Raw genomic sequence first — 114,546 nt, forward strand, 5'->3', positions numbered from 1 at the left:
ATCGCCGCCCGGGATGGGCGCAAAAGGCGTGGGAGCATTGGTGCGAACAAGCAAGGCAGAGCCGAATACCTGCCCTCGAACTGTTCGCCCAGCGCCTGAAAGCGTATTGGCACGGCATCCTTGCCCGATGCCGCCATCCGCTGAATACCAGCGTCGTTGAGGGCATCAACAACACCATCAAAGTCATCAAGCGCCGAGCCTATGGCTACCGTGACGAGGAATACTTCTTCCTGAAGATCAAGGCTGCCTTCCCCGGAATTCCTCGTTGAACCAAAAAAAAGCCGCTCCAAAGAACGGCTTTCCCCTTGACGCAAGCGGACACCCAGCCCGCCTTCGCATCAATCATCCAACAACGACAAATCGCGCACCGCGCCCTTGTCCGCCGACATCACCAGCTTGGCATACGCCTTCAGCGCCGCAGACACCTTGCGCGGGCGCGGCTTGGCCGGCTTCCAGCCCTTGGCGTTCTGCGCTTCGCGGCGGCGTGCCAGTTCCTCGTCGGACACCAGCACGTTGATGGTGCGGTTGGGGATGTCGATGCGGATCTTGTCGCCGTCTTGCACCAGGCCGATGGCGCCGCCGGCTGCGGCTTCGGGCGAGCAGTGGCCGATGGACAGGCCCGAGGTGCCGCCGGAGAAGCGGCCGTCGGTCAGCAGCGCGCAGGCCTTGCCCAGCCCCTTGGACTTGATGTAGCTGGTGGGGTAGAGCATTTCCTGCATGCCGGGGCCGCCCTTGGGGCCTTCGTAGCGCACGATCACCACGTCGCCGGCCTTGACCTTGTCGTTGAGGATGTTCTCGACCGCTTCGTCCTGCGATTCGGTGACGTGGGCGGTGCCCTCGAACACCAGGATGCTTTCGTCGACGCCGGCGGTCTTCACCACGCAGCCGTCCAGTGCGATGTTGCCGGTCAGCACCGCCAGGCCGCCTTCCTTGGAGAAGGCGTGCTCGTAGGAGCGGATGCAGCCTTCGGCGCGGTCCAGGTCCAGGCTGGGCCAGCGCGTGTTCTGGCTGAACGCGACCTGGGTCGGGATGCCGGCCGGGCCGGCCAGGTAGAACTGCCTGACGGCGTCGTCCTGGGTGCGGGTGATGTCCCACTGCGCCAGGGCGTCTTTCAGCGTGGGCGCGTGCACGGTCGGCACGTCGGTGTGCAGCTTGCCGGCGCGCTCCAGCTCGCCCAGAATGGCCATGATGCCGCCGGCGCGGTGCACGTCCTCGATGTGGTACTTGTTGGTGTTGGGCGCGACCTTGCATAGTTGCGGCACGACGCGCGACAGGCGGTCGATGTCGGTCATGTCGAAGTCGATTTCCGCCTCGCGCGCGATCGCCAGCAGGTGCAGGATGGTGTTGGTCGAGCCGCCCATGGCGATGTCCAGCGTCATGGCGTTCTCGAACGCCTTGAAGCCGACCGCGCGCGGCAGCACGCGCGCGTCTTCCTGCTCGTAGTACTGGCGCGCCAGTTCGACGATGCGGCGGCCGGCGCGCTTGAACAGCTGCTCGCGGTCCGCGTGCGTGGCCACCACGGTGCCGTTGCCCGGCAGCGACAGGCCCAGCGCCTCGGTCAGGCAGTTCATGGAGTTGGCGGTGAACATGCCCGAGCACGAGCCGCAGGTCGGGCAGGCGGAACGCTCCACCTCGGCCACGTCGGCGTCGGAATACGCGCTGTCCGCGGCGATCACCATGGCGTCGACCAGGTCCAGCTTCTTGAACTCCATGGCCTTGGTGACGGGGTTGGCCAGGCGCGTCTTGCCGGCTTCCATCGGCCCGCCCGAGACGAAGATCACCGGGATGTTCAGGCGCATCGCGGCCATCAGCATGCCCGGGGTGATCTTGTCGCAATTCGAGATGCACACCATGGCATCGGCGCAGTGCGCGTTGACCATGTATTCGACCGAGTCGGCGATGATGTCGCGGCTGGGCAGCGAATAGAGCATGCCGTCATGGCCCATGGCGATGCCGTCGTCGACCGCGATGGTGTTGAACTCCTTGGCCACGCCGCCCGCGGCCTCGATCTCGCGCGCGACCAGCTGGCCCAGGTCCTTCAGGTGCACGTGCCCCGGCACGAACTGCGTGAAGGAGTTGACCACGGCGATGATGGGCTTGGAGAAGTCTTCGTCTTTCATGCCGGTGGCGCGCCACAGCGAGCGCGCCCCCGCCATGTTGCGGCCGGCGGTGGAGGTTTTGGAACGGTATGTGGGCATGGTCTTGCTTTAGAAGTATCGCGGTAGGAAGCGGGCCGCGGGAATAAGGGCCCAAGCATGCCCGTGCGATCAACCTCTTGAGCTGCGCCGTGGGCAAAGCCGCAATTATCCCACAGCCGGCCGGGCAGGTTATGCCGCCCTGTCCGTGGCGCCGGCGTAGGCAAGCGCCGCGCAATGTTCGGGCGGCCACCATGAGAGCGCGCCATTTCTCCCCAACGCCCTTGCGCGATCGCCGTTTCGGGGAAATGCTTGCGCTTATGTCACCTGCGCGGAGCAACGTCATGGACACATCAAGTGAACTGCAAGCCACCGTGGATGCCCTGGCACAGCCGGGCAAGGGCCTGCTGGCCGCCGACGAGAGCGGTCCGACCATTGCCAAGCGGTTCGAGCGCATCGGCGTGGAATCGAGCGAGGAGAACCGGCGCGCCTGGCGTCAATTGCTGCTGGGCACGCCGGGGCTGGGCGACTACATCAGCGGCGTGATCCTCTACGAGGAAACGCTGGGCCAGAACGCTGACGACGGCACGCCGCTGCCGGAGCTGGCCGCGCGCCAGGGCATCGTGCCCGGCATCAAGGTCGACAAGGGCAAGCTGGCCCTGGCGCTCGCCCCCGGCGACGAAATCACCGAAGGCCTCGACGGGCTGGGCAAGCGGCTCGCCGGTTATCGCCAACAAGGCGCGCGCTTTGCCAAGTGGCGCGCGGTCTACAACGTGTCGGACACCCTGCCCGGTCTCGCCGCCGTGCAGGCCAACGCCGAAGCGCTGGCCCGCTACGCCGCGATCTGCCAGCAGGCCGGCGTGGTGCCGATCGTCGAGCCCGAAGTGCTGATGGATGGCGGCCATTCCATGGCACGTTGCGCCCAGGTGACCGAGGCGGTGCTGCACGAAGTCTTCCACGCCCTGCACCGCTACGGGGTGGCGCTGGAACACATGCTGCTCAAGCCGAGCATGGTGCTGCCGGGCAAGGACGCCGGCCAGGCGCCATCGTCGGAGGTCGCGATGCAGACCGTGCAGGTGCTCAAGCGCACCGTGCCCGCGGCGGTGCCCGGCATCTTCTTCCTGTCCGGCGGACAAACCCCTGCCGAGGCCACTGCCAACCTGGACGCCATGAACCGCCTGGCGCCGCTGCCGTGGCGGCTGTCCTTTTCCTATGGGCGCGCGCTGCAGGAACCGCCGCTGCTGGCGTGGCGCGGCGACGCCGCCAACGCCGCGCAGGCGCAACAGGCGCTGCTGCTGCGGTCGCGGCTGAATGGCATGGCGTGCCTGGGGAAATATGATGCGTCGCTGGAGGGTGCCGCGGGGTAACGCCGACCAAGCCAGGATGTCGGGGGAACTCAGGCAGGCTTCGCGCCAGCAAGGCGCCTCGCCACGGCCGGCCCCTGACAAGGCGGCGGATGCGCCGTGTCCCGTGCATGGAGAGGATCACGCCGCCCCTACAATGTCGGGATGAAATCCTCTCTGCATCCCACCAGGACCGTGGCCCTGGTATTTTTTCTGGCCATCGTGGCGGGCAGCATGCTGTTGATGTTGCCGGTGTCGAGAGCCGAGGGCGGGCAGGCGCCGTGGCTGGTTGCCTTCTTTACCGCTGTGTCCGCGGTCTGCGTCACCGGGCTGGTCGTCGTGGATACCGGCACCTACTGGTCGGGCTTCGGCCAGGCCGTCATCATGGTCCTGTTCCAGCTGGGGGGCTTCGGCATGATGACGGCCTCGACGCTGCTTGGCCTGATGGTCAACCGCTCATTGCGCCTGCGGACGCGATTGATCACCCAGGTTGAAACACGTGCCCTGGGGTTGGGCGACATTACCGGCATTGCCCGGCTGGTATTGATCGTGACCTTCGGCTGCGAGCTTGCGATCGCGATATGGCTCGCGGCCGAACTGCATTTCGGCCACGCCCTGCCTTGGCCTGCTGCGGCATGGAGCGGCTTGTTCCATGCGGTCTCGGCCTTCAACAATGCGGGTTTTTCGATCCATGCCGACAGCCTGACCCGGTATGCCGCCGCGCCGGCGATCCTGTTGCCCGTCATGCTGGCGATCGTGGTCGGCGGCCTCGGCTTCCCGGTTCTCTACGACCTGCATGGCAAGCTTCGCGAGCCGCGCCGCTGGTCCCTGCACAGCAAGCTCACGCTGCTTGGTACCGCCTTGCTGCTGGTGCTCGGCCTGGCCGGACTGATGCTTTTCGAATGGGGCAACAGCCGGACCCTGGGTCCCATGCCGGTGCCGCAAAAGCTGCTGGCCGCGGCGTTCGCCTCCGTCTCGGCCCGCACGGCAGGCTTCAATGCCATCGATATCGGCGCGCTGACGCAGGAGAGCCTGGCCCTGCATTACCTGCTGATGTTCGTTGGCGGCGGCAGTGCCAGCACGGCAGGGGGCGTCAAGGTCGGCACCATCGCCATCCTGGCCTTGCTGGTGATTGCCGAGATCCGCGGCCGCACTGACAGCGAAGCCTTCGCGCGCCGCGTCAGTCCGTCGGCGCAGCGCCAGGCGATCACCGTGCTGGTACTGGGCAGCGCGCTGATCACGATCGGCACACTGGTGATACTGCGGTTGACCAACCTTCCCGTCGGCAGCGTCATCTTCGAGGTGATCTCCGCCTTCGGCACGGTGGGCTTGTCGACCGGCATCACGCCGGAGTTGCCGCCAGGCGCCCAGCTTACGTTGACTGTGTTGATGTATGCCGGCAGAGTTGGCACCATCACGCTGGCGGTTTCGCTGGCAATGGGCGAACACCGCTCGCCGTATCGCTATCCGGAGGAGCATCCGATTGTTGGCTAGACTTTTTACCGAGCAGTTTGCCTTCTCCGCAGGAGACAGCGTGGTCGTGATCGGGCTCGGCCGCTTCGGCAGCGCAGTGGCCCAGTCGCTGATGCGCCTGGGCCATGATGTCATGGGGATCGACAAGGACATGGACCTGGTACAGCGCTGGTCGAACACCCTGACTTACTGTGTCCAGGCGGATTCCACCGATGTCAGCGTCATGCGCCAGCTTGGCGTGGCCGATTTTTCGCACGCCATCGTTGGCATCGGCACCGATATGTCTTCCAGCCTGATGACCCTGATGGCGCTCACCGAACTAGACATCAAGGACATCTGGATCAAGGCCTTCACCACCGAACACGGCAAGATCGCCCAGCGCATCGGCGCTCACCACGTGGTCTATCCGGAAGCCGACATGGGCGCGCGCGTGGCCCATTTGATCACCGGCAGGATGATCGATTTCATCGAGTTTGACGACGGCTTTGCCATTGCCAAGATTCACGCACCGCCGTCCACGCATGGGAAGAGCCTGATGGAGTCGCGCGTGCGCGAGCAGTCCGGCGTCACCGTGGTCGGGATCAAGCGTGCGAACGAGGAATTCATGCACGCGACACCATCCACCACAATCGAAGCCGGTGACCTGCTGGTCGTTTCCGGCGCGACCAGCAAGATCGAGCAATTCGCTGGCGGCACCAGGAAGCCGTAGCGCCACGACTACAGGATTTATGAACACGCCCGCCTCGCAACAAGATGTGCCGCGCGCCCAAATCCTGGCGGAGAAGGCATTTTCGGCCATCGACCATTATCTTCATATCGAAGCGGTCAGTGGCCTGGTGCTGCTGGTGGCCGCCGCGGTTGCCCTGATCTGGGCCAACTCGCCGGCTGGCGACAGCTATGTCGCGCTCTGGCATACCAGCCTGTCGTTCGGTTTTGGCAGTCATGTGGTGGAGCAGCCGCTGCACTTCTGGATCAACGACGCCCTCATGACGGTGTTCTTCCTGGTCGTCGGCATGGAGATCCGGCGCGAGATCCATGAAGGCGCGCTCGCAAGCATCCGCTTGTCTGCGCTTCCGGTCACCGCGGCGCTAGGCGGCGTCCTGGTCCCTGCGGTGCTTTACCTGGCGCTCAATCCGGCGTTACCAGCTCGCCATGGATGGGCCGTGCCGACGGCCACCGACATTGCGTTTGCCGTGGGGGTGCTCGCATTGCTGGGCAAATCGATCCCGGGCAACGTCCGGGTCTTCCTGTTGGCGCTGGCGATCATCGACGACATCGTGGCGGTGCTGATCATTGCCGCGGCCTATTCGACCGGTCTTGACCATACCGGCCTCTATCTCGCCGTTGCCGGCATCCTGATGGTCCTGGGCCTCCAATGGCTCGGCATCGGCACCGCGTATGCGTATGTCGTACCGGGCGCCGTATTGTGGCTGGGCATGCTCAAGACCGGGGCCCACCCGACCCTGTCGGGCGTGGTGCTGGGCATGATGACCCCGGTACGGATCGCGCGTATCGGCGGGCGACCGCTGGAGCAAGCCAGGCATGCGGTTGAAGACTTGCGCGACCGTACCGCGAGCCCGTCTGCGGAACCGGGCAAGCTTGCTGAACCCCTGCGGCAACTGCGACAAGCACAACGGGACGTCCTGCCGCCGGTGACGCGCGTGCAGATGGCGCTGCATCCCTGGGTTGCCTTTCTGATCATGCCGCTGTTTGCACTGGCCAACGCCGGCGTCAATGTCACGGGCGTAGATCTCCGCAACGAGAATGCGCGGATGGTGCTGGCGGGTGTGGTCGTGGCACTCGTCCTCGGTAAGCCGCTGGGCATCGCCTCGATCAGCTGGCTGGCGGTTCGGCTGGGGTGGTGCCAGTTGCCCCCAGAAGTCTCATGGCGCGGCGTGTGGCTGGTCGGCCTGCTTGCCGGCATCGGCTTCACGATGTCGATCTTTATCGCCATGCTCGCCTTCGACGATGCCAACCTGCTTGGCGCCGCAAAGCTCGGCGTGCTGCTTGCTTCCGCCATTGCCGCCGTGCTCGGGCTCGGCTGGGGGCTGTTCTACGCGCGCAGTCTCAAGGCAGCCGGCCGGTAGCGATTAAACCGCCCGCGCACCACGGCAACGTAGCCCTTGCGCCGCGCACGACATTGCACCGCGCCGCGAATGCTTTTAACATTGCGGGCAATCCCCCATCACCGAGGTACTCGTCATGCGCCATTGATGCCGCCGTCTTCATGACGGCCAGTCTCCCACCTACCCCCCATGAGCAGGGGGAGTTCCTGGCATCTTTGGAATCGACACATGACACAACCCTGTCTCACGCTGGAAGGCGTGTCCTGTGTCCTGCCTGACGGCAGGACGCTTTTCTCCGACCTAACCGAACAATTCGACCAGCGTGCCACCGGCCTGGTCGGGCGCAATGGCGCCGGCAAGACGGTGCTGGCGCGCATGCTGGCCGGGCAAGTGCAGCCGACCAGCGGGCGCTGTACGCGCTCCGGCAGCGTGTACTATCTCGCCCAGCAGATATCGCCTGCGCCGGGCGCTACGGTGGCAGGCCTGGCCGGTGTGCAGGCCACCATCGATGCGCTCCAACGCATCGAGGCGGGCAGCAGCGCGCCCGAGGATTTCGACGCCGTGGGCGAGCGCTGGGATGTACGCCTGCGGCTGCAGGACGAACTGGCGCGCAATGGCCTGGGCCATCTCGATGCCGCGACGCCTGCCAGCGTGCTCAGCGGTGGCGAAGCCATGCGCGTCACGCTGATCGGCGCCCTATTGTCGGATGCCGATTTCCTGATCCTGGACGAGCCCAGCAATCACCTCGACCGGCCGAACCGGCAGGCGCTGATCGGGCAACTGCAGCGTTGGCCGCGCGGTCTGCTGGTGGTAAGCCATGACCGGCAATTGCTCGACACCATGACGCGCATCGTCGAGTTGTCTTCGCTCGGACTGCGCAGCTATGGGGGCAACTACACCTTCTACGCGCAATGCAAGGAGCGCGAGCGGCAGAACGCGATTCAGCAACTGGAACAACGCAAGCTCGAGCGCCGGCGCGAAGAGCAGTCCCTGCGCGAGCAACGCGAACGCCTGGAGCGGCGCCAGGCCCGCGGCAACCGGCAGGGACAAGAGGCCAACCAGGCCAGGATCCTGCTGGGCCGGCAGAAGGAGCGCAGCGAAAGCTCGGCCGGCAAGCTGCGCCAGCAGCATGCCGAGACCCGGCTGGAACTGGCCGAGCGCGTGCGCGAGGCCGCGCAGCGGGTCGCGCACGACCAGGCCATCGTGGTGCACGACTTGCCGGTTGCCCTGACAGCGCAGCGACGTGTCGCGGAACTGGAAGCCGTGGAGCTGCCCTTTGTCCGCAGTGCTACGCGCCAAATCAGCCTCACGTTGACAGGGCAGCAGCGCGTGGGCGTGGTCGGCCCCAATGGCAGCGGCAAGTCGACCTTGCTCAAGGTGCTCGCGCGCCAGCTGCAGCCCCTGGCCGGGACATGCAGGCTTCCGGTGGAAGGCATCTACCTGGACCAGCGGCTGGCCAACCTGGACCCGCGGCGAACCGTGCTGGAGCAGATGCTGGCGGCCAACCCGACGGCTGGCGAAGGCGAGCTGCGCATGCGCCTTGCGCACCTTGGCCTGGATAGCGGGAAGATTGCGGTGCCCGGCGGCTCGCTCAGCGGCGGCGAGCGGCTCAAGGCGGCGCTGGCCTGCGTGCTCTATGCCGATCCACCGCCGCAGCTGCTATTGCTGGATGAGCCCAGCAACCACCTGGACCTGCCTTCGGCACAGGCGCTGGAAGCCATGTTGCGCGGCTACCGCGGCGCGCTGGTCGTGGTGTCGCACGACGATGCCTTCATGAACAACCTTGGCCTGACGGACCGGCTGGCGGCGACGGAACAAGGCTGGCGGACCGCGCCGTGGTGATGTCAGGCGGGCCGCATCGCCAGGGCGTAGTAGGACGCACCGTCCTCGCTGCGCTCCAGCACCGCGCGCACCGTCACCGGCAGCCTGCTTCCATCGTCGCGTTGCAGTTCGGCGGCGAACGTCGCCCTGGGCCGGTTGCGCGTCATCTTGCGCAGGCGGGCTTCGGCCTCGGCGCAGCGCGGGGCAAAGCCGTCGCCCAGCAGCGCCTCGGCGTCGCCGCCAGCCATCTGCACGAGCGCCGCGTTGACCGATTCGCACCGCAATTCGCCGTCCAGCAGCGCCATGCCCTCCGAGGTCAGCTCGAACACCGCCCGGAACCGCGCCTGCTGCTCGCGCAATGACTGCTCCGCAAGCTTGCGCGCGGTGTTGTCCATGCTGATGCCGACGATCTTGACGATGCGTCCGTCGAGTTCGCGCACCGGCGTGGCGCGCGACGAGATCCAGCGGATGCTGCCGTCGGGCTGGACCAGGCGGAAGTCGAATTCGTGGGCCTTGCCGGTGCGCACCGATTCCTCGTAGGCGGCGTTCATCATGGGAACGTCATCGGCGGGCACATGCTTCCAGAAGCTTTCGTTGCTGACGATGCGCCAGCCGTACACGGCCTCGACGTTGGACGAATAGGTCACGTCGTCGGTAATCAGGTTCCATTCCCATGTGACGATGCGCGCGCCCTCCTGGGCCAGCTTCATGCGCGCCTCGCTCTCCATGATCTCGGCGGTGTAGCGGCGGCGCATGTCGGTCATGGGGAGCTCCACCGCACTCGATGTCTCAGCCTCCTGCCGGGCCTGCTCGCCGTAGCGCAGCCAGATCCAGTTGACATCCAGGAACGCCGCCAGCTTGCGCAGCTTCTCGTAGTCGATCTCGCCGCCCCGGGTCCACTTGTGGACCGCCGGGCGCGACACGTCGAGCGCGTTGGCCACCGCCTGCAGCGTGAGCTTCTTGTGTTCGAGCAGTTCCTTGAGGCGGAAGGCAAAGCTGTTTTCTGTCATGTAGTGAATTCCCCCGTGGCACCGCCGAGATGGCGCATGAAAAACTCGACGCAGGCGCGCACGCGCGCGGAGCCGGACAGGCGCGAAGGATACACCGCCCAGATATCCGCGTCCTGGCGATAGTCGGGCAGCACCTGCACCAGGCGCCCGGCCTGAAGGTCGGGCGCGACATCCCACATCGAGCGCAGCATGACGCCATGCCCGGCCAGCGCCCAGCCCGTGACGATCTCCCCGTGGTTGGACGACAGCCGCCCCCCCACCTTGACGCTGCGCTCGCCCTCGGGCCCGGTCATGCGCCAGATGCCAAACGGGTGGTCGCGTTCCTTGGTGACCAGGCAGTCGTGCTCCGCCAGCGCCTCGAGCGTCTGCGGCACGCCGCGCGCCGCCAGGTACGTGGGCGCCGCGCACAGCACGCGCCAGTTGCGCGCCAGCCGGCGCGCGATCAGGTGCGGGGCGATATCGTTGCCGATGCGGATGTCCAGATCGATGCCTTCGGCCACCAGGTCGACCAGCTTGTCGAACACGTCGAAGCGGATTTCCAGGCCGGGAAACTGCTGGCACAGCGTCGAGACCAGCGGCGCGACATGGCGCCTGCCGAAGCCCACGCTGCTGCCGATGCGCACCAGCCCGCGCGGCGCGCCGCCGGCGGCAGCGATTTCATCCTTCAGCTGCCCGATCTCGTCGAGCATGTGGCGGGCCCAGCGGCACACGCGCTCGCCGTTTTCCGTCAGCGATACCTGGCGCGTGCTCCGGTGCAGCAACCGCGCGCCCAACACCTGTTCCAGCGCCTTGACGCGCTTGCTGACATAGGCGGGCGAACTGCCCAGTTCTTCCGCGGCGGCGACGAAGCTGGCGCGCTGCGCGACCAGGCAGAACACCCGCAGGTCTTCCAGTGGGGGCAGATTATTCACGATTCGTGTTTCCTGTATCCACGCTTGCGCGGATGATCCGCGCCGGCTTTCCCGGCATTCTCGATCGCACCCTGACCACAGACCCGAGCGAGACACCGCCATGACCAAACCATTCCCTGCTGCGTTCCGGATCGCCGCCATTGCCGGCGACGGCATCGGCAACGAAGTCCTGCCCGAAGGGCTGCGCGTCGTCGAAGCCGCCGCACGCAAGTTCAACCTGCCGATCGAAGTGCGCCACTTCGAATGGGCCAACTGCGACTACTACCTGCGCCACGGCAAGATGATGCCGGACGACTGGAAACAGCAACTCGACGGCTTCGACGCCATCTACTTCGGCGCCGTGGGCTGGCCCGACAAGGTGCCCGACCACATCTCGCTGTGGGGCTCGCTGCTCAGGTTCCGCCGCGAGTTCGACCAGTACGTCAACCTGCGCCCGGTGCGCCTGCTGCCCGGCGTGCCGTGCCCGCTGGCCGGCAAGAAGCCCGGCGACATCGACTTCTACGTGGTCCGCGAGAACACCGAGGGCGAGTACAGCCCGGTCGGCGGCCGCATGTACGAGGGCACCGCGCGCGAGATCGTGATGCAGCAGTCGGTCTTCAGCCGCCACGGCACCGACCGCATCCTCAAATACGCCTTCGAGCTGGCGCAATCGCGTCCGCGCAAGACACTGACCTCGGCCACCAAGTCCAACGGCATCGCCGTCAGCATGCCGTGGTGGGACGAGCGTACCGCGGCCATGGGTGCGCAGTACCCCGAAGTCAAATGGGACAGCCAGCACATCGACATCCTGTGCGCCCGCTTCGTACTCCAGCCCGAGCGCTTCGACGTGGTGGTGGCGTCCAACCTGTTCGGCGACCTGCTGTCGGACCTTGGCCCTGCCTGTACCGGCACCATCGGCCTGGCGGGCTCGGCCAACCTGAACCCGGAGCGCAAGTTCCCGTCGCTGTTCGAACCGGTGCACGGTTCGGCGCCGGACATCTACGGCAGGCAGATTGCCAACCCCATCGGCATGATCTGGTCGGGCGCGATGATGCTGGATTTCCTGGGCGGCGAAGCCGGGCGCCGGGCCCATGACGCCATCCTCGCCGCCATCGAAACCGTGCTGCGCGAAGGCCCGTTGACGCCGGACGCCGGCGGCAAGGCCGGCACCAGCGAGGTCGGCAAGGCCATCGCGGCAGCGCTCTGAGCCTGCGCGGCGAGCGGGACCTGATGCCGGGTTCGCGCCCGGCATCGTCTTCATCCCGCGCAGCGCGCACCGTTCGTCACACCCGCATTTTTTTTCCACGCGGAGCTTGTGCATGTCCGGAATTTTGCATAGAGTTTCCGTTAACTAATAGTTACTGTAAACCATTAGTTAACACAAAACAAGCAATCTGAACGCGGGCACCGTCCGCGCCGGTCAGACAAGTTCCACCACAAAACCAAGCCATGCGCCAAGACGCATCGGAGGAGACTCACTTGAAAACTCCCACGCCCCGCCTCGACGGCTTCCTGACCGCCTGCACGCTCACCGCCGTGCTGGTCACCGTCATCGCCATGGTCCGCTGGCCCGCCGAAGCGGCCGCCACCGCCACCATGCTGTTCGAATGGTCCACGCGCTCGTTCGGCTCGCTGGTCCAGATTTTTGTCTTCGGCTGCGTCATCGCCTGCCTCGTGCTGGCCTTCAGTAAGTACGGCAACGTGCGGCTGGGTGAAGGCAAGCCCGAATACTCCACGCTGTCGTGGGTGTTCATGTTCATCTGCGCCGGCATGGGCTCGTCGACCATGTACTGGGGCGTGATGGAGTGGGTCTACTACTACCAGTCGCCGGGCCTGAACGTGCCCACCGGCACGCGCGAGGCGCTGGAGCACTCCATCAGCTATTCGTTCTTCCACTGGGGCCTGAGCGCGTGGGCGGTGTATGCGCTGCCGTCGCTGGCGATGGCGTACCACTTCCATGTGCGCAAGAACAAGGGCCTGAACCTGGCCTCCATCGTCGAGGCCATCACGGGCTTCCGCGCCACCGGGCCGGTGGGCCGGCTGGTGGACCTGATCTTCCTGCTGACGATGTTCGGGGCGCTGACGGTGTCGATCGCGCTGACCGCGTCGACCTTCACGCGCGGCCTGTCCGGGTTGTTCGGCGTGCCGGATACCTTCGTCACGCAGCTGGTCGTGATCGTCGGCGTGTCGGTGCTGTTCTCGGCGAGCGCCTACGTCGGCATCGACGGCGGCATGCAGCGCCTCAGCCATATGGTGTGCTGGGGCGCGCTGCTGCTGGCCGCGGTGGTGTTCGCGATCGGGCCGACCCTGTTCGCCGGCAATAACATCGTCAACGGCCTGGGCCTGATGCTGCAGAACTACGTGCACATGAGCCTGTTCACCGATCCCACCGGCGACGGTGCCTTCAGCCGCGGCTGGACCGTGTTCTACTGGCTGTGGTGGGTGTCGTACTCGCCGGGCGTGGCGATGTTCGTGGCGCGCGTGTCCAAGGGCCGCAAGATCAAGGAAGTCATCTACGCCCTGCTGCTGGGCGGCAGCGTCGGATGCTGGTTCTTCTTCGGCGCGCTGGAAAGCTACAGCATGCACCAGTTCATCAGCGGCACCATCGATGTGCCGCGCATCCTGAAGGAGCATGGCGGCGAGGCTGCGGTGGAAATGCTGCTGAGCGCGCTGCCGGCCGGCAAGGTATTCCTGGCGGTGTACCTGGCGATCATGATCGTGTTCCTGGCCGCCCACGTCGATGCCGTGGCCTACGCCGTGGCCGCCACCACCACCCGCCATCTGAAGGAAGGACAGGACCCGTCGCCGACCAGCCGCGTGTTCTGGTGCGTGATGCTGACGCTGGTGCCGCTGGCGATGCTGTTCGTCAAGGCTTCGCTGGAGACCATGAAGACCGCCGTGGTGCTGACCGCGATCCCGTTCCTGGTGATCCTCGGCATCAAGCTGTTCGGGCTGTTCCGCTGGCTGATGCAGGACTACGCCGACACCCCGGCACACCTGATCGAGACCGCCCGGCCAGAAGCCGAGAGCGTGACAACCGAACGCGAAACCGCCATCGCCAAGGCCTGATCGCGCGAGAGGGGACGGGCCTGGGCTGTCCCCTCTCACCCGGAAATTTGCCCGCGCTACGGCCCTTTTTTTACGCCGCGCCGTTAAACCATATTTAACTTGTAACCATAAATTAACCAAGGAAACGGAATCATGGAGAAGACCCTGGACACCGCCGCCGTCAAGCTGCCCGACGGCTTCTGCGCCGACGATGAAAACGCCTGGACCCTGCCCGCCTCCTTCTACACCCGGGATGCGGTGTTCGAGTACGAGAAGGAAAAGATCTTTGCCAACAGCTGGATCTGCGTGGCCCACCGCAGCGAGCTGGCCGAATCGAACGACTATGTGACGCGCGAGATCATCGGCGAAAGCATCGTCGTGCTGCGCGATCGCGAAGGCGTGCTGCGCGCCTTCTACAACGTCTGCCCGCACCGCGGCCACCAGTTGCTGCAAGGCAGCGGCCGCGCCAGGAACGTCATCACCTGCCCCTACCACGCCTGGACCTTCAAGCTCGACGGCGAACTGGCGCTGGCGCGCAACTGCGACAACGTGCCCAATTTCGACAAGAGCAAGTCGAGCCTGGTGCCGGTGCGGGTCGAGGAATACGCCGGCTTTGTCTTTATCAACATGAACCCGGACGCCGGCAGCGTCGAGGAACAGCTGCCCGGCCTGGAAGCGCGCATGCGCGCCGCCTGCCCCGTCATCGACGAGCTCCACCTCGGCGCCCGCTTCGTCACCGAGACGCCCGCCAACTGGAAGTCCATCGTCGACAACTACATGGAGTGCTACCACTGCGGCCCGGCGCACCCCGGCTTCTCTGACTCCGTGCAGGTCGACCGCTACACCCACACGCTGCACGGCAACTGGACGCTGCAGTTCGGCCATGCCAAGTCGTCGGAGAAATCCTTCAAGCTGGACGAGTCGGTGAAGGACCCCAGCTTCAGCGGCTTCTGGGCCTGGCCCTGCACGATGTTCAACGTGCCGCCGGGCGCCAACTTCATGACGGTGATCTACGAGTTCCCGGCCAGCGCCGAAGTCACGCTCCAGCACTACGAGATCTACTTCCTGAACAAGGAACTGACCGAGGAGCAGCAGAAGCTGGTCGAGTGGTATCGCGACGTGTTCCGCCCCGAAGACCTGCGCCTGGTCGAAAGCGTGCAGAAGGGCCTGAAGTCGCGCGGCTATCGCGGCCAGGGCCGGATCATGGTCGACCGCCAGCGCAGCGGCATCAGCGAGCACGGCATCGTGCATTTCCACCGCAAGGTGGCCAGGGAATACGAAGGCGCGTAAGCGCCGGTACAGCCAAACCCGAAACGGAGACCAGACCCATGCAACTGAAGGACAACGCCCTGTTCCGCCAGCAGGCCCTGATCGGCGCCGAATGGACCGACGCCCCCGACGCCGCCACCGTGGCCGTGACCGACCCCGCCACCGGCGATCTGGTCGGCACCGTGCCGCTGATGCGCGAGGCCGGCGCCGTGGCCGCGATCGAGGCCGCCAATGCCGCCCTGCCGGGCTGGAAAGCCCGTACCGCCAAGGAACGCGCCGCGCTGCTGCGCAAGTGGTTCGACCTGATCATCGCGCACGAGGACGACCTCGCCGCCATCATGACGCGCGAGCAGGGCAAGCCGCTGGCCGAAGCGCGCGGCGAGGTGCGCTACGCCGCCTCGTTCATCGAGTGGTTCGGCGAGGAAGCCAAGCGCCTCTATGGCGATGTGATCCCCTCCCCGGCCGCCGACAAGCGACTGGTGGTGGTACGCGAGCCGATCGGCGTCTGCGCGGCCATCACGCCGTGGAATTTCCCGGCGGCGATGATCGCGCGAAAGGCCGCGCCCGCGCTGGCGGCCGGCTGCACCATGGTGGTCAAGCCCGCCAACGAGACCCCGTTCAGCGCGATGGCGCTGGCGGAGCTGGCGTTGCGCGCCGGCATCCCCGCGGGCGTGCTGAACGTCGTCACCGGCGACGCGGCGGCGATCGGCAGCCAGTTCACCGGCCACCCGCTGGTGCGCAAGCTGTCGTTCACCGGCTCCACCCCGGTCGGCCGCCTGCTGATGCAGCAGTGCGCCGGCACGGTCAAGAAGGTGTCGCTGGAACTGGGCGGCAATGCGCCCTTCATCGTGTTCGAGGATGCCGATATCGACGCGGCGGTCGACGGGGCAATCCAGGCCAAGTACCGCAACGCCGGCCAGACCTGCGTCTGCGTCAACCGACTCTATATCCACGACGCGGTCTATGACCAGTTCGTCGAGCGCTACGTGATGAAGGTGGCCGCGCTGCGCGTCGGCAATGGCTTCACCGCAGGCAGCGAGATCGGTCCGCTGATCACCGAAAAGGCGATCGCCAAGGTCGGTGAGCTGGTGGCCGATGCCGTCGGCAAGGGCGCGCGCATTGCCATCGGCGGCGGCGTGCATGAGGCCGGTGCGCAGTTCTTCGCGCCGACGGTGCTGGCCGATGTCAAACCCGGCATGCGCGTGCTCGACGAGGAAATCTTCGGCCCGGTTTCGCCCATCGTCCGCTTCACCTCGGAGGCCGACGTGATGCGCATGGCCAACGACACCATCTACGGCCTGGCAGCCTACTTCTTCAGCCGCGACATCGGCCGGGTCTGGCGCGTGGCCGAGCAGCTCGAGTACGGCATCGTCGGCATCAACACCGGCCTGTTCTCGAACGAGGTGGCGCCGTTCGGCGGCGTGAAGCAGTCGGGCCTGGGCCGCGAGGGCTCGAAGTACGGCATCGAGGACTACCTTGAGATGAAATACCTCTGCATGGCGCTGTAACGCGCGGCAGCACACCCGGAAGACAGCAGCATGGGCAATTTCTACCAGACCCTCCAGGTGCGGGTCTCGCGCATCGAGCACGTGACCCCGCTGATCAAGCGCTTCACCATGGAAGCGCTCGACGGCAGCGAGCTGCCGCCCTTTACCGGCGGCAGCCACGTCATCGTGCAGATGCGCGACGGCGAGCGCCAATACAGCAACGCCTACTCGCTGATGAGCTCGCCCGACGCGCTCGGCAGCTACCAGATCGGCGTGCGCCGCGAGGAAAAGTCCAAAGGCGGCTCGGCGTTCCTGCACGACAAGGTGGCCGAGGGCGACGCGCTCACCATCACCACGCCGAACAACCTGTTCGCGCTGGACGATGGCGCGCATCATCACGTGCTGGTCGCCGGCGGTATCGGCATCACGCCGTTCATGTCGCAGATGCACGAGCTGCGCAAGCGCGGCGCGTCGCACGAACTGCACTACGCGTTCCGCGCCGACGAGCACGGCGCGTTCCGCGATGAACTGGCGGCGCTCATGCAGCAGTCTTCCGGGGGCCGCGTCAGCTTCTATGTCGACAGCAAGGGGCAGAAGCTGGACCTGTCCGGCCTGCTGGGCGGCATGGATGCCGGTGCGCATGTCTATGTGTGCGGCCCGGCCCCGCTGATCGACGCCGTGCGCCAGGCCGCGCGGGACGTTGGCGTCGATCCGTCGCGGGTGCACTGGGAGCAATTCGCCGCGCCGGAACAGGCAGGCGACGCCTTCACCGTGGTGCTGGCGAAATCCGGCAAGACGGTAGAGGTTGGCGCGGGCGAGTCGATCCTGAAGGCGATCGAGCGCGACGGCACCGTGCCGGTCGAATGCCTGTGCCGCGAAGGCGTGTGCGGCACCTGCGAGACCCGCATCCTGGAAGGCGAGGCGGTTCACTTCGACCAGTACCTTAGCGACAAGGAGAAGGCGGCGCAGCAGACCATGATGATCTGCGTCTCGCGGGCCCGCGGCGGCAAGCTGGTGCTCGACCTGTAATCCGACCAGAACAGGCCGGCGCATCGGACGCCGGCCAACATCCACCCGAGGAGACCCATGAGAAAATCGGCCAGCCTGTGGCTGCTGGCGGGCGCAGTGCTGCCCGCCGTTTCGTATGCGCAGTCCAACCTGACGCTCTACGGTGTGATCAGCACCGCCGTGCGCTACACCTCCAACATCGACGGCCGCCACCACGACCAGGGCGAACTCGTCTCCAGCGGCATCGGCGGCAGCCGCTGGGGCCTGAAGGGCGACGAAGACCTGGGCGGCGGCAACAAGGCCGTGTTCCTGCTCGAGAACGGCTTTGGAACCGACGACGGCAAGACCGCCTATAACGCGCTGTTCGGCCGGCAGGCATACGTCGGCCTGTCCGGCGACTGGGGCACGCTGACCTTCGGCCGCCAGTACAACGCCCTGAACAACATCGCCTGGTCTTTCGATCCGCTCGACCAGAGCTGGGGCAATTTCTGGTCGGACCCGCTCTACACCGGCGGCGATATCTTCTTCCAGGGCTACCGCGTCGACAACAGCGTGGTCTACAAGAAGAAATTCGGGCCGGTCAGCGTGCAGCTCGACTACGGCTTCGGCGAGCGCCCCGGCAGCATGGCGCGCGGCGCGACGATCGGCGGTGGCGTGATGTACCAGGACGGGCCGCTGGCGCTGGGCGTCGCCTATGACCAGCAACGTCCCGGCAGCGGCGACAACACGCTGCACAACTACTCGGTCGGGGCTTCCTACGTGATCGGCAAGGCCACCGGCTATGCCGGCTACATGGGCCGCCATGAGACCAATCCGGACGCGCGCTTCTGGATCGCCTTTGTCGGCCTCGGCTATCAGCTCACACCGGCGCTGCACCTGTCGGGCGCCTATTACCGCTACCAACAGAGCGGCACGGTGACCACCCAGTTCCAGGCCACGCCGGTGGTGCTGGGGAGCGGCAATGCCGATGCGATCTCGGCGGTTGCCGACTATGCCTTGTCGAAACGCACCAGCCTGTTCCTCGAGGCCGACGCCACCTTCGCGCGCGGCGGCACGGTCGGCCGCGAGACCGAGTACTGGGCCGGCACGCCGGTGACCGATGTCCGCAGCACCACGCGCGTGGGCATGATGGCCGGGATCCGGCACGTGTTCTGAGGGGGCTTCGTCGGTGCGGGCCAGCGCGGCGCGGCCGGCGCCACGCCGCGCGCCCGGCACGGCGCTCTCGCCGTCAGTCCGCCGTAGCGGCGGTGACAATGATTTCCACCAGAATGTCCGGATGACCCAGTTCGCACTGCGCGGTCGCTCGCGTAGACGCGGCGTTCGGCGCCGTCCATGCGTCCCAGACCTCGTTCATGCCTTCGAAATCCCGCTCGAGGTTCTTCAGCCAGATCTGTGCGGTCAGCAGGCGTCGCTTGTCGGTGCCAGCGTCGGCGAGGTACTTCTCGATCTTGGCAAGCGTCTGCCGGGTCTGGCCCCGAATGTCCTGGCTGCGGTCATCGGCCGTCTGGCCTCCCACGAATACCATGCCGTTGTACACCACCGCGCGGCTACGTCGTTGGTCCGTAGCGATTCGCCGGATTTCAGCCATAGGTCCTCCTGGTTCAGGCTGTTGATAGTCATGCAGAACCGGTGTGCCGGCGGGGCGATGCCATGGCCCCGGCCAGGCCGCGATGCTATCCCGCCAGCTCGCCCAGCGTGACGGGCTTGATGGGTGGACGGATGCGGTAATAGCCCACTTCCTGTGGCGCCACGCCGCGTCCCTGCGCGATCAGTTCGGTCACGGTCAGGCCGCAGAGGCGCCCCTGGCACGGACCCATGCCGCAGCGTCCAAACGCCTTGGCCTGGTTGGGGCCATGGCAACCCACCTCGACATACTTCCTGATGGTCCCGGCCGTCACTTCCTCGCAGCGGCAGACAATGACGGCGTCATCCGCGGGCATGCGGTGCGAGTCGCCGGGGCGGTACAGCGCATCCAGGAAGGGGCGGATGCGCAAGTGTCTTTGCAGCTCGGCACGCAACGATGACTCTCTCACCCGCCGCTCGCCCACGCCGGGTCGCTGCAACCTGGAAGCAATCGACAACGCGGCCAGCCTTCCCTGCACCGCGGATGCCCTGGCACCGACAATGCCTCTGCTGTCGCCCGCGATATAGATGCGCGTGTCTTCAATCTCGCCATACTGGTCCGTCTCCGGAATCCAGCACAGCTGGGCATCGCTCCAGTTGTGCCTGGCCCGCAGCGCCCAGCTGATCTGGGTATTGGGCACGACGCCCTGGTGGAGCAGTACCAGCGAGGTGTCGATACGACGCTCGACGCCCCGGTGCGTGAAGCACAGGGCTTCGGCACAAGCTTCGCCCTGGATGGCGAGGGCTTGCGCCCCCGCATAAACCGGGACGCGATGGCGCCGCAGTTGCCTGAACATGTCCATGCCCTTGCGCAGGTCCCGCCAACCGCGCAAAGCCGCCGGCAGATGGGGAACCGCGCGCAGATAGTCAGCGCGCTGCGTGGTGTGCACGACGGCCTTGAGCTCGATACCCGCGCGCAGATATTGCACGGCCAGCAGATACAGCAGCGGCCCGCACCCTGCCAGGACCGCCGGCTGGCGCGGCAGCGCTGCCGCGCTCTTGATCAGGATCTGCGCGGCCCCGGCGCCCATCACGCCGGGCAGCGTCCAGCCTGGCACAGGGAAGGGACGTTCCATGGCCCCGCTGGCCAGCACGATGGACCTGCCCTCGACGGCCTGGCTGGCACCGTCCTGCAGGTAGCTGACCTTCCGGTCCCGGCCGACGTTCCACACGGAGGCCCCAGCGATATGCCGCGCCCCGGATGCGGCGAAGGCCCTTGTCAGCGCCGCGCCGGCAACATAGTCATCGCCAAGGACCGCGCGCAGCGTCGGGCTTGCCCCGTCGACATTCCGATAGATCTGCCCGCCAGCCGCTGGCTGTTCATCCAGCACGGCGACGCTCAGCCCCCACTGCCGCGCTTCGATCGCTGCGGACAGTCCGGCCGGGCCCGCGCCAACCACGACCACATCGAACACTGCACCGTTCATGCTTCAACCTCTTCCTCGATAGCAATTGCCGAGGCACCTTGCTGGCACTTGATGACCATGCCGTCCCGGACCGCGGTCAGGCAGGCCTGGCGGCTGGGCTTTCCGTCGATCTCGACCAGACACTCGAAGCAGACGCCCATCATGCAATACGGCGCACGCGGCGCGGATGTCACCGGTGTGGTGCGGAACGGGGCCACGCCGTTCAGCAGCAGCGCTGCGGCAACGGTGGCACCGGCTGGCGCCCTCAGCGGCTGGCCTTCGAACGTCAGGGTGACGGTGGACAATCGATCGGTCTCGACCGCCGTGAACAACGGTGCACCGGCGGCGTGGTCTTTAGTGGGCATTGGCAAAGCTCCTGGCGGGGTCGAGGTAACGATCCCCGGCGAATTCTTCGATATCGTCCGGTGCGGGTCCAAGTCCCGAAATCCATGGCCCGACGACATAGGCATGCGTGCCTGCAAGCGTCACGCCACTGTGGCTGGCCGCGACGAATGCGCCCGGACATGACCGGGATTCCTGGTAGATCGGGTGTCCGTCCGGTGTCATCACGCGCAGCGCGCCCCAGGCGCGGACCAGGCGCACGTTCGCAAGCAGCGGGAAGGTATCCACGGCACGCCGTGCGATCCACTCGATGGCGGATACGGTGGTGCCATCATCGAAGCCAACATCCTCGACGGAATAGCCAAGCTGCACCGTCCCTTCCGCCGTCTGCCGCGCCTTGTTGGTCGGATAGGGCAAGAACGGCCTGAGCCGCTCGGTAATCAGGACCTGGCCGCGGTTTGGCTCGACCGGCGCGTGCAGCCCCACCTGCGGCGCAAGCTGCTTGTTGCCCAGTCCGGCCGCCAGCACGAGCCGGTCGCCGCTCCAGCTCAGGTTGCGCGAACCTGCCACGACGAAGCCGCCGTTGGTCCGATGGCGCACGGCAGTCACATCCACCCCCGAAAACACCTGGGCCCCCAGCGCTTTCAGACCCGCGTGCAAGGCATGCAGCAGCTTGAGCGGATTGACATGCCCGTCCAGCGGGCACCAGCTGCCGCCAGCCACCTTCGGTCCGATGGCGGGAAGATGGGTCTTCAGCTCGGCATGCTCCATCATCCGGTAGGGCACGCCCGCACCCGTGTGCCTGAGACGCTCCAGCAGCTTCTCGCGAGCACGCATTTCCGTCTCGCTGAACCCTATCCAGAAGCCGCCCGCCTGTTGCAGATCGACGTCGATCCCGGTGAGGGACAGCAACTCGGCCGCGAGCGGTTGCCAATGATCGATGGCATCCCGGGACCAGCGCGCATAGCGGGGAAACCCGTCGCCTTTGCTCTGGAGCCATACCAGCCCGAAATTTCCCCGCGAAGCGCGGTTCGCGATGTCGCCCTGGTCGAGCAAGGTGACCGGCGCCCCGGCTTTCGCGGCCCCGAAGGCTATGGCCGCACCCACCACGCCGCCCCCCACAACGATGACTTCTTCCTTGCGCATGTCTGTCCTTCGGCCGCCCGATCCTTCAGTCCGGCACAATGCGTTCTCTTGCGAGACGGGCGGCGTGGTTGCTTCAATCGATGCTGATGTGACCGGCCTTGATGACCGCGCCCCATTTGGCGGCATCGGCCCTGATCAGGTCGGCAAACTGGGCGGGGGTACCGGGGGCAACGGTGGCGCCCAGGCTCTCGTGCTGCTTTACGATGCGCGGATCGGCCAGGATCGCGTTGATCTCGGCGTTCAGCTTCTGGACGATGGCGGCGGGCATGCGAGCCGGCCCCACCACTCCGCCCCAGGTCACCATTTCGACGGCGGGAAATCCGGCTTCCGCGATGGTTGGCACATTCGGCAGCAACGGCGAGCGGTTGGGGCCTGTGATGGCCAACGCGCGAATACGGCCGGCGCGTACCTGCGGTTCCATGGAGGTGAAATTGCTGATCATCAACTGGATCTGCCCGGCTGCCAGGTCAGATTCCGCCGCGGGCGCGCTCTTGTAGGGCACGTGCGTGATCTGTATGCCGGCCTTGGTCCGGAAAAGTTCGGTCACCACGTGCAGCGACGTTCCCGTACCGGTAGAGCCGTAGAACAGCTCGCCGGGATGACCCTTGGCGTATGTCACAAGGTCGCTGACGGAATTGACAGCAAGTGAAGGAGTCACGCCCAGAAGATTCGGCTGCGTCCATTGCTTTGCAATCGGCGTGAAGTCCTGGATTGCGCGATAAGGCAGCCGTTTGGCGGCAAGCGCGGCGACGACGAAGGTGGAGAGGTTTGCGCCCCCGATCGTGTAGCCGTCCGGCTCTGCCTTGGCAATAACCTCGAGTCCGATCACGCCCGCGCCGCCGGGCCGGTTCTCCACCACAAAGGGCTGGCCCAGGCGCTGGCTGAGGGCGGCGGTGAGAATGCGCGCCGTCACATCCGCCGCGCCGCCGGCGGCCGCATTGACAATAAAACGCACCGGCCGGTTGGGGTAGTCGCCCTGCGCGACGGCGGCACACGCCGCAAAGGTCGCCATCAGCCCGACGGCGGCGCGGCCTATGTCCAGGATAGATAACTTCACAACAGTCTCCCCTCTTTTGAAAATCATGATGGAGATGTTATGAAGGTGCGGCCCTTGAATCTATGGCGCCGGCGTTAGCAACCTATTCAGATTCGATATGAGTCCGCGCCTTTGCCGTTGCCGTCGACAGGTATCGGAGCAGATCCCGGGCCGGCTTGCCAAGTCGGGCATCGCTCATGGCGGTGGCATAGAACGTATAGCTCAGCGTCGGCCTCAGCGGTAGCACCACCCCGCCACGCTGCCGATGGAGCACCCCGGTCAGGGGATCGACGATCGAAACACCCATGCCACGCAGCACCAGTTCGCTCATGGAGTGGAACAGCGAGGCCTCCACGGTGATGTCCAGTTGCACCCCCGTGGTCGCCAGCAAGGCGTCCAGGCGCTTCTGGAACGTGCCGGTCTGGCCGACGAAGGGCTTGCCCTCAAGGTCCTTCAACTCGACAGCGGCCGCCCGGGGCGACAGCCATTTGCAGGTCCCGATGCAAACGCAATCAGCGCTGAACTCCGCAACGGTCTCGAGATCGCCGAGGGAGAGAATATCCGCCGTGAAGCCGATGTCTGCCTGGCGATTGCGTACGGCACGCGCGACTTCGACATACGACGTCACCGAGAGCGTAATGAATACATCCGGATATTTGCCTCGCAGGTACTCGATCGCCTCGGGCATGATCGAGTGTCCGATCGACGGGATGGTCGCGATGGAGAGCCGTCCCATTTTCTGCTTGCGCAACTGGTCAGAAAATCTCATGATCTCGTCCAGCCCCAGGAAAGATTGCTGGACCTTTGTCATGAGCGCAAGGGCTTCCTCGGTCGGCTTCACCGTGCGGCCGTGCTTCAGGAAGAGCGGGAAGCCGACTGCCTTCTGCAGTTCGGCTATCACGCGGCTCATCGAAGGCTGGGACATGCCGAGCGCATCGGCGCCTGCACTCATCCCGCCATGCGCGATGGCAGCGCGAAAGGCCTCGATCATCCTGTGGGTTATGACTTTCTCGGACATAGGTCGCCTAAGGCTTGCTCGGGTGCCGCCTGGTCGCGGTACGGATACGCAGTATAAAGGCCCGACCGAATACCTATGACCCGCCTTTATGCAAGCCGCTATCCTCCGGGCGACACGATTTCAGATCGCCCGCGCCATGTTCGGGAAGTGTTGTACCAATGGTGTCGGGAATGCCCGCGCCTTATGATTGCTACAACGCGACGGCCGGGCCGCGGACCAGAAATCGGTCCCCTGACAAGCTGATAATGACTTGCCCAAGATGGCAGCTCTCGGGCCGTCCCGGCAGCCACATCCCAACGCTACGCCCCCGGCGTATTTCAATGGAAGAGAGATGATCACCGGACACGTCTTCATTGCCACCAGCCTCGATGGTTTCATCGCCCGCCCCGATGGCGACATCGGCTGGCTTCTGGAGCGGGATGACCCCGCTGAAGACCATGGCTACACAGCCTTCATCGCCGACAAGGACGCGATCGTGATGGGCCGTGGCAGCTATGAAAAGGTAGTCACGATGGGCGAATGGGCGTACGACCGTCCGGTGCTGGTGCTGTCCCGGCAACTGGCCGGCAAGCCGGTACCCGAGGGGCTGCAAGGCAAGGTGCGATTCTCGGGTGCCACGCCCGCGAACGCGATGGCGCAACTGGAGGCGGAAGGCGTGCGGCGCGTCTACGTCGACGGCGGCCAGGTGGTGCAATCCTTCCTTCGCGACGGATTGATCGCCGACCTGGTGGTCACCACGGTGCCGGTGCTGATCGGCGCAGGCAGGCCCTTGTTTGGCGCGCTGGCGCACGACGTGAGCCTGAAGCTCGAGTCGAGCCGCCACTTCCCTTCGGGACTGGTGCAGTCGTCCTATCGCGTGCTGCGCTGAGTCGTGCTGATGTGGTGTCGGGGCTGCACCAGCCGTTGACCGTGGCCAGCCGCGCGGCTTCCTCGACCGACTCGTCCTAGGAACTGGGCTACCCGCTCGTCATTACCTCTCCGATCGGCCTGCTCGGCCCCCGCGGCATGGAATCAAGCAGGCCTTGCAAGACGAGATGAACCTGGCGCGCGCAAAAGAAAATCGATGGCGCGATGATGCTCATCGCGCTGCGCGCGCCCCCCGTCATCCATCTTCGTCCTGGCCATAGCCTTGCCTCAGCAGGTTCAGCAACGCGCTGACGTAGCTTCTTGGACCCAGCACGTCCTTGCGTGCGCACAGATTCAGCGTTCTCTTCGCCCATGAATCACTGAGTGCCACCACGCGAAGCCCCTCGCAATTGACGGTCGCCAAGGCAGATCGCGGAACCAGGGCCACCCCGGCGCCGGAGCGAACCATGGACGCTACTGCGGCGAAGCCTGCCACCTGGATGCGCACATCGACACGTTTGCCGAGTTCCGATGCCTTGGCGAGCAAGAAGGAGTGAATGGCCGAGCCGTTCTGCTGGCTGACAAACGGGAAGCGCAGGCACTCCGGGAACGACACCGGCTCGCGCTCCTCCCATTGTTCGGACGATGCCAGCAACAGTACGATTTCATCCTCCCGATAGGGAAAGTACACAAGGTCGGGATGGGGCTCGGCCTGCGTGAGGATGCCAATATCTGCACGTCCTTCGACCACGGCGACGAGGATGTCGCGGCTCACGTGCTCTTCAAGCGTTATGCGCGCCTTGGGATGGGCCTGCAGGAAGCTTTGCAGGTCGCCGGGCAAAAAACTGGCTATCGCGCTGCTGTTGGCGTAGATGGCGATCTGTGCATGGACATCTTCGGAGAATGGCACAAGGCTAACGTGCATCTCCTCGAGTTCGCTGAGGCAGCGCCTGCAATGATCCACCATGATCTGGCCGGCTCTGGTCGGTGACACCCCGCGCGCCTCCCGCCTGAACAGCTTTGTGCCAATCACCTGCTCCAGGTGCTTGACGCGCAGGCTTGCCGTCGAGGGCGCGAGGAAGCATGCCGCGCCCCCCTTCGTCATGTTTCCCGCATCCGCGATCGCCACGACAAGCTTCAAATCCATGATGCTGCAATGCATCAGTCTTTGCATTTCTCAAACTCTCGTCTTGCCACAACTCGTTTGTCCAAAGGGGTCTGCGCAGACAGACTTTGCCTGCCGGCATTGTGCTCGACCTTTTGGAAATCGCAAATGTGCAAATCAACGCAGTCTCCCTCGGCCGCCTTGGCGGTCTTCACCAGCGCCATAGACGAGATTCTCGACAACGCCCGGGATACCGATGTCAGCGCCGTCCGCGCGGCCATCCAGCAGGCCTTCCGCTCAGGGGTCTGGCTACCGGACGCGCAACGCGCACCAGGCGAAGAAAGCTATGCGCGCCATGTCCTGCATAGCGATCCGGACCGCCGCTACACCGTTCTTGCCCTGGTATGGAAGGAAGGCCAGGCCAGCCCGGTACATGCCCATCACAGCTGGTGCGCCTACTCGGTGGTTTCGGGAGAACTCTTCGAAGAGCGGTTCTCATACGACGCCGCGTGCCACGGCGCGGTCCCCGTTAACAGTGGCTTAAAAGGACCGGGCGACGGCGGCTGTGGCCGTGCAGGCCTGGATCAAATTCATCGCATTCGCAATCGCCGCAGCGAAACGGCCATCTCGGTACACGTATACGGCGTTCCCGCAACGGAACTGCGTCACGGCGTCAACAACGTCCTGCCGCTACTGGAACCCACCACTATTTGAAGGGAGTTGCCATCGTGAAGAACATCGATCACTGGAAACGCATGGACGCTATATTGCGCGGCGATGCCATGGAGCAGATTCCCGTCTCGCTTTGGCGGCATTTCCCCGTCGAGGATACGGACCCCGGGAAGCTCGCCCGGCATACGATAGCGTGGCAGGAAAAGTGGCAGTTCGACTTCGTGAAGTTCATGCCTCCCGGCACTTTCAGTGTGGAGGACTGGGGCGCCGCTACCGCCTATACGGGCGCGACCAACGGCGCCCGGGTCGTGACCAATGCCGCCGTCAAGCGCACGGAAGACTGGAAGGAAATCCGGCACCTCAACGCGCGAGCCGGGTCGTGGGGACAGCAAAACATCGCGCTGGCGCAAGCCGCGCGCGGTCTCAATGGTTCGGTACCGATTCTGCAGACGGTTTTCAGCCCGCTAACGACAGCCCGCAAGCTCGCCACGGAAGGCATTTTTGCCGACATCCGCTGCAACCCGGATGCCATCGAAGCCGCGCTGCGCGTGATCACCGACGTCACCATCGACTTCTGTCTCGACGCGATTCGTGCGGGCGCGCATGGGATATTCCTGGCCACCCAACTTGCATCGCACCGGCTTCTTACCGTTACCGAATATGAGCGCTTCGGTGCGAAGTACGACATTGAAATACTCGAAGCCTTGCGCGGCCGCTGTCAGTTCAACATGCTTCACGCCCACGGCGATGACATCATGTTTGATCTGCTTTCCAGCTACCCCGTACAGTTGTTCAACTGGCATGATCGACTGACCGATCCGGATCTGCGGCGCGCTCGACAGAAATTCTCGCAAGTGCTGGTGGGCGGGCTGAACGAGCACAACACGCTCGTCCGCGGCACCCCCCAGGAGATTGCCGGCGAGGTCATGGACGCCATCGAGCAGACCGACGGCCGGCGCCTGATCATCGGACCCGGATGCGTGCTGCCGGTGGCGACCGCCGATAGCGCCATCCAAGCCGTTGTGGAAGCAGCGCGCGACCACAACACGGTAGCGTTGTAGCGATAACGCAGCGCAATGTCAGCGCACGTACAACAACAGGAGACACCATGTGCAAGCATGTTTTCAAGGTAAGCATTGCAGCCGCGCTGCTGGCGGCCGCGCAAGCAGGCTATGCCGATGCATGGCCAGAGCCGTCCAAGCCAATCAGCCTGATCGTTCCCGCGCCGGCTGGCGGCGGCACCGGCGACACCATCGCCCGGCTGCTGGCGCAGAATCTCAAGCGGGAACTGAATGCGACCGTTGTCGTCGATAATCGCGGTGGGGCCAACGGGAACATTGGCGCCGGACTCGCGGCCGCCGCAAAGCCGAACGGCTACACCTTTCTGCTCTCCTGGGCTGGCACACTGGCCGTCAACCCCAGCCTGTACCGTAAGCTGCCGTTCGATCCCCAATCGAGCTTCGCACCGGTCTCCATGGTTGCCGAGGTGCCAAACGTTCTGGTCGTCAACAACACCTTGCCGGTGAACGCGTTGGCAGACTTCATTGCCTACGCCAGATCGCACAATGGAGAACTCAACTATGGCAGCTCAGGCAATGGAAGCTCGATGCACCTGGCGGGAGAGTTGTTCAACCGGGAGACAGGCGTCAGCATGACCCATGTCCCTTATAGCGCGCCGGGGACAGCCACAACGAATCTTCTCGCCAATGACATCCAGGTGATGTTCCAACTGGTACCGGGCATCATTGGCCAGGTCAAAGCGCACAAGGTCAAGGCGCTGGCCATCCTCTCGGCAAAGCGATCTCCTGCCTTGCCCGATGTTCCCACGACGGCGGAACTGGGACATCCCTTGCTCGTCTCGTCAACGTGGTTTGCCGTGTTGGCGCCCAAGGGAACACCCGAACCGATCGTTCAGCGCATGAACGCGGCGATCAATCGGGCACTGACGAGTCCTGACGTCGCCAAAGCCCTGGCCGAGATGGGTGCGATCCCGCTAGGGGGCGATCCAGCCAGGCTCGCCAGCACGCTGTCAGCTGACCTGAGCAAATGGCGGACGGTGGTGAAGCAGGCGAATATTCAACTGCAATAGGACGGCAGCGGCACAGTGCGTTTGGCCTCGAGCGACAAAGGCGTTCAGAGCTGTGGCTCTGAACGCTTTACGAGCGTCGCTTCGCCCTGATCTGGCCAGAAAACCATGATCCATTGAAATGAAACCCACCGGGCGCCCAGGCAGGGCCGGCTGTCCCCGCACAGGTACCCTCACTGCGCTGTGGCATAAACTCTTTCGAAACCGAGCCTGCGATGGGCCGCCCGGTGCGCTCCCGCTCTGCACAGCGGTGCATCATCTTCGCCATGACAAACCCAGCCCGCCGCCGTTACGTGACTTATGCCTGCGCGCTCGGCGCCAGCGCGCTGACCGCCGCATGGCCCACCGAGACGCGCGCCCAAGCGCCGCCTGCTACGCGGCGCGCATCCCACTGGCCGCTCTACCGGCAGTTCCTGGAGCGCTTCGTGCAAACGGATGGCCGCGTCATCGACTACTCCACGCCCACGTTGCAAAGCACGTCCGAGGGCCAGTCCTACGGCATGGTGTTCGCGCTGGTCGCCGATGACCGCGATACCTTCGACCGGCTCTGGCGCTGGAGCGTGGCCCATCTTGGCGATGGTCGCCTGGACGACAAGCTGCCGGCATGGCAGTGGGGCCGGCGCGACGACGGCACGTGGGGCGTGCTGGACCGCAATCCGGCTGCCGATGCCGACCTGTGGTTTGCGTTCGCGCTGGCGGAGGCGGCGCGCCTGTGGCAAGCCCCTTCCTACGCTGACGCGGCACGTGCCTTGCTGGGGCTGGTGGCAGAGCAAGAGGTGGCGATGCTGCCCGGCTTCGGCCCGATGATGCTGCCCGGTCCGCAGGGGTTTATCGACGATGGCCCCGACGGCTCGCGCCGCTGGCGCCTCAATGCCAGCTATCTGCCGGTACCGCTGCTGCGCCGGCTCGCCGCCTTCGACCCGTCCGGCCCGTGGGACAAGCTGGCCGCACAGGCGGCCAGGCTGATCGGCGCGGTGTCCCATGCCGGCATCGTGCCGGACTGGTCGGCCTACCGCGCCGGGGGGCGCCGGCAGGGATTCGTGCGCGATCCGGTCAAGGGAGACGTCAGCAGTTATGATGCCGTGCGGGTCTACCTGTGGGCTGGCATGACGCCGCAGCAGGACAGTACGCGGCGCCCCCTGATGCGGGCTTTGCTGCCCAACGCCGCGCGCGTGGCAGGCCGTGCGGCGCCGCCGCAGACCATGTATGCGGAAAGCGGCAAGGTCGAAGGCATCGGGCCGCCGGCTTTCTCCGCCGCGCTGCTGCCGTTCCTGCAGGCCGCCGGCTCGCCCGCCCTGGCCGCCCAAATGGCACGTGCGCAGAAGATCGTGGGCGCACCGTCGGGGCCCGGCGGCCCGACTTACTATGACACGGTGCTGGGCCTGTTCGGGCTTGGGTTCAAGGAAGGGCGCTACCGGTTCTCCGCCTCGGGCCAGCTCGACATGTGATGGCGCAAGGCTGGATGCGTCTGCCGCAGGATGCACTTTGCATCGCATCTTCGTGGAAACAGCCATGGCCGGAAACAAAATCCACGTCGTGCCCGTCGATGCCTCCGGGGGGCCCGGTCGGCGTGCGCCGCATGCGCCGGGCTGCGCTGACCCGGGCACCGGCATCGGGAAACGCCATGGGTGCACGGCGAAAAGCTGACGGGGCGTCGGCCTTCGCGCTCGGCATCGGCGAAAGATACGAGGCTGCCGACGAAGGGGGCGGCCCGCGCGACCTGCCGCCAGCATACGAGCACGTGAAACTGGCTGCATCTACTGCAGCGTCAGAACAGCGACGATTGCGGTGTGGCCGCCTGCTTCCAGACTATCCGGTTTTCCGGCGGCAGGCTTTCAAAGGGCACGGCGCGTGCGCATGGCGCGTCGATGTCGTATTAGAGCGTGAGGCCCAGTCGATGCTATCCGCCCCGGTGCACTGGCAATGCCACCCGAGCCAGCTCCGCGAAATACCGCGCCCCGACGCTCAGCACTCCGTCGTTGAAGTCATAGCCGCTGTTGTGCAGCGGAACGCCGCCAGGCATTCCTGTCTCGCCGTTGCCGATAAAGACAAACGCCCCTGGCACGGCCTGCAGGAAGGCGCCGAAGTCTTCGGAGATCATCATCGGCGCGATGTTGCCGTCGACGCGGTCGCTGCCCACGACATTGCGGGCGGCCTCCAGTGCGGAAGGCACCCACTGCTCCCAGTTCACCGTCGGCGCGAACTCATGGGAGTAGGTGAAGGCGCACCCGGCCCCATGCAGCCGGCAGATTCCCTCCGCTATCTCGCGCATGCGGGTTTCCAGCAGCGCCTGCACCGCAGGCGTATAGCTACGCGTATCGCCCTTGATGGTCACGTTGGTCGGAATGGCGTTGCGGATGCCATCTGTGATGAACTCGGTGCACGAGATCACCGCGGGCAGGCCGGGATCGAGGTTTCTGGATACGATGGTCTGCAGCGCCAGGACGATCTCGGCGCCGATCACGATTGGGTCGACCCCCATGTGCGGCCGCGCGGCATGCGTGCCGCGCCCTTTCACGTGGATCACGAAGTTGTCCTCGCTGGCCATGATGCCGCCTGCGCGCGTGGCGATGCTGCCAGCCGGCAGCCCGGGCATGTTGTGCGCACCGAAGATGGCGTCCACGGGGAAACGCTCGAACAGGCCATCCGCCATCATTGCCTTGGCGCCACGCCCATGCTCCTCGGCGGGCTGGAAGATAAAGCGCACCGTACCCTCGAAATCGCGGCGTTCGCTGAGCAGTCTGGCGGCGCCCAGCACCATCGCCATATGGCCATCGTGGCCGCAGGCGTGCATCTTGCCGGGCGTGGCAGACGCATGGGCGCGTCCCGGCGCGTCTTCCTGAATGGCGAGCGCGTCCATGTCCGCGCGCAGCCCGATCACGCCGGTACCTGAGCCGGCGCGCAGGTTTGCCACTACGCCTGTGCCACCGATGCCGCGATGCACTTCCATGCCCATCTCGCCAAGCACGCGAGCGATGAAGTCCGCAGTTTGCCATTCCTCGAAGCCCGTCTCGGGGCAGCGGTGCAGCGCGTGGCGCCAGGACTTGAGCTGTGCAGCGAGGTCGTCGTCAGGAATCATGATTCGGTCCGCAAGAGAAAACATGAGGCATGGCCGATCATAAGGGCTGCCCGCTGCAACGATGTCCGGTTCCACGGGATCTATTCGGGACATCGTTGCGCGCCTGGCCGTTGCCCCGGCAAAACGTCGCGATTCAAACGAGATGGCGCCGGGGATGCTGCCATGCTCGGCCTGGGATGCGAAAATAGCCGTTCCATGCCATGCGCGGGGCCACAGCCCCGCGCGCAAAGAGGACCACGGGCAATGCAACTCGACGCGTATGACCGCAAGCTGCTGCGACTGCTGCAGGACAACAACAAGCTCTCGCAGCGACAGCTGGCCGATGCCGTCAACCTGTCGCCGTCTGCCGTCAACCGGCGTATCGCCGCGCTGGAAGCGGATGGCGTGATCGTCGCCAATACCGCCGTGGTCGATCCCGCACAGGTCGGCAAGATGATCACGGTACTGGTCGAGGTGACGCTGGAGAACGAGCGGCTGGACCTGCTGGACGAGGTCCGCAAGCGCTTCGTCGACTGCCCGCAGGTCCAGCAGGTGTACTACGTGACTGGCGACTTCGATTTCCTGCTGGTGCTGGCCGTGGCCGACATGACCGAGTACGAGCGCCTGACGCGCGAGTTGTTCTTTGTCTCGGGCAACGTCAAGAACTTCAAGACACACGTCGCCATGCAGCGGGCCAAGGTGTCGCTCGGTGTGGCGATCGAGCCCTGAATGGGCTCGATCATGCATCGTGTCTTGTCAGTACGCGTGGCTCAGCGTGCCGTCCACGCGGCCTGGCGCGCCAGGACGGAATCCGCCGATTCGCCTACCAGTTGCTGGTAGACCACGGGAGCGGTGGCTCCTTCGGTATTGATCACCAGCACGCGCGAACCAGCATCTAGTCCGGCCGCTGCGGACAGCGCCGGCTGCGCGCGCAATACCGCCAGTCCCGCGACGCCGGCCGCTCCGGATTCGCCAGCGACCACGGGCACGTCGCCGTCGTTGCCGCTGGCGAGACGGTGCATGGCGGTCACGGCATCGTCGTCGGCAATCGTCATGAAGACGTCCACGCTGGGTTCCAGGAAGCGCCAGGCCAGCGGCGACGTCTCGCCACAGGCCAGTCCCGCCATCACCGAGTCGACCGAACCGGTTGCGCGCGCGGGGCGCCCCTGCAGCGCGCTTTGGTACAGGCAATCTGCCTGCGCCGGTTCCACCACGACGAATTTCGGCCGGCCGGCACCGAAGCGCTCCCACAGATAGCTGGCCACGCCGGCGGCCAAGCCGCCGACGCCCCCTTGCAGGAACACATGCGTGTACGGGCATGGCTGGCCGGGCGCGACGTCGCGCTGCGCCAGCACTTCCGCGGCAATGGCGCCGTAGCCCTGCATCACGTCGCGCGGGATGTCCTGATAGCCCTCGTAAGAGGTGTCGGACACAACGGTCCAGCCATTGGCCGCGGCCAGCCGCGCGGCTTCCTCGACCGACTCGTCATAGTTGCCGACGATGCGCACGATGCGCGCACCGCAGGCCGCAATCGCGTCTTCGCGCTCCTGGCTGACGTTCGCATGCAGTACGATCACGCACCGGCAGCCGAAGCTGCGCGCCGCCGCGGCGAGCGCGCGGCCGTGATTGCCGTCGGTGGCGCTGATCACCGTGAAGTCACGCAGCAGCGCGGCATGGCGCCCGGCGATCAGTTCGAACGGATCGAGCTCGCGCTCCGGAAACATGCGCAGCACCAGCCGCACCAGCGCGATGGGAGCGCCGAGCGCCTTGAAGCTGCCAAGCGGCGAGCGGGCCGACTCGTCCTTGACGCTCAACTGCGCGATGCCAAGGCTCGCGGCCAGGCCGGGCAGTTCGCGCAGCGGCGTGAGCCCGGCGTTGAGCTGGTCCCAGTGCGACAGCCACGCGAGGCTGCGCCCGGCTTCGGCGATGCTCATCAGCTGCCTCAGCTCGGCCGGATAGTCGCACAGGTGGGCGCGGGAATTAATGGTCAGCATGGGGGTATCTGCGGTCATTGGAGAAGGGATTCACTCAGAGGTATGCCCAAGGCGGGCGAGGATGACATCAAGCAGCACTTGCGCGCCCATTACCAGCTGGTCGTCGTCGGTGTGCTCGCGCGGGTTGTGGCTGATGCCGCCGCGGCTCGGCACGAAGATCATTGCCGCGGGGGCGATGCGCGCGATCATCTGGGCGTCGTGGCCGGCACCGGAGGTCATGCGCCGATGCGTGTAGCCAAAGCGCGCCGCCGAGGCTTCGATGGCGGCAATGATGCCGGCATCGAAGCTCACCGGCTCGAAGCGCGCGAGCGGCTCGGTGCGGATCGTGACACCCTCGGCTTCGGCGACTTGTGCCAGGAATTCCGCCAGCCGTGCTTCGGCACGTTTCAGCCGGATTTCATCGGGATCGCGCAGATCGACCGTAAACACCGCCTTGCGCGGAATCACGTTGATCACGCCGGGCTCGACGCGCAGGCACCCCACTGTCGCCAGCGTGGTGCCATCCGACGCGTTCGCCAGTTCACGCAGGAACGCCACTACCGCGGCAGCCACCCAGCCGGCATCGTGCCGCAGGCGGGTAGGCGTGGTGCCGGCGTGGTTGGCGTTGCCCTGTACCGTCACCTGCTGCCACGAAATCCCCTGCAAGTTCTCGACCACGCCGATCTGCGTCCCCTCGGCCTCCAGCACCGGACCTTGTTCGATATGGAGTTCGATGTACTCGTGCGGCACCACGGCGCCGGGTTCCATGTCGCCGGCATAGCCGATGCGCGCCAGTTCGTCGCCAAGCCTCGTGCCGTCGGTGCCGACCGTGTCGAGCGCCCGCTGCACGGGCAGCCCGCCGGCATACACCAGCGAGCCCATCATGTCGGGCTGGTAGCGGATGCCCTCCTCGTTGGTGAAGGCACCGATCATGATGGAACGGTTCGGCGTGACGCCGGCCTGGCGGAAAGCGCGCGCCACCGCGAGCCCGGCCAGCACCCCGTAGCAGCCATCGAGCGCACCGGCATTGGTGACGGTATCGATATGCGAGCCGGTCATCAGCGGCGCCTGGCTGCCATCATCGGCCGCCGAGCGCAGGATGCCGAAGACGTTGCCGATGCGGTCGATGCGAACTTCGAGATCCAGCTCGCGCATCCATTGGACAACCTGGTCGCGGCCGGCTTTCTCGGCGTCGGTCAGCGCGATGCGGGTGCGGCCGCCGCCTTCGGGGTCGGCGCCGATTTCGCCAAGCGCCCGGATCTGAGCCAGCAGCCGTGCGCCGTCCAGCGATAGGGGGTTTCGCCGGGAGGGGGTGTGTTCCATTCACTCTCCATGTCGGTCGGCCCCCGGGACGCTGGTGCGGAAGACCTGGACGTTGCAACGGGGGTGATAACGTCAATGGTAGAGGCGGCGGGATGAAACACGCGCCCTATCCCCGGCACGCAAACGCAACAACGGTGCAATCTCCGCGGCGGCGTGGGTGCGGCGTTGCGTAGTGCAATGCGCAGCACATTACCGTCTGCGCGAGCTACCGCGCCGCACGGTGCGGCCAGCTTCTCCCAGCACCAGCGCCCGGCCGATGGTGTCGAGCGCGTCGCGCATCAGCAAGGCTTCCTCGACATCGCTGGCATATGCGCTTAAATCCGACCAGGTCACATGGCGGAGCAACCTGGACAGAGCGGCTGCGCGCCGCTCGTCGAGCGCTAGTTGGAAAGTTGATGCCATCACCGCCCTATTGCATCCCCGGTCCCGCATTGGGCGCCTCGGCCAGGGCCGGCTGCTGTTCCCTGGTGTAGAACTTGTAGGCGACGAAGACGATGGCGACCCACGACGCGGAGACGATCAGCGACATCCGCATATCCGGCAGGATCGCGATGCAGACCAGCACCGCGGCGATGAACACCAGGGCAATGTAGTTGCCATACGGGAAGAAAGGCATCTTGTAGGACAGGCTGTCCGCTTGCCCGGTCTGGATCTTGAGCTTGCGGAAGCGCAGGTGGCTGACCACGATCGAGGTCCAGGCACACACCAGCGCGAACACCGTGATCGACGAAAACAGCTCGAACGCCTTCTCCGGCATCAGGTAGTTCAGCAAGACACCCGCGAACATCGTGGCGAACACCAGCATGATAGCGCGCGATGGCACATTGCGGCGGTTGACCGTGCCCAGGAACGCCGGTGCGTTCTTCTGCAGCGCCAGGTTGTAGAAGGTCCGGCTGTTAGTGAACACGCTGGCGTTCACGGCCGACAGTACCGCGGTGATGACCACCAGGTTCATGACCCCGGCCGCCGCCGGCACGCCGATCCTGGTGAAGACGTCGACAAACGGGCTGCCCTTCGCGGTTAGCGAGGTCCACGGGAAGATCATCAGCAGCACCGCAATGGCACCGACGTAGAAGATCAGCAGCCGCCAGAACGTCGCGCTGACGGCCTTGGGCATGGTGGTCTTGACATCCTTCGCTTCGCCGGCAGCCAGGCCGAGATTTTCGATGCCGCCAAACGAGAACGCCACCATGACGATCGACAGCACCATGCCGCCGATGCCCTTGGCGAAGAAGCCGCCATGGTCCACCAGGTTGTGATGGCCGATGGGGTCGCCATTATTGCCCAGGCCAAAGAAGATCATGCCGACGCCGAACACGATCATGGCGACGATCGCGGTCACCTTGATCAGCGCGAACCAGAATTCTGCCTCGCCGTAGAACTTCACGCCGATCATATTGACGCAGAACATGACCGACACGGCTATCAGCGCGGTCACCCAGATCGGCATGGTCGGGAACCAGAAATGCACGTAGTTGCCCAGTGCATTCAGCTCGGCCGCGCTGGTTGCCAGCAGGAAGATAAAGGCGTTCCAGCCGTTCAGGAAGCCGGCAAACCGGTGGATATAGCGGTTCGAATAGGAAATGTAGGATCCGGAGACCGGCTCCTCGACCGCCATCTCGCCCAGCGCCCGCATGACGAAGTAGATCGCCACGGCGGCGACCAGGTACGTCAGGATGATCGCCGGACCCGCGGTCTTGATGGCCCACGATGACCCATAGAACAGGCCGGTGCCGATCGCTCCGCCGATGGCGATCATCTGGATATGGCGGCTTTTCAGATCTCGTTTCAGCTCTTCCTGTTCATAGGACTGAGCGTCGATGTTGCTGCGCATTGCACTGTCTCCTTTGGTACATCTCTTTGTGATGCTTGTCGTTGTGGGTGGCTGTTGCGACGGGCGAGCGCCGTCCGCAGCCGATGGCTCCTTTTCCATCGACTGCCGGCTGGCTTCGTCTTGCGTTCGCTGAGCCGGATCAGAGTCCGGCGATGGCGGCAGTCAATCTGCCGATGGCTTCATCCACGGTCGCGCGCGGGCATCCCAGGTTGACGCGCATGTAGCCGTGACCCTCGATGCCGAACTTCTGGCCCTTGTCGAGCCACAGGCGAGCCCGGGTCAGCATGAACTTGTCCAGCGACGGCGCGTCCATGCCGAGGCCGCGGCAGTCCATCCATGCCAGGTAGAGCGAGTCGGCCGGCAGCACCTGGACGCGTGACGTGGCGCGATGCACCGACTCGCGGAAATGGTCGTGATTGGCGCGCAGGTACGCCAGCATCTGTTCGAGCCATGGTTCGCCGTGAGCATAGGCCGCCTCTGCGGCAACCATGCCCAGCGTATTGACCAGCGGGAACATATTGCGGTCGTACTGGCGGCGCAGTTCGTCGCGCAGGCGCCGGTTCGGCACGAACACGTTCGCGCTTTGCAAGCCCGGCAGGTTGAAGGTCTTGCTGGGCGCCGTGCAGGTGATGCTGTGCTGGGCAAAATCTTCGCCGAGCGAGGCAAAGGGGATGTGCCTTTTCTCCGGATTGATGATCAGGTCCTGGTGGATCTCGTCCGAGATGACCAGCACGCCGCGTCGCAGGCAGATCTCACCCATGGTCCGCAGTTCGTCTTCCGACCAGACATTGCCGGTGGGGTTGTGCGGATTGCTCAGGATGAAGAGCTTCGTATCTTCGCGGATCGCCGCTTCAAAGACGGCCGGGTCGAAGCGGTAGCCGTCCTCGGTGCGCTCCAGCGGCGCAAAGGCGAGATGGCGGCCGTTCATCAGCACGTCGTTATGGAAGTGCGCATAGACAGGCGGCTGGATCAGCACCGAATCGCCCGGTGCGGAGAATGCCTGGATGGCGGTCTTCAGAGTGGTGATGATGCCGGAGGTCTGCACCACCCATTCCTTTGCCACCTCCCAGCCGAAGCGCTTGCCCTGCCACGCGACCACGGCATCGACGTAGCTGTCGGTCGCGCCACCGGGGTAGCCGAAGATGCCATGCGCCACCGCCTCGTGCAGCGCGTCGATGACAGCTTGCGGCGCGCGGAAATCCATGTCGGCGACCCACATCGGCAAGGGTTTCGCCGCGGCCTCGTCCGGCGCGAGGAGTTTTTCAGGGATGGCCCATTTCATGGAATGCGATTTCGCGCGGTCGATGACCTCGTCGAAAACGCTGGCTGCGCGGCCGGCTGCCCCAGCCGACATCTCGCCTTGCACTGCCGTTGCATTGACCTTCATGACTTCCTTGTCTGGCTATGGAAAGGCGCCGAAGGGCGCCAGATGGTTCGATGGAGGCCAGCATAGCAACGCCCATACATGAAAAAAAATGGTATCTTTTCATGAACCAATGAACGGGAGTCATGCGTGCTGGATCGCCAACATCTCGCGGCACTGGTCGCGGTAAGCCGTACCGGCAGCGTCACCGCCGCCGCCGAAAAGCTCAACGTCACGCAATCGGCGCTGTCGCACATGGTCAAGAAACTGGAAGACCACCACGGCGTAAAGATCTGGACAAAGAGCGGCCGCGGCCTGCGCTTTACGCAGGCGGGCGAATACCTGCTCGCGCTGGCCGACCGCCTGCTGCCCCAGCTGGATCACGCCGAGCGCATTCTTGCGGACTTCGCCGAGGGACGCCGCGGTGCGTTGCGCGTCGGCATGGAATGCCACCCGTGCCAAAAGTGGCTGGCGCGGCTGACGCCGCATTACCTGGCCGCGTGGCCGGACGTGGACTTCGATGTCCGAACCTCCTTCCGGTTCGACGGCGTCGCTGCCTTGCTAGGGCACGAGATCGACCTGCTGATCACGCCTGACCCGGTCAAGCTGCCGGAGCTGGTTTTCACGCCGGTGATCGACTACGAACTGGTGCTTGTCGTTCACGAAACCCATTCGCTGGCGTCGCAGCCCTACATCAGGCCACAGGATCTGGTGGATGAAACGTTGATCACGGTCCCGGTCAGCATCGAGCGTCTCGACATTTACACCCGCTTCCTGGTCCCGGCGCATTGCCAGCCGCGACGCCACCGCACCGCTGAGGTGACAGACCTAATGCTGCAGCTCGTTGCCGCCGGTCGCGGCGTTTCCGTATTGCCCGACTGGCTGGTGGAAGAGGAAGGCGCGAGCATGCCATTGCGGACCTTGCGCCTGGGGAAGCACGGTATCCGCAAGCACATCCATCTGGGCATTCGGCGCGGCGACGAAGGCATCTCCTACGTTGCGGGATTTGTCGAGATGGCGCGGCAATCGGGACGCTAGGCGGTGGAGGGGTCGGAATCACCCTGCACCATCTGCTTTCCGATGTTCAGCTTGGCCAGATCGCCGAAGGGAGACAGGGCTTGTGAGCATAGACTGGGCAGCATGCTGCCCGGTCTATGCAATCTCACGCCATGCTTTGGTGCTCGGCGGCAAGGGCCTTGTTCCTTCTGATCGCCACGGCGAGCGCTACCAAGGCCAGCGCCAGCGGAACGAAGGAGACCCACAGCACTGTTTTCCAGCCATAGGCGGACAACAGGCCGCCGGAGGAAAAAGAGCCGATCGCCATCAGGCCAAAGACGATGAAGTCGTTGAGGGACTGCACGCGCGTCTTCTCCTCGGGGCGGTGGCACTCCAGCACCAGCGCCGATGCGCCGAGGAATCCGAAATTCCACCCAAGGCCGAGCAGGATCAGCGTGGCCCAGAAGTGTGCCACGTCGACGCCTCCAAGTCCGACGGCGGCAGACAGCCCGGTGAGCGCCAGGCCCACGATCGCCACGCGGCTTGCTCCGAATCGCGCAATCAGAGAACCCGTGAAGAAACTCGGCGCGTACATCGCGATGACATGCCATTGCATCCCCAGGTTGGCGGAGGCCTGCGGATGCCCGCAGATATGCATTGCCAGCGGTGCGGCAGTCATCAGGAAGTTCATCAACATATAGGACACCGCGCCACAGATCGCCGCGGCAATGAAACGCGGCTGCCGTGCGATTTCGGTGAGCGGCCGGCCGCTGGCCATTTCTGCAACGCTGGGTCGAGGTAGCTTTACCCCGAGCAGGACGAGCGCCGAGAGCGCTGCCACGAGTGCCTGCACCAGGAAGGTAGTGGCAAACGTATGCCGTGGCCACAGATCCATGGTCCAGGTCACCAATTGCGGCCCCACCACGCCCGCGGCCACGCCACCTGCCATGACGAGCGATAGTGCCCGTGCGCGCCGGGCGGGTGCAACCCCATCGGCGGCCGCAAAACGAAACGACAGCACCACGGCGGCGTAGCTGCCGCCAAAGAAGGTCGCCAGGCAGAACAGCCAGAACCAGCCCAGGATGACAGCAAGCATGGCCAGCAGGCCGGTCAATACACCGGCCCCGGTGCCCACCAGAAAGGCAGCGCGCCGGCCATATCTGCGGGAGACCGCACCGATGGGCAAAATGCACGCCGCCATGCCCACCACAAAGATGGAAATGGGCAACGTAGCCAGCATGGGGATCGGCGCCAGCATGTCGCCGACGATGGCGCCGGTGGCATAGACCACCACCGAGTTGGCGCCAGCCAGTGCCTGGGCGATGGACAAGCGCCAGATGTTGCCGCTCTGGACGCGGTCGGGGAGAAGATCGGATGCGTCGAGGGCTGGTTGGGTGTTGTACTTGGTCATATTAGTATTTGGCCGCCCCTTGCACAGAGCGGTAGCGCGTTCAACGCGGATTATCCATCGTCAGCACCATGCGGTATTTCGCGCTACCGGATTTCATCTTCGCGTAGGCCTGAGCTGCTTGCTCAAGCGGCATGGTCTCTATCCGAGGCCGCACATTCGCTAGCATACTGAAGTTCAACGTTTTTTCGTTGTCGTAAGGCGTACCCGTGAGCGACCCGAGGATGCTGCGTTGTCCGCCGACGAGCAGACCTGGGGGGATGTGTAGTGGGCTTCTGGCGGGGTTGAGGACAACCAGCCGCCCCTCGGGTGCCAGGCCGGGGAGCAGCGCCGAAATTGCCTCGGCATGATCGATCATGGTCACCATGGCCTGCGCGCCGCCCATGGCCTTGAGCCGCGCAGCGGCATCTTCCCCGCGGTTATCGATATAGACATGTGCGCCCAGCGCCAGCGCGTCGCCGGCCTTTTCGTTGCCTCGCCCGATCGCCACGACCCGGAAACCCATGTTTCGTGCATATTGCAGCGCCATGTGCCCCAGGCCGCCGATGCCGAGGATAGCCACCGTATCGCCGGCTTGCGCGCCGCACTTATTCAAGGCGTTGAAGGTAGCGATACCTGCGCACAGGATAGGCGCCGCCTCTTCTGCGCCAAGCGCATCTGGAATGGCGACGAGGCCGGTGCTGCGCGCCAGCATCATCTCGGCGTAGCCACCGTCGACAGTGGCACCCACCACAGGTTGGTTCAGGCAAAGCTGGAACCGCCCCTGCCGGCATTGCACGCATTCGCCACAGTGACCACCCAGCCGGCCCACGCCCACACGCTGGCCTGTCGTCCAGATCGATGGCGTGCCTGGGCCCATCGCCAGGATGCGGCCAACCACCTCGTGACCGGGCACACGCGGCGGGTGCGTAGCAGGGCCTGTTCTTTCGATGTCGGCCGCATCCGCTCCGCAGATGCCGCAGGCTTCCACCCGGATCAGCACCTCGGCGACGCCAGGCTGTGGCACAGACCGCTCCACAAGCTCCAACACGCCCGGCCCGCTGATCTGCATGGCTCGATAGGTAGGCTTCATCTCGACACTCCAATGTCTCTTCTGGTCCCGCGTTGCGCGCAAGGGCAATCAATGCAAAAGGGAATCTGCGGTATTGCCGGCCATCAAAGCGGCCACAGCCCGCCGGGCAGCGTCCAATGCGCCCGCGACATACCCGCCAAACTCCGGCGACCATTCGCTGGCAATACCGGTAAGCCGGTTGCACCAGACGCCGTCCGCCGCGCGGGAAGGTAATGGCAACACTTGGTGGGCGCCCACCTTGTTGTCGGCTTCCAGCGCTGTGTAAGGGTCGCGCGCCCAGTCTTTCAGATATTCGATGCGGGGTTGTGCAGCGCAGCGGCCGAACAAGCGAACCAGCTGCGCACGGCAGAGAGCCCGCAATTCCTCGTTCGGAACCTGGCGGCGTACAGCGGCGGGAACGCCCAGGAACCCGAACAGGGCACCATGGCAAGCCAGGGCCGAGGCGTCGTGAACCTCCGTCATCGGCCCAACAGCGCTGCGCGCCTCGCCGGATAACCCCTGCTCGCGCCAGAAAGGGCGATCGAAGACCGCCAGATACTTGGCATGTGGCGCCATCCATGTCGCGCAGTGATACCACGGCCCGGCCAATGCGTCGGGCAACCCCGGCTCGAACACAATGGTGCCGGCTGCAAGACGCGGCGGCACCGCCAACAGCACGTGGGCCACGCGATGCATGAGTTCACGCCCCTGCGGGCCGTCAGCCTCCACTTCGACACAGTCATCCAGATAGCGCACCCGCTTCACATGGCAATGGGTCATCAGCCGGTTTGCTGTCAGGCGCTGATGCAGAGCGTCGACGAGCGCGCCCATGCCGCCCACCAGCCGCCGCGAGGCGGGCGTGGAGCGATAGCCATCGACGCGTACGGGGGCGTGCGTCGCGGAGCGCTCCAGCAGCATGTCTCCCTCTTCTTGCTGCGCGAAGGTCTGCAGGCGCAGCTCGTCCACCAGCACCTGAAGATCCGGTTGCAAAGCGGGCCAGAACCAGGTTGCGCCAAGGTCATACTGGTCGCTGGGCCGCTGTTCGTCGGTACGGGCCGTTGGCGATACAGACGCGATCCGCCCGCCGAAGACGTCGCGAGCTTCCAGCAATACATAATCCCGGATGCCACGTTGCTCCAGCAAGTAGGCCGCGTACAGGCCGCTCAGGCCGCCGCCAATGATGGCAATGCGCTCGGTCAGCATGACGCAGCCGCCAGACTGACAGGGTTCGCGAGATGCCCGGTCTTGAGGTACACGCAGGCTCCGGAGCTGCCTGCGACAAGATCCGGATACGTCCCCGGCGGCAGCCGCAGCCAGCTGCCCCGCTCGTATGCTTGCGCACGCTCGCGCAAGCTGCCCTCCACTACCAGCACCTCGGCACCGTCCACCGGACCGCTGAGCACGATCGCGCCCGCCGGCATGCGCTCAAGGCGGACATGCTCGATGTCGTCGGCGAACAGCGGGCAGCATTGACGACCATTCCTGACCGTCCAGCGCGACACATCCCGCGTGTCGATGCGAACCGGGCGCGACTCGCCCGGCTGCATCTGCCAGAGCTTCACGAAGATCACCGCGCCCTCGGCGCTGGAGGGCTGGTGGCTTGAGCCCGGCGGGCTGCGCAAATACCAGCCGGCCGGATAGTGCTTGTGGCCTTCTGAGAAGGTGCCCGACAGCACGAGAATTTCCTCGCCTCCCGGATGGGGGTGGTGGGGAAAGCAGGAGTCCGGCGCATATCGCACAACGCTGGTGGCGCGCGCTTGTTCTCCCCCCATTCGATCCAGCATCACGCGCTCAACCCCCGCTTGGGGCGAAGCTGTCCACTGGTACTGATGTGGCGTCACGAGCGCGCGCAGTGAAAGATCCGCATTAACTAGCATCGAGAACTCTTTAAAGACAAGCGGGATACAGGACCGCAACGTTCCGCGGCGGCCCGATGTACCCCATACCCTTTACCTGGGCAGATGTGCGTGGGTATCGAGCACGCGTGCCGAATAGACGAGAGCGGCACCGGCGTTGAGGGCAATGGCAACCCCGAGCGCCTCGGCAATTTCTTCGCGCGTGGCACCATACTCCGCTGCCTTCTGCGTGTGCACGGAAATGCAGCCGTCGCAGCGCGTGGTAACGGCGACAGCCAGGGCAATCAGCTCGTGCATCTTGGGTTCCAGATGTCCGGGCCTGGCCACGAATTCATTCAACTTCGCGAGCCCTGCCATTACCTCTGGGTTCAACGACGCGAAATCGCCGACGCGCGTCTTCAATTCATTCCGGTAGGCATTCCAGTCCTGCATCATGTCTTGAGCTCCTGCTGTCAATGAGTGGGCGGGCGGTTGCGGCGAGATCACGCGACCTCGTAGATCCGCACGTCGGGCGCGGCACCCAGCAATGGCTCGAGACCGGCCACCACATCTGCCGTGAACAGCTCGCTTCGCAGATAGGCAGCGGCGTTCTCCCTGCTGTCGAAGCCATGCAGCACTTGCACGTCTTCCTCACGCACCAGCAGTTCCTTCGACTTCGCGCCGGCAACGGTGCTGAGGAACGGCGCCTTGTACCTTTGGTAGACGCCAGCCGCGGCCGCGCGGTTGGCGCTGGCGATCATGAGGGTAATTTGCAGATAGACCATACGTGCTCTCCGAGCAGGTGGTTGGGAAAACAAGGAGGCAAACGGCAAGCGCTCGCCCACGCATCAGTTGCGGCCAGCCATCACGCCACCATCCACATCCCAGATAGCGCCCGTCACCCAGCGCGCCTTGTCGGAGAGCAGGAAAACGACCGCTTCGGCAACGTCCCGCGGTTTGCCAACGCGGCCGATGGGATGGAAGTTGTTGAAGCCTTGCAGGGCGCCATGTACTTCAGCCTTGGGAATGAAGCCCTCGTAGATCGGCGTTTCGACCACCGCAGGCGACACCGCGTTGACGCGGATGTTTTTGGAGGCCAGCTCCATCGCCACATGCTGCGTCAGCGAATGCAGGCCGGCTTTGGCCATCGAATACGCCGAAGATGGCGTGGCTGCAATCGCCTGCCTGGCCCACATCGAGCCGATGTTGACGATGGCGCCGGTTTTGCCTTGCGCGACCAGGTTGCCTGCGACGCGTTGGGTAATGAAGAAGAACGCCTTGTTGATCTTCATGTAATGGTCGTAGTCAGCCTCCGAATGTTCCAGGAATGGCTTTGGAAAGAACACGCCGGCGGCGTTCACCAGCAGGTCGATGTCGGCATGCTGCCCGTCGACGGCTTCAAGCAGTGCGCGGACGCCCTCATCGCTGGCGAGGTTTACCGTCAGTGCCCAGACCCGCCCCAGCGCGGCTAACTCGCTGCGCGCCGCCTCGGTCTTTTCGGGGCGATTGCCCACGATCACCACGCTGCCGCCTTCGGCGAGCACCATGCGAGCGGTCTCCAGCCCCATTCCGCTGGTGCCGCCGACGACCAGCAGTTTTTTGCCCTTGAACTGATTGCTCATATCTCTCTGCCTGTCGGATAGGCCAAATCGGGTTGAAAAAAGAGCACGGTGAGGCTGCTAGTGCGACTTGATGTCCGAACCGAGCGCCAGACCTGCGCCGAAGAAGCGAAATGGCACTTATCGAGGGTCAATGCAATCTGAAAGGAAAACTATCCGCCCAGGGATGCGCCATCTGCTCCCGGGATCCGCGACAGAATCCAGGAAAGTGCCGCGAATGTTTGCCAATTTTTGGTCAATCCGAAACCTCTGGCAAATGAGATAAAATTTCTTTCCTTGAAAGAAAACCTTTACTGCGATGAAGCTACCGGTCCATCTGAATGCGCTGCGCGCCTTTGAAGCCAGTGCCCGACACGAGAGCTTCTCCGCAGCAGCGGAGGAACTCAACGTCACGCCCGCCGCCGTTGGTCAGTTGGTTCGGGGCCTTGAGGATTGGCTTGGCTCCCCGTTGTTCGTCCGGGGCAACAGCGGTCGGGCACGACTTTCTGCCACCGATGCCGCACTGCGCGCATTGCCGGACATCCGCGCCGGATTTGACCGGCTATCCCTGGGCCTGGAACGGCTGCAGGAGGGTTCCGTCCGCGGAGTACTGAGCGTCACGGTCAGTCCGGCTTTCGCTGCCAAATGGCTGCTGCCACGCTTTGAGCGATTCCAGGCGATCTGTCCTGACACTGATATTCGCCTGGAGACCAACCTCAAACCCGTGGACTTCGTGGCGCAGCGGGTGGACATCGGCGTGCGCTACGGTACCGGCACGTGGCCCGGACTGACCGCGGAAAAGCTCATGGAGGAGGAGGTGTACCCGGTTTGTTCGCCCGAGCTGCTGCGTCAGCATCGGACGCTGCGCCGCCCCGCTGACTTGGATGGCGTCACCCTCATTCACGATCTCTCCATGGATGGCCATGCGGGCTTCCCCACATGGAGCCAGTGGTTTCAGAAAATGGGCGTCTCCGGTGTAGCGACTTCGCGCGGCATGAAGATCAACAACTCCGCAGCCGTGTTGCAGGCAGCAAGCGAAGGACGCGGCGTGGCGCTGGCGCGCAGCGTCATGGCCCGCGACGATTTGGCGGCCGGTCGTGTGGTGCGGCTTTTCCCAAAGTTGAAATTCCCTTCCGAGTTGGCCTACTACGTCGTTTATCGACCGGAGAGCGCCGGCTTGCCGAGGTTGCAGGCATTCCGGAACTGGCTGCTGAGTGAAGCGGCCTTACCAAACGAATAGCCCTATCCCGTTGCGGCGGCGTCGGCTCGAAACCTTATTCGATCGAATAAGAGAGGTAGTCCTTCACGACTCCATCGTTCAATGTCTGACCGAGGCCGGTGCATCAGCTTCCATCGACGCGACGATGGCCGTGTGCGCGGCGAGCGAGGATTGAAAGTGGGAATCGGGGAACGTCAGCAGACTCCTCATGGCCCAGATCTTGATGTCCACGGTCTCGTAGGCGTCCGTCATCTCGAATTCGCCCTGGACGATCAGCGACTTGATCCGCTCCTGTATCTCAAGTTCGTGGCTGGCCTCTTCCAGACGCACTGGCACGGCTGTCTCCCAAGTACTCAAACCGGCAATGACCGGCGCGCGCGAGATGATATCGCCACAGGCGCGAGCACGACAGGGCGGCCGCCCTCGTCACCGCGTCCGCGCATGAATGCCTGCGGACCGCAACCCATGTCAAGGCGGAAGGCGTAGACGAACGCGGAGGTGGAACCGTAGCCCAGCTCCATCGCCGTGCGCGTCACGCTCATCCCGCCGCACAACAGTTCAATCGCCCGGAACAGGCGCATGCGGCGGCGCCATGAACGCAGCGATATGCCGGTTTCGCCGACAAAGCGCCTGGAAAGCGTCCGCGCCGACATTCCGAGCACCCCGCCCCAATCTTCCGGTCCGCGGGCGTCGGCGGGATCGGCGTACAGCGCCTCGCACAGCGCCGTCAACGCCGCGCTGCGCGGCCACGGCAGCGCGGCGGGAATCGCCTCGGCCCTGCGCAGCTGGTCAATGATCAGATGCGTGACGCGTCCGGCGTAGCCGTCGACGTCTTCGGTGCCATCGATCTCGGCTGCCTCGACGATCAGCGCCTTCAGCAGGGCCGAGACCCGGAACACGGTCGCCTGGGCGAACGGTAACTCGCCGCCCACGCCATCACTGATCCAAAGACTTCGAAACTCCGCTCCCAGCAGCGAGCCGACGCGGTGCCGGAGCCCCGTGGGCAGCCAAGCTGCCTGTTCGGGAGAAATGACAAAGGAGCCACCGGGCATGGTGACGGTCAAGGCACCTGATATCGCATAGACCACCTGGTGCCATGCATGGGCGTGATCCGGAAAAGCATGGCGTGGCGGAATCGACTGGGCTCGCACAGTCATTGGGCGCGGCGGCGCTACGCCGTGTGGTGCCTCAATGGTGTCCCATCTCATGGTCCTGCCCCCCTTGGCAGTTATTCTATATAGATTGACCGTTAGTCGAAAGACGGCCAGCACGGCTTCGGCTTTAATAGTTGGCATGGCGATCCTCCGGCATGCACCGCGCACCCGGAGGCTGCCGCTTGCCCCAGGCCTTGATCTCACAGGAGTGAATAGTTTTATGGCGCGCTTCGAAGACCGGTACGGTCTGCAACTCTCCACGACCTCTGACGTCGCCGCGGACCGGTACCGGACCGGCATCGACCTGCTGCTGTCCCTGTGGCCGGACGCGGCAGCGACGCTCGACGCCGCCATCGCAGCCGATCCGGATTTCGCGCTCGCCTACGCTGCGCGCGCACGCCTGCACGCCATCCGCGCCGAGGCCACCGACGCCAAGGGGAAGATTGCCCTCGCCCAGGAGCTGGTGGCGCGCCATGGCACCGAGCGCGAGCGCAGCCATGTCGAAGTCCTGCGGCTGGCCATCCACGGCCAGTCGGCCAGGGCGCTGGCCGGCGCCCTCGAGCACGCCGACCGCTGGCCGCGCGACATCCTGATCCTCTCTCTGCCGCTGGGCGCCTTCGGCTTGCTTGCATTCTCCGGCATGGCAGACCACGACCAGGCACGGGTGGACCTGTGCGAGCGTCATGCTGCGCATTTCGACGCGGATGACTGGTGGTTCCTGACCTATCGCGGCTGGGCGCATGGAGAGAATGGGGATGTCGTGCGCGGTCGCGCCTTCGCCGAGCGCGCGCTGCAATTGCGACGGAACAATGTCAATGCGGTTCATGCGCTCACACACGTGTTGTATGAAGCCGGCGCAGGCGCCGAGGCGGAAGCGCTGATCGAGGATTGGTTGCCCGGCTACGACCGCAGCGGCATCCTGCACAGCCACATCGCCTGGCACGCCGCGCTGGTTGCGCTGGAGCGGGGCGACACAGAGAAGGCGCTCGGGATTTATGGCCAGTACGTAGCGCCCTCTAACACCTTGGGCGTTCCGATCAATGTCGTGAGCGATACGGCTTCATTCTTGTGGCGCTTCCAGGCTTACGGGCATCCGGTGCCAGCGGGACTCTGGCAGGATGCATCGGCCTATGCTTCGCGGTACTTCCAGCAGCCCGGCTTCCCGTTCGCGGACGTTCACATGGCGCTGGTCGCGGCAGCCAGTGGCGACCGGGCTGCGCTCGAGGCGCGCGTCAAGGCGCTGAACGCACTCATCGAGGCGGCAAAGCTTCCCGCCGGTCCCGTGGTGCCGACCATCTGCCGCGCTGCGCTGGCATTCGCCGAAGAAGACTACCTGGGTTGCGCCAGCCTCCTGGAGCCCATGGCGCACGAAGTTGTGCGTATCGGTGGCAGCGCGGCGCAGCGGGAGGTCGTGGAAGACACCCTGCTGGTTGCATTGATGCGCAGCGATAACGCGGCCAAGGCGCGGGCGCTGCTCAGCAAGCGGCTACATCGTCGGCCTTCTCCCCGCGACGCAAGCTGGCTTGAAGACCTCGCCCCGGCCTGACACGCTGCACGGCAACGGCTTCTCCTGAGCCACAGCGCCAGGGGTAGCAGTTGAATATTGCCTCCGCCCTGCTGCGCCATCATGTCCGCCGGCGACGCAGCGTTCCGGTTCGCCCGCCCGGGGCGCGCGCAATTGCGCAGCAGGACAACCTCTCCACCCATGGCCGGCCGCCACGCAACGGCCCGCTGGTTTCCTCATTCCGCATGACCTCCATCGCAACGACAGAAGCCAGCGGGCTTCAACGGCTATTGGTCCATCGCATTGGACCGGTTGCCACGATCGCCGTCGCGCAGCTGTCCGGCACCGCGCTGTGGTTCAGCGCAAACAGCACGGCGGCAGACCTGATGCGGCTCTGGCACGCCACGGAGGCCGACATCGGCTGGCTCACCAGCGCCGTGCAACTCGGCTTCATTCTCGGCACGCTCAGTATCGCCCTGAGCGGCGCGGCAGACCGCTTCCGCGCGAGTTTCATTTTCGTGGCCAGCGCGATCGCCGGAGCGCTCTTCAACCTCGGCTTTGCCTGGTTGTCGACCGGCCTTGCCAGTGGCGCGGCGCTGCGCTTCTGCGTGGGGATCTGCCTGGCAGGGATCTATCCGATGGGCATGAAGCTCATTGTCGGCTGGGCGCCGCATCGAACCGGGCAAGCGCTGGCGCAACTGGTCGCCATGCTGACCCTTGGCACCGCGCTGCCTCATGCGATGCGCGTCATCGGCGCGGGCCTGCCGTGGCAGCTTGTGATTACCGCGTCGTCGGTGCTTGCCTTGCTGGGCGCCTGCATGATCGGCGTGTTGAGGGACGGCCCGCACACCCTCACCAAGCCTCGCCAAACCAGACCAGGACAAGCGCCGCACGCGGCCTCACGCTCCGTGCTGCAGGTCTTTCGCATCCGTGCCTTCCGTGCCGCGACCTTCATCGTGATTGGCATCGGCGGGCTTGGCTCGCTGATCGGGGGCGCCTTCTCACAGCGCGTCGGCAGCGCCAGGGTAGCGTTGACGGCGCTGAGCGTTTCCGGGCTTTGCGCCATCGCGTTCGCGCTGGGCTGGCAGACGCTTGCGCCGATGCCGCTGTTCGCCCTGCTGATGCTGTGGGGCGCATCCGTGGTGGCTGATTCGCCACAGTTCTCCGCGCTGGCAGCCAAGGCATGCCCGCCGGAACTGGTTGGCAGTGCCCTGGCCATCCAGAACGCGATTGGCTTCGCCATCACGGTCGTGTCGATCGCGGCGACCACGGCCCTGATCGAGCGCATCGGGCTGGACGCCACCTGGCTTCTCGTACCTGGCCCGATTCTTGGACTGGCCGGCTTCTCGCTGACGACGCTGCGCGCGCGCACCGCTCGCTGAACGCCGACGATTTCCGCAAGCTCATGCTGTAGGCAGCAGACCAAAGAGAAGGCATTGGTCAAGCGCCATGGGCTGAGCCAGCACGAGTGCGGGATCGGCAAGCGATGTCCGCGGGGTGCAGTTCCCGTAGCGCTTCCACTACGGCACCCCGCTTCGATCCCTGATTCTCGCTTAAAGCAAGATACCGATGCCTACGCATACCAGCAGTATGCAGACGATTTGCCGCAGTCTCTCCTTCGACACTGGCGGCTGGCGATTCGCGGCGAGGATGGTCACCAGCATGGCGACCGGAAGCGCCTCTGCCGCGAGTTGAAGCGCGAACAGATTCACCTGCCCCGAGAGCCCCATCACCGATAGCCGCAGCACCGCGCCAACACCAAAACTGAAAATCAGCGATTCCTGGATGACCTCCACGGACCAGGGCTGACGATACACCGCATACACCAGCGGCGGACTCGCCGTAGCAAACATGCCGCCGAGGACGCCCGACAGTGCGCCGACGAACGCAAAGGTCCTGGGACCAGACGCCACGGCGTAAGGCCTGGCCGCCTTCCAGAGCAGCATGGCACAACCGACCACACAGATTCCCAGCAACGCGCGCAAGGTCTGGAACGCGTGGGTAGCAAGAAAAGTCAGCAATGCCATACCGACAAGAGAACCGCCCAGACTGCAAACCACCGCAGGCTTGATTTCCGGCTGAATCCTCAGCGGGCGCCTCTTGTACAAGAACAGCGCTGCGTTCAACACGATGATGACGGTTACCGCATTGACCGCATCCGGCAACGGCACAATATCGGTCAGCGCAACCAGGCCCAACAGGACCAATGCCAGCGCGAAGCCGGTCACGTTCGACGCATAGACGGATATCGCCACAAACAGCACGAATAGCAGGTGCGCTCGAGCTTCTGTATCTCCTGACAGCATGGTGTCTCCAACGTGCCGGGCGCGCCGCTATCAGCAAGCGCAGCCATCCCTTGATCTCACTTTCGCGGCGACGTCCACGGCCGGCTAGACGTTGGTGTAACCGGAGATAAAAGTCTTCTGCTCCCCGGTCTGCTCGTCATAGACATGGCGAGAGATCTTGCCGATGTTGCCCCCATACACATGGATGCTGATCGACACGCTGTCGTCATGCGCATTCGCCACGCGGTGAATATCTCCAATCGACGGCGACACCCGATCGACGTGACCGGGCTTGAGAAAGTCTTTGCCGAGGGAACGCATCGGCTTGCCAGGCGCAGCGACTTCGAATCGTTCGGACGTCTCGGCACCGCGTAGCATGCCGATGAGGGCCCACACCGTGTGGTCATGCACCGGGGTCTTCTGGCCCGGGCCCCAGACAAAGCTGACCACCGAGAACCTATCGCCCGGGTCGGCATAGAGAAGGTATTGGCCGTAGTACTGGGGATGCGGCTGCGAGTACGCCTCCGGCAACCAGTCATCCACGGCAATCAGTTCGCCAAGCAGCTTCTCGCCCGCATCGAGGATGCGGCGCTCGTTGCCTTCAGCGGTATCGACGATCCGGGTCATTCCGGCGATAAAGTCGGTAAAAACCTTGGGCAGATTCATTGCATGTCTCCTTTCTGGGGTCAAAGCCTTACGTCGTCGCGCGGCCCAGGTCACTGCCAGGCCGCCCTGGTTGATGCTTTTCCATCCTGACAAGGCAAGTGTGAGCCGCACAGCCTTGCGAGAAGCCGGAGCTGCCTTTGTCCAGGGTCAGCACGTTCGGATTGCCGGCGACATCTAAGGCGTTCGGCCCCTCGTCTTCCGGCGCATACCACGCGCCCGTCGGCAGCATCAGCACGCCTGGCCGAACCGCATCGGCAACGGATGCCGATGCCAGGCACTGTCCCCGGTCATTCCATAGCCGCACCGCGTCGCCATCGGATATCGACAGCCTTGCCGCATCGCCCGGATGGATCCACACCCGCTCACGGCCGTTATGCTTGGTCGCCATGCTGACCGGCGCCTCGTCCAGCTGGCTATGCAGCTTGCCGGCCGGCTGGCGGGACACCAGGTGAAATTCTTCCGGGCCGGCGCAGCCCAGCCACTCGGCGGGCGGGATCCAGGACGGGCACGGCGGACAGTCGTCAAGGCAAAGCGTGGCTAGCTTGTCGCTACCCAACACGATGCGCCCGCTTTCCGTGTTGAGGCGATGCCCGTCGGGATCACGCCGGAAAGCTTCGAGATAGGTGAACATGGCCCTGGTCGGCACCGGCGTCGAGCCACGTTCCCAGAATGTCTCGAACTCCGGCAGCTCGACGCCCAGCCTTTCCCGGCTGTGCCGCGCCGAGCGTTCGTACATCATGCGGATCCACTGCATCTCATCCCGCCCTTCGCTGAAGGCGCATTCCACACCGAGACACGCGGCGATACCGCGGACGATGTCGTAGTCGTTGCGCGCCATGCCCACGGGACGGATGGCCTGATGCATGGCGATCAGGTGGTCGGAACGGCGGTTGCCCGCAATATCGTTGCGCTCGATGGAGGTGGTCGCGGGCAGCACAATGTCGGCGCGGCGGGCCGTTGCTGTCCACATCGGCTCCTGCACGATAATGGTATCGGGACGAGACCACGCCTTGCGCAGCCGATTCAGATCCTGATGGTGGTGAAACGGATTTCCGCCCGCCCAGTACACCAGCCGTATGTCAGGGTAGGTGTGCGTCATGCCCTCGTACGTGAACTCTCGCCCCGGCTTCAGCAGCAGGTCGGCGATGCGTGCGCACGGGATAAAGTCTGCATTGGGTTTTGCGCCCTGCGGGAACGCCGGAGATTGCGCCTGGGAAAGCGGCGATCCGACACCGCCAAGGGAACCATAGCCAAAGCCGACGCCAGTGCCGGGCAGTCCGATCTGGCCGATCACCGACGCCAGCGCCAGGGCCGCCCAGTATGGCTGCTCGCCATGGTCTGCCCGCTGCAGGCTCCAGCTCACGGTGATCATCGAACGCGTATCGACCAGGCGGCGGGCGAGCGCCTTGAGACAACCAACGTCAAGGCTCGATATCCGCGAGGCCCACTCCGCGTCTTTCCGCACGCCGTCATGCTGTCCGGCCAGATAGGCCAGGAAGCGATCGGAGCCGCTGCAATAACGGTTCAGGAACGCCTGGTCGTGCCGGTTCGCCGAGACGATTTCTCCGGCCAGCCCCAACATGACCGCGGCATCGGTGTTCGGGCGCACGGGCAGCCATTCGGCCGGCACCCACTCCGGCAAATCGTCACGCATCGGCGAGACCAGGAAGAACCTGACGCCGTTATCGACCATGGCCCGCAAATGGGATTCGAGCTGGTGGCGTGCAACACCGCCGGCCTCGCTCTGGGCCGTGCGGGGCGACAGCCCGCCGAAGACAACAACGGTTTGCGCATGCGTGGCCACGGCATCGAGCGTGGTGGCGCCACCATTGCAGGCCTCGCTGTCGCCGAGGACGTGGCGCAGGATGACCGGGCCGGCGGCAATGCTGTAGGTATCGACATGGCCGGTATAGCCGCCGACCAGGTTCAGCATCCGCTTGATCTGCGAGGGGGCATGATGGAACCGCCCGCAGCTGGTCCAGCCATAGGAGCCCGCGAAGATCGACGCATTGCCGTACTCATGGCGCACGCGATCGATCTCGCTGGCGACGATCTGGTTGGCCTGCTCCCAGGACACCGGCACGAACGCTTCGTTGGCCTTTCGCTCGCCCGGCCCGCGCTTGGCGAGCCAGCTCTTCCGGACCATGGGCTGAGCAATCCGGTTGGCGGACTCGGCCCAGTACTTCACCGAGTGGATGACCGGTGACGGCGACGGATCTCCTGCGAACGGCTCGACCCCGACGATCCGGTTGTTCTCCACCAGCAGGGTATAGGCGCCCCAATGGCTGCAATGGCTAAATTTCTGGACTGCCATGGATTTCCTCCTGCCGCTCACTTCGGCGCTTGTCGCAGCACTGTCGCGTCCCCGGACGTCCTCGCCAGCACACCCAGGACCCGCTGCGCCACCAGTTCACAAACTCGCAGCTCCGAATCGGCGGTCACGCCGGCTACGTGCGGTGTCAGCAGCAGGTTCGGCACCCCCGCCAGCACCGACCCGCCAGGCAGCGGTTCGTCGTCGAATACATCCAGTGCGGCCGCCCGGAGCTTTTTTTCCGTCAGGGCGCGCGCCAGAGCTGCCTCGTCGACGATGCCCCCTCGCGCGGCATTGATCAGCACCGCTTCAGGCCGCATCATGGCGAGCCGGTCCGCATTGATGAGGCTACGTGTCTCCGGCATCAGCGGAACGTGCAGACTGACAACGTCACTGACGGCCAGCAATTCGTTCAGGGAAAGCATTTCGCATGGGAAGTCGGGCGACGTCCCCGGCCGAAGCGCGGCGTCATGCGCCACCACGCGCATGTCCAGCCGGCTGGCCAGGCGGCCGGTCAACTGGCCGATCGAGCCGAATCCCACCAGGCCCAGCGTCCGACCACAGACCTCATGGCCTTCCGGCGTTGCCGGACGGGTCCAGCAGCCATCGGCCAGCGTGTCGCTGACGCTGTAGTGGGAAAACCTGAGCAGCAGCATGGCGCAGGTCACGACATACTCCGCCACGGAGCGGGCGTTGGCTCCGAGGGCCGGGATCACTTCGATACCGCGCTCCTGGCAGGCGGGAACGTCGATATTGTCAAGGCCGACCCCAAGGCGACCAACGGCCCGGCACTGGCCGAGCGCATCGAGCAGCTCGCCACGCACCTGCGTACGGTTTCGGACGATCAGGGCCTGGGCATCGCGCGCGGCATCCAGCAGCGCCGCCTGGCGCGCAAAGAGGGTAGGGTCGAACACGACCTCGTGCTCCTTGCGCAGGCGCTCCAGGGACCGGGGGTGAATCAACTCGGGGATCAGGATCTTCATGTTGGCTCTCGTGGTTCCGGGCGCTCGGTTACGCCGTCGACGTCGGTCTCGATCATCGATGCCAGGTCTACTTCAGCAGCCCGCTTTGCTTGAGCACCGGCGTGTACTTGCGGTAGTCCGCCCAGGCCGCCTCGCGCGCGGTGGCACCATCCTGGTAGGCGATATCCAGCGCGTTGTCCGCGGCAAATTTCCTGAATTCCGGCGTTTCCATGGCCGCCTTGGCGGCATCATGGATGTACTTCACCACGGGTGCCGGCGTTCCTTTGGGAACGACGATGAGGTAGCGCACGCCGAAATCCGCCGCGACGCCCTGCTCCTTCATCGTTGGCACGTCCGGCAATCGTGACTGCCGCGTTTCGCTGAAGGAGCCGAGCGCACGCATCTTTCCTGACTTCAGGTACGGCACCGCCTCGATGGGCTGCGCGATCGCGGCGGTGATGTGCCCGCCCAGCAATTGGGGGCCCCCTTCTCCCCAACCCTTCTGGGCCACGTCGATCAGCTGCACACCGGCCAGGCGCTCGAACTGGAGCAGGTTGAGATGGCTCAGAGTCGTCACGCCCGGAAAACCCACGCTAAGGCTTTCCGGGGCCTTCTTGGCCGCATTGAGCAAGTCCTGCATCGTCTGGTAAGGCGAACTGCTCGGCACCAGCATCACCGGGGCGAAGTTGACGATGTTGATGACTGGCGTGACATCGTCCGGCGATTTATAGGACAACGAATTGACCTGCGGCGACAGCGCCAGGTTCGAGTTGGGTACGAATGCGAACTGATACCCGTCTGGCTTGGCCATCGCGAGCGTCGACACCGCCAGGCTGCCACCGACACCCGGCTTGTTTTCGACCACGATGCCCGAGGGGAACCTGGGCGCCATGACCGCTGCCAGCTTGCGCGTGACAAGGTCCGCGGCACCGCCCGGAAGATACCCGACCAAGGCGGTGACCGGTCGGCTCGGGTAGCCGTCCTGCGCCATCGCGGGGGATACGACGGCGCTTAAGAGAAACAGGGAAAGTAGTGCTCGCATGCTTTGTCTCCAATCGATCTTATGTTTTGCTGGGGATATGCGGGTCAGCGCCCTGCCTGCTGCTTAATCGCCGAGCTCGACGAAGGTGGTAACCATGCGACGCTCTGCTTCGGGCGCGAGCGTCATGCCCAGGCCCGGTGCCGTCGGCACGTGGAAGCGGCCGCCCTGCGGCTGCAGATCCTCGATAAACAGATCCCTGTTACACGCCTTCAGCGCATACGTGTGGTGCTCATGAATCTCGAAATTGGGGATGGCCGCTTCGAACTGCAGCGCAATCGCTGTGGCCAACGGCGATCCGCACACATGGGCCTGCACCCCCACATCGAAGGTGTGCGCGAGGTGTGCAATCTTGCAGGCCTCGCTGATGCCACCGACCAGGCCCACGTCCGGCTGGATCATGTCGATCGACCCGGCCTCCAGGTACGGCAGGAAGCCCCAACGGGTATAGAGCCGCTCGCCGGCGGCTACCGGCACCGGCGACTTGCGCGCGGCACGGTTGTGCGCATGCGCGCCGTTGTAATGAGTCGGCTCCTCCATAAAAAGAATCCCGAGGTCCTTCAAGGTTTCCGCCGCCTGCAGCGCGCCGGCCGTGGAGGTGAAGGAGTGCAACTCGAGGATGATGTCGGCGTCGGGGCCAATGCCGTCCCGCACCGCCTCCATGCGCGCGCGCAGCATCTTGCGCTGCTCGGGTGTCAGGATGCCGCGCAGCTTGGCAGCGCGGCTGCCGTCCGGCGCGATCATCAGCGGATCGACCTTGACGCAGTCGTAGCCTTCCTCGCGCGCACGGACCGCGGCTTCGCGATACCGCACCGGGTCGACAAGGTTCACCGTTTCCCCGGCCCAGTCGAATTGAAGCTGGCTGGCATAGCAGCGCAGCGGCGCCGGCGTGTCGGCGCCCAGCAGCCGATGCACAGGCAAGCCAAGCGCCTTGCCTTTGATGTCCCAGAGCGCCGCGTCGAGCGCGCTCATGGCGCCGAACACCACGGGCCCGCCGCCTTCGGCCCAGAAGGACTTGCGCAGCATCCGCTCCCAAATGGATTCGGTCGAGAACGCGTTGTGGCCCAGCACGAAGCGCTGGCCCAGCGCCAACACCATCGGCCCCGCGGCCTGCGCGCCGGTCCCGTACGCCATGCCGACCTCGCCCAGTCCGCTGACGCCTTCTTCGGTGTGAACCCGGACAAATACGTGATGCCACGAGGCAATGCCGCCCTGGCCGGACAGTTCGGCCTCGAGCACTTCGATCTTGGTAATTTTCATGATGGTCTCCCCCAGGCAGTTTGGGTTGGATGGCCGGCGCGCCAGGTGGCAGCCGACCATTGCGAGATGGGCATGAGAGGATGCACAGCACTCCCATGCCGTGATGACAGCCCCGACGAGGGCAGTTCGTGCTACTCGACCCGGATGTTGGCGTCCCGCGCCACGGCGCTCCAGCGGTCGACTTCGCTCAGCAGCAGCTTGCGCAGCACCTCTGGATTGCCCCCGCCGGGCTCGGCACCCTGGCGCCGCCATTGCTCGACAAAGGCATCGTGGGCAAACGCGCGGGCCGTGGCGCCGTTGAGCGCGGTAACGACCTGCACCGGCGTGCCGCGTGGCGCGAACAAGCCGTACCAGCTCGCCGCGTCATAGTTGGGCACGCCGGACTCGGCGATGGTGGGAAGGTCCGGCAGCGTGCGCGAGCGCTGCCTGGAAGTCACCGCGAGCGCCCGCACGCTTCCGCTGCGGACATACTGCAGCGCCGACGGCATGGTTTCGAAGTAGACCTGGATGGTCCCGGAGATCAGGTCGACCAGCGCGGGGCTGGAGCCCTTGTAGGGGACGTGCATCATACGGGTTCCGGTGACGGCCTTGAACTGCTCCGCCATCAGGTGGTGCAGCGTGCCGGTGCCGGGCGAGCCGTAGGCCAGCTTGTCGGGATTCGCCTTCAGGTAGGCGATCAGTTCGGCGACGTTCTTTACCGGCAGCTTGTTGGTCACCAGCAGCACATGGTCCACCCGCCCCAGGAAGCTGACCGGCACCATGTTGCGGATGTCATAGGGCAGCGCCGGGTAGACGGTCTGGGCGATGGCGTGATGCGCAGCGCCAAACAGCACGGTGTAGCCATCCGGCCTGGCGCGCGCCACCGCATCCGCACCGATGGTGCCGCCCGCGCCGGCGCGATTCTCGACGATCACCGATTGGGATAGCTCGCGCGCAAGTTGCGACGAAACCAGCCGTGCCAGGATATCGACAGTGCCACCTGGCGGGAACGGCGCGACCAGCCGCACCGGCGCAGCGGGATAGGCCCCGCTCGCTGCGCGCACACCCACAAGCGGCGCCATGGACCCCGCGCCGATATACGACAGGGCTTTTATGAAGTCTCTGCGCTTCATATCTTTGTCTCCTCCGTTATTTTTGCGACCGGCCTTATTTCGCGAGGTAGCCGTGGCGCGTCTGCGGCAGCTTCATCTCGAGCACGCTCGCCGCGACCTGCGTTCTCAGGATCTGCGCGGTGCCGCCGGCAATGGTGAACATCCGGGCATCGCGGACGTGCCGCTCCATCGGGTTGTGGCGGCCATAGCCAGACGACCCATAGAGCTGCAGCGCATCGTTGGTGACCTTGTTGGCCGTCTCGGCGGCGAAGATCTTGGCGCGGGCGGCGCGGGCCATGTCGGGAAACTCCTTGCCGCTGCACGCGGCCGAGTGCAACAGCAAGCGCGCGGCCTCCAGTTGCACCGACATATCGCTGATCATCCACTGCAGGCCCTGGAATTCGGCGATGGGGCGGCCGAACTGCTGGCGCGACTTCGCATAGCGCACGCCTTCCTCGAACGCGCCCTGCGCGATGCCGAGCGCCACCGTGCCGGCACCGACTCGCTGCGCGTTGTACGCGTTCATCAGCGCCGCGAAGCCGCGCTGCAGGCCGCCCGGCGGTACCACCAGCATGGATTTGTGGATCTTCAGGTCGCGGAACTCGATATGCGTCTCGGGGATGCCGCGCACGCCCATCGCGTAGAGACGGCGGCCAATCACCAGGCCTTCCGGACTATTGCCATCGCGCACGCAGATGAACGCGCCGATGCCCTGGTCGACACCGTCGTCGAACACGCGGGCGAAGATCAGGTGCAGGCGCGAGACACCGCCGCCGGTGATCCAGTACTTTTCGCCGTTCAGGATGTAGTCGTCGCCGACCCGGTCCGCGCGGGTGGTCATCTCGCTGGCGGCGCTGCCGGCGTTGGGCTCGGAGATGCAGATGGCGGGCTTGTCGCCGCTGAGCACGGCCGCCGCGGCGAGCTTGCGCTGCTCGTCGGTGCCATAGCGCAGAATGGCGCCGATCGCACCCATGTTGGCTTCGACGGTAATGCGGCCCATGGTGGCGCACGCCTTCGCCATCTCCTCGATCACGATCACGGTATCGTGGTAGCTGCGACCTTGTCCGCCCAGCTCCTTTGGGATCGTCATCCCCATGAAGCCTGCGGCAAGCAGCCGGTCCACGTTCTGCCAGGGATAGGCCTCGGTCAGGTCGGTGTCGGCAGCGGTCGGTGCGAATGCGTTCTGCGCCAGGTCGCGCGCGGCCAGTTGCAGTTCTCTTTGTTCAGCGGTCAGTTCGAACATGCGTCTCTCCATTGGTTTATGAGTTGCCGAGCCAGTCTTTCAGGATCGCGTCGCGATGCTCGTCCAGCCGGGGCGGGGGTTTTCGATAGGTAGCGGGCGTCTCTGACAGCTTGAGCGGATTGGCGAGCAGCCGCAGCTGGCCGTCCTTTGCCCATTCACAGGGCATGCGGATCTCAGCGCCCCGTGCCTTGACATGCGGGTCGTTGAAAACGTCTTCGAGGTTGTTCACCGGGCCGCATGGCACCCCCGCGTCTTCCAGCGCGGCGAGCCATTCGGACCGGCCACGCTGGCGTAGTGCCGCGGCGACCAGCTCGCACACCGCTTTGCGATTGGCAACCCGCGCCGGGTTGGTGCGGAACCGCGCATCCGCGGCGACGTGCATCAGGTCGGCGACCTCGCAGAACCGCTCGAACTGGCCATCGTTGCCGACCGCGAGGATCATCGGTGCGTCAGCGGTATCGAACACCTGATAGGGCACGATATTGGGATGTCCGTTGCCGAGCCGTTGCGGCAGCACACCGTCGGCAAGGTAGTTGGTGGCGCCGTTCACCAGCCACGCAATCTGCGAATCGAGCAGCGACACATCGATATGCTGGCCGCGGCCATGCGCGGCGCGGTACTGCAGCGCGGCGAGGATGCCCACCGCGGCATACATGCCAGTCATGACATCGGCGATGCCGACGCCGACCTTCATCGGCTGGCCGTCGGGCTCGCCGGTGAGGCTCATGATGCCGCCCATGCCCTGGATCAGGAAGTCGTAGCCCGGTCGCTGCGCGTAAGGGCCGGTCTGGCCGAACCCCGTGATCGAGCAGTAGATCAGCCTGGGGTACTGTGCCTTGAGCTGCTCGTATGACAGGCCATAGCGCGCCAGCCCACCGACCTTGTAGTTCTCCACCAGCACGTCGGCGTGCTGCAGCAGGTCATGGATCAGCGCGCGCCCTGCCTCCGACGCCAGATCGATGGCAATCGAGCGCTTGTTGCGATTGGCGCTGAGGTAGTACGCGCTTTCCTGCGTCGGGTTACCGGCGGCGTCCTCGATGTATGGGGGACCCCATTTGCGGGTATCGTCACCCTCCCCGGGGCGCTCGACCTTGACGACATCGGCGCCAAGGTCGCCAAGCAGCTGCGTCGCGCTCGGCCCGGCAAGGATCCGCGAGAGGTCGAGAACCTTGATGCCGGCCAGCGCCAGGCGGTCAGGAGGCACGTTCATTGCGCACCTCGCAAGCATTGGGCCGCTGGGCACTGGCCTGGTACGGCCACGCTGCGGTTCGGCGTTCTACTGCATCGCATGACAAGATCTCCTTGCAGGTCATGCGATCGATTCTAAGAATCGGTGTCCGACAAGCTCAATTGAATTGCGGCGCAAGGAGAGGAGAAACCCCTAGGCAGCCGCCAGCGTTGTCATTTGCGCAGGGCGATGGCAAGCATCTCGGCGGTGGCACAGAGAGTCTCGCCCGCCGTGAGCATCATCTCGACCCACACCTTGCGGCCGTCGATGGCTTTCAGTTTTCCCGACACCGTCAGTACCTGCGCCTGCGGCGTGGGTGCAAGGAAGTTGACCTGGAGTGAAGCGGTAACGAACCGGCCCAAGGGTCCGGAGGGGCCGTCCGACTGCTGCCTGTGAAAGGCGGCAGCGGAAGCCGTGCCGTGGCAATCGAACAGCGATGCGATCATGCCGCCGTAGACGTTGCCAGGCACGCCACCGCTGTACATCGGGTCCGGCGTGAAACGGGAAACTGTTTCTGTGCCGTTCAGGTAGGTCCTGAGTCCGTTGCCATGAGGGTTGGCGACGCCGCACCCATAGCAGTGGCTGTTCTCGGGGGAATATTCTTTCTGGATCCAGACGTCGGCGCGGTCGATATCACTCATGGTCAAGAGGCAATAGTGGCTAGTCCCCGTAACGCCGCAGCGTGCAGCGGGCGGGTTCCGGCAAATGCCCCGAGCCTAAGAGTGGCCTCGCTCATGTGCAATTGAATCGGATTTCAATGCGAGCCGAAGACCACCACCTTAGTACCTGGCCACGCTGAACCGCTTCGCCTCCTGCCACAGCGCCTTGGCTGCGGGCGACAGCTTGTTCTCGCTCAGGCAAGCCAGCCCGATGCTGCGGCGGGTCTGGGGCAGCAGCGGAACATAGCGCACGCCCGGATACGTATCCGGGACCGCAAGCCGGGCCAGGATCGAGACGCCTTCGCCACGGGACACGTACTCCAGGATCGACATGATCTGCAGCAGCTCATGCGCGATCGTGGGACGACAACCATGGCGCGCGAATAGTCTCTGGATCAATTTCTGCGAACCCGCGCGCGTCATGATGAACGGAAAGCGGGTGATTTCGGCGAGCTGGACTTCGGCCTGCGCGGCCAGCTCATGGTCAGCGGGCAGCACCGCAACCAGTTCGTCGACCGCCAGGGTAATGGTTTCGAAGTCGGGCTTGGGCAGCGTGACCGCGGCCAGCTCGATGCGGCGCTCGATCAGGTCCTGGCTGGTTTCCTCGTCCGGCCGTTCGGTGACGACCACGCTCACGCCCGGATACCTGGCCCGGAACTGCTGCAGCAGCTTGGGCAGCGCATGCAGCGACGCGCTTGCGCCGAACGAGCCGACGCGGATCAGCCCGGTCTTCAGTTCCGCGCCGGCACGCGCCGTGGCAGTCACCAGCTGCAACGAGGCGAACACGTCCCGCACATGCGGCAGCACCTGTTCGCCAGCGTAGGTCAGCGACAGCCCGGTCTGGTTGCGCTCCACCAGCTGGACACCGAGCGCATCCTCCAGCGCCCGCAACGCGTGGCTGGTGGCGGATGGCGTCATGCCGAGCTTGGCGCCGGCGCCTGCTATGCCATCGGAAGAGACCAGTGCGAGGAGTAGTTCTAGTTGCCGCAGGGTAGGGTGCTGAGCTCTTTCAGACTTGGGCATCGACGATCCAAAGGCAGAACAGGTGGCGTTGAGATGGATTTCACCCCTAGCCGCGGATCGTTGAAAGTAGCCTCATTAGTTAGACGTGTCAATGGCGCCGGACTGAGCACGTGCGCCAGCGAAAAGCTCTGGCCTTGACTGGCTTAAAAGTCAGTCTCGCCTCCTGGCAGTCAATTCCATGGCTAAGGCCAGGAACAACGCAACCGCGCTGCTGGCAAAGATGAGCCCGTAATTTCCGTCTGTGCGCGAGAACAGCCAGGCATAGCCGTAGCCGCCCAACGCCTGGAACAGCGCGAACGATGCCGTCGCGCGACTCCAGGCGGCTCGTTGGTGGATGGCATCATGCGGTAGCAACTCCTGTATGCGTCCCAGCACCAATGGCACGATGCCGGGCGTGAAAGCGCCCAATATGATGGTTGACACCATTAGCACAGCGGTATGCTGTGAGATTGCCAACAGGCCAACTGCGATCGCCTGCAGCAACAGGGCAATCCGATAGGCATTGCCGAAGCCTACCCTCCCCCCGGCCCATCCGCTGAACAGCGGTCCCGCAGTCGCCGCGACGCCATAGAGCACCCAGTAGCGTGCGCCTACTGTCGCGCCTTGTCCCAGTCCACGTGCGACATAGTCGACCAGCAGAACCATGGCTGGCACCAGTCCCAATGCATTAGCGGCGTACTGCATACAGATGATTCTGAGCATGCGAGCAAGGGTGGGACGGCTGGCTGCAGCACATTCATTCACCGATCCTGGCGCAGGTCTGCCAGCGGGCTTGTCCGCGGGTGGCCACCCGTCCCAACTCAGCACGGTGAGCAGCAGTGACACCGCCCCCAGGCCGAGCCATGCCGCACGAAGGCCCATCGACAGCAATCCGGGTACCAAGGTGCCGGACGCAGCAATGCCCAGACCCACACCCAGAAATATCATGCCGCTCACCAGTGCCCGGCGGGCCGATGGGATATGAGGAAGGATTGTCGTTGCCACCAGCACCATGATGGCGCCGCCGGAAAGCCCGGACAGGAAGCGCCAGATGAAGAACCAACTCAGGGAGACCGGAAGCGCACACGCGAAGAACGCCGCGGTAGCGGTCAGCATCATCCAGCGCATGACGTTCCGGTTCGACATGCGAGCGGCAAGCAAGCGGCCTGACAGTGCGCCCACCAGGTATCCGGCAAAGTTCGCCGCGCCAAGCGAGACAGCGTCGGCAGCGCTGAACCAGTGGGCCTGAATCAACGCCGGTATCAAAGGCGTGTAGGCGAAACGGGCGAGTCCGATCGCGACCAGACTTGCACTCAAGCCGGCGAAGGCGGCATGCAACGCACGCCGGTCGATCAGCCCGCTTGCATGGGGCAAGCCAGCACTTGCTTCCGTAGCTGTGACATCTTGTGACATGGCAGAAATTTTCGTGGGAATCAGACCCACTGGATAAAGCGCTGAACATCAATTGCGAACGTACTGGCTTCCGATAAGCCAGATGCCCGAAGACACGCTTCGGGCGAGGCATCGCTACCGCGGCAGCGCTGAAGTCAACTGCGAGATCGCGCGATCCAGCGTCTGGCGTGGGCACGCCAGATTGGCACGCATGAAGCCGTGGCCCTCCTTGCCAAACTTCGGTCCACGATCAAACCAGACGCGGGCCTTGGTCAGCAGGAAGTTCTCGAGGTCTGCGGGAGGCAGTTGCAGATCCCGGCAGTCAATCCAGGCCAGGTACAGAGAGTCCGAGTCCAGAACGCGGATTCCGTCGACACGGCTGTTCACCTCGGTGCGGAAGTATTCATGATTGGCGGCCACCTTTCCTACTAGCGCGTCTACCCATTGGTCCCCTGACGTGTAGGCTGCCTCCGTTGCCAATGCGCCCACCATGTTGACGTGCGCATTCATGTTCCGCTCGATCGTTCGCTTGATCTCGTCCCGCTTACCTTTGTCAGAGACGACGATATTCGCGCACTGCAGGCCCGCCAGGTTGAAGGTCTTGCTTGCCGAGATGCAGGTGACACTATTGTCGGCATAGTCGTCCCCGAGCGAGGCGAAGGGCGTGTGCCTCTTGCCACCACCGAAGACGAAGTCCCCATGGATTTCATCGGATATGACGAGCACACCATGGCGACGGCAGATGTCGCCCATGGCGCGCAGCTCGTCCGGGCTCCAGACGTTCCCGGTGGGATTGTGAGGATTGCAGAGAATGAAGAGCTTGGTATCCGCTTGAATGGCGCGCTCGAAGGCCTCCGGGTCAAAGCGGTAGCGCTCGCCATCGAACCTGAGCGGCGCCATCGCCAGCTGGCGCCCGTTGATCAGGACGTCATGGTGGAAGTGCACGTATACCGGCGGCTGGATCAACACCGAATCCCCTGGCCGGGAAAAGGCATGGATAAGGGTCTTGAGCGCGGCAATGACGCTCGCAACCGGCACGATCCATTCCTCGTCGACGGGCCAGCCAAAGCGCCGGCTCTGCCAGTCCGCTACCGCCTTGAAGTAACTCGCCGGAACCGAGGAGTATCCGAACACACCCTTGGCCACCATCCCCTGAATTGCCTCGACGACGACGCTGGGGGAGCGGAAGTCCATATCCGCCAGCCACATCGGAATCGGCTCGGCTCGCACCTGATGCGGTGTGAGAAAGCTGGCCGGAAAACACCACTTCATCGAACTGGAGTCGCTGCGATCAACGATGTCGTCAAATTCGAACTCTGAAACCTTTACCATCACATCATTCCCTCAAACATCCATCATGCGTTTTCAGTACCCCAATGCCTTCAATACGGGCGTCATGCATACGACCACACCCACGAAGAATACGAAGTAGACCGACTTGGACTTGTAGGCGTGTAGCGCAGGAACCTTGTAGACAAGCAGGCACGGGATAATGAAGGAGGTGACGCCGTAGATGGGCGCGGCGATTTGCTGTAGCAAAAGGATCGAGAACTTTGATTGCACCCAAAACCAGAGCGCTCCCACGATCAGGACCGATGTGCCGATTGAAACCACCTTTCTGTTGATGTTCTCCCTGGGAATGAACCGGGACAGCACATTGATCGCGATGCCGGAAACAGCCTCGTCGATCCCCAGGTACAGGCCGAAGAATGCAGTCACGATGGCAAACACGTTCAGCGCGGTCGTCATCAGCAACACGTCAGCCCCAGGAATCACACTACCTGCCAGGGCCAGTGCGGAGATGTTCTGTGCCTTGGCAGACAATGCCTGTTCGTGCGATAGCGAGAACGTGAACGAAGTGGCGAAGAACAACACCGATACCACCAACACGACATATGCCACCCGGTGCGCGCGGATCGCGCGGTATGTCGCGATGCGCGGATCTGAATCTTGCTTGCGGAACGCAATGTTCATCGGACTCAGTATCTGAACGAAGAGAATCGAGAACACGGTGAACGGCAAAGTCAGCACGGTGTCGATCGCCAGCTTCTTCAACTCGGGGAACGAAGGAAGATTCCCCATGATGTCCCAATGCGGGATCATGACGAAGCCCAAAAGCAGGACAATAGCGAGCTTCACGATCACCAATGGCCCGGAGACCTTGAACAGCAACCGCTCACCTTGCGCCGCGATCAGCACCAGCACAACCAGAATCGTCAGAGAGTACAGCGGACTATCCGACAGCAGCTGGGTGGTGATACCGAAGGTCTGCAAATACTTGGCGCTATCGAAGGTCACGGCCAACGAGTACGTCAACATCCCCTTCAGCAGCATGAGGAGATAAGCAATACTTAGAAAGAAGCCCCAGTTCTTACCCAGGTAATGGGTAATGATGCTGACATAGCTATCGCAGTCCGCGCTCTCCGACAGCGTCCTCAAATAAAGGTTCTGCATCATGTAGAGCGCGGGATAGGCCAGGATGACGGATGCAATGAATACCCACACTCCCATGATCCCGACCTGGACCGGCAAAAACACCACGCCGGCACCAATGGCCATCCCGATACACAGGATGACCCAGCCGAGGTCGTAGCGCGTAAACGGCACGCGCATCTCCTCAGCAGAAATGGTCAGTTGTCTCATTTCTCCTCCATAATTTCTCAAGCTATTTTTTAAAGCAGTTCGGCAGTCGGGCCTTCTTTGCTTTTCAGCACACCGACGCTTGCATACGGATTGGTGGTCCTCACTTCCTTTCGCCTTCGACCCCGATCCATTCTCAGGGACTTTCGACGATTCAGTTAGCGAATTCCCTTCAAACCATCTTTGATGGAAAGTCAAAGATGCCGGCGTCGCCGGGTAGGTGGCGCGAACCAAGTAGATGCGATGCGTCACGCTTCGGAATAGAATGATGCTGCCCTCAGCACTACAGGGGACGCGCATACGCTGCCAGGCCGGCGCCTCCGAAAATATGTCTAAAAGCTTCGCAACGTTCACACAGATCACTGTGTTTGTCAGGGTGGCCGAACTGGGCAGCTTGAGCGCAGCTGCGAGAGAACTCAATCTGTCGCCTTCAGCCGTGAGCAAGAGCCTTTCGCAGCTCGAAGACCGACTTGGCGTATTGCTGGTCAAGCGCACGACCCGCAGCATGACGCTGACGGATAGTGGTCGCATCATGCTGGAGCGGGCGAACGGAATTCTCTCCGACGTAGAGAGCACCCTTGATGCAACCAGACAGTCCCAGCGCCTTGAAGGGACACTGAGGGTGACTTGCTCCATTGCGTTCGGCAGCAAGCAACTCACCCCTATAGTGGGCAGGTACCTCGGCGCATATCCGGATGTGGACGCGCGCGTAACACTTGACGACCGGCTGGTAAATCTCGCTGAAGAGAACTTTGATGTCGCGGTGCGCATCACGGTCGACACCGACTCGGGCTACGCCGCTCGCAAGCTGGCACCCATACACTGGGTATATTGCGCTGCGCCAGCGTACCTGGCCAGGCATGAAGCGATTCTGGAACCTTCCGACCTGATGCGGCATCAATGCCTGGTTTATCCGGAAATGACCATGAATGGCGCATGGACGTTCCGGCGAGAAACGATGGTGCAGCACATCGGCATCGCATCCAGGCTGACCTCGAATTCCAGCCTGGCGCTGCGCGAGGCTGCGTTGCAGGGCTACGGTGTCGCTTGCCTGCCCACCTATCTGGTCTCCCACGATATCCTGTCGGGGCACCTGAAGCTTGTGGTCCCGGAATACCGGGCGGCGATCTCACATTCGCTGTACGCGATGTACTACCGCTCGCGTTATGCGCGCGCTGTCATTCGCAGCTTCATCGACTTCCTGGTTGCCGATATTGGCGAGGTGCCCGTCTGGGATCGCGCACTCAGTTCCTAGCCGTGGGCCAGGTCAGTCTGCGCTGAGCTGTTTCAGCTTGACGATTCGGGCCCACTTCTGCGATTCGGCTGCAATGATTGCCTTCATCTGCGACGCATCTTCACCCCCCGCACGCATACCCTGCGACATCAGTCTCGCCTTGAGTTCGTTGTCTTGCAGCGCCTTGACAGTGTCGGCCCGGATTTTGCGCTCAATGTCTGCTGGCGTACCCGCTGGAACTAGCAGCGCAAACCATGCCGAAATATCTTCCAGGCCCGGAACACCAGCTTCGGTTGCAGTAGGCACTTCCGGCAACATGGGAGAGCGGCTTTTATCGGTAATCGCCAGCGCCTTGATGCGGCCAGCGTTCACAAATGGAGATACGGCTGCGATGTTTCCAACCACAACCTGCACTTGCCCCCCCATCAGGTCATTCAACGCGGGAGCCTCGCCCTTATAGGGCACGTGCTTGAGATCGATCCTTGCGGCATCGGCAAACGCTTCTCCCGCCATGTGGACCTGGGTGCCATTGCCGGCAGATCCAAAATTCAGCTGGCCCGGTCTTGATCTGGCAAGCGCCACAAGGTCCTTCAGAGTCTGGGCGGGGACAGCGGACCCTACAGCAATCACCATGGGGCCTCTGGCTATATTGGCAATGATGGTGAAGTCTGAGGGGCTATACGGCAATTGCCGATAGATGTGCGGGTTCACCGTCAGCTGACTTCCGCCGACGAGGATCATCGTATACCCGTCTGCAGGAGACTTTGCCACCAGCGACGCCGCGACACCGCCCCCTGCGCCAGGCCTGTTATCCACTACGACGCTCTGCTTCCATATGTCGCCAAGCTTTTGCGCCAGAGATCGGGCAATGACATCCGTCGCGCCGCCTGCTGCGAAAGGCACAACAAGCCTGACGGGCTTCGTCGGCCATGACTGGGCGAACGCAGAGGAGGCCATCATGGCGCCAATGAAGACCAAGGTTGCTACGCGAAGCTGGGGAAGGATACTCATCATTCGGGTATGCGCGAGCGAAAAAATGGCCTGCTACGGATGCCGAGCCACGCGAAGCCAAGCCATGCCATAAGCCAGCTTGCACTTCGCGGCCGTTTTTACAGTATCTCTCCGGCTGCGAGGAACGACGCTTCGATCCGGGCCGACACAGCCAGGTGAACCACCTTCGCAACCTGCGCTGGCACGATACCTAGCGGCCGCGCCGCATCAACATGACGCTCCATGCAATACACACACTGGGTAATAGTAGCGCAGCCGATAGCAAGCAATTCATAGTCGAGCCTGGACAGGGGCATCCCGTCCTTGTGCATCTCGCCGAGCATCTTCGTCAGCCGCTCGAAATCCGCTGGCGATGACTTGCGGAATTGGGTCATCAACTCACGATCTTTCTTGATTTCGGAAACAGCCGAAGAGACAGCGGCGGAGTCTTCATCGCCATTGAGGTACTTGTAGGCCAGCCTGCCGTAGGCGACCGCGGCACCGGCTCGCAAGGCCGTGGCAACACTGACTGCCTGCTCGATCTCCTCTCGCGCAACGATCCCCTCTGCTTCGTTCCTGCAGGTCCGCAACATTTCCGCGCAGGGAATTGCGACGGCAATGGCGATCCGGACCAGCGCCAGCTGGCGAGGGGTCAATCCCGCTTCTCCATCTTCTGCCGCATGCAAGTGGGACCGGTGCGTCTCAAATGCCTGCACATAGGTCGAAGCCGGGCCTTTTACCCCGGAGATGATTTCCTTGACACTTGCTGCCATAGTCTCTTCCTCGTTTTCATGGTGATACGCCCGCGCAAGGCTATCGCGCCGGAAAACCATGCTCAATTGAAATAAAACTCAATGGCGAATGGGATACTCCGCTGCAACCGCTGCGTGAGCCGCTATGGTGAGCGCTGTGCAGACAGGATGTCATCGCATCAGCAGGCCGCGGACCAGCACCGAAGCGCCACTGGCGCCGAGGAACACCAGCAGCGCACGGCGTACGGCATCTGCCGCGATGCGCCGGCGCAGGCAGGAGCCCACGGCCAACCCGGCCAGACTGAATGGCATGGCAAACGCGGCACTGCGCCATAGCTCGTCTTGTTGCAGGAGACCGCCGCCGGCAAACGCCAGCAGCCTAGCTACCGCACTGGACAGGATCACGGACGCAATGGTGGACCGGAACACGTCGATCTCAGGAAGACGGCTCGCCAGATACATCGTGTAGATTGGCCCGCCCGTGCCAAACAAGGCGCTGAATACGCCACCAATGACACCGGCCGGCACTGACCACCCCTTTGCGGCGGCAGCCATGCGCCCGGAGGAACCCATCAATGCGCGCGCCGTCATGGCCAGCACAAACAGGCCGAGCCCCACCAGCAGCCAGCGGGATTCGAGCTTTGCCAGCACGGTGGTGCCCAGCGCCACGCCGATCATCATGAACGGAAGCAATCGAAACAATTCGGTGTGCGACACCGAACTCCGGTTCCGCACACCCACCACGGCGGTCGCCACCAGATCGAGCAGCAGCAGCATTGGCACTACGAACTGCAGCGGAAGGAATTGCACCAGCACGGGTACCGCGACCATCGCCGCGCCAAAGCCTGTCAGGCCGAACACCGTGTAGGCGGCCGCAATGGTCGCAGCCAGGATTGCGTAATGTTCTGCCGCCATGGTCGCCGGTCGCCTTGTCGAAAGTGTTGCTGCCATGCCTGGCTATATCCTGGTCCGGGCGCGGTGGGCGGCGGATGAATAGATGCCGGGGTCATCCGCCTGCCCACAGGGCGCTGGTCCGCCCGTCATTGCAACCACTAGTTAGCAGCAATCTTCCGCTTCGCGACCAGGAGCTTCCAGCGCCCGGCTTCCTGGGCGATCTCTTCGGGGAGCCGCCCCTTCGGCGTGAGCGTCCTGGCCATGCCCTGGGATGCCAGGTAGCGTTGCATGCCAGGCTCCGACACCGCCTTCTCCAAGTCGGCATACATCTTCGCAGTCAACGCTCTGGGCGTACCGGCCGGTGCCATTAGCGCAAACCAGCCGTAGAACGTGAACCCCTGCAAGCCGGCTTCGGCGGCCGTCGGCACATCGGGCAGCAGCGTTGAGCGTTCTTTGCCGGTCACGGCAAGCGCGCGCAAGCGGCCGCCCTTGAGCAGCGGCGAGATCGCGTTGATATTGCCCACGGTCATGTTGACCGTACCGGCCATCAGGTCCGCGTAGGCCGGCCCCTCGCCCTTGTACGGCACATGGACCACATCGATGCCGGCAGCCTCTGCGAAGGCCTCGCTGGCCATGTGTACCTGGCTGCCATTACCGGCCGAGGCGAACGTGAGCTTTCCGGGATTGGCCTTGGCATAGGCAATCAGCTCGGTCATGGTTTTTGCCGGCACTTGCGTATTGACGGTCACAACCATTGGCCCGCTGGCTACCTTGCTGATCATCTCGAAGCTCTCGGCGGAATACGGTAGCTTCTGATAGATGAACGGGTTGACCGTGAACATGCTGCCGGAAGCCAGCAGCAGCGTATAGCCATCAGGGCTTGCCTTGGCTACCATCTCCGCGCCGACGGCCCCGCCGGCGCCGGGCCGGTTGTCCACCACCACCGGCTGCTTCCACTGCTTGCCCAGTTCGAGAGCCACGGCACGCGCCAGCAGGTCAGTGGCGCCACCGGAGGCAAACGGCACCACCAGACGCACCGGCTTCGCCGGCCATTCCTCGGCATGCGCTCCCGCCATGTACAGGGGAGCGATGGCAAACGCGAACATGGTCATTGCCACGGACGTGCCGTGCCGTTTGGCGCCGGCGTGGCCAAATCCCGCTGTTGGAAGGCGATTCCGACGCATGCGGCGCAGCCATTGCTTGGCCTGACCGATCCATTGCCCAAACGCCTGTTCAGTACCTGATGCTTGCATCGCTGTCTCCTTTTGTGGCGCCGTCACGGCTTCGACGATCGCATTTGAATGCTGCGGTTTCGATCCATCCTAATTTCGAACCTCATCGATACGAAACGGATTATTGCAATCAGCCTTATCAGTTAAATTTGTTATTGTTTTTTTCGGAAATACGTCCCCCCTCGCATTTTCAAGAATGCGAATCCGCAATTGGCCCTGATGAGTTTTTGTTTTTTAGGCTATCCCAGCGTCACGCCCAGCATCTGCTCAAGGTCGTTCACGGCGGAGCTGACCGCCGACTGCGACAGCGCGGCGGTCTCGCCCGCCGCCGCGGTCGAGCCTGTTCTGGCCACGGCCGAGAACAGTTCCAGTTGCCGCAGCGAGAATCGCAGCGCTGCCATGGCTAGCCCTTCCTGACCAGTTTCGGCCTGCCGTTGTCGGGCGTGCCAGCCGGCGTCGTGACCTCGGTCAGCGCGTCCAGCAACAGCTTCGACAGGTGCGCACGCGGATTGTCACGGGGCACCAGAATGCCAAGCCGGCGGGTCAGCGGCGGCGATCCGAACGGGATGGTGCGAATCGACGCCGGGAACTCGTTCTCGACGCCACGCGCCGGCACCACAGAAGAACCCAGGCCGTTGGCGACCATGGCGATGACGCCTTCGAGCGTGTCGATCTCCATGGTCGACCGGACCGCAATCTGCCGGCGCACCATTTCTTCCTGGACCAGTAGACCGACCCGCGCGGTACGGTTGAACCGGACATAGGGCGTGGTTTCAAGCACGCCTTTGTCCGAGTCGCCACGCGTCGTGGCATGGGTGATGACGACGAACTCCTCATTGAAGAACGGCATGAACTGAAGGTCCAGGCGCGGCACTTCGGGTTCCGTGACGACTGCGACATCGAGCTGGCGCCGGTACACCGCCCGTTCGAGATCATGCGTGAGGCCGGTGGTCAGATGGATGTCAATGCGATGCCCTTGCTGCTGGAGCCGCTTGAGCGCGAGCGGCAGTACGCCCGACACGCACGTATGAACCGAACCGAGCTTGAGCACGCCGCCCGCTGCTTCGCGTTTGAGCGCCGCGCTCATGCTCTCCCAGTGTGTCAGCAGGTCGCGGGCCCGGTTCGTGAACGCAAGCCCGGCGTCCGTCAGCACCGGCGGCCGCCGGCTACGATCGAAGATGGTCATGCCGAGCTCCTCTTCAAGCGAGCGCATTTGCATGCTCACGGCCGACAGTGACAGGCCGATCGCGTTGCCTGCTTCCGCAAAGCTGCCTCGGTCTGCGATCGCTACAAGCGTATAGAGCGTCTTAACGTCCATGTCTGACAAATCGATAGTTGGTTTGACCCGCTGGCGCGGTGGCGACGTCATTCTGCCGCATGGACGTGCGCCGCGTGCCTACAGCTTCAACAGACGACGGGCGTTTGCGCCCATGATTCTTTCCAGATTGCCGGGGCGAATCGGCAGCGTTTCGAACCACTGCTTGTAATCGCGCACCGGGCAGAACGGGAACGAGCTTGCATACAGCATCCGGTCTGACAGGAAGGTATCGGCGGCCTTCACGTAGTCCTCCCACCCCGGCATCCGCGAGAAGTACATGTCCGGGGACAAGTACAGGTTCGGACGTCGGAACGCAATGTGCAAAATCTCCGTGACCCAAGGCCAGCCGCCGTGGACTACCACCACGCTCAGCCGCGGAAAGTCAGACAGCACACGATCGGTCCGCACAGGGTCCGAATAACTCAGGTCCGGCCCGGCCGTGCCGCCCACCATCAAGATGACCGGCACATCCAGATCTTCGCAGTGGGCGTAGATCGGATACAGCCGTCTGTCATCCGCATACATCGGTATGGGATAGGCGCCTGGTTCGATGTTGATGGCCTTGAAGCCTGCGGCAATGGCATCGGAGATGGTCTGGCACGCCGCCACGCGCTGGGTCGGGTCGATGGACGCCGCCCCGATGAAGCGCCCCGGGTATTCCCGCACGATCTGCTCCACATCGGCATTCGACACGCTCCCCAAGGTGCCGGCAAGGCGCCCCACCACGACGCCCTTGTCGACGCCGGCGCCGTCCATCTCCTGCATCAGCAGGTCCATCGACTTCTGCTGCGCGGCGGGCGACGGCTCGAAGCCGACGGTCCGGGTAAAGCCATCGCGGCGCTCTCCTGCCGAGTACATCAGGGTGTCAAGGAAGCCACCGAGCGGCGGGCGGAGACGGAAATCGATAATCATGTTCTGTTCCTCGTTGACTGGTGGAGAGCTTGCGTTACATCACTTCGTTCTTGCGGTCGTCGGTCTCGCCATAGCGGTGCAATGCCGGGGGCTTGAGGCCGGCGTATAGCTTCTCGATGCCGGCATTGATCACTTCGGCATGCTGCGCAAACAGCGAGTTACCCTCCAGGTCGCTTTCCACGATAAACGGGCCAAAGTTCTCGACTTCGAACATCCACATTGCCTGGGCAATGCCCAGCTCGTCGAGCCAGAACACATCCTTCACCCGCTTGATGCCCCGTCCCAGCAGCGCGCCGGTGCCATATCCCACTGTCGTCAGATAGATCGCCCCGCCGGGTGCCATGACCCGCTTGTAATCCTCGGCGGGCATGCCGCCCTTGCCGATAAAGATCCGGCAGTCGGTCTTCTCCAGCCATTTCGGAATCCACTTAGAAAACCGGAAACTGGCTGTCGCCGTCACTGCCCCGACGTTGTAGCCGCCGTCACCGGCCGGGGCCGCGGCCGGAGAGCAATGGAAATTGACATTGCTCAGGCCCCTGAGCTCAACCGGCAGGTCAAGGCCTTCATCCAGGACCTTCTTGTAGACGCCCTCTCGCGCGGTATAGACCAGGCCGCTCAAATAGACGGCCGCTCCCAGTTCAAGCCTGGCGATATCCGCCGTCGTGGCCGGCAAGTTGATGTGGAAGACTTTCAGTTCATCGTCCTTGGGGCTTACCATTCGACCGTCTCCCTGCGCAGGTATGGGGTGAACCACTGGGGGTCCGTGCGATATGCGATGTCGCCGTTGGCATGGATCCGTGCCGTCGCACGGCGCGACGACAGACAGAAGGTGTGCAGGCTGATCGGCATGCCGCCGGTATGGGTGTGGCCGACCTCGATATGGCAATCGACCACCATCGAAGAGCCGACGAAGCCCATGGCACCCATGCCGATTGAATTGCCAAGCTTCATCAGCTCCAGCTCCAGTTCGGCGATTTTCGGATCCGGATTGCGATTTCCGACGACGCGCAGGCATGCCGCCTGCTTGCCGAGCTGCATGCAGGTGTCCTTGGACCCGCCCAGCCCGATACCAACGATGGCCGGCTGGCATGCCAAGCCGCGTTTGCCGAAAGCGATCAGGGTATCGAGCACGAAGCGCTTGATGCCGTCGATTCCATCGCCGGGGAAGAGCATCCGGTAGTCGGTACCGAACAGACCGCCCTTGTGCACTGTCGTGATATCGACCCAGTCGGCATCCGGCTCGAAGGACCATTCGATCTCGGGCGCGTTGATGCCGACGTTGTTGTTGTTATCTGTGCGCCATAGCGGGTGTACGCGATTCGGGCGCAGCGGTACGGCCTGCGTCGCGTCCGCCGTGGCCTTGCGCAGGGCACGCTCGACCGCCACGAAGCCACGCTCCACGGTAGCGTTGTTGCCGACCTTGACGTAGTAGCGCGGCAGTCCGGTGTCAGCGCACATGGGCCGCCGGTCCTGGTCCGCGGCTTCCCAGTTGTCCTGCATCGCGTGAATGACAAAGCGCGGCAGCTTTCCGGTTTCCGTCTGCTGCAAGGCCTTGATGCCTTGCTTGTAGTCCTGGGGGATCTCGATCGCGGCCCGCTTCATGATCTCGAACGCGGCTTCCTCGACCCGGTCGATGGAAATGGTCATCGTAGCGGTCCTCTATGCTGCAACTTTGGGGGGTTGACCGGCCTCAGCGGCAATCAGGGAGGTGCCGGGCCGGACGATGTCGAACTTCACAGGGACCATATCCAGGCGAAGGCTATCGCCGTCGGCCGTCACCCGGGTATAGCGGCTGCTGTGCAGGTCACCCGGCTCGGGGAAGTCCTCGCGGAAATGCGCACCACGACTGTTCTCGCGCGCCAGCGCGGACACCGTGATCACGCGGGAGATGTCCACCAGGCTTTGCAGGTTCATCCAGTCATGCCAGGTCACGTTGTAGCGGCGGTCGCCATCGGCAACCCCCATGGCCATCAATGCCTCGCCGTGCGATGCCAACGAATCCAGGCCGCGGCGCATGGCCGCTTCGTTGCGCAAGACCCCGACGTCGTCCCACATGGTCTGCGCCAGCGCGTCGCGCAGTTCGTGAATCGCTCCGGGCGATCTGGCGAACGGGTACTCCGCCCGCTCGATGCCACTGGCAATGACGCGCTTGTCCGGTTCTTTCCAATGCTGCACGCCCGAAGCATAGGCGGCCATCGAATCGCCGGCGATACCACCGAAGACCGTCGAATTCGCCACGCCGTTGCCGCCCAGCCGGTTGGCGCCGTGGACGCCGCCACAATCCTCGCCCGCGGCAAACAGGCCTGGCGATGCAGTGCTGCCATCGACATTGAATTCCACGCCGCCCATCAGGTAGTGGGCTGTCGGAACGACCTCGACCCGGCCGCCGGCCAGATCGAAACCACAATCCTTGCAGCGATTGACCATCCCGGGAAATGTCGTGGCGACCTTCTCGGCGCCAAGGTGGCTCATCTGGATATATACGCCGCCCATCGGTCCAGTCCTGCCGGCACGCATTTCGGCATAGATGCCGCGACTCACCACATCGCGCGTGGCACGCTCGCCGCGCGCATCATAGCGAGTCATGAAGCGGTCGCCATCGCCGTTGAGCAGCCACCCCCCCGCACCACGCAAGCCCTCCTCCAGCACCGTGCCGGTCATGCGGGTGTCCGGTCCGCCCAGCAAGCCGGTGGGGTGAAATTGCACCATTTCCATGTCGCGCAGGCTCAGGCCGTAGCGCATTGCCATCGCCAGGCCATCACAGGTCTTGTCGCCGGACGGAGTGTGATAGCGGTACATGGTCGGGCCGGCGCCCGTGGCCAGCAACACTGCCTTGGCCTGCACGAAGCGGTAGCTGCCGCGTCGCATATCGATGAACAGCACGCCGGCGATGCCCGACCCATCCGCGGCGGGTATCAGCTCAATGGCCCGGTGCTCCTCCATCTCTTCCACATCGAGCGCACGCACCTGTTCCATCAGGCGGTTGATAATCTCGATGCCGGTCAGGTCGGCCTTGTGTACGGTGCGGTCGAAGCTCTGCCCGGCGAAAGCCTTCTGGTGCAGGGTGCCGTCCGGATTGCGGTCAAAGAAGCAACCGATCTCGTTCTCGAGCTCGCGCACCCGCTCGACCGCCCCTTCGACCAGCCGCCAGGCAAGGTCTTGGCGGGGCAGCCACTTGCCGCCTTCGATGGTATCCATGAAATGGCGCTCGACCGAGTCCCCGGCGGAAAGCGCCACGTTGTAGCCACCTTGGACCATGCGCGTGCACCCGCACTTGCCTAACAGACCCTTTACGGCCACGGATACCTTTAGCGCCGGATTCGCCTTCTTCGCGTGCAACGCGGCGAACAGGCCTGCTCCGCCAGTACCGAGGATCAGGATGTCCGTCTTGTGGTGTTCGATTTGCATTCAGATTACCCCCAGGGCAAAGATCACGCCGACCAGCAGGGACAGCGCGCCACCCCAGCTGATCCAGGACAGGCGAGCGTCACGGGTCGAGCTCCATGGCAGCAGTTCCAGTGCCAGCAGCCGCAGGCCAAAGCACATGTGCACGGACAGCAGCAGCACCAGCCCCCATTCGCCGAACTTCACCGCGCCCATGTCGGCAAACTTCAGGAAGGCGTCCATGCGCGCACGCTGGTCGAGGGCGAGGCCCAGAACGTAGAAGTGCGCCGGTAAAAAGATGCCCAGAGCGAGTCCGGACAGGCGATGCCCCAGAAAGGCCCAGTAGGCGCGGTGATTGCGCGGTGATTTCATGACAACAAGCCTCCCACCGCCGCCACGGCACGCAGCCCCATCCACAGCAGCGACAGTCCGAACAGCAGCCCAAGCGAGGACGCTTCGCCGCGACTGAGCCGCCCCCATTCGATCAGGATGTTGCGCATGCCGATCGGCACGTGAACCGCGACGCTCAGCACGAACAGCGAATAGAAAGGAATCCAGATCCAGCTTCCTTGCGTGCGTGACAGGATCTCGGCGGCGGTCAGTCCTCCCCGTACGGCATAGAGAATGACCGCCAGATGCACGAGCACGAACGGCGCCATGATCATGGCCGTCAGGCGCTGCAATGCAAACAGGCGCGACTCCATGGTCAGTCCCCTCCCTTCAGGAACTGCAGCAGTGCGTTCTTCTTGAGCCCGGCGATGCTGCCGGTCGGGCTCAGGCTGACCGGACAGTGCGTCATGCAGTTGCCTTGCGTGTGGCAGGAATGGCAACCGCTGCCCGAAGTCGCTTGCTTGAGCACGCCCTTCGGGTCGGCATGGCGTTCGTCGTTGAACAGCGTCCATGCCCGGTTCAGTGCCGCAGGGCCCAGGTATTCCTTGTCCCACGACACCACGTCGCAGGCGGCATAGCAAACACCGCAATTGATGCATTCAATGGCAGCATCGGCCATCTTGCGCTTGCGGCTGGCGGGCGAAACCGCGGCTGGTGGATCGTTGCGCGTGGCGGTCCCGACAAAGGTGTTACCCGCCTTCTTCCACTTGTCGAAGAACTCGGACATGTCTACCACCAGGTCCTTGATGCGAGGCATGTTGCGCAGCGGCTCGATCACGATCACGCCGTCCTCCTCCACGCGGCTCACATGGGTTCGGCAGGTCCAGCGTGGCCGCCCGTTCACCGTCATCGCGCACGATCCGCACACACCGACCCGGCATGCGAAGCGGTACGACAGTGTCGAATCCATGTGGCGCTGAACCTCGGTGACCACGTCGAGCACGGTCTGGTTCTCGCGCCACGGCACCTCATAGGTGGTGAGACTGCTCTCGTCGGTGCCACGCGCAATGCGTACCGTCAGCGTGCGTTTCGTGGCTGTTGTTGCCTCCATGCCTCTCTCCCGTTTCGACCGTGCCTGGCCGTTGCTCTGATGGATGGGTTGAGAGAAGTCTAAGTAATCGATATTTATGAAGCAATAATATTTAGCTTGATATTTTTTGAAGTAAATCGCAAAAAGTGGATAAAGCCAGACCTGTTTTCCACAGGGTCAGACCAGGGCAGGCGGCGTTGAGGTGAATCCCTTCGAAAAGCTCTCGCGTAGATAGTCGACGAAGACTTGCGAGACCCTCGATGCATGGGCGGAGTATGGCCGGATCGCATAGAGCCAATCACCGAAAGCCCCCGTTGCACGCCACTCGGGCAGCACCTCGATAAGCCGGCCAGTGTCGAGTGCCGACTGGGCACTGAAATCCGGCAGCAGCGCAATGCCAAGCCCTTCGATGGCGGCGTCACGCAAGGCCTCGCTGTTGTTGACCGCCAGCGGTCCGTTGACCGCCACGGTCACCGGGTCGGCATGGGGGGAGGGTTCATCCGGGCCGGTCCGTACGAAGGTCCAGGTCGCGGTGCCATGCTGCCGGGGGTAATGCAGGCAGGCATGGTCAACGAGTGCCTCGGGGATTTCTGGCGTACCGTTGGCGCGCAGATAGGATCGGCTTGCCACCAGCACGATACGCGTGGCAGACAGGGTCCAGGCGACATGGGTTTCCGGTGGCGCGGTCGTGTGGCGCACCGCGATGTCATAACCTTCCTGAGCCAGCGAACGCAGGCGGTCCGACATATCCAGTTCGATCTGGATTTGCGGATACTGCCGCAGAAATTCCGGTAGCCGCGGCACCAACTGTTGCCTGGAAAACGCAACCGGCGCGGTCACTCTCAAAAGTCCGCGCGGAGCTCCGGCGAGGTCTCGCACGTTGGCAAAGCCAGCGGAGATCTGCTCGAACGCACCGCGCATCGAATCCACCAGTTGCCTGCCTGCATCGGTCAGCGTGGCGCTGCGTGTCGTGCGCTGAACCAGCATGATGCCTGCCGACCTTTCCAGGTCAGCAATATGCTGGCTCATGGACGCCTTGCTCACACCAAGGCGGGCCGCCGCCTTGCTGAAACTACCTTGTTGATGCAACACCATGAGCCAATGCAGGTGTTCCCAAAGGCCCTCTACATCACCCTGCCGCATAGTTGCTCCCTGTCCAGGCCATCCCGGCCTCATATTTCACAGCTATAACATGGGCGTAGGCAAATTTCCTGAACAGTGAGTTTGGGCCCGGGCCGCTACCCGGGCCAGATCCTGCTACCTACACTGCGGTCATCCTTCAACGCGGTGGATTTCGACCCACCCACGACGCCAGGAGATCCTTGTGACCGCTCCCTACAACTCATCCGCGGAAGTTATGCACTTTGTAGCCGGAGCGCCCTATGCCGGTGCCGGCACGCGCTCGCAGGCTGTGTTCAATCCCGCCACGGGCGCGGTCGCGCGCAGCGTTCGACTGGGCAGCCCTGGGGACGTGGATGCCGCCGTCGCCAGCGCGCTTGCCGCGTTCTCGAAGTGGGCTGACACGCCGCCGATCCGCCGCGCCCGCGTAATGCTGAAGTTCCTGGAGCTCATGAACCGTCACAAGGACGAACTGGCCGCCATCATCACCGCCGAGCACGGCAAGGTCTTCAGTGATGCCCAGGGTGAAGTCAGCCGTGGCATCGACATCATCGAGTTTGCCTGCGGCATCCCGCAGCTACTCAAAGGCGATTACACGGATCAGGTCTCGACCGGCATGGACAACTGGACGCTGCGCCAGCCGCTCGGCGTCGTCGCGGGAATCACGCCGTTCAACTTCCCATGCATGGTGCCGTGCTGGATGTTTCCGGTGGCCATCGCGGCGGGCAACTGCTTCGTGCTCAAGCCCAGCGAACGCGATCCGTCGGCATCGCTATTCATGGCCAGGCTGCTGCAGCAGGCGGGGCTATCCGATGGCGTGTTCAACGTGATCCAGGGCGACAAGGTCGTGGTCGACGCCCTGCTGCATCACGCCGACGTCAGGGCCGTCAGCTTCGTCGGCTCGACGCCGATCGCCAACTATATCTACGAGACCGGCGCCAAGCTCGGCAAGCGCGTACAGGCGCTGGGCGGCGCGAAGAACCATATGGTGGTGATGCCCGATGCGGACCTCGATCAAGCCGTGGATGGCCTGATCGGTGCCGCCTTTGGATCGGCCGGCGAGCGCTGCATGGCAATTTCCGTCGCTGTCCTGGTGGGTGACATCGCCGACAAGATCATGCCGAAGCTCGCGGCACGTACGCGCGAGCTGGTCATCAGGAACGGCATGGATCCTGATGCCGAGATGGGTCCGGTGATCACGGGCCAGGCGCTCGAGCGCATCGAGAACTACGTCGCGCTCGGGGTCGATGAAGGGGCCCGGCTGGTAGTCGATGGCCGCAACTGCAAGGTGACGGGACACGAGCAAGGCTTCTTCACAGGCGGCACCTTGTTCGATAACGTGTCCCCCGACATGCGAATCTACAAGGAAGAGATCTTCGGCCCGGTGCTGTCATGCGTGCGCGTGGACGACTTCGCCCAGGCGGTCAAGCTGGTCAATGCGCATGAATTCGGCAATGGCGTCGCCTGCTACACGCGCGACGGCCAGGTGGCCCGCGAGTTCGCACGCCGAATCGAGGTCGGCATGGTAGGCATCAACGTGCCGATCCCGGTGCCGATGGCCTGGCACGGTTTTGGCGGATGGAAGCGTTCGCTGTTCGGTGACATGCACGCGTACGGCGAGGAAGGCGTGCGTTTCTACACGCGCCAGAAGAGCGTGATGCAGCGATGGCCTGCTGATATGTCACGCGGCGCCGAATTTGCAATGCCGACGGCGAAGTGAAAAAGCATTAACGCCTTGCGCGGGCGTTCGTTGAGCCGCCTGGCAATGGCGTTGAACTCGGCTTGCGAATAGACCGAGAGATCGGTTCCTTTCTGGAAGTACTGCTTCAAATGGCCGGAACGCTAGACCTAGTTCGTGAGGCTGGTGAAGATTGCCAGTAAGGACTGCCAGGCTTAGTCAACGCCAAAGCCATCTATCGACGCGCGATCGACCCAGAGCAAGCGACCGCGAAGGTGGGCCATGGTGGGCTGCCGTCGCCGCTGAGGCGAATCAAGTCGTCAGCGCGGAGGAAGCCGCCACGGCCGCCGCCGATGGCCGCTAAGGGCTGGGCAGGACCGTTTCCATTGTCGGGCGGGCATCCGACCGAGATCGGCCATTTACAGACGTCGACACCGTGTTTACCACGGACGTCCGAAGGTCGGTTGGGCTCCTATAAGGGGATTTACGGGCGTGCAGTCGGTCGATTGTCACCTGCCCGGCCAGTCGGAACGGGCGGCCCACTGGCCGTCGTGGCCGCCCGCCGCGCCGTGCTGGCCAGCACCGGAAGACACGCTGCTCGACGAATCTGACCTCCAGCGATAAATGCTGATCACGCGCGATTCACACGAGGGCATCGCAGCATCCTCCGAGCGGCGCCCGCCGGCCTATACCGGCGTTTGAACCGTACTGCCAGCGGCTGGCGCGCCAGCGCCGCTGCCTTTCTCCGTCGGCAACGGCGCGTTATCGGACCATATTTTCTTCCCCGTGCGGAGCTGAAGGCACTGCCGGCCACGGCAGCTAACCACCCGCATTCTTCCAGCCTGCGTTACAAGACTAAGTTAATGGGCAAAACTACGAACGCGCCTTGTCGCAGCCAGCGCTGCCTGAACTGACGTAGTGTGGGCAGTTGGAGCTCCCCGTGTGTCGCGACGAGGTCAGAAGACGTGTTTGACGCCTAGCATCGCGCCAAGCTGGGTGCCACCCGCTACCGGGCTGGCACCGGTCGATGCGCTATCTACCGAGAGGGCGAGCTTGCCAGCATTGTCGATGTAGCCGAACGTCGAGTACACCGAGGTCCGCTTCGAGAATGCGTAGCTGGCGCGTACGGCGCCGAGCCATGCACGGTCGGAACTGTGGCGGTAGTCAAGGTAGAACGCTTCGCCTGATAGCGTTACCTGTGGGGTGATGTCGTAGGCGACGCCTGCGTAATACATGTTGCTGCGCGGTGTGGCCAGTGCCCCGTTGCGGCGCGCCAGCCAGCCGGCTCCGATCTTGGCGTGGCCTACGAGCGCATAGCCGCCCACCGTGGCACGATCGTCCTTGAGCTCGCTCGATGTCAGGCCGGCGAACGCGCCAGGGCCGCCGCGCAGCGAGTCATAGGCAGCGAGCACGCCCCACCAGTTTGTTTCGTACCCGAGCATTGCCGACCATTCGCGGCAGGTGGTCATGTTGCCGGCGGTCTCGCCTGCGCAGTTCGTGCCGGATGGGCTGGGCCCCGCATTGACCGAATCGCGGCCGAAGCTGTAGGTGGCGCCTACCGTGAAGCCGCCGAACTTGGCCTTGTAGGCGATGGCGTTGTCCGCGCGGGCGTTGGGCAGGTAGTTGTCCAGAGAGCTGGAACCATAGGCGTTCGGGCCCAGGATATCGGTATCGAGCATTGCCCAGAACAGCATCGTGTACTGCCGGCCGAGGCTGACCTGCCCCCAGTTGCCGCTCAGTCCCACCCACGCTTGCCGGCCAAACAGGCGGCCGCCCTGGTTGGTGACGCCGGAATCGGGAGCAAAGCCGGATTCCAGCACGAAGTTGGCCTTCATGCCGCCGCCAATGTCCTCGGTGCCGCGCAGGCCCCAGCGCGATGGCACGGTGCCGCTCAGGTTGGCCATCTTCACCACCGAATTGCTGGCGGTGCCGACGTGGTTCAGGTACTCGATGCCCGTGTCGATGACGCCGTAGAGCGTCACGGCTTGAGCCTGCGCCAGGGCGGGCAGCCCGAGCGCGATCGAAAACGCCAGGTGGCGCAGTTTCATCGTTTTCTCCTCCGTTGATATTCTTGTTCGGTCTGTGCCGCGCGATTGGATCCGCCTACATACCGCGCAACTTCAGCCGCGCATCCAGGCGCGTGTAGACGCGACGTGCGTTGCCTTCATAGATCAGGTGCCGCTCCTGGGCCGACAACGCAGCCTCGTCGATATAGCGGCGGGTGTCGTCGTAGTAATGTCCGGTCTCGGGGTCGATGCCACGCACCGCGCCGATCATTTCCGAGGCAAACAGCACGTTTTCCACGGGAATCACGCGGGTCAGCAGGTCGATGCCGGGCTGGTGATAGACGCAGGTATCGAAGAACACGTTGTTCAGCAGATGCTCCTGCAACGGCGGCAGCTTCATTTCCTGCGCCAGGCCACGGAAGCGGCCCCAGTGGTAGGGCACGGCGCCGCCGCCATGGGGAATCACGAACTTCAGCGTGGGAAAGCGCCGGAACAGGTTACTGGTCAGCATCTGCATGAAAGCCGTGGTGTCGGCGTTCAGGTAGTGGGCACCGGTGGTGTGGAAGCAGGCGTTGCAACTGGTGCTGACGTGGATCATCGCCGGCACGTCGAGCTCCACCATCTTTTCGTAGATCGGGAACCAGTAGGGGTCGGACAGCGGCGGCGAAGTCCAGTGGCCGCCAGAGGGATCAGGATTCAGGTTCACACCGACAAAGCCGTACTCGAGCACGCAGCGTTCCAGCTCGGCCACGCAACTCCGCGTATCCACGCCCGGCGACTGGGGCAGCATGGCGGCACCCACGAAGTGATCGGGGAACAGTTCGCTGACACGATGGCAAAGCATGTTGCAAATCGCGGCCCACGTGGCGCTGGTCTCGAAGTTGCCGATGTGGTGCGCCATGAACGAGGCGCGCGGCGAGAAAATCGTCAGGTCGGCGCCGCGCTCGCGCATCAGGCGCAACTGGTTGCCTTCGATGGCTTCTCGCAGTTCGTCGTCGCTGATGTGCAGGTCGCTGACGGACGGCGCCTGCTCTGGTGCGGTGAGCCCGGCAATCTGGCGCTTGCGCCAAACTTCCAGTGCGTTCGGGGCGGTGGTGAAATGCCCGTGGCAATCAATGATCATAAACAGAGAGCTCAGAGTAGCCAGGCGCTGGCCGGGACCAGTACCTCGCCGCGCATGATGGGACGCGCCGTACGGATCAGCGCGCTGCGAAGTATCGTGCCGGGGTCGGCGGGATGGGTTTCAAGTTCCACTGCGAAGTCGCCGGTGGGATGTTCGACGTTGATGGCGTGGACCGGGCCTGCGCCGACTACGGCCACCCCTTCCGCGACCGTGCCGGGAAGCACGCACGCCGTGCCCACCGTAATGGCAGCCAGTACTCCAATGGCGTCATGACAGACGCGCGGGATGAAGCAACGCGTGGCAATGCTTCCGCCGGTGCGCGGCGCTGCGATCAGGCACATCTTGGGATAGCTTTTCTGCGCCACATTGCCCAGACCCATCATCTCGCCGGCAACTAGCCGCAAGGCTTCGATGCGCTGCTTGAGCGGGGTGTCGGAATTCAGATCGGCGACGGATTCTCTGGCCGTGCGATTTAGGTCTGCCGCGCGCATCAGCACCATGGGCATGCCGTTGTCGATCAGCGTGGCATGGATAGAGAGCGGCTTTCCGGCTACTGGGTCAGTGATCGTGAGCCGGTCCGTGGCATTGCCCGTCGGCAGCAGCGCGCTACACACAGAGCCGGCTGTGTCGAGAAAGGCGATCACGATGGGTGAGGCGGTACCCGGTACGCCATCAATGCGGGCATCGCCGCAGAAGCGCGGAACTCCTTGCGGAGTCTGCATCGTGACGTCGCACAGCATGCCCGTGTTGCGTGTCAGCACGCGCGCACGGGTGAAATCTCCTTGCGGTGCCACCAGCCCGCGCTCGATGGCGTACGGCAGTACCGCGGCGAGCATGTTGCCGCAGTTTGGCGTGGTGTCCACGGTGTCCGCGTTGGGCTGCAATTGCGCGAACGTAAAGTCGAGATCGGCCTGCCCCGGCTTGCCGGGCGCCACAATGCCGGCCTTGCTGGTTAGCGGGTGCGCGCCGCCGAGTCCATCGATCTGGCGCGGGTCGGGGCTCCCCATGGCCGCCAGCAGCACGCGGTCGCGTGCAGCGGTTTCCGCGGGAAGGTCGCTGGCCAGGAAGAACGGCCCACGCGACGTACCGCCCCGCATCAGGGTGCAAGGAATCGCGCGCAGATCGGAATTAAGGCATGGCGTCATGGCGGGCTCGGCATTGGTCGGGTGCCCGCAGTATCCGCGCCCGATACAAGTCCTTGGTTGCGATGTCGCACGGCAATTGTTCTAATCTGCTTATCGCCCGTAGGCGCCCCGCCACACCGATACGACAATAGCGATATGGAGACCGTCAGCCTGCATCACCTGCACGTATTTGCCGGCGTGGCCGCGGCCGGGGGCGTGCGCCGTTCGTCCGAAACGCTGCACCGTGCTTCGTCGGCCATTGCGCGGTCGGTTGGGGCGCTAGAACAGACGCTCGGTGTGGCGCTGTTCGAGCGCAAGGGTCGGGGCATGTTGCTGACCCGCGCCGGCGAGATCGTGCTGGAACGCGCGCGCCATATCGAAGCGGCGTTGCGTGAGGTGCGCGACGAAGCGGTGCGTCTGCGCACCCGGCCCGGCGTCACCGTAGCCAGTCTTGAAGCCCTGCACAACGAGCGCCGGCTGGAGGTGGCAGTGATGCTGGCCGAGGTACACCATATGCCTAGCGTGGCCGCGTCGGTGGGTGTTTCGCAATCGGCGGTGAGCCAAGCCATCGCTCGGCTGGAGGATGCGTTGGGCCAGCCCGTCTTCACGCGGACGGCGCGCGGCATGGTGCCCACCGATGCCGGCAGCCGATGGGTGGTGCGCTTCGAGCGCGCGCTGGCCGAACTGCGCCACATCCGGGCCGATATCGCCGCGCTGCAAGGAGTGCTGGAAGGTGCCGTGACCATCGGCGCGCTGCCGCTTGGCCGCACGCTTTTGCTGCCCATGGCCATCGCCGACGTCCATCACCGGCACCCGCGACTGCGTTTCCGCTCGCTGGAAAGCCCTTACGAGGAACTCACCGGGGGCCTGCTGAGCGGGCGCATCGATTTCATCCTGGGCGCACTTCGGCCGCATCCGTCGCAGGGGCTAGCCACCGAAATTCTGTTCGACGACCGCATCGCACTTATTGTCCGGGCTTCGCACCCGCTGGCCCGCCGCAAACAGGTGACGCTGGCCGACCTTGAGCCCTATCCCTGGGTGCTGTCGCGCGCCGCATCGCCGTCGCGGCAGGCGCTGGATGGCGTATTCCGATCGCGTGGGCTGGCGCTGCCGCAACCGCTGGTGGAAACGGGTGACCTGGCTCTGGTGCGCGGCTTGCTGCTGCAGGGCGATCTGGTCACCGCACTGTCGGCGCACCAGTTGCACCACGAAATCGAGGCCGGCTGGCTGGTCGAACTGGACCTGCCGCTGTCCGACACCGCGCGCAGTATCGGCATCACCACGCGCGCAGGGGCACGCCTGTCTCCGGGCGCCGATGCCCTGATCGCCGCGCTGCGGCAGGCCAGCCAATCTATGGAAACCCGGGTGCGATAAGTAAATGGCAACGCGGGCCGCCCCACAAAGCAATACTGCAGACCTAGCCCGGACGTAGACTGCCGTTGCCGTACACAGGGTGTGCGCGGCCATCCGCCCATGCGGCGATTAGCTTACCGATAACAAGATTCCGCCGCAGCATGCTCGGCGGGACTATGCCAGGAGACGGCACATGACCACCCAACGGCTCGATATCCGGGCCCAAATCAACGAACGAAAGATGACAGGCTACCAGTGGCTGCTGCTGGTACTGTGTTTCATGATCGTCGCCACCGATGGCATCGACGTGGCTATCATGGGCTTTCTGGCGCCGGGCATCACCAAGGAGTGGGGTATTTCCAAGGCCGCCTTCGGCGTGGTGATGAGCGCCGCCCCGATCGGGCTGGCCCTCGGGGCGCTGTTAGTAGGTCCGATGTCCGACCGTTTTGGCCGCAAGAAGCTGTTGCTCGGCTCGGTCTTCCTGTTCGGCGTGTTCAACCTGCTGTGCGCGTTCGCCGAAAACACCACCCAGTTGTCGCTGCTGCGCTTTCTGACCGGCCTGGGATTGGGTGCGGCAATGCCCAGCACCACCACGCTATTGTCGGAGTATGTACCCGAACGCTCGCGCAGTATGCTGCTGGCCACGATGTTCACGGGCTTCAACCTCGGCTCGGCGTTGGTCGGCTTCGGTGCCGCTGCCATCCTGCCGGAGCACGGATGGCGCGCCGTGCTGATCGTTGGCGGAGCGATCCCGCTGGTCTGCCTGCCGCTGTACATCTTGCTGATTCCGGAATCGGCACGCTTCCTGGTGGCTCGCAATGCTTCGCCCGACCGCATCGCCCGTACGCTGCGGCGCGTGGTGGGCAGCGAGATTGCAACAGGCACGACCTTTACGATCAGCGAGCCGGCCGTGCCGGGCAAGCAGCCAGTGCGCACGCTGCTGTCCACGGGCTATCGCGGCATGACGCTGGCGCTGTGGGCGACCTATTTCATGGGCTTGCTCGTGATCTACCTGCTCAGCGGCTGGCTGCCCACGCTGATTAAGGACGCCGGCCTGCCTATCGAACGCGCGGCCAACCTGACTGCACTGTTCCAGCTCGGCGGCACCGTTGGCGCGCTGGTGGTGGGATACTGCATGGATCGCTTTGCGCCGCATCGCGTCATCGGTGTGGCGTATGTGACGGGCGCGGTATTTATCGTGCTGCTGGCTTCAGGCAGCGTGATGTCGTCGATGTTCGCAGCCTATGTGCTGTTGGCGGGCTTCTGCATGAGCGGTGCGCAGACCGGCCTGAACGCGTTCGCACCGCAGTGCTACCCGACGCTGGTGCGAGCCACCGGCGTGAGCTGGATGCTCGGCATCGGCCGATTCGGCAGCATCACGGGCTCGATGGCCGGTGGCCTGCTGCTTTCGATTGGCTGGAGCTTCAGCGCGGTGATCGCCATCCTTGCCATCCCCGCGACCGTGGCAGCGATCTCCATTGTTTCGACAAAGCGTGCGCAGCTTCGCGCAGTCACAGCCTGACGTACTGACTTATGGCCACCATCATCGGCGCAATCGCCTCCTCCCATACGCCCACCATCGGCTTTGCACTGGACGCGGGCAAGCAGCAGGACCCCGCATGGGCCCCAATCTTCGCGGCCTACGCCCCGGTGAGCGAGTGGCTGCAGCAAAAGAAACCCGACGTGCTGCTGGTGATCTACAACGATCACGTCACGTCGTTCTTTTTCGATCACTACTCGGCCTTCGCACTTGGCATCGGTGAGAAATACGTGGCCGCCGACGAGGGGGGCGGCCCGCGCAACCTGCCGCCGGCATACGGGCACGTCGAACTCGCCCGGCACGTTGGCGCGTCTCTGGTGGCCGATGAGTTCGACATGTCATTCTTCCAGGACAAGCCGCTCGATCACGGCTGTTTTTCGCCGATGTCGGTGATGCTTCCGCACGACGGTGCATGGCCGGTGAAGATCCTGCCGCTGCAAGTGGGGGTGTTGCAGTTCCCGGCGCCGTCCGCGCGCCGCTGCTTCAAGCTTGGCCAAGCGATTCGCCGTGCCGTCGAAAGCTATCCCGAGGATCTGAAGGTAGCGATCGTTGCTACCGGGGGACTGTCGCACCAGGTGCATGGGGAGCGCGCGGGCTTTAACAACACGGCATGGGACCACGAATTCCTGGACCTGTTCGAGCGCGAGCCGCAAAAGTTGCTGGACATCACGCATGCCGAATTCGCAAAGCGTGGCGGCTTCGAGAGCGCCGAGGTAGTGATGTGGATGGTCATGCGAGGCGCAATGGGCGACGTGCGATGCCTGCATCGCGACTACTACTTGCCGTCGATGACCGGCATTGCCGTGGCGGTGTACGAGAACGCCGCCGCTGAGGACGCTGACGTGGTGGCCACGCGCGCGAGACAACATCGCGATCATATCGGCCATCAGCTAAAGGGCATCGACGAACTCGAAGGAACGTACCCGTTCACGCTCGAACGGAGCGTGCGCGCGTATCGCATCAACAGGTATCTGCACCAGCTCATCCACCCGGATTTCCGCAAACGTTTCCGGAGCGATCCGGTGGCTACCTTTGATGCGGCCGGCCTGACCGACGAAGAGCGCGACCTCATCACGCGGCGCGACTGGCGCGGCATGATTCACTACGGTGTGATCTTCTTCCTGCTTGAAAAGCTCGGTGCGGTCAGTGGGGTGTCGAACTTGCACCTCTACGCGGCCATGCGCGGACAGTCGCTGGAAGAATTTCAAAAGACGCGCAATGCGCCGGGCGCTCTTTATTCCGTGGCTGGCGGAACAGGCAGCAGCACGCAGTGGACGAGCCGCAAGTCGTAGCAGTCTTGGCGTGATCGAGTCATCTTCAAGGTTCTTGCGGGCTGTTCAATCCGAACAGTGGCATTACTGGCGCTAGAGGTGTGGCGGACCACCCTTAGAAATACCCCACGAACCGCTTCATGATGGGCGACAACGCTTCGGCGCGATGCGCCATCAGGATGCGGCTGGCGGCGTCTGGGCCGGCGATCGGCAGGTAGGCCACTCCCGGAATGCCCGTCCGCGCATAGATTTGCGGCAATACCGAAATTCCAGCTCCGCTGGCCACCAGGCCGATGATCGTGGTGGCCTCGCGCGCCTCCTGTGCGACGTTGGGCGCGAACCCCGCGCGGTTGCACAGCGTGGTGGCGTGATCGAACAGGCCGCAGCCCAGGCCGCGCGGGAACAGCAGGAAGCGTTCACCGGACAGCGCGTTAATGTCGATGTCGTGCTGGCTCGCCGCCAACGGATGGGCCACCGGCAACACCGCCACTAGCCGATCGGCCAGGACCTCGCGCACGGCTATGCTGGCCGGCGGCCGGAATTGCGGCGATGGCCGCAGGAACGCGATGTCGATCTCGCCGTGCTCCAATTGCTGCAGTTGCTGCCCCGTGGACATGTGGACGAGTTCCAGCTTCGCGTTGCGGTGCGCCTCGCGGAACGCATGCACGGCACGCGGAAAGATGTCCTGCATCGGCACCGACGCGGTGAAACCGACCCGAATCTCTCCGGCCTCGCCAGAAGCCACCTGCCTTACCACCTCGCGGGCTTGATCCAGGTTGGCCAGCGCCGCGCGAGCCTTGTCCAGGAACAGTTCGCCGGCAGGGGTCAAGGCCACGTGATGGCGCGAGCGCTCCAACAGCGCACTGCCCAGTTCCTCTTCTAGCGCCTTGATCTGCACGCTGAGGGGCGGCTGGCTCACATGCAGGCGCCGTGCTGCTTCACTGAAGCTCAGCGCCTCGGCCACGGCCACGAAATAGCGAAGTTGACGGAAGTCCATTGATAGTGTTTCGGAATAACAAGCCATCTGAAAACGTATTGGACAGTATCACGGGGGACACCCAGAATGCGAGCACATCCTTACAACATATGGAGACTTGCATGCTGCGCGGGCTCGTTCGTATTCGTAATCTGCAGGGCGGGAGCCGCCCGGTTCTGGCAACGCGGCTGGCGGCGCTGGTGGCTGCCCTGGCGCTGGGCACCACGGCGGCGCGGGCCGACAGTTATCCGGACAAGCCGATCCGCCTGGTGGTGCCGTACGCGGCTGGCGGCGCTGTCGACATCGTGGCCCGCTCGGTAGGCCAGCGCATGAGCCAACTGCTCAAGCAGCCGATCATCGTCGACAACCGGCCCGGCGCAAGCACCAATATCGGCATGGATTACGTCGCCAAGGCTCCGGCCGATGGCTACACGATCATGATGGCGTCGAACAGCCTGGCCACCAATGCAGCGCTGTTCAACAAGCTCAGCTTCAACCCGACCACCGATTTCGCGCCCGTGGCGCGCATTGGCGAGGCTTCGCTGGTGGTGGTGGTGCCGGCCAAGTCGCCGTTCAAGTCTTTGAAGGACCTCGTGGCACAGGCCAAGGCGCAGCCGGGCAAGCTCAACTACGCATCGGCCGGCAATGGCAGCTCGGGCCACCTGGCCGGCGAGATGCTCAAGGACACGGCCGGCATCGACGTGCTCCACGTGCCCTACAAAGGCGGCGCGCCCGCGATTACCGACCTGATCGGCGAGCGCATCACGTTCATGCCGATCAATCCGCTTGAAGTGGTTTCGCATATCAAGGCCGGCACGCTGCGTCCGCTGGCGGTGGCCAGCGCCCAGCATTCGGCGCAACTGCCGAACGTGCCGACGGCCAAGGAAGAGGGTCTACCGAACTTCACCGCGTCGGTGTGGTGGGGTCTCGTGGCCCCGGCCAAGACGCCGGCGCACGTCATCAGGCAACTGAATGCGGCCGCCAACACCGCGCTGGCTGACCCCGAAGTGAAAAAGCAACTGGGCCAGCTTGGCGTGACGATCGTGTCGGGCACGCCGGAACAGTTCGGCCAGTTCGTAAAGACCGAGACCACGACATGGAACAACGTGATCCGCAAGGCCGGCATCACCGCCGACTGAGGTCCCTGCAGCTAGAGATTTAAGGAAGTTACGATGTCACAACCTAAAGCAACCCAGCCTTCGATCCTGGTGGTCAGCGCGCATGCGGCCGACTTTGTCTGGCGTGCGGGCGGCGCGATCGCGCTATACGCCGAGCGCGGCTACCACGTGCGCATCGTGTGTCTGTCGTTTGGCGAGCGTGGCGAATCGGCCAAGATGTGGCGCCATCCGGGCATGACCATTGAGCTGGTCAAGGCCGCCCGCCTCGAAGAGGCGCAGCGTGCTGCCGATATCCTCGGCGGCACGCTGGAGTGCTTCGATCTGGGCGACTATCCGCTGCGCGTGCCAGACCAGGCGCTACTGCGGCTGGCCGACATCTACCGCGAGATCCGCCCGGAGCTGGTGCTCAGCCACTCGCGCGAGGACATCTACAACTTCGACCATCCACTGGCCACGCACGTGGCGCAGGAAGCGCGCATCATCGCCCAGGCGCACGGCTACAAGCCCGAAGTGTCTGTCATTGGCGCGCCACCGGTGTTCCTATTCGAGCCGCACCAGCCCGAGCAGTGCAACTGGAAGCCGGACGTGCTGCTGGACATCTCCCCCGTCTGGGAAAAAAAACAGCGCGCGTTCACCACGATGGCCGCGCAGGAGCACCTGTGGGAGTACTACACCCGCGTGGCGCTGCAGCGCGGCGCACAGGCCACGCGCAATTCGGACAGCAAGATTCAATACGGCGAGGGCTATGCCCGCGTGTTTCCGCAAGTATCGGAGTTTTTGGCATGAGAAACGTTGCCTACCGCAACATCCTGCGCGCCGAGGCGCGCGACATCGATTCGCTGGGCAAGTCCGGCGTGGCGACAGTGCACGAGGCCCAGCGCCGCACTGGCCTGATGAAGCCGTACCTGCGCCCGATCCAGTCGGGTACGACCATCGCCGGCAGCGCCGTCACGGCCCTGATGCATCCGGGCGACAACTGGATGATCCACGTGGCCGTGGAGATGACCCAGCCGGGCGACGTCCTGGTGGTGGCGCTGACCAGCGACTGCACCGACGGCGTGTTCGGCGACCTGCTGGCCACGTCGCTGAAGGCACGCGGCGCTCGGGGCCTGATCCTCGACGCGGGCTGCCGTGACGTATCGACGCTCAATGCGATGGGCTTCCCGGTGTGGTCCCGCGCGGTGTCGGCACAGGGCGCGGTCAAAGAAACCTTGGGCGCTGTCAATGTGCCGGTGGTCTGCGCCGGTGCGCAGGTGCGCCCGGGCGACGTGATCGTGGCGGACGACGACGGCGTGGTCGTGGTGGCCCGCCCGCACGCCGCCGACATCGCCCGCAAGGCGGCCGAGCGCGAAGCCTTGGAGGCGGCCTTGCGGGACAAGCTGGCATCGGGCGTGCTGGGGGTGGACATGTACAACATGCGCCCCGGCCTGGCCAACAAGGGCCTGGTCTATTTGGACCAGACCGTCGACTGGTACAGCGGCGCCGACGAGGCGTGACGCACTGACGCACTGACACGCCGGCCTAGCCGGGACGCCGGCTTGTCAGCCAACCGGGCACACGGACCGCGATGCCGGCGTATCTGATACAAGGCGCTCTACAGCATCGAAGCAAGTCTGTCTGCAGTGGCGCACTAGATCCAGACGGCTGGAAGATTTTTGGCATAGCCGAGTTCGGATGACCTAGAACGCCCCTCTGCACTCTTGCGGCCCGTCAGTATCGAGGGTCCACCCAGCTTGCCTTTCGATTTCTAGCTCCATATGTAGCTCCATAGTAGCCGTGCGCTCTTCGCTTTTCGTACGAACGAGAGCGGCAGCCTTGCCACGGCCCTTCCTTCTAGCCCGCCACGAAACGGGAATTGGCGCTTCTGGTTGCGCGCTTCTGGTTGCGTCCTGATAGCCGACCGAAGCTGTTCTAATGTCCGACCTCGCGAGATACGGTCCGCCGTGGACCGTAGCATGGCAACTTCCGCGCCTGTCGGGAGATCATTGAACACTTCTTTGCAAAATTGCCTGGGCGCCGGTGGGAGACGACATGGCTCATGAAGTCGCCCCGCACACGCCAGAGCCCTAGTCAGCGACGTTCACGCAGACGCCACTGCCCAATAGGTACGTGCATTGGTGAACTCGCGGATGCCCGCGGCGGCAAGCTCGCGGCCGTAGCCTGACTTCTTTGTGCCGCCAAACGGCACGCGCGCGTCGGAAGCGGTGATCGCGTTGATGAACGCGGCGCCGCTGGTGATGCCCTTCGCCACCGCCAGCGCCCGCTGGCTCGATCCGGCCCAAACGCTCACCGACAGGCCAAACGGCGTGGCATTGGCCAGGCGTACGGCGTCAGCGTCGTCCTTGGCCGCCGCGATGGCGGCCAGCGGACCAAACGTCTCTTCGTCGAAGGCAGCCATGCCGGGCTGCATATTGCCGAGCACGGTAGGCGCATAGAAATTGCCAGGGCCCTCGATGGCCTTGCCGCCCGCGAGCAGCACTGCGCCGGCTTCCAGCGACCGGCGCACCTGCTGGTCCAGCGCGTCGCGCAGGTCGGGGCGGGCCAGCGGCCCCATCTGTGTGGCGGACTTGGTCGGATTTCCAACGACAAGTGCCCGCGTGGCCTGTACAAACCGTTCGGTGAATACCCTGACAATGCCTTCCGAGACGATAAAGCGCTTGGCGCAGACACAGCTTTGTCCCGCGTTATGGAAGCGCGCCTTGACCGCCGCCGCCACGGCCTTTTCGACGTCTGCATCATCAAGCACGATGAACGCATCGGAGCCGCCAAGCTCCAGCACCGACTTCTTCGATGCCCGACCCGCCGCCGCGCCAACGGCGGCACCAGCGCGGTTGGACCCCGTCAGCGTCACGGCCGCAATACGGTCGTCCTGGATCAGGCCATCGATGACTTGTGGCACTTCCGGTTCGGCGACGACCAGCGTAGTGACCAGATGCTTCGGCACGCCGGCATCGAGGAACAGCTTCTCCAGCGCCAGCGCACAACCCGTGACATTGGGCGAATGCTTCAGCAGTACACCGTTGCCGGCCGTAATCGCCGGAATCGCGAAACGCATTACCTGCCACACCGGGAAATTCCACGGCATCACGGCCAGCACCAGCCCGATCGGTTCGTAGCTGACCCACGCATCAACCCCCTCAATCTCGACCTTTTCATCGGCGAGAATGCGCACGGCGTTGTCAGCATAGTAAAGCGCGGTTACCGCGGACTTCTCCATTTCGCCAGCGGCCTCGGGTATCACCTTGCCCATCTCTGCAGCGATCAGCTCCGCAAATGGCGTAGCCTGGCGACGCAGTTCCTCAGCCAGGCGGCGCACCGCCGCAACGCGGTTCCCCAGTGGTTGCCGGCCCCAGGCTGTCGCGGCGGCATGGCCGGCGCTGACCGCCGCTTCAATCTGTTCCGCGGTCCAGCCTTCATAGGTCTTCAGCACGGCGCCCGTACTGGGGTCGTAAGTCGTAATGGTTTGGGTCATGGCAATCCTTCGGGAAGACCGGTGTTTCGAATAAAAGACTGCCCCTGGCGCACCGGGCCCATCGCTCCGGTGCGGCAGAGGGTTGATGGACGGCCTAGTCGGCTGCCACGTTTGCCGTCTTCACGACGGCCGACCATCTGGCCGATTCGGCGCGCATGAAGCGGGCGAGATCCTCGGGCGATCCGCCTGCGGGCTCCGCGCCGAGTTGCGCAAGCCGCTGCCTCGTCGCAGGCTCCTTGAGGATTTCATTGACCTGTGTATTGAGGAACTGGATGGCCTGCTTCGGCGTGCCGGCCGGTGCCAGCAGCCCGTACCATGCCGGCGCGTCGAAACCGTTCAGGCCTGCCTCGGCAAAGGTCGGCACATCAGGCAGTTCCGGCAAGCGATGCGTGCCCGTGACGGCGATGGCGCGCAGCTTGCCGCCCTTGAGCTGGGGCAACGCGGATGCCGCGGTATCGAACATCATCTGCACCTGTCCGCCGATCAGGTCGGTCACGGCCGGGCCGCTGCCTTTGTACGGCACGTGGATCATCTCGGCGTGGGTCATGCTGCGGAACAGCTCACCGGCCAGATGCACCGAAGTGCCCTTGCCACCCGATGCAAAGTTCACCTTGCCGGGATTGGCCTTGATGTACCGGATCACGCCTTTGAGGTCCTTTTCCGGAAAATCCCTGGTCACGACCAGCACCGTCGGAGACGTTGCGATCTGCACCACGGGCACGAAGTCCTTCTCCGTGTCGTAGCGCAGCTTCTTGTAGACGAACGGATTGATCGACAACGCCACCTGGCCGAACAGCAACGTCTGGCCGTCTGGCGCCGCGCGCGCTGCCGCCTCATTGCCGATATTGGTGCCGGCACCGGGGCGGTTGTCGATCAGGAACTGCGCCTTCGTCTTTTCCGACAAGCGCGTGGCGATATATCTCGACACGTTGTCGCTGCCGCCGCCCGGTGCGAACGGCACGATGATGCTGACGGGTTTCGTCGGGTAGTTGCTGTTGGCGCTGGCGCTGCCGATGAACGCCACACTGGCGAGCGTCATCGCCAGCAATGACTTAAATGCGTGCATGCTGTCTCCGGATGTTCTCTTCGGTGGATGGGGCGCGGTGGCAGCCTTGGAGGCACCGCGCCGCTCACAAGGCGGGATTCAGCCCGCGATGATGCTTGCGGCAACGGCCTTGCCGAACGCCGCACAGCCCATGGCGCCGCCAAGGTCCGCCGTGCGCGTAGCAGGATTTGCCAGCACCCGGTCCACGGCGGCGTCGATGGCCCTGGCTGCCGCAACGAAGTTCGGCTTGCCACGGTGCTCACCGAGCCACTGCACGAGCATGGCGACGGACAGGATCATCGACGTCGGATTGGCCTTGTCCTGGCCCTGGATATCTGGGGCCGAACCATGCTGGGCCTGCGCACAGCACAGCGAATCGCCTGCCATGACAGAGCCACCGAGACCCAGGCTGCCCGATAATTCGCTGGCCAGGTCCGACAGGATGTCGCCATAGAAATTGGTCGCCACGATCACGTCGAAGCGCGACGGGTCCCGCACCAGGTATGCCGTCGATGCATCCACCAGCAGGTCGTCGAGCTTCACTTCGGGGAATTCCGCCGCCACCTTGCGCACTTCGCGCAGGAACAGGCCGTCGGTCATATGGAAGCTGTTGGCCTTGTGGATCGCCGTCACGTGTTTCTTGCGCTTCATCGCCAGTTCGAACGAGCGACGGGCGATGCGCTCCGAGCAATGCGCAGTGATCTTGCGCACCGAGATCGCCATGTCCTTCGACGGCATCATCTCGCCCCAGCCTTCGTACATGTTGCGGTCGGGATAGAAGCCTTCAGTGGCCTCGCGCATGATGACGAGGTCCATGTTCTTCGCGCCCTTTCCCAGGAATTCCCGCGAACGCGACGGCCGCACGTTGGCGTACAGGTCCAGGTCGCAACGGAACGCTGCGGAGATATTGCGGCCGCCCTTGTCCGGCGCCGGATAGTCCGCGTGGGACTGGGTGCCCAGGATCAGGCCGTCGTATGAGGCGGCCTTGTCCAGCACCTGCTGGCGCAGTGTCGTGCCGTGCTTTTCAAGGCTGGCGAAGCCGACATCCTCATAGTCGAACTGCAGGTCCAGATCAAAGACCTGGTCGGCCTGCTTCAGGACATCGATGGAGGCAGCAACGATTTCGGGGCCGATGCCGTCGCCCGGGAGAACAAGAATGCGCATGGTGGAAATCTCTGTTAGGCCTTGGGGGTCTGGTGCTCGGCCGATACGGTCCGGGTTTCGCCGCTATCGACGAGGGTACGGGTGGCGTCGATGGTCGCGTAGATCCACAGGATCTTCATCGGCGCGGTCTTCGACAGGTTGCGGAAGCGGTGCGGCACGTTGGGTGGGATGAATGTGGCATCCAGCGGCTTCAAGCGGTACTCGATCCCGTCGATATCGAGCATGGCCTCACCTTCCACAAGCACAACGCTTTCCTGGCAGTTATGGCTGTGGAACGGAATTTCGACGCCGCCGGCAAACGACGTGTAGCCGGTAATAAAGCTGTCCGAACCGATGGACTTGCCTACCAGCGGAGTCGTGCTGGCGCCGCCGCCACGGTCATAGGCAGGCAATTGGTCGGGCTTGAGCAGCACCGCACCTGAAGGGCTCTTGATCGTCATGGGTAGTTCCTGCTGATTCACTGGTGTGTGGTCAGGCCGCGGCACGGTCAAAGCCGTAGAGCCGGGCCGGGTTGTCAACGAGAATGCCTTGCAGCAACGCGGGGGCGGTCGTCCAGCTCGCCAATTGGTTCAGCGCGCGCCCTGCATCCGTCTTGCGGAAGGGCTCGACCTGATCGAGGTTGCCCGTGCGGCTCGCGGAGCTGCCGGTGTGCGGCCAGTCGGACGCCCACACCAGGCGGTCTGAACGCGCCTGGATCAGCGCCATCGCAAATTCCGCCACGTCGTCGAAGTCGGGCGCGTTACGCGACGCGCGATACGGCGCCGACAGCTTTACGTACGCGTTGCCGCGCCTCACCAACTCAACCACGCTGGCGAACGCCGCCTTCTGCTCTTCCTTCTTGTAAGCCTTGATGCCGGCGAAGTGGTCGAGCACCACGGGCACTTCTAGCGCCGCGATATCGACGGACAGTTCGGCGATTACATCGACATCCGCATAGACCTGTACCGCCCAGCCGAGAGGCCCGACCAATCCCTCCGCGCGCTTCAGCTGCTTCAGCGCGAAGCCATGGTCGCGTTGGCCGCTCACCTCTAGGTTGAGGCGGATGCCTCGGACGCCCCGGGCATGCATTGCCTGCAGCGCCGCCGGCGTGCTGGTCTCCAGGTCGATCACTGCCACACCGCGGGCCCGCTCGCCAAGCCGGCCCAACGCGTCGAGCAAGGCCGCGTTGTCGGAACCATAGACGCTGGGCTGTACCAGTACGACGCGATCGATACCGAGGCGCTGCTCAAACGCAACCAGGTCTTCGACGCGGGCCGCAGCCGGTGTGTACGAGCGCCTGGCCGCGAATGGGAAACGCGCGCCGTCGAAGATGTGGACGTGACAATCACAACTGCCGGGCGGCGGCCGAAAAGATGGCGCGCTGACATGGGAGACGAGATCCGGGTTCACTGAAGATCCTTGTGTGGACACACCAGGTGCGTTAGCCGCCATGGCTTCAAAGAGGGAAAGTCCGCCGATGGCCGCCAGGCCTGCCTGAAGCACTTGTCTGCGATGCACTACTGTCTCCTGTTGTTGTCGGTGCGCCGCCAAGGGGACGCGATGAATGGCATTTTATAGGCCCAAAGAACCATGTAAAGGGTTTTTTGGATTTACAAAGAACCACCGTCGACCGACAGCGATCGCCAGCCCTTGCAGCACAAGGCACAGCAGGGAATTTTCATGGTATACCCGATGCCAGCTTGCCTTCCTGCGGAATTTGACGCCGCCCGCCGTCAATGTGCATGGCGTCATCGTTGGCCTTTTGATCTTCCAAAAGTCCAACATAGATGTGATAGCATCCGACAACCGGTTTGAACGCTTCCTCTCATGGCCCGCCAGCTCGCCGACGTCCTCGCGGCAAACATTCATCAGTACATCTCTGCTGCCGGGATGGCGCCGGGTACACGTCTGCCCGAGCGGGCGCTGGCCGAGCAGTTCCGCGTGTCGCGTTCGCCCGTGCGAGAGGCCTTGAGGCGCCTGGCGTCACAGTCAGTGGTTGCGGCGCATCCGGAAGGCGGTTATGCGGTGGCCGAAGGCAGCCTCGTGGTACCGGTGGATGGCCGGGAAGTGGATGGCAGCGAAGGCGACGGCGCAGAGGCCGTCTACTTCAGGATTGCGGAGGAGCGGCTCAATGGAGTATTGCCCGATCGCTTCACCGAAAACGAAATGATGCGCAGGTATGGCATCACGCGTGCGCAACTTGGCGCGATCCTGCGCCGAATGGCGCAGGAGGGATGGGTGGAACGACTGCCCGGCCACGGTTGGATGTTCCTGCCCGTGCTCACGTCCGCCGAGACCTACAAACAGGGCTATCGCTATCGCTTGCTGATTGAAGCCGCCGGCATCCTGGAACCGACCTTCGAGCTCGACCGGGAAGCGCTGTTGCGCTGCCGCGCCGAGCAAGAAGCGCTGGCAAACGGCGGTGTCTACTCCGCCTCCGCAGCCGCGCTGTTCGACGCAAACAGCCGCCTGCATGAAACCATTGCCGCTTGCTCAGGCAACGCGTTTATCCTCGAAGGCCTGCGGCGTCTTGACCGCTTGCGCCGACTCATGGAATACCGCAAGGCAGTAGACCGCGACCAGGCCGAACGGCGCTGCCGCGAACACCTAACGCTGATCGACATGCTGCTGAATGGCCAGCAAGAAGCGGCGGCGGATTTCATGCGCCTGCACCTGCGCAATGCTGTGCGCGAAAAGTCGGATAGCTAGTAGCATCGGTCATTCGGCGGATTCCGGGTCACCCGTGACCTCAATCGCATCATTCGGGGCTTTGCAGCTCGAGCTTTTTGCATCTACTGCACGTCACAGCAGGGGTTCTGGTGTTGCGGTCCCTTCCAGGCCAGCCGGCCTTCGGCGGCAAGCTTTCGAAAGGCAAGGAGCGTGCGCATAGGGCGTTGCCTTCGAGCGTGAGGCCCAGTCGATCCCCATACTGAGCGTACCAGCGGAAGCCAGCGGTTACCTGGCCCGGCGCGATGCCGGCGTCATAGACTTCCAGCGGATCAAACTCGATCGGGGCAATCAGCAACGCCGCCTCTGCATCGACGAAGAACTGTTGAGCGGCAGGCAACGCCCAGACCACCCGCCCCTTGGCCTTCGCCTGCATGGCAGGATCGCAGGCGGTCAGCCGTGAAACTCTCCACGTAAGGATTTCGCAGGCCCGACCATTCCGCCAGCGCTGCGATATCGTCCCATTCCTTGCCAACGTGCAGGCAGCGCGCCGCGGGCCCGACGGTCTGCGGCACCTCAGGGAGGTCGTAGCGGATGCCTCGCAGCCGAATGTCGCGCCAGGCCCAGACAGCGAAGGATCTGGCGAGCCCCTTGAGCGTCTGCAGCGCGTCGACCGCAAGCCGCAGGTCCAGAGGTCGCAGTTCGACCTTCGGGCGTTTCACGAACCTAGCCGTTCAATATGTGGACGTCCACACCGCCACCCCGCCGTTACCCGCCACGGTGTTCCCAACACGTCCCATGCAGCTTGCAGGCACGAGGCACCGCTCCGCCGCACCTATCGCGCCCGGCACTTCCCCACTACCAATTCGCATCATTGTTTCCTTTTGACGGGGGAGAACGCGCCGCTTTTGCGACGGGCAAAACCTACCATGGATCGGACCCATAGTCATGGCAGCGCACCAGCCGCTTCGACCGGCGTATCCGTAGCGATCTGCCGAGCGGGTGCCACCGCAAGGCCACCGAGCGTTGCCTGAAACAATAAGAATTACCAGGCTTACCCACCCATGGAGGACGACAATCATGATCCGATCGATCACCCTAGCCACCTTGCTTTCGCTGTCTGCCGGCGTATCGCTCGCCCAGCAGAACTCAACGCCGGTGCGCCTTCTGGTCGGCTTCTCGGCAGGAGGCGCCATCGACTCCGTCGGCCGTGCGCTCGCCGAAAGTCTCCGCGTGACACTGAAGCAGCCGGTCATCGTAGAAAACAAGCCAGGCGCCAACCAGCGCCCGGCACTTGCCGAACTCAAGCGCTCGCCGCCCGATGGCCAGACCCTGGTGCTCGCAAACAGCGCACCGTTCACGATCTTTCCGCACGCCTTCAAGAAGCTCGAATTCGATGCGGTGAAGGACTTCACACCGGTTGGACGGGTGACGACGTACGAACTGTGCGTCGCGGCAGGACCGAAGGCGCCTCCCGGCGGGATCAAGGAAGTCCTGGTGTGGGCGAAAGCTCATCCATCCGAGGCTTCCTATGGCACGTCCGGGCCGGGCAACATCAGCCACTTCCTTGGCGGGATGATCGGCACCGCTAACGGGATGCAGCTTCAGCACGTGCCTTACAAAGGCGGCGCCCCCGCGCTTGTGGACCTGGCCGGGGGACAGATTCCCATGATCATCGATACGATCTATGAACCGATGGAAATGTCCAAGTCCGGCAAGGTACGGATCCTCGCCACCACCGGTGAGAGCCGCAGCCCTTTTCTTCCCAACGTCCCAACGCTACGTGAAGCGGGTATCAATGTCGCCGCTGATGCGTACGTGGCACTGTATGCGCCGGCTGGCCTGCCGGCCGACAAGGTAAAGCGTCTGAACAAGGCACTTGAGGAGGCGATGCGGTCGCATGAGTTGCAAGCGCGTATCAAGCAGTTCGCCATGTCGCCAGCGTTTTCCACGCCGTCGGAACTCGCCAGACTGCAGGCCACTACCGCGGCGAGCTGGGAAGGCCCGATCAAGGCCAGCGGGTTCTCGGCTGATTAGTTTCCGGACCCGTGGCCGTCCAGGAATGTCCGAATGCGGCAGGCATTCGCCAGCGCCTTCGCCCGAGCCCGCGCAGGCTCGGGCTTGTTGCGAACGGCTGTCCCGATTCGGGATGTCGTTGCATTTTCTACCGCCACTTCGCGGCACGTTTGCGCCCGGCGCCAGCTAGCATTCACTTGAGTGAGCCGACCGTGCTCGATCGCATCGGCAACGCGACTTGCGAACGGAAAACCGATGGCTTTTCCGCGCAACATTCATTAGCACATCCAATATAACGACACCGGAGACATGCCTCTTCCCGATCCCCCTCCCTACGCCAATTCAATGGCATTCCGGCAGACGCTGCCGGCGCATGAAGGGCCAGACGTGCCCTTTGCATCCTGAACTCTTCCGAAATCGATGTGATGGAATTCAGAACAACCACCGGCCAGCTCACCACTGGTCGCGGATGGACACGCCACGACACGCTGTGGGTGTTGGGCATCTACGGCAACGCGGTAGGAGGTGGCACGCTGTTCTGGCCCGTCAGCCTAGGGATGACAGGCTTTTGGCCCATGATCATTCTGTCGGTCCTGGCACTGCCGGTCACCTTCTTCCCCTACCTTGCCTTGGGACGCTTCGTGCTGTCCGGCACGACACGCGGCGGACGCGACGGCAACATCCTGGACGCCACGCAGGAACATCTTGGGGACGGTTGGAGCAAGGCACTGACGGCCTTGTATTTTTCGGCGGTCTTCCCGGGCATGACAATCTACACGATCACGCTCACCAATACGATTATTGATTTCGCTTGTACGCAACTGCACCTCGGCGGCATGTCGCGCTGGTATGTCGCGCCCATCAGTACCTTCGTGCTGATGATGATGGTGCGCTACGGCACGACTACCGTGGTGAGGATTATGGGCTATATCGTCCTGCCCTTCATTCTCTGCCTAATCCTGTTCGGCATCATGGCTGCACCACACTGGAACGCCTCGATGCTGGAGACAGCAACCCACTTCGGCGGCGTGTCCGGATTGGCCACGGAAACATGGAAGGGACTGCCGCTCGTGGTTTTTGCCTTCAGCTTTACTTCCATCGTGTCCAGCTTTGTGGTCGCCCAGCGACGCACCTATGGTGCCGAGGCGCCGCACAAGGTCAAGCAGGTCATGCTGGTGGCAGTCATGCTTGCGGTGTCGACCGTGCTGTTCTTCTCGTGGAGCACCATCTTCGCCCTTTCCCCGGCAGAACTGTCCGAGGCGAAGGCGAGCAACCTCACCATCCTGTCGTTCCTCTCACGCAAGTTCGACACTCCGGCGATGGCCATAGCCTCGCAAGCCATCGTGTTCGCCGCAGTGATCAAGTCCTTCCTGGCTCACTATCTTGCAACGGAAGAAAGCGCAAAGAGCTTCAGCCGAAGCCTCTTTGGCACGTCCGAAGCTACGCTGCGCAGTCCGGCATTCACGCGCCTGATAGCGCTGTTCGTTTATGCCGTGACCACGGCATGCGCTATCGCCAACCTGGATGTGCTCAACCTGATCAAGGTCGCCCTGGTTCCCGTCAGCGTCTTCGTGGTGTATTTCCTGCCGCTTTATGCATTCCGCAAGGTCCCTTCCTTGCACCGCTATCAGGGGCGCCCGATGAACCTGCTGATCGCTGCGGTCGGCATCGTATGCCTGGTCAGCGGTATTGGAACGATGATCGCGAAGTTCAGCCATTGAACGTCAAGTTGGTGCCCCCGCCGCTGGGCTAGCCGGCATGCGGCACTCCGTGCTTTTCCAAAGGAAATCAGAAATGCGTGAATTTGAAGTTCCGGGCCGCTCGGTGGCTCTTGGCTCCCAGGGCATGGTGGCCACCTCCAATCCACAGGCCGCGCTTGCCGGCCTGGACGTGCTGCGCTCGGGCGGCAATGCCATCGATGCGGCCATTGCCATCGCTGCCATGCTTGCGGTCGTCGAGCCGACGCAGACTGGTATCGGTGGGGATTGCTTCGTACTGCTGAAGAAGCCGGGGCAGCCGCCCGTCGCCCTGAACGGCGCGGGCTGGGCGCCCAAGGCAATACGCGTCGAAGCGCTGCGAGACGCCGGCATGAGCGCCATCCCCGCGGAGAGCGTGCATGCCGTCACCGTTCCCGGGTCGATCCGCGCGTGGGAGCGGTTGCTGGCCGACTACGGCACCCGCAGCTTCGCGTCGCTGCTGCTACCGGCCATTGCCGCGGCCGAGTCCGGTTACAACGTGACGGAGCGTCTCGCGCGCGACTGGGGGCGACAGACGGCAAAGATGTCGGCCACCCCGGAAGCCAAGGCAGTGTTCCTGGCAGACGGCAGTGCACCGCGGGTCGGGGACCGGCGGTCCAACCCCCGACTTGGCAAGGCCTTGCGAGCGATTGCCGCTGAGGGTGCCGATGCATTCTACGAAGGCTGGATCGCCGAAGACATCGTTGCCGCATTGAGGAGCCGGGGCAGTGCCATGTCGCTCGACGATTTTGCCGACTACCAACCGGAGTATGTGACGCCCATCTCGGCGGAATACCGCGGATACCAACTGTGGGAATGCCCGCCGAGCGGCCAAGGCATCGTCGCGCTGCAAATTGCATCGATGCTCAACCAGTTCCCACTGCACGAACTAGACCCGTTGAGCGCGGAGCGTTTTCACTTGCAGGCAGAGGTGTCCCGCGTGGCCTATGCCCAGCGCGATGCAATGCTGTGCGACCCCGCGTTCCACCCCGTCGATATCGACCGCCTGCTGTCCGCCCAGCATATTGCCGGACTGCTGGCGCAAATCAATCCTGACTGCCGGATCGGCGACCGCCTGCCCGCGGACATGCCGGAGCACAAGGACACGGTCTTCATCTCCGTTGCGGATGCCGACGGCACTTTGGTGGCATTCATCAACTCCCTGTTCGACGACTTCGGCAGCGGCCTGGTCGCCCCCGGGTCCGGTGTACTGCTGCACAACCGCGGATGCGGCTTCGTGCTCGAGCCAGGCCATCCCAACGTGATTGCCGGCCGCAAGCGTCCGATGCACACCATCATCCCGGCGTTGCTGACAAAGGACGATGAGGCGATCCTCTCGTTCGGCTGTACCGGGGGCCACTTCCAGCCTGCCGGCCAACTCCAGGTGCTGTCTAACATCCTGGACTATGGCATGTCAGTTCAGCAGGCGATCGAGCATCCCCGCATGTTCGCCAGGGGCGATAGCCTCGAACTGGAACAAACCGTGCCCCCGTCGGTGTGGGAAGGCCTACGTCGCCGCGGTCACCGTCCCACCCGAACGGAAAATCCCCTCGGCACCTGCCATGCGATCTGGACCGATCGCCAGCGCGGCGTGCTGATGGGCGGCTCTGACGGCCGGCGCGACGGACTCGCGATCGGCTATTGAAGCGCTGGCCATCCCGCTTGCATGCTTGTCATAGCGGCACGGATTCCGCGCCAGAGAGAGACACCGCGCACAAGACCGCCCGTCAAGCCCGACGACGCCGCGCTTTCGAACCTGGTTTGCGGCAGCGATCCGCCGTCCAGCAATGCATCGACTCCCCCCGACGACGACGGTCACGCCGCAGTCGTCGTCCATTTGGCGTCATTGTCGCCGTTGATCCGTATGTCCTTGCCGGGGAACTCATCCAGACCTGATTCACGCTTTTTTTGATGGGCTGGCGTATTGCTACGCGTCTCGCGTCCTATGTTTGCTGCGTGCGATCAGCTTACGCCGTCGGGGGACGACAAATCGCTATCGCAGCAATTCTGCCGGATGCTGTTCCCTATCGCGGTTGTCCACAGCGACTTCGACTATTTCACTAGGGCTGTCCGACGCAGACCTTATACAGCACGAAGAAGTCGCGAACTAGACTGCAGGCATGTAGCCGCAAAGGCGGCAATCCTGCCGAACATTCACGTGGTATCGAGCGGGAACAAAGGGAAAGTCGAAGTGAAGCGTGGTACACAAGCATGGCCGACTTACGACAGCCAGGATGCAGCAATTGTTGCCGGGACAGCTCTGGCAAAGAAGCTCCGGAGCGAGCTGATAGTGCAGGGCGCGGACGGAGCAATTCGTATGCGAAACTCCTACGGAAATGACCCGAGAGACGTCAAAGGGTAAAAGCAGGCCCAAGCTGAGTAAGAGGCCAGTTCTCAAACCCTACGCGCAAAAAAGGGATTTCAGCATCACTCCAGAGCCGTCGGGACAAACGAGGTATCGCAGAAGTCCGCAGTGCCTGCGCTTCGTCGTGCAGAAGCACTGGGCCAGGCGCCTGCACTATGACTTCCGGCTCGAGCTCGACGGCGTGCTGCTCAGCTGGGCCGTGCCCAAGGGACCGTGCTACGACCCGGCCGAGAAGCGCATCGCCGTCCATGTCGAAGACCACCCGCTCGACTATGCCGGCTTCGAAGGCGAGATCCCGCCAAACCAGTATGGCGCCGGGTCGGTGATCGTCTGGGACCGCGGCACCTGGACGCCAGTGGGCGACCCGCGTGACGGCATGGCCGCCGGCAAGCTGGTCTTTGACCTGCACGGCGAAAAGCTGACCGGACGCTGGGAACTGGTGCGCATCGCCAAACCCGGCGACAAGTCGGAGCAATGGATCCTCTTCAAGAAGCGTGATGCCTGGGCGCGGCCGCTGGCGGAGTTCGACGTGCTGGCCGCGCTGCCGGACAGCGTCATCGCCAGGCCGCTGGGCGCCTTGCGCGAGGCTCCCGGCGTCGCCGACGATGACGATCCGGCCCAGGCCATCCGGCACGCGCCGCGCGCGCCCTTGCCGGCGACGCTGCGGCCCCAGCTTGCCACGCTCTCGCCCACCCTGCCTTCCGGCACCGGCTGGATCATCGAAACCAAGTTCGACGGGTACCGGATCCTGGCCAGGATCGACGATGCCCGGGTGACGCTGTTCACGCGCAACGGGCATGACTGGACGCGCAGGCTGAGCTCGCTGGCGGCGGAAATCGAGAAACTCGATATCTCGCAGGGCTGGCTGGATGGCGAGATCGTGGTGCTGCGCGACGACATGCCGGATTTCAACGCCTTGCAGAACGCCATCGACGGGCATCGCCACGAGGCGATCGTGTATTTCGCCTTCGACCTGCCCTACTGGGAAGGGCGTGACCTGCGCGAGCTGCCGCTGGCGCAGCGCCGCGCGCAGCTGGCCGCGCTGGTTGCCGACCGCTCGGAGCGGGTGCGCTTCAGCGAAGCCTTCGACGCACCGCCGGCGCAGATGTTCCAGGCGGCATGCCGGCTCGGCCTGGAGGGGCTGATGTTCAAGCGCGCCGATGCCCCCTATGTTTCGGCACGGACGCAGAGCTGGCTGAAGGCCAAATGCAAGCTGCGCCAGGAATTCGTGATCGGCGGCTTCTCCGACCGCGAAGGCGCCGCTGCCGAGGTGGGCAGGCTGTATCTGGGCGTCTACGCGGACGGGGCCCTGGTTTATGCGGGGGGCGTCGGCACCGGTTGGGACAGCGCCACCGCCACGGACCTGCGCAAGCGCCTGGCGGCACTGGAAGTCAAGGACAGTCCGTTCTCGACCGAGGCCCGCGGCAGCGGACGCTGGGGCGGCCGACGGCCTGCCGTGGTGCGCTGGGTCAGGCCAAAGCTGGTCGCGGAGGTCGAGTTCACCGAGTGGACACCGGACGGACAGGTTCGCCACGCGTCATTCAAAGGGTTGCGCACGGACCATGCCGTCAAGTCGATCCGGCGCGAAGCCGTGCAGACCGCGGTCACGCCCCATGGCGTGGCCGCCATCAAGGTCACCAACCCGGAGCGGGTGATCGACCAGTCCAAAGGCATCACCAAGCTGGAACTGGTCCGGTACTACGAGAGTGTCGCCGCCGCGATGCTGCCGCACCTGGCGGATCGCCCGCTCTCGCTGGTGCGCGCGCCGGAAGGCATCGACGCGCCCACGTTCTTCCAGAAGCATGCCGAGACCGCGATGCCGGGCCTGACCGAGCAGCCGGTCTCGCTGTGGCCCGGCCACGCGGCATTGCTGACCGCCGACTCGCCCGAAGCCATTGTCGCGGCCGCCCAGATGAACGTGGTGGAGTTCCACACCTGGAATTCCACCGCGCGCGATATCGACCATCCGGACCGGGTCATCTTCGACCTGGACCCCGGCGAAGGCGTAGCGTGGGAGACCATGCAGGAAGCCGCCATGCTGGTGCGCACGCTGCTGGACGAGCTGGGCCTGCAATGCTGGCTGAAGACCAGCGGCGGCAAGGGCCTGCATGTGGTGGTGCCGCTGGCGCCGCGGCGCAACTACGATGAAGTGAAGGCCTTTTCACATGCGGCCGTCAGGCACCTGGCGGCCACGCTGCCGCAGCGCTTTACCGCCCGGTCTGGCGCCGCCAACCGCAAGGGCCGCATCTTCGTGGATTACCTGCGCAACGGCTTTTCGCAGACCACCGCCGCCGCGTTCTCGGCACGCGCGCGGCCTGGCCTGGGCGTGTCGATGCCGGTGTCGTGGGAGCAACTTTCCAGGCTGAAAAGCGGCGCGCAGTGGAGCATCCGCGATGCGCGCGAGTACCTGAGCTTCCAGCTGGCGGACCCCTGGCAGTCTTACTGGGAAACACGCCAGACTTTGACGGAGGCCATCGAACGCTTAAGCTGAATCCAGGCGCAACCCAATGTGGAGTATCCAATGGCTGCCCGATCGCTCGCTTCCCTGTCGCTGTCGTTTGGCCTGGTGTCGATCCCGGTCAAGCTCTATACCGCCACCGAGAGCAGTTCCGCCGTGCGCTTCAACCTGTTGAGCAAGGATGGCTCGCGCGTGAGGCAGCAGTACATTTCCGAACAGACCCAGAAGGTTGTCGAGCGTGCCGACATGATCAAGGGCTACGAGTTCGAGAAAGGCCGCTTTGTCACGTTCGCGCCCGACGAGCTCAAGGCACTGGAAGAAAGCGCCAGCCATATGGTCGATATCGTCGCGTTCATCCCCGAGCAAAGCGTGGATCCGCTCTACTACGACAAGGCGTATTTCATCGCCCCCGACAAGCGTGGCGGCAAGCCCTACAGCCTGCTGCGCGAGGCCATGTCGCGGACCGGCCGCTGCGCCATCGCCAAATGGGCATCCAAGGGCAAGTCGCACGTAGTCCAGATCCGCCCGGTGGAAGGCGGGCTGGTGTTCCAGCAACTGCTGTTCGCGGATGAAGTGCGCAACATCGCCGAACTGAATATCGAAGAGGTAGCGGTGTCCGACGCCGAGCTGAAGCTGGCGATCCAGCTGATCGAGCAGGCCTCCGAGGAAGAATACGACCCCACCCAGTACAAGGACGAGGAGAAGGCCAGGATCCTGGCCGCCATCGATGCCAAGATCGCCGGCAAGCACATCGTCGCACCCGAGCCGGTGGAAGCCGGCGCCGGCGGACAGGTGATCGACCTGATGGACGCGCTGCGCGCCAGCCTGTCGAAGAAGGGCACCGCGGCCGCCAAGGGCAAGGCGGCCGCAGCCGCCCCACCCGCGCGCAAGGCCGCCCGGCGCGGTGCGGCGGCAGAACCCACGCCGATCCGACGGACCACCAAGAAATCGGCGTGAAGCGCAACGGCGGTCTCAGCACGCGAGACCTGGAGGCGCGCCTGGGCGTGTCCAGGCGGCTGATCGGCAGCCTGGTCGCGGCCGGGCTGGTGCAGCCCACCCGCGGTCTCCACGGCGAGCACGTATTTTCCTTCCAGGACGTGGTGCTGATCCGCACCGCCGACTCCCTGCACCGCGCGCATATCGGTCCCGCGCGGATCCTGCGCGCGCTGCGCCACCTGGAACGGCTCAAGCCAGACCGGCACCTGTCGGCGGTACGCATTTCGGCGTGCAGCGGCAAGGTGTCGGCCCGCGACCGCCATGGGGACTGGATCGTGGAGACGGGCCAGCGGCTGATGGACTTCGGCACGCAGGACGACGCCGGGGTCCGTGTCATGGCGCTGACGCGGGAAGCGTCAGCCTACGCCGCCGCTGACCAAGCGCTGGCCGAGGGCCTGCGGCTGGAACCGGTCGATGTCCGCGGCGCCGAAGCGGCTTACCGGCGCGCGGTGGCCCATTATCCGGCGATGCTGGACGCGTACCTCAATCTCGGCTGCCTGCTGGCCGACCAGGAACGGCTTGACGAAGCCATCCTGCTCTATGAATCCGCGCTGACCGTGCTGCCCGACGAGCCGCAGCTGCACTTCAACCTGGGCGTGGCGCTGGAGGATACCGGCGCCACACAGGCCGCACTGGCCGCCTACGAGCGCAGCATTGAACTGGCGCCCGGCGACGCCGACGCGCACTACAATGCCGCGCGCCTGCACCAGGAACTCGGGCACATCCAGAAGGCGCTCCGGCACTTCAACCAGTATCGGAAGCTGGATCGCTCTGAATGAGGCGGTGCCGGCGCGCTTGAACGCGTCTGCACCGCAAGATCGTCCCGCTTAAAACTTGTGCCGGAGATTCGCCGTGATCCCTGTCTGGTTTTGCCCTGGGGTCGCCGTGCCAAATCCATTCAGCCCCAGCGCTGAATTGTCCTTGTTGTGTGCATAGCCCACCGTCAGGAAGGCGTCGGTCCGTCTGGACAGCGCATAGTTGACCGACGCCGCCAGGCTCCACGGATCCTGCCCGGAGTTTCTGTTATTGAAGTAATAGCCAGCCGCTGTCATACCCACCGCCGGCGACACTTGCAGGCGGTAACCGATCCAATAGATGTCGTTGCGGCGCACCTGGCCGCCCGGGACAACGCCGATGTCGCCTCTGAACCACCGGTAGCCCGCCGATATCGTGCCCTGCCCCAGCACGTAGCTGGCCCCCAGGCCAAGGCGTCGGTCGGTCTGGCCTGAACTTTGCCCGGAGATCCCCGTTGTGCCTTGTTGCTGGTCATAGACCACCGTCGCGCCGAATCGGCCGGCTGCATACTCCAGGCCGCCGCCGAAGGCCCGGTCGCTCCTGACGTCCCCGGGCAATTCACCGGCGGGTGCGCTGCCGCCGCCGCTCGCCACGACCGAGCCCCGCGCCAGGCTGTACAGGGCCACGGCGGTGACGGGCCCGAACTTGCCGGTGTACTTTGCGGTATTGTCGTAACGACCGACCAGAACGGGGTCCAGCATGAACGCGGAGTACCGTGTTGCGAACCCCGTCGGATCGTAATTGATCAGCAGGTCGAACAACGCATTCTGCTGACGACCCAGCGTCATACGCCCCCACTCGCTTTCCAGCCCCACATAAGCCTGCCTGCCAAAGAGCCGGCCGCCCTGGCCCATGCCGGTATCGAGATCAAAGCCGCTCTCGAGCACGTACACGGCCTTGCTGCCGCTGCCAAGGCCTTCAACGCCTCGCAGGCCCCAACGCGAGCCCGATACGTTGCCGCTGGTCATCCGCAGCTGCTTATTCCCGGCTGCATCGGCCTTGGTCAGGTACTCGATGCCGATGTCGCCAACGCCGTAGAGGGTGACAGTCGACTGTGCCGCAGCCAGCTGGGAAACCAACGCCAGCAGCATGCCGGCACACAACTCTCTTTTCATGAGCGTCTTCATTTTTTGAATGCCTTCCATGGATGGGATCTACGCGTGCGTTGGCGAGCCAGACCGCCCGTGCGCCCTGGCTGAATGCAACGCAGCACTTGAGAGAGCGCCCGCCGTGTCGTCTTGTTCTGGCGGAACCCGGGCTCAGGGCCTGTAGGCCCTCAACACTTCAGCAGCGGCCCGGTAGTCGCCGGTCAGGGGGCGGTCCTGCTCAAGAAACGCCACGCGCTTGCGCAATGCATCGGCGAGTGCCTGCGTGGCGGGCGACAACGTGAACGCCGGATCCTTGCGGCGACGCAACTCGGCCGCCTGGACGGCATGGACGAGCTCGATGGCCAGCAGTGCATAGGTGTTGTCGATCTGCTTGCGCACGCGTTGCACCACCGCCGGCGCGTTGGTGGCGACATCTTCGATATTTCCTGACGAGGGGGAAAAATCCATGGAAACCGGTTGCGCCAGCGACTTGTTTTCCGCAGCGAGCGCGATGGCTGGCTTCTCCATCGCGCCGAATGCATGGACCGTATGCTCCGTGCCGAGGGAGCGCGACAGACTGGTGAAGTTGGGATCGTTCAGCCGTCCGATGCGCTGCGCCGATGCCAGGGAATGATGCCCAAGCGCGATGGCAGTCTGCTCGAACGCGAGTACCCAGGGCAAGGGCACGAAATTCGCGGTGGGAAGCACTGCCCCGCCCCTTGCCAGATAGCTTTGCTGCTCTTGCCACCGGCTCGACCTTGGCTTCACACCAATCGCCACGCCCGGGTTGTCATCCGACGCGTTGTACTGCACGTTCAGCAGCGCGCGCAATTCCGACTGCGTACGATCGAGTTCGCCGATCAGGAAAACACCGGTACGGAAACTGAGCGGGTCCTGCAGGCGGCGCGACGCGTCCTGGTTCCACAGACTGGAGCCACTCAACAGGCGGCGCAATTCGGCTCCGGCTTTGACCGTGTCCGGAAAGGGCCGCAACGCGAGGGAATCTTCCAGGAACGGAGAGACATTGCCGTTGAGCGCTTGCAAGCTTAACGCGTAGACAAGCTTGGAATGCCGGCCCAGATTCGCAAGATCCACCAGCGCGAGCGACGCCAGGCCAGAGGCATAGGAATTGGAGCTGAGAATCGACAGGCCGTCCTTGCCGAACGGCTGTATCGGTGCAACCCCGGCGGCCGCAAACGCGGCGGACGCCGGCTGCCGACGGCCTTGATAGTACACGTCTCCTTCTCCGAGCATGGCCACGCCCACATGGCTGAGGATGGTGATGTCCGCCTCGCCGATGGAGCCGACCGAAGGGATCGCAGGCGTAATGCCCTCGTTCAGGAAGCGAACGTACGCGTCGACGATACTCTCTTGCACGCCGCCGCCCCCGGAGAGCAGCGCATTCAGGCGGGCAGCCATCGCGGCACGGACGTCGGCAACCGGCGCGTCGGGCCCGGCGCCACCACTATGCGCACGCAGCAGCGCGATATTGAAGCGCCGCGACGCTTCCACGATCTCCTGGGTCAGTTCCCCGCTGGCATCGACCATGGACCGGTCCTTGTTGAGCCCGACACCGACCGTCAGTCCATAAATCTGTTTGCCTGCGCGCGCGGCATCCAGCAGCACCGCATGCGCTTCGCGAACGCGCTGGCGTGCCGCCGGCGCGATGCGCACCGGCTCGCCGTGGGCAATGCGGACGATGGCTTCCGGCGTAGCGTTGCGGCCATCGAGCTCCACCTCGGCGAGGGCGGGCAATGCCATGCAGGCCGCAAATGCGGCGAGGCCCAGCGCACGACCAAATGCGAGAACTGGTTTGCTACGGAACACCAATGGATTGCGTTTCATGGCTGGCTCAATAATTTTTGGACAAAGCGCGTGCATTACCGCGCCCCGGAGCGCGGCAGCGATTCGGTTAAGACAAGAAAGGAATCAGGACAGCAGTGGCACGGCGTTACGGCTGGGGATGGCCCAACGCACGTATGGCGCTACGGTGCCGCCGCCCTTTGCATCGACTGGTGCCGGAAGGCGCGGCGGTCACTGGAACCATGGGAGACAGTGTAGTCACAGGCCCATTAACCGACTTATGCTTTTTTGTCGGTAACCCTTAACACCCCGTTAATTGCCATAGGGACGAACCTTCGCAGACCGGGTGTTCGCGCAGTCATGCTGGTCTGGGATTTGGCGGGGTCCAAGATGCCGCTGACCCGGCGCGATCTGGAGTCGAGCCGCTGCACCGGCTTGCGGTCGCGCGGCGCGGTGAAGTCCAGCTGCTTGAGCCTGCTTTCTCACGAATCGCAGCATGCGGCCCCCCATCCGGGGAGCGTGCTGCGCGCGTCAAGCGTGTGCGCTGAAGCGGTTGACTATGCGCGCAGGAAGCGGCCGATGGTTCCGGCCGCG

General features: G+C 64.1%; 104 protein-coding genes and 1 pseudogene (1 of these 105 only partly in view). 38 read left to right on the forward strand and 67 right to left on the reverse strand.

All coding sequences use genetic code 11. The annotated features are described in order from the left end of the window. The coding region (locus tag A3AG_RS31695; RefSeq protein ID WP_018004100.1) for an ISL3 family transposase at positions 1-269 on the forward strand (269 nt) is incomplete at its 5' end. Positions 270-338: 69 nt separating this feature from the next. Here the strand turns inward: A3AG_RS31695 and ilvD are convergent. Continuing rightward, a complete protein-coding gene (gene ilvD / locus A3AG_RS0116500) occupies positions 339-2,198 on the reverse strand; it encodes a dihydroxy-acid dehydratase (protein WP_018006486.1) in 1,860 nt (619 codons plus the stop codon). A 281-nt stretch (positions 2,199-2,479) separates the two neighbouring features. Here ilvD and A3AG_RS0116505 point away from each other — a divergent pair, with 281 nt between their 5' ends. The 5 genes from A3AG_RS0116505 (at position 2,480) to A3AG_RS0116525 (ending at position 8,859) form a co-directional block, all read left to right on the forward strand. After that, the gene (locus A3AG_RS0116505) at positions 2,480-3,502 is read left to right on the forward strand and encodes a class I fructose-bisphosphate aldolase (RefSeq protein WP_018006487.1); all 1,023 of its coding nucleotides are present in this window, start codon (positions 2,480-2,482) and stop codon (positions 3,500-3,502) included. 96 nt (positions 3,503-3,598) lie between these two features. After that, positions 3,599-4,972: a TrkH family potassium uptake protein gene (locus tag A3AG_RS0116510; RefSeq protein ID WP_240619863.1), complete on the forward strand. Its 1,374-nt coding sequence runs from the start codon at positions 3,599-3,601 to the stop codon at positions 4,970-4,972. 40 nt (positions 4,973-5,012) lie between these two features. After that, positions 5,013-5,660: a potassium channel family protein gene (locus tag A3AG_RS0116515; RefSeq protein WP_018006489.1), complete on the forward strand. Its 648-nt coding sequence runs from the start codon at positions 5,013-5,015 to the stop codon at positions 5,658-5,660. Positions 5,661-5,679: 19 nt separating this feature from the next. Next, a complete protein-coding gene (nhaA, locus tag A3AG_RS0116520) occupies positions 5,680-7,038 on the forward strand; it encodes a Na+/H+ antiporter NhaA (RefSeq protein WP_018006490.1) in 1,359 nt (452 codons plus the stop codon). A 207-nt stretch (positions 7,039-7,245) separates the two neighbouring features. After that, complete coding sequence (locus A3AG_RS0116525) at positions 7,246-8,859, forward strand: ABC-F family ATP-binding cassette domain-containing protein (protein ID WP_018006491.1); 1,614 nt, start codon at positions 7,246-7,248, stop codon at positions 8,857-8,859. Between the two features lie 2 nt (positions 8,860-8,861). Here the strand turns inward: A3AG_RS0116525 and A3AG_RS31700 are convergent, their stop codons facing one another. Together A3AG_RS31700 and A3AG_RS0116535 are read right to left on the reverse strand one after the other, a co-directional pair. After that, a complete protein-coding gene (locus A3AG_RS31700) occupies positions 8,862-9,848 on the reverse strand; it encodes a PAS domain-containing protein (RefSeq protein WP_018006492.1) in 987 nt (328 codons plus the stop codon). Further along, positions 9,845-10,759 carry a LysR substrate-binding domain-containing protein gene (locus tag A3AG_RS0116535; RefSeq protein WP_018006493.1) on the reverse strand — a complete coding sequence of 305 codons (915 nt, stop codon included), beginning with the start codon at positions 10,757-10,759 and terminating at the stop codon, positions 9,845-9,847. The genes A3AG_RS31700 and A3AG_RS0116535 overlap by 4 nt, the downstream gene beginning before the upstream one ends. Before the next feature lie 100 nt (positions 10,760-10,859). Between A3AG_RS0116535 and A3AG_RS0116540 the strand changes: the two genes are divergently transcribed. The 6 genes from A3AG_RS0116540 (at position 10,860) to A3AG_RS0116565 (ending at position 18,705) form a co-directional block, all read left to right on the forward strand. Continuing rightward, the gene (locus A3AG_RS0116540; RefSeq protein WP_018006494.1) at positions 10,860-11,945 is read left to right on the forward strand and encodes a tartrate dehydrogenase; all 1,086 of its coding nucleotides are present in this window, start codon (positions 10,860-10,862) and stop codon (positions 11,943-11,945) included. Positions 11,946-12,217: 272 nt separating this feature from the next. Further along, positions 12,218-13,807 (forward strand): BCCT family transporter, encoded by a 1,590-nt coding sequence (locus A3AG_RS31705; protein ID WP_018006495.1) that lies wholly within the window; start codon positions 12,218-12,220, stop codon positions 13,805-13,807. 132 nt (positions 13,808-13,939) lie between these two features. Next, positions 13,940-15,076, forward strand: coding sequence for an aromatic ring-hydroxylating oxygenase subunit alpha (locus tag A3AG_RS0116550; protein ID WP_018006496.1), 1,137 nt, complete (start codon positions 13,940-13,942; stop codon positions 15,074-15,076). Positions 15,077-15,114: 38 nt separating this feature from the next. Next, on the forward strand, positions 15,115-16,563 hold the full coding sequence (locus tag A3AG_RS0116555; protein WP_018006497.1) for an NAD-dependent succinate-semialdehyde dehydrogenase: 1,449 nt from the start codon (positions 15,115-15,117) through the stop codon (positions 16,561-16,563). A 30-nt stretch (positions 16,564-16,593) separates the two neighbouring features. Beyond that, the gene (locus A3AG_RS0116560; RefSeq protein WP_018006498.1) at positions 16,594-17,571 is read left to right on the forward strand and encodes a PDR/VanB family oxidoreductase; all 978 of its coding nucleotides are present in this window, start codon (positions 16,594-16,596) and stop codon (positions 17,569-17,571) included. A gap of 57 nt (positions 17,572-17,628) precedes the next feature. After that, positions 17,629-18,705, forward strand: a complete 1,077-nt coding sequence (locus tag A3AG_RS0116565) for a porin (protein WP_018006499.1) — start codon at positions 17,629-17,631, stop codon at positions 18,703-18,705. 73 nt (positions 18,706-18,778) lie between these two features. On the opposite strand, the gene A3AG_RS0116570 is transcribed toward A3AG_RS0116565, so the two are convergent. From A3AG_RS0116570 to A3AG_RS0116595, 6 genes are all read right to left on the reverse strand, one after another. Next, positions 18,779-19,138 (reverse strand): RidA family protein, encoded by a 360-nt coding sequence (locus A3AG_RS0116570; protein WP_026164238.1) that lies wholly within the window; start codon positions 19,136-19,138, stop codon positions 18,779-18,781. A gap of 85 nt (positions 19,139-19,223) precedes the next feature. Continuing rightward, complete coding sequence (locus tag A3AG_RS0116575; RefSeq protein WP_018006501.1) at positions 19,224-20,600, reverse strand: NAD(P)/FAD-dependent oxidoreductase; 1,377 nt, start codon at positions 20,598-20,600, stop codon at positions 19,224-19,226. Next, the gene (locus A3AG_RS0116580; protein ID WP_018006502.1) at positions 20,597-20,944 is read right to left on the reverse strand and encodes a (2Fe-2S)-binding protein; all 348 of its coding nucleotides are present in this window, start codon (positions 20,942-20,944) and stop codon (positions 20,597-20,599) included. The genes A3AG_RS0116575 and A3AG_RS0116580 overlap by 4 nt, the downstream gene beginning before the upstream one ends. After that, entirely contained in the window at positions 20,934-22,067 is a 1,134-nt protein-coding gene (locus A3AG_RS0116585; protein ID WP_018006503.1) for an NAD(P)/FAD-dependent oxidoreductase, read from the reverse strand. The genes A3AG_RS0116580 and A3AG_RS0116585 overlap by 11 nt, the downstream gene beginning before the upstream one ends. 73 nt (positions 22,068-22,140) lie before the next feature. After that, positions 22,141-23,151: a Bug family tripartite tricarboxylate transporter substrate binding protein gene (locus tag A3AG_RS0116590; RefSeq protein WP_240619864.1), complete on the reverse strand. Its 1,011-nt coding sequence runs from the start codon at positions 23,149-23,151 to the stop codon at positions 22,141-22,143. Positions 23,152-23,206: 55 nt separating this feature from the next. Then, positions 23,207-24,121: a LysR substrate-binding domain-containing protein gene (locus tag A3AG_RS0116595; RefSeq protein ID WP_018006505.1), complete on the reverse strand. Its 915-nt coding sequence runs from the start codon at positions 24,119-24,121 to the stop codon at positions 23,207-23,209. 331 nt (positions 24,122-24,452) lie between these two features. On the opposite strand from A3AG_RS0116595, the gene A3AG_RS0116600 reads away from it, so the two are divergent. Then, positions 24,453-24,989, forward strand: a complete 537-nt coding sequence (locus A3AG_RS0116600) for a dihydrofolate reductase family protein (protein ID WP_018006506.1) — start codon at positions 24,453-24,455, stop codon at positions 24,987-24,989. A 234-nt stretch (positions 24,990-25,223) separates the two neighbouring features. Here A3AG_RS0116600 and A3AG_RS0116610 read toward each other — a convergent pair whose 3' ends face one another. Then, on the reverse strand, positions 25,224-26,141 hold the full coding sequence (locus A3AG_RS0116610; protein WP_035849031.1) for a LysR family transcriptional regulator: 918 nt from the start codon (positions 26,139-26,141) through the stop codon (positions 25,224-25,226). 99 nt (positions 26,142-26,240) lie between these two features. Between A3AG_RS0116610 and A3AG_RS33435 the strand changes: the two genes are divergently transcribed. The 4 genes from A3AG_RS33435 to bcsZ all read left to right on the forward strand — a co-directional run bounded on the left by A3AG_RS33435 (position 26,241) and on the right by bcsZ (position 30,278). Next, entirely contained in the window at positions 26,241-26,786 is a 546-nt protein-coding gene (locus A3AG_RS33435) for a cysteine dioxygenase family protein (RefSeq protein WP_026164240.1), read from the forward strand. Positions 26,787-26,800: 14 nt separating this feature from the next. Further along, positions 26,801-27,805, forward strand: a complete 1,005-nt coding sequence (locus A3AG_RS0116620; RefSeq protein ID WP_026164241.1) for a uroporphyrinogen decarboxylase family protein — start codon at positions 26,801-26,803, stop codon at positions 27,803-27,805. Positions 27,806-27,852: 47 nt separating this feature from the next. Next, complete coding sequence (locus tag A3AG_RS0116625) at positions 27,853-28,833, forward strand: Bug family tripartite tricarboxylate transporter substrate binding protein (protein ID WP_018006511.1); 981 nt, start codon at positions 27,853-27,855, stop codon at positions 28,831-28,833. A gap of 263 nt (positions 28,834-29,096) precedes the next feature. Continuing rightward, a complete protein-coding gene (gene bcsZ / locus A3AG_RS0116630; RefSeq protein ID WP_026164242.1) occupies positions 29,097-30,278 on the forward strand; it encodes a cellulose synthase complex periplasmic endoglucanase BcsZ in 1,182 nt (393 codons plus the stop codon). A 452-nt stretch (positions 30,279-30,730) separates the two neighbouring features. Here the strand turns inward: bcsZ and A3AG_RS0116635 are convergent, their stop codons facing one another. Then, on the reverse strand, positions 30,731-31,909 hold the full coding sequence (locus tag A3AG_RS0116635; RefSeq protein WP_018006513.1) for a M20 aminoacylase family protein: 1,179 nt from the start codon (positions 31,907-31,909) through the stop codon (positions 30,731-30,733). Positions 31,910-32,152: 243 nt separating this feature from the next. On the opposite strand from A3AG_RS0116635, the gene A3AG_RS0116640 reads away from it, so the two are divergent. Continuing rightward, entirely contained in the window at positions 32,153-32,617 is a 465-nt protein-coding gene (locus tag A3AG_RS0116640; protein WP_018006514.1) for an Lrp/AsnC family transcriptional regulator, read from the forward strand. 41 nt (positions 32,618-32,658) lie between these two features. On the opposite strand, the gene A3AG_RS0116645 is transcribed toward A3AG_RS0116640, so the two are convergent. The 5 genes from A3AG_RS0116645 to A3AG_RS0116665 all read right to left on the reverse strand — a co-directional run bounded on the left by A3AG_RS0116645 (position 32,659) and on the right by A3AG_RS0116665 (position 38,405). Then, entirely contained in the window at positions 32,659-33,882 is a 1,224-nt protein-coding gene (locus A3AG_RS0116645; protein WP_018006515.1) for a diaminopropionate ammonia-lyase, read from the reverse strand. 30 nt (positions 33,883-33,912) lie between these two features. After that, positions 33,913-35,184 (reverse strand): Zn-dependent hydrolase, encoded by a 1,272-nt coding sequence (locus A3AG_RS0116650; protein WP_018006516.1) that lies wholly within the window; start codon positions 35,182-35,184, stop codon positions 33,913-33,915. 189 nt (positions 35,185-35,373) lie between these two features. Beyond that, positions 35,374-35,586, reverse strand: a complete 213-nt coding sequence (locus tag A3AG_RS31710) for a DUF7706 family protein (RefSeq protein WP_018006517.1) — start codon at positions 35,584-35,586, stop codon at positions 35,374-35,376. 7 nt (positions 35,587-35,593) lie between these two features. Next, positions 35,594-37,018 (reverse strand): amino acid permease, encoded by a 1,425-nt coding sequence (locus A3AG_RS0116660; RefSeq protein ID WP_018006518.1) that lies wholly within the window; start codon positions 37,016-37,018, stop codon positions 35,594-35,596. 139 nt (positions 37,019-37,157) lie between these two features. Next, positions 37,158-38,405 carry a MalY/PatB family protein gene (locus A3AG_RS0116665; protein ID WP_018006519.1) on the reverse strand — a complete coding sequence of 416 codons (1,248 nt, stop codon included), beginning with the start codon at positions 38,403-38,405 and terminating at the stop codon, positions 37,158-37,160. Between the two features lie 126 nt (positions 38,406-38,531). Here A3AG_RS0116665 and A3AG_RS0116670 point away from each other — a divergent pair, with 126 nt between their 5' ends. Continuing rightward, positions 38,532-39,419, forward strand: a complete 888-nt coding sequence (locus A3AG_RS0116670) for a LysR family transcriptional regulator (protein ID WP_018006520.1) — start codon at positions 38,532-38,534, stop codon at positions 39,417-39,419. A gap of 124 nt (positions 39,420-39,543) precedes the next feature. Here A3AG_RS0116670 and A3AG_RS0116675 read toward each other — a convergent pair whose 3' ends face one another. From A3AG_RS0116675 to A3AG_RS0116705, 7 genes are all read right to left on the reverse strand, one after another. Continuing rightward, positions 39,544-40,788, reverse strand: a complete 1,245-nt coding sequence (locus A3AG_RS0116675; protein WP_018006521.1) for an MFS transporter — start codon at positions 40,786-40,788, stop codon at positions 39,544-39,546. A 40-nt stretch (positions 40,789-40,828) separates the two neighbouring features. Further along, on the reverse strand, positions 40,829-41,857 hold the full coding sequence (locus A3AG_RS0116680; protein WP_018006522.1) for an alcohol dehydrogenase: 1,029 nt from the start codon (positions 41,855-41,857) through the stop codon (positions 40,829-40,831). A gap of 48 nt (positions 41,858-41,905) precedes the next feature. After that, entirely contained in the window at positions 41,906-43,039 is a 1,134-nt protein-coding gene (locus A3AG_RS0116685) for a flavin monoamine oxidase family protein (protein WP_018006523.1), read from the reverse strand. Continuing rightward, positions 43,033-43,713: a cupin domain-containing protein gene (locus A3AG_RS31715; protein WP_035849068.1), complete on the reverse strand. Its 681-nt coding sequence runs from the start codon at positions 43,711-43,713 to the stop codon at positions 43,033-43,035. Before A3AG_RS31715 ends, A3AG_RS0116685 begins: the two co-directional genes overlap by 7 nt. 72 nt (positions 43,714-43,785) lie before the next feature. Further along, on the reverse strand, positions 43,786-44,127 hold the full coding sequence (locus A3AG_RS0116695) for a carboxymuconolactone decarboxylase family protein (RefSeq protein ID WP_018006525.1): 342 nt from the start codon (positions 44,125-44,127) through the stop codon (positions 43,786-43,788). A 47-nt stretch (positions 44,128-44,174) separates the two neighbouring features. Beyond that, positions 44,175-44,456, reverse strand: coding sequence for a hypothetical protein (locus A3AG_RS0116700; protein WP_018006526.1), 282 nt, complete (start codon positions 44,454-44,456; stop codon positions 44,175-44,177). 63 nt (positions 44,457-44,519) lie between these two features. After that, positions 44,520-45,293, reverse strand: coding sequence for an SDR family NAD(P)-dependent oxidoreductase (locus A3AG_RS0116705; protein WP_018006527.1), 774 nt, complete (start codon positions 45,291-45,293; stop codon positions 44,520-44,522). Positions 45,294-45,588: 295 nt separating this feature from the next. Here A3AG_RS0116705 and gcvA point away from each other — a divergent pair, with 295 nt between their 5' ends. Further along, complete coding sequence (gene gcvA / locus A3AG_RS0116710) at positions 45,589-46,509, forward strand: transcriptional regulator GcvA (RefSeq protein WP_018006528.1); 921 nt, start codon at positions 45,589-45,591, stop codon at positions 46,507-46,509. Positions 46,510-46,587: 78 nt separating this feature from the next. Here the strand turns inward: gcvA and A3AG_RS0116715 are convergent, their stop codons facing one another. Together A3AG_RS0116715 and A3AG_RS31720 are read right to left on the reverse strand one after the other, a co-directional pair. Further along, positions 46,588-46,824, reverse strand: a complete 237-nt coding sequence (locus A3AG_RS0116715; RefSeq protein WP_026164243.1) for a hypothetical protein — start codon at positions 46,822-46,824, stop codon at positions 46,588-46,590. Positions 46,825-46,841: 17 nt separating this feature from the next. Then, complete coding sequence (locus tag A3AG_RS31720) at positions 46,842-47,696, reverse strand: AraC family transcriptional regulator (protein WP_081610746.1); 855 nt, start codon at positions 47,694-47,696, stop codon at positions 46,842-46,844. Positions 47,697-47,862: 166 nt separating this feature from the next. Here A3AG_RS31720 and A3AG_RS0116725 point away from each other — a divergent pair, with 166 nt between their 5' ends. Both A3AG_RS0116725 and A3AG_RS0116730 read left to right on the forward strand, forming a co-directional pair. After that, positions 47,863-49,188 carry a tetratricopeptide repeat protein gene (locus A3AG_RS0116725; protein ID WP_018006531.1) on the forward strand — a complete coding sequence of 442 codons (1,326 nt, stop codon included), beginning with the start codon at positions 47,863-47,865 and terminating at the stop codon, positions 49,186-49,188. Between the two features lie 203 nt (positions 49,189-49,391). Beyond that, positions 49,392-50,528 carry an MFS transporter gene (locus A3AG_RS0116730; protein ID WP_026164244.1) on the forward strand — a complete coding sequence of 379 codons (1,137 nt, stop codon included), beginning with the start codon at positions 49,392-49,394 and terminating at the stop codon, positions 50,526-50,528. A gap of 171 nt (positions 50,529-50,699) precedes the next feature. Here A3AG_RS0116730 and A3AG_RS0116735 read toward each other — a convergent pair whose 3' ends face one another. From A3AG_RS0116735 to A3AG_RS0116800, 14 genes are all read right to left on the reverse strand, one after another. Then, a complete protein-coding gene (locus A3AG_RS0116735; protein ID WP_018006533.1) occupies positions 50,700-51,452 on the reverse strand; it encodes a TSUP family transporter in 753 nt (250 codons plus the stop codon). Positions 51,453-51,536: 84 nt separating this feature from the next. Then, positions 51,537-52,097 (reverse strand): cysteine dioxygenase family protein, encoded by a 561-nt coding sequence (locus A3AG_RS0116740; RefSeq protein WP_018006534.1) that lies wholly within the window; start codon positions 52,095-52,097, stop codon positions 51,537-51,539. 28 nt (positions 52,098-52,125) lie between these two features. Beyond that, positions 52,126-54,411, reverse strand: coding sequence for a molybdopterin-dependent oxidoreductase (locus tag A3AG_RS0116745; protein WP_018006535.1), 2,286 nt, complete (start codon positions 54,409-54,411; stop codon positions 52,126-52,128). Positions 54,412-54,428: 17 nt separating this feature from the next. Further along, entirely contained in the window at positions 54,429-55,391 is a 963-nt protein-coding gene (locus A3AG_RS0116750; RefSeq protein WP_018006536.1) for a hydroxyacid dehydrogenase, read from the reverse strand. Positions 55,392-55,458: 67 nt separating this feature from the next. Next, positions 55,459-56,412 (reverse strand): tripartite tricarboxylate transporter substrate binding protein, encoded by a 954-nt coding sequence (locus A3AG_RS0116755; RefSeq protein ID WP_035849037.1) that lies wholly within the window; start codon positions 56,410-56,412, stop codon positions 55,459-55,461. A gap of 63 nt (positions 56,413-56,475) precedes the next feature. Next, positions 56,476-57,669 carry a mandelate racemase/muconate lactonizing enzyme family protein gene (locus A3AG_RS0116760; RefSeq protein ID WP_018006538.1) on the reverse strand — a complete coding sequence of 398 codons (1,194 nt, stop codon included), beginning with the start codon at positions 57,667-57,669 and terminating at the stop codon, positions 56,476-56,478. 131 nt (positions 57,670-57,800) lie between these two features. Then, positions 57,801-58,781 carry a Bug family tripartite tricarboxylate transporter substrate binding protein gene (locus tag A3AG_RS0116765; RefSeq protein ID WP_018006539.1) on the reverse strand — a complete coding sequence of 327 codons (981 nt, stop codon included), beginning with the start codon at positions 58,779-58,781 and terminating at the stop codon, positions 57,801-57,803. 34 nt (positions 58,782-58,815) lie between these two features. After that, positions 58,816-60,003 carry a 3-sulfinopropanoyl-CoA desulfinase gene (acdA, locus tag A3AG_RS0116770; RefSeq protein WP_018006540.1) on the reverse strand — a complete coding sequence of 396 codons (1,188 nt, stop codon included), beginning with the start codon at positions 60,001-60,003 and terminating at the stop codon, positions 58,816-58,818. Between the two features lie 16 nt (positions 60,004-60,019). Beyond that, entirely contained in the window at positions 60,020-61,213 is a 1,194-nt protein-coding gene (locus tag A3AG_RS0116775; protein WP_018006541.1) for a CaiB/BaiF CoA transferase family protein, read from the reverse strand. 191 nt (positions 61,214-61,404) lie between these two features. Beyond that, positions 61,405-61,872: a PaaI family thioesterase gene (locus A3AG_RS0116780; RefSeq protein WP_018006542.1), complete on the reverse strand. Its 468-nt coding sequence runs from the start codon at positions 61,870-61,872 to the stop codon at positions 61,405-61,407. A gap of 138 nt (positions 61,873-62,010) precedes the next feature. Next, entirely contained in the window at positions 62,011-62,913 is a 903-nt protein-coding gene (locus tag A3AG_RS0116785) for a LysR family transcriptional regulator (RefSeq protein WP_020384466.1), read from the reverse strand. A gap of 150 nt (positions 62,914-63,063) precedes the next feature. Then, a complete protein-coding gene (locus A3AG_RS0116790) occupies positions 63,064-64,305 on the reverse strand; it encodes a YbfB/YjiJ family MFS transporter (RefSeq protein ID WP_051073534.1) in 1,242 nt (413 codons plus the stop codon). A gap of 114 nt (positions 64,306-64,419) precedes the next feature. Continuing rightward, positions 64,420-65,616, reverse strand: coding sequence for a MalY/PatB family protein (locus A3AG_RS0116795; protein ID WP_018006545.1), 1,197 nt, complete (start codon positions 65,614-65,616; stop codon positions 64,420-64,422). Positions 65,617-65,649: 33 nt separating this feature from the next. Then, positions 65,650-66,927: an SLC5/6 family protein gene (locus tag A3AG_RS0116800; RefSeq protein WP_018006546.1), complete on the reverse strand. Its 1,278-nt coding sequence runs from the start codon at positions 66,925-66,927 to the stop codon at positions 65,650-65,652. Positions 66,928-67,189: 262 nt separating this feature from the next. On the opposite strand from A3AG_RS0116800, the gene A3AG_RS0116805 reads away from it, so the two are divergent. Next, on the forward strand, positions 67,190-68,179 hold the full coding sequence (locus A3AG_RS0116805) for a LysR family transcriptional regulator (RefSeq protein WP_018006547.1): 990 nt from the start codon (positions 67,190-67,192) through the stop codon (positions 68,177-68,179). Positions 68,180-68,191: 12 nt separating this feature from the next. Here the strand turns inward: A3AG_RS0116805 and A3AG_RS0116810 are convergent, their stop codons facing one another. The 14 genes from A3AG_RS0116810 to A3AG_RS0116875 all read right to left on the reverse strand — a co-directional run bounded on the left by A3AG_RS0116810 (position 68,192) and on the right by A3AG_RS0116875 (position 80,203). Further along, the gene (locus A3AG_RS0116810; protein ID WP_018006548.1) at positions 68,192-69,172 is read right to left on the reverse strand and encodes a Bug family tripartite tricarboxylate transporter substrate binding protein; all 981 of its coding nucleotides are present in this window, start codon (positions 69,170-69,172) and stop codon (positions 68,192-68,194) included. Positions 69,173-69,267: 95 nt separating this feature from the next. Continuing rightward, positions 69,268-69,921, reverse strand: a complete 654-nt coding sequence (locus A3AG_RS31725) for a carboxymuconolactone decarboxylase family protein (protein ID WP_157625333.1) — start codon at positions 69,919-69,921, stop codon at positions 69,268-69,270. A 150-nt stretch (positions 69,922-70,071) separates the two neighbouring features. After that, positions 70,072-70,851, reverse strand: coding sequence for a sulfite exporter TauE/SafE family protein (locus A3AG_RS0116820; RefSeq protein WP_240071515.1), 780 nt, complete (start codon positions 70,849-70,851; stop codon positions 70,072-70,074). 101 nt (positions 70,852-70,952) lie between these two features. Then, complete coding sequence (locus A3AG_RS0116825) at positions 70,953-71,900, reverse strand: tripartite tricarboxylate transporter substrate binding protein (protein ID WP_018006551.1); 948 nt, start codon at positions 71,898-71,900, stop codon at positions 70,953-70,955. 365 nt (positions 71,901-72,265) lie between these two features. After that, positions 72,266-72,427: a LysR family transcriptional regulator gene (locus A3AG_RS33440; protein ID WP_018006552.1), complete on the reverse strand. Its 162-nt coding sequence runs from the start codon at positions 72,425-72,427 to the stop codon at positions 72,266-72,268. Positions 72,428-72,429: 2 nt separating this feature from the next. Then, positions 72,430-73,344 (reverse strand): LysR family transcriptional regulator, encoded by a 915-nt coding sequence (locus tag A3AG_RS0116835; protein ID WP_018006553.1) that lies wholly within the window; start codon positions 73,342-73,344, stop codon positions 72,430-72,432. A 78-nt stretch (positions 73,345-73,422) separates the two neighbouring features. Further along, positions 73,423-74,256 (reverse strand): amidohydrolase family protein, encoded by an 834-nt coding sequence (locus A3AG_RS0116840; protein ID WP_018006554.1) that lies wholly within the window; start codon positions 74,254-74,256, stop codon positions 73,423-73,425. A gap of 34 nt (positions 74,257-74,290) precedes the next feature. Then, positions 74,291-74,974, reverse strand: coding sequence for a fumarate hydratase C-terminal domain-containing protein (locus A3AG_RS0116845; RefSeq protein WP_018006555.1), 684 nt, complete (start codon positions 74,972-74,974; stop codon positions 74,291-74,293). Then, a complete protein-coding gene (locus A3AG_RS0116850; protein WP_018006556.1) occupies positions 74,968-75,903 on the reverse strand; it encodes a fumarate hydratase in 936 nt (311 codons plus the stop codon). Before A3AG_RS0116850 ends, A3AG_RS0116845 begins: the two co-directional genes overlap by 7 nt. 12 nt (positions 75,904-75,915) lie before the next feature. Beyond that, positions 75,916-77,664, reverse strand: coding sequence for an L-aspartate oxidase (locus A3AG_RS0116855; protein WP_018006557.1), 1,749 nt, complete (start codon positions 77,662-77,664; stop codon positions 75,916-75,918). Continuing rightward, entirely contained in the window at positions 77,665-78,012 is a 348-nt protein-coding gene (locus A3AG_RS0116860; protein WP_018006558.1) for a succinate dehydrogenase/fumarate reductase transmembrane subunit, read from the reverse strand. Then, positions 78,009-78,344, reverse strand: coding sequence for a succinate dehydrogenase membrane anchor (locus A3AG_RS0116865; protein ID WP_018006559.1), 336 nt, complete (start codon positions 78,342-78,344; stop codon positions 78,009-78,011). The genes A3AG_RS0116860 and A3AG_RS0116865 overlap by 4 nt, the downstream gene beginning before the upstream one ends. A 2-nt stretch (positions 78,345-78,346) precedes the next feature. Then, positions 78,347-79,081 carry a succinate dehydrogenase/fumarate reductase iron-sulfur subunit gene (locus A3AG_RS0116870; protein ID WP_018006560.1) on the reverse strand — a complete coding sequence of 245 codons (735 nt, stop codon included), beginning with the start codon at positions 79,079-79,081 and terminating at the stop codon, positions 78,347-78,349. A gap of 156 nt (positions 79,082-79,237) precedes the next feature. Beyond that, positions 79,238-80,203, reverse strand: a complete 966-nt coding sequence (locus A3AG_RS0116875; RefSeq protein ID WP_018006561.1) for a LysR family transcriptional regulator — start codon at positions 80,201-80,203, stop codon at positions 79,238-79,240. Positions 80,204-80,417: 214 nt separating this feature from the next. Here A3AG_RS0116875 and A3AG_RS0116880 point away from each other — a divergent pair, with 214 nt between their 5' ends. Next, on the forward strand, positions 80,418-81,899 hold the full coding sequence (locus A3AG_RS0116880; RefSeq protein WP_035849042.1) for a CoA-acylating methylmalonate-semialdehyde dehydrogenase: 1,482 nt from the start codon (positions 80,418-80,420) through the stop codon (positions 81,897-81,899). Here A3AG_RS0116880 and A3AG_RS34560 read toward each other — a convergent pair. The 4 genes and pseudogenes from A3AG_RS34560 to A3AG_RS0116895 all read right to left on the reverse strand — a co-directional run. After that, positions 81,815-82,018: pseudogene (locus A3AG_RS34560) on the reverse strand (hypothetical protein); the annotation flags it as partial. The gene A3AG_RS0116880 and the pseudogene A3AG_RS34560 sit on opposite strands and share 85 nt — an antisense overlap. Positions 82,019-82,813: 795 nt before the next feature. Then, positions 82,814-83,905: a porin gene (locus tag A3AG_RS0116885; RefSeq protein ID WP_018006563.1), complete on the reverse strand. Its 1,092-nt coding sequence runs from the start codon at positions 83,903-83,905 to the stop codon at positions 82,814-82,816. Between the two features lie 55 nt (positions 83,906-83,960). After that, positions 83,961-84,986: an amidohydrolase family protein gene (locus A3AG_RS0116890; protein ID WP_018006564.1), complete on the reverse strand. Its 1,026-nt coding sequence runs from the start codon at positions 84,984-84,986 to the stop codon at positions 83,961-83,963. An 11-nt stretch (positions 84,987-84,997) separates the two neighbouring features. After that, complete coding sequence (locus A3AG_RS0116895; protein ID WP_026164248.1) at positions 84,998-86,131, reverse strand: 4-oxalomesaconate tautomerase; 1,134 nt, start codon at positions 86,129-86,131, stop codon at positions 84,998-85,000. A gap of 135 nt (positions 86,132-86,266) precedes the next feature. Between A3AG_RS0116895 and A3AG_RS0116900 the strand changes: the two genes are divergently transcribed. The 3 genes from A3AG_RS0116900 (at position 86,267) to A3AG_RS0116910 (ending at position 90,295) form a co-directional block, all read left to right on the forward strand. Beyond that, a complete protein-coding gene (locus A3AG_RS0116900) occupies positions 86,267-87,484 on the forward strand; it encodes a LysR family transcriptional regulator (RefSeq protein WP_018006566.1) in 1,218 nt (405 codons plus the stop codon). A 172-nt stretch (positions 87,485-87,656) separates the two neighbouring features. Then, a complete protein-coding gene (locus tag A3AG_RS0116905) occupies positions 87,657-88,985 on the forward strand; it encodes an MFS transporter (protein WP_018006567.1) in 1,329 nt (442 codons plus the stop codon). An 11-nt stretch (positions 88,986-88,996) separates the two neighbouring features. Continuing rightward, entirely contained in the window at positions 88,997-90,295 is a 1,299-nt protein-coding gene (locus A3AG_RS0116910) for a gallate dioxygenase (RefSeq protein ID WP_018006568.1), read from the forward strand. A gap of 94 nt (positions 90,296-90,389) precedes the next feature. On the opposite strand, the gene A3AG_RS0116915 is transcribed toward A3AG_RS0116910, so the two are convergent. Then, positions 90,390-91,271, reverse strand: a complete 882-nt coding sequence (locus A3AG_RS0116915) for a LysR substrate-binding domain-containing protein (protein WP_018006569.1) — start codon at positions 91,269-91,271, stop codon at positions 90,390-90,392. A gap of 101 nt (positions 91,272-91,372) precedes the next feature. Here A3AG_RS0116915 and A3AG_RS0116920 point away from each other — a divergent pair, with 101 nt between their 5' ends. The 3 genes from A3AG_RS0116920 to A3AG_RS0116930 are packed head-to-tail and all read left to right on the forward strand — an operon-like array spanning position 91,373 to position 93,864. Then, entirely contained in the window at positions 91,373-92,389 is a 1,017-nt protein-coding gene (locus tag A3AG_RS0116920) for a tripartite tricarboxylate transporter substrate binding protein (RefSeq protein ID WP_018006570.1), read from the forward strand. 33 nt (positions 92,390-92,422) lie between these two features. Next, positions 92,423-93,154 (forward strand): PIG-L deacetylase family protein, encoded by a 732-nt coding sequence (locus A3AG_RS0116925; RefSeq protein WP_026164249.1) that lies wholly within the window; start codon positions 92,423-92,425, stop codon positions 93,152-93,154. Continuing rightward, a complete protein-coding gene (locus A3AG_RS0116930) occupies positions 93,151-93,864 on the forward strand; it encodes a 4-carboxy-4-hydroxy-2-oxoadipate aldolase/oxaloacetate decarboxylase (protein WP_018006572.1) in 714 nt (237 codons plus the stop codon). Before A3AG_RS0116925 ends, A3AG_RS0116930 begins: the two co-directional genes overlap by 4 nt. Positions 93,865-94,448: 584 nt before the next feature. Here A3AG_RS0116930 and A3AG_RS0116935 read toward each other — a convergent pair. The 5 genes from A3AG_RS0116935 to A3AG_RS33450 form a co-directional block, all read right to left on the reverse strand. Continuing rightward, a complete protein-coding gene (locus tag A3AG_RS0116935; RefSeq protein ID WP_018006573.1) occupies positions 94,449-95,840 on the reverse strand; it encodes an aldehyde dehydrogenase family protein in 1,392 nt (463 codons plus the stop codon). Positions 95,841-95,934: 94 nt separating this feature from the next. After that, positions 95,935-96,906, reverse strand: coding sequence for a Bug family tripartite tricarboxylate transporter substrate binding protein (locus A3AG_RS0116940; protein WP_026164250.1), 972 nt, complete (start codon positions 96,904-96,906; stop codon positions 95,935-95,937). A gap of 78 nt (positions 96,907-96,984) precedes the next feature. Continuing rightward, complete coding sequence (locus A3AG_RS0116945) at positions 96,985-98,049, reverse strand: isocitrate/isopropylmalate dehydrogenase family protein (protein ID WP_018006575.1); 1,065 nt, start codon at positions 98,047-98,049, stop codon at positions 96,985-96,987. Positions 98,050-98,063: 14 nt separating this feature from the next. Then, positions 98,064-98,489, reverse strand: a complete 426-nt coding sequence (locus A3AG_RS0116950; protein ID WP_018006576.1) for a cupin domain-containing protein — start codon at positions 98,487-98,489, stop codon at positions 98,064-98,066. Positions 98,490-98,520: 31 nt separating this feature from the next. Then, entirely contained in the window at positions 98,521-99,438 is a 918-nt protein-coding gene (locus tag A3AG_RS33450; RefSeq protein WP_051373357.1) for an amidohydrolase family protein, read from the reverse strand. A 417-nt stretch (positions 99,439-99,855) separates the two neighbouring features. Here A3AG_RS33450 and A3AG_RS0116960 point away from each other — a divergent pair, with 417 nt between their 5' ends. Beyond that, complete coding sequence (locus A3AG_RS0116960; protein WP_025583043.1) at positions 99,856-100,737, forward strand: GntR family transcriptional regulator; 882 nt, start codon at positions 99,856-99,858, stop codon at positions 100,735-100,737. Between the two features lie 49 nt (positions 100,738-100,786). Here A3AG_RS0116960 and A3AG_RS0116965 read toward each other — a convergent pair whose 3' ends face one another. Further along, entirely contained in the window at positions 100,787-101,131 is a 345-nt protein-coding gene (locus A3AG_RS0116965) for a hypothetical protein (protein ID WP_018006579.1), read from the reverse strand. A 644-nt stretch (positions 101,132-101,775) separates the two neighbouring features. Here A3AG_RS0116965 and A3AG_RS0116970 point away from each other — a divergent pair. From A3AG_RS0116970 to A3AG_RS0116995, 7 genes are all read left to right on the forward strand, one after another. Further along, a complete protein-coding gene (locus A3AG_RS0116970; protein WP_018006580.1) occupies positions 101,776-102,732 on the forward strand; it encodes a Bug family tripartite tricarboxylate transporter substrate binding protein in 957 nt (318 codons plus the stop codon). Positions 102,733-103,136: 404 nt separating this feature from the next. Continuing rightward, on the forward strand, positions 103,137-104,432 hold the full coding sequence (locus tag A3AG_RS0116975; RefSeq protein WP_035849051.1) for an SLC5/6 family protein: 1,296 nt from the start codon (positions 103,137-103,139) through the stop codon (positions 104,430-104,432). 73 nt (positions 104,433-104,505) lie between these two features. Then, positions 104,506-106,092 (forward strand): gamma-glutamyltransferase, encoded by a 1,587-nt coding sequence (ggt, locus tag A3AG_RS0116980; RefSeq protein ID WP_018006582.1) that lies wholly within the window; start codon positions 104,506-104,508, stop codon positions 106,090-106,092. Positions 106,093-106,461: 369 nt separating this feature from the next. Then, the gene (locus A3AG_RS33720; RefSeq protein ID WP_085958676.1) at positions 106,462-106,809 is read left to right on the forward strand and encodes a DUF2188 domain-containing protein; all 348 of its coding nucleotides are present in this window, start codon (positions 106,462-106,464) and stop codon (positions 106,807-106,809) included. Continuing rightward, complete coding sequence (gene ligD, locus A3AG_RS0116985) at positions 106,784-109,303, forward strand: DNA ligase D (RefSeq protein WP_018006584.1); 2,520 nt, start codon at positions 106,784-106,786, stop codon at positions 109,301-109,303. Before A3AG_RS33720 ends, ligD begins: the two co-directional genes overlap by 26 nt. A gap of 30 nt (positions 109,304-109,333) precedes the next feature. Next, positions 109,334-110,227, forward strand: coding sequence for a non-homologous end joining protein Ku (gene ku, locus A3AG_RS0116990; protein WP_018006585.1), 894 nt, complete (start codon positions 109,334-109,336; stop codon positions 110,225-110,227). After that, a complete protein-coding gene (locus A3AG_RS0116995) occupies positions 110,224-111,045 on the forward strand; it encodes a tetratricopeptide repeat protein (protein ID WP_018006586.1) in 822 nt (273 codons plus the stop codon). The genes ku and A3AG_RS0116995 overlap by 4 nt, the downstream gene beginning before the upstream one ends. Positions 111,046-111,093: 48 nt before the next feature. Here the strand turns inward: A3AG_RS0116995 and A3AG_RS0117000 are convergent, their stop codons facing one another. The 3 genes from A3AG_RS0117000 to phaZ form a co-directional block, all read right to left on the reverse strand. After that, positions 111,094-112,176: a porin gene (locus A3AG_RS0117000; protein WP_026164253.1), complete on the reverse strand. Its 1,083-nt coding sequence runs from the start codon at positions 112,174-112,176 to the stop codon at positions 111,094-111,096. A 144-nt stretch (positions 112,177-112,320) separates the two neighbouring features. After that, a complete protein-coding gene (locus A3AG_RS0117005; RefSeq protein ID WP_018006588.1) occupies positions 112,321-113,910 on the reverse strand; it encodes an HAL/PAL/TAL family ammonia-lyase in 1,590 nt (529 codons plus the stop codon). A 599-nt stretch (positions 113,911-114,509) separates the two neighbouring features. Continuing rightward, positions 114,510-114,546, reverse strand: the 3' portion of a protein-coding gene (gene phaZ, locus A3AG_RS0117010; protein WP_018006589.1) for a poly(3-hydroxyalkanoate) depolymerase. Its footprint extends 797 nt past the window's final position; 37 of the gene's 834 nt are visible here — the last part of the coding sequence; its start codon lies off the right edge, out of view; the stop codon is at positions 114,510-114,512.

It is taken from the genome of Cupriavidus neocaledonicus (assembly GCF_000372525.1).
GTDB lineage: Bacteria > Pseudomonadota > Gammaproteobacteria > Burkholderiales > Burkholderiaceae > Cupriavidus > Cupriavidus neocaledonicus.

Bases quoted from the DNA above. Each gene is read 5' to 3' on its own strand.
- ilvD (WP_018006486.1), bottom strand. From the start codon at position 2,198: ATGCCCACATACCGTTCCAAAACCTCCACCGCCGGCCGCAACATGGCG.
- A3AG_RS0116505 (WP_018006487.1), top strand. From the start codon at position 2,480: ATGGACACATCAAGTGAACTGCAAGCCACCGTGGATGCCCTGGCACAG.
- nhaA (WP_018006490.1), top strand. From the start codon at position 5,680: ATGAACACGCCCGCCTCGCAACAAGATGTGCCGCGCGCCCAAATCCTG.
- A3AG_RS0116525 (WP_018006491.1), top strand. From the start codon at position 7,246: ATGACACAACCCTGTCTCACGCTGGAAGGCGTGTCCTGTGTCCTGCCT.
- A3AG_RS31700 (WP_018006492.1), bottom strand. From the start codon at position 9,848: ATGACAGAAAACAGCTTTGCCTTCCGCCTCAAGGAACTGCTCGAACAC.
- A3AG_RS0116540 (WP_018006494.1), top strand. From the start codon at position 10,860: ATGACCAAACCATTCCCTGCTGCGTTCCGGATCGCCGCCATTGCCGGC.
- A3AG_RS0116550 (WP_018006496.1), top strand. From the start codon at position 13,940: ATGGAGAAGACCCTGGACACCGCCGCCGTCAAGCTGCCCGACGGCTTC.
- A3AG_RS0116555 (WP_018006497.1), top strand. From the start codon at position 15,115: ATGCAACTGAAGGACAACGCCCTGTTCCGCCAGCAGGCCCTGATCGGC.
- A3AG_RS0116560 (WP_018006498.1), top strand. From the start codon at position 16,594: ATGGGCAATTTCTACCAGACCCTCCAGGTGCGGGTCTCGCGCATCGAG.
- A3AG_RS0116565 (WP_018006499.1), top strand. From the start codon at position 17,629: ATGAGAAAATCGGCCAGCCTGTGGCTGCTGGCGGGCGCAGTGCTGCCC.
- A3AG_RS0116570 (WP_026164238.1), bottom strand. From the start codon at position 19,138: ATGGCTGAAATCCGGCGAATCGCTACGGACCAACGACGTAGCCGCGCG.
- A3AG_RS0116575 (WP_018006501.1), bottom strand. From the start codon at position 20,600: ATGAACGGTGCAGTGTTCGATGTGGTCGTGGTTGGCGCGGGCCCGGCC.
- A3AG_RS0116580 (WP_018006502.1), bottom strand. From the start codon at position 20,944: ATGCCCACTAAAGACCACGCCGCCGGTGCACCGTTGTTCACGGCGGTC.
- A3AG_RS0116585 (WP_018006503.1), bottom strand. From the start codon at position 22,067: ATGCGCAAGGAAGAAGTCATCGTTGTGGGGGGCGGCGTGGTGGGTGCG.
- A3AG_RS0116590 (WP_240619864.1), bottom strand. From the start codon at position 23,151: ATGATTTTCAAAAGAGGGGAGACTGTTGTGAAGTTATCTATCCTGGAC.
- A3AG_RS0116595 (WP_018006505.1), bottom strand. From the start codon at position 24,121: ATGTCCGAGAAAGTCATAACCCACAGGATGATCGAGGCCTTTCGCGCT.
- A3AG_RS0116600 (WP_018006506.1), top strand. From the start codon at position 24,453: ATGATCACCGGACACGTCTTCATTGCCACCAGCCTCGATGGTTTCATC.
- A3AG_RS0116610 (WP_035849031.1), bottom strand. From the start codon at position 26,141: ATGCAAAGACTGATGCATTGCAGCATCATGGATTTGAAGCTTGTCGTG.
- A3AG_RS33435 (WP_026164240.1), top strand. From the start codon at position 26,241: ATGTGCAAATCAACGCAGTCTCCCTCGGCCGCCTTGGCGGTCTTCACC.
- A3AG_RS0116625 (WP_018006511.1), top strand. From the start codon at position 27,853: ATGTGCAAGCATGTTTTCAAGGTAAGCATTGCAGCCGCGCTGCTGGCG.
- bcsZ (WP_026164242.1), top strand. From the start codon at position 29,097: ATGACAAACCCAGCCCGCCGCCGTTACGTGACTTATGCCTGCGCGCTC.
- A3AG_RS0116635 (WP_018006513.1), bottom strand. From the start codon at position 31,909: ATGATTCCTGACGACGACCTCGCTGCACAGCTCAAGTCCTGGCGCCAC.
- A3AG_RS0116640 (WP_018006514.1), top strand. From the start codon at position 32,153: ATGCAACTCGACGCGTATGACCGCAAGCTGCTGCGACTGCTGCAGGAC.
- A3AG_RS0116645 (WP_018006515.1), bottom strand. From the start codon at position 33,882: ATGCTGACCATTAATTCCCGCGCCCACCTGTGCGACTATCCGGCCGAG.
- A3AG_RS0116650 (WP_018006516.1), bottom strand. From the start codon at position 35,184: ATGGAACACACCCCCTCCCGGCGAAACCCCCTATCGCTGGACGGCGCA.
- A3AG_RS31710 (WP_018006517.1), bottom strand. From the start codon at position 35,586: ATGGCATCAACTTTCCAACTAGCGCTCGACGAGCGGCGCGCAGCCGCT.
- A3AG_RS0116660 (WP_018006518.1), bottom strand. From the start codon at position 37,018: ATGCGCAGCAACATCGACGCTCAGTCCTATGAACAGGAAGAGCTGAAA.
- A3AG_RS0116665 (WP_018006519.1), bottom strand. From the start codon at position 38,405: ATGAAGGTCAATGCAACGGCAGTGCAAGGCGAGATGTCGGCTGGGGCA.
- A3AG_RS0116675 (WP_018006521.1), bottom strand. From the start codon at position 40,788: ATGACCAAGTACAACACCCAACCAGCCCTCGACGCATCCGATCTTCTC.
- A3AG_RS0116680 (WP_018006522.1), bottom strand. From the start codon at position 41,857: ATGAAGCCTACCTATCGAGCCATGCAGATCAGCGGGCCGGGCGTGTTG.
- A3AG_RS0116685 (WP_018006523.1), bottom strand. From the start codon at position 43,039: ATGCTGACCGAGCGCATTGCCATCATTGGCGGCGGCCTGAGCGGCCTG.
- A3AG_RS31715 (WP_035849068.1), bottom strand. From the start codon at position 43,713: ATGCTAGTTAATGCGGATCTTTCACTGCGCGCGCTCGTGACGCCACAT.
- A3AG_RS0116695 (WP_018006525.1), bottom strand. From the start codon at position 44,127: ATGATGCAGGACTGGAATGCCTACCGGAATGAATTGAAGACGCGCGTC.
- A3AG_RS0116700 (WP_018006526.1), bottom strand. From the start codon at position 44,456: ATGGTCTATCTGCAAATTACCCTCATGATCGCCAGCGCCAACCGCGCG.
- A3AG_RS0116705 (WP_018006527.1), bottom strand. From the start codon at position 45,293: ATGAGCAATCAGTTCAAGGGCAAAAAACTGCTGGTCGTCGGCGGCACC.
- gcvA (WP_018006528.1), top strand. From the start codon at position 45,589: ATGAAGCTACCGGTCCATCTGAATGCGCTGCGCGCCTTTGAAGCCAGT.
- A3AG_RS31720 (WP_081610746.1), bottom strand. From the start codon at position 47,696: ATGAGATGGGACACCATTGAGGCACCACACGGCGTAGCGCCGCCGCGC.
- A3AG_RS0116725 (WP_018006531.1), top strand. From the start codon at position 47,863: ATGGCGCGCTTCGAAGACCGGTACGGTCTGCAACTCTCCACGACCTCT.
- A3AG_RS0116730 (WP_026164244.1), top strand. From the start codon at position 49,392: ATGACCTCCATCGCAACGACAGAAGCCAGCGGGCTTCAACGGCTATTG.
- A3AG_RS0116735 (WP_018006533.1), bottom strand. From the start codon at position 51,452: ATGCTGTCAGGAGATACAGAAGCTCGAGCGCACCTGCTATTCGTGCTG.
- A3AG_RS0116740 (WP_018006534.1), bottom strand. From the start codon at position 52,097: ATGAATCTGCCCAAGGTTTTTACCGACTTTATCGCCGGAATGACCCGG.
- A3AG_RS0116745 (WP_018006535.1), bottom strand. From the start codon at position 54,411: ATGGCAGTCCAGAAATTTAGCCATTGCAGCCATTGGGGCGCCTATACC.
- A3AG_RS0116750 (WP_018006536.1), bottom strand. From the start codon at position 55,391: ATGAAGATCCTGATCCCCGAGTTGATTCACCCCCGGTCCCTGGAGCGC.
- A3AG_RS0116755 (WP_035849037.1), bottom strand. From the start codon at position 56,412: ATGCGAGCACTACTTTCCCTGTTTCTCTTAAGCGCCGTCGTATCCCCC.
- A3AG_RS0116760 (WP_018006538.1), bottom strand. From the start codon at position 57,669: ATGAAAATTACCAAGATCGAAGTGCTCGAGGCCGAACTGTCCGGCCAG.
- A3AG_RS0116765 (WP_018006539.1), bottom strand. From the start codon at position 58,781: ATGAAGCGCAGAGACTTCATAAAAGCCCTGTCGTATATCGGCGCGGGG.
- acdA (WP_018006540.1), bottom strand. From the start codon at position 60,003: ATGTTCGAACTGACCGCTGAACAAAGAGAACTGCAACTGGCCGCGCGC.
- A3AG_RS0116775 (WP_018006541.1), bottom strand. From the start codon at position 61,213: ATGAACGTGCCTCCTGACCGCCTGGCGCTGGCCGGCATCAAGGTTCTC.
- A3AG_RS0116780 (WP_018006542.1), bottom strand. From the start codon at position 61,872: ATGAGTGATATCGACCGCGCCGACGTCTGGATCCAGAAAGAATATTCC.
- A3AG_RS0116785 (WP_020384466.1), bottom strand. From the start codon at position 62,913: ATGCCCAAGTCTGAAAGAGCTCAGCACCCTACCCTGCGGCAACTAGAA.
- A3AG_RS0116790 (WP_051073534.1), bottom strand. From the start codon at position 64,305: ATGTCACAAGATGTCACAGCTACGGAAGCAAGTGCTGGCTTGCCCCAT.
- A3AG_RS0116795 (WP_018006545.1), bottom strand. From the start codon at position 65,616: ATGGTAAAGGTTTCAGAGTTCGAATTTGACGACATCGTTGATCGCAGC.
- A3AG_RS0116800 (WP_018006546.1), bottom strand. From the start codon at position 66,927: ATGAGACAACTGACCATTTCTGCTGAGGAGATGCGCGTGCCGTTTACG.
- A3AG_RS0116805 (WP_018006547.1), top strand. From the start codon at position 67,190: ATGATGCTGCCCTCAGCACTACAGGGGACGCGCATACGCTGCCAGGCC.
- A3AG_RS0116810 (WP_018006548.1), bottom strand. From the start codon at position 69,172: ATGATGAGTATCCTTCCCCAGCTTCGCGTAGCAACCTTGGTCTTCATT.
- A3AG_RS31725 (WP_157625333.1), bottom strand. From the start codon at position 69,921: ATGGCAGCAAGTGTCAAGGAAATCATCTCCGGGGTAAAAGGCCCGGCT.
- A3AG_RS0116820 (WP_240071515.1), bottom strand. From the start codon at position 70,851: ATGGCAGCAACACTTTCGACAAGGCGACCGGCGACCATGGCGGCAGAA.
- A3AG_RS0116825 (WP_018006551.1), bottom strand. From the start codon at position 71,900: ATGTTCGCGTTTGCCATCGCTCCCCTGTACATGGCGGGAGCGCATGCC.
- A3AG_RS33440 (WP_018006552.1), bottom strand. From the start codon at position 72,427: ATGGCAGCGCTGCGATTCTCGCTGCGGCAACTGGAACTGTTCTCGGCC.
- A3AG_RS0116835 (WP_018006553.1), bottom strand. From the start codon at position 73,344: ATGGACGTTAAGACGCTCTATACGCTTGTAGCGATCGCAGACCGAGGC.
- A3AG_RS0116840 (WP_018006554.1), bottom strand. From the start codon at position 74,256: ATGATTATCGATTTCCGTCTCCGCCCGCCGCTCGGTGGCTTCCTTGAC.
- A3AG_RS0116845 (WP_018006555.1), bottom strand. From the start codon at position 74,974: ATGGTAAGCCCCAAGGACGATGAACTGAAAGTCTTCCACATCAACTTG.
- A3AG_RS0116850 (WP_018006556.1), bottom strand. From the start codon at position 75,903: ATGACCATTTCCATCGACCGGGTCGAGGAAGCCGCGTTCGAGATCATG.
- A3AG_RS0116855 (WP_018006557.1), bottom strand. From the start codon at position 77,664: ATGCAAATCGAACACCACAAGACGGACATCCTGATCCTCGGTACTGGC.
- A3AG_RS0116860 (WP_018006558.1), bottom strand. From the start codon at position 78,012: ATGAAATCACCGCGCAATCACCGCGCCTACTGGGCCTTTCTGGGGCAT.
- A3AG_RS0116865 (WP_018006559.1), bottom strand. From the start codon at position 78,344: ATGGAGTCGCGCCTGTTTGCATTGCAGCGCCTGACGGCCATGATCATG.
- A3AG_RS0116870 (WP_018006560.1), bottom strand. From the start codon at position 79,081: ATGGAGGCAACAACAGCCACGAAACGCACGCTGACGGTACGCATTGCG.
- A3AG_RS0116875 (WP_018006561.1), bottom strand. From the start codon at position 80,203: ATGCGGCAGGGTGATGTAGAGGGCCTTTGGGAACACCTGCATTGGCTC.
- A3AG_RS0116880 (WP_035849042.1), top strand. From the start codon at position 80,418: ATGCACTTTGTAGCCGGAGCGCCCTATGCCGGTGCCGGCACGCGCTCG.
- A3AG_RS0116885 (WP_018006563.1), bottom strand. From the start codon at position 83,905: ATGAAACTGCGCCACCTGGCGTTTTCGATCGCGCTCGGGCTGCCCGCC.
- A3AG_RS0116890 (WP_018006564.1), bottom strand. From the start codon at position 84,986: ATGATCATTGATTGCCACGGGCATTTCACCACCGCCCCGAACGCACTG.
- A3AG_RS0116895 (WP_026164248.1), bottom strand. From the start codon at position 86,131: ATGACGCCATGCCTTAATTCCGATCTGCGCGCGATTCCTTGCACCCTG.
- A3AG_RS0116900 (WP_018006566.1), top strand. From the start codon at position 86,267: ATGGAGACCGTCAGCCTGCATCACCTGCACGTATTTGCCGGCGTGGCC.
- A3AG_RS0116905 (WP_018006567.1), top strand. From the start codon at position 87,657: ATGACCACCCAACGGCTCGATATCCGGGCCCAAATCAACGAACGAAAG.
- A3AG_RS0116910 (WP_018006568.1), top strand. From the start codon at position 88,997: ATGGCCACCATCATCGGCGCAATCGCCTCCTCCCATACGCCCACCATC.
- A3AG_RS0116915 (WP_018006569.1), bottom strand. From the start codon at position 91,271: ATGGACTTCCGTCAACTTCGCTATTTCGTGGCCGTGGCCGAGGCGCTG.
- A3AG_RS0116920 (WP_018006570.1), top strand. From the start codon at position 91,373: ATGCTGCGCGGGCTCGTTCGTATTCGTAATCTGCAGGGCGGGAGCCGC.
- A3AG_RS0116925 (WP_026164249.1), top strand. From the start codon at position 92,423: ATGTCACAACCTAAAGCAACCCAGCCTTCGATCCTGGTGGTCAGCGCG.
- A3AG_RS0116930 (WP_018006572.1), top strand. From the start codon at position 93,151: ATGAGAAACGTTGCCTACCGCAACATCCTGCGCGCCGAGGCGCGCGAC.
- A3AG_RS0116935 (WP_018006573.1), bottom strand. From the start codon at position 95,840: ATGACCCAAACCATTACGACTTACGACCCCAGTACGGGCGCCGTGCTG.
- A3AG_RS0116940 (WP_026164250.1), bottom strand. From the start codon at position 96,906: ATGCACGCATTTAAGTCATTGCTGGCGATGACGCTCGCCAGTGTGGCG.
- A3AG_RS0116945 (WP_018006575.1), bottom strand. From the start codon at position 98,049: ATGCGCATTCTTGTTCTCCCGGGCGACGGCATCGGCCCCGAAATCGTT.
- A3AG_RS0116950 (WP_018006576.1), bottom strand. From the start codon at position 98,489: ATGACGATCAAGAGCCCTTCAGGTGCGGTGCTGCTCAAGCCCGACCAA.
- A3AG_RS0116960 (WP_025583043.1), top strand. From the start codon at position 99,856: ATGGCCCGCCAGCTCGCCGACGTCCTCGCGGCAAACATTCATCAGTAC.
- A3AG_RS0116965 (WP_018006579.1), bottom strand. From the start codon at position 101,131: ATGCAGGCGAAGGCCAAGGGGCGGGTGGTCTGGGCGTTGCCTGCCGCT.
- A3AG_RS0116970 (WP_018006580.1), top strand. From the start codon at position 101,776: ATGATCCGATCGATCACCCTAGCCACCTTGCTTTCGCTGTCTGCCGGC.
- A3AG_RS0116975 (WP_035849051.1), top strand. From the start codon at position 103,137: ATGGAATTCAGAACAACCACCGGCCAGCTCACCACTGGTCGCGGATGG.
- ggt (WP_018006582.1), top strand. From the start codon at position 104,506: ATGCGTGAATTTGAAGTTCCGGGCCGCTCGGTGGCTCTTGGCTCCCAG.
- A3AG_RS33720 (WP_085958676.1), top strand. From the start codon at position 106,462: ATGCTGTTCCCTATCGCGGTTGTCCACAGCGACTTCGACTATTTCACT.
- ligD (WP_018006584.1), top strand. From the start codon at position 106,784: ATGACCCGAGAGACGTCAAAGGGTAAAAGCAGGCCCAAGCTGAGTAAG.
- ku (WP_018006585.1), top strand. From the start codon at position 109,334: ATGGCTGCCCGATCGCTCGCTTCCCTGTCGCTGTCGTTTGGCCTGGTG.
- A3AG_RS0117000 (WP_026164253.1), bottom strand. From the start codon at position 112,176: ATGAAAAGAGAGTTGTGTGCCGGCATGCTGCTGGCGTTGGTTTCCCAG.
- A3AG_RS0117005 (WP_018006588.1), bottom strand. From the start codon at position 113,910: ATGGCATTGCCCGCCCTCGCCGAGGTGGAGCTCGATGGCCGCAACGCT.